The sequence below is a fragment of the Nitratireductor sp. CH_MIT9313-5 genome (genome assembly GCF_037029545.1).
GTDB lineage: Bacteria > Pseudomonadota > Alphaproteobacteria > Rhizobiales > Rhizobiaceae > Chelativorans.
In genome coordinates, this window is the sequence record NZ_JAYMER010000022.1 from 170083 (window position 1) to 255691 (window position 85609).

Consider the following 85609-nt stretch of genomic DNA (forward strand, 5'->3'; position numbering starts at 1 on the left):
TCGAGGCGCGACCGGACGGCTATCCATCATCCCGGTGATCTTCAGGATGAAGGCATAGGCATAGGCAGTGTCGGGCAGCCTTCCATAGCGGCCCGACGCCCCGAAATGACCCGAACCCATGCTGGTGCGCAACAGTGCTGGTGCGCCGGAAGTGGAGACCTCGCGCAGTTTCGCGATCCATTTGGCCGGCTCCCAATAGCCTACGCGAGGATCCGCGATGCCCGTCATGGCAAGCACCGGTGGATAGTCCGCAGGCTTCAGATTGTCATAGGGCGAATAGCTGGCGATATATTTGAACGCCTCCTCATCCTCGACCGGATTGCCCCATTCAAGCCACTCGAAAGGTGTGAGCGGCAGGCTTTCGTCGAGGATCGTGTTGAGCACGTCCACGAAGGCGTATTTTGCCACAACACCGGCAAAGGCATCCGGCGCGAGATTGAGGGAGGCGCCCATGAGAAGGCCGCCCGCAGAAGCACCTTCCGCCACCAGCCGGTCGTGGCGCGTATAGTTCTGCTTCACCAGATGACGGGCTGAGGCGACGAAGTCGGAAAAGCTGTTGCGCTTTTTGAGCATCTTGCCCTGCCGATACCAGTTCTCGCCCTTCTCCTTGCCGCCGCGTACATGGGCAAAGGCGACAACGAAACCGCGGTCGACAAGCGAAAGCCGCGCGCCGGAAAAGCCCATCGGGTAGGTGAGACCGTATGCGCCATAGCCTTCCAGCAGGCAGGGTGCCGAGCCGTCGCGCTTCAGATCTGCGCGATGCACAAGCGAGATCGGCACCAGTGTGCCGTCTTCAGCGCTCGCAAACTCCCGGCGCGCGACATAATGCGCGGGATTGTGACCGGAGGGGATTTTCTGTTCCTTCAGAAGAACGCGTACGCGGCTTCGCAGATTATATTCATACTCGCGCCAGGGCGTTGTTGGTGAGGAATAGTCGAGCAGGATCGTTTCAGCGTCATATTCAAGGCCCGGATGATGGCTGAGCGTGTAGACGTCCTCATCCATGGCGATTACATGCTCTTCGCCGCTTTCTCGGTCGCGCACGACGATGCGCGTGAGGCCGTCCACCATCTCCTCACGGATGAAGAAGTCACGAAGCACGGAGATGCTTTCGATGAGCCGACCCGGTTCGTGCGCAACGACCTCCTGGATGTCTGCCAGTTCCTCACCGGTCCAGATGCCTTGAACGACCTTGTAGTCTTCCGCGCCATCGGCCTGGGTGAGCAGGAAGAAGCGATCTTCGGCCGCCTCGATCTGATAATGCACGCGCTCCTGGCGGGGCAGAATGAGGCGTGGAGGGGAGTGCGGCATGTCGCTTGGCAGGACATGCAGTTCGCTCGAATCGCTATCGGTGACGGAAATAAAGATATGGCGGTATTGCATGTCGCCATAGATGCCGAGATAGAATCGCGGATCATCGAGGTGATAGATCAGCAGGTCTTCCGCCGGATCCGTGCCGATCCGGTGAAACAACACATCCACCGGGCGGAAACTGTCATCGAGCCGTACGTAATAGAAGCCCGTCCCAGAGGCGTTCCAGTAGCCGTAGCCGCTGGTTTTCTCGATCACCTCCGGGAGATCCACCCCGTCCTCGAAACGGCGAATGCGCAGTGTGTAGAACTCCGAGCCCTTGTCGTCATAGCCCCACAGTCCGAGACTGTGATCCGGCGAGGTTACTATGCTCGTGCCGGTGAAGAATTCCGTGCCCTCTGCATGATGGTTCATGTCGATGAGGATTGCCTCGGCGCCGCCATCGCGCGCAACGCGGTAGAAATAGGGGTGGTCGGCACCTTCGCGATAGCCGCTGCCATAGGCAAAGGGCCCGCGCTTGAGTGGTGAGGAGACTGGGGCCTTTTCCATTCGACCTTTCATCTCGGCAATCAGCGTCGTTTGAAGCTCTTCCGTATCGGCCATGAAAGCAGCCTGATAGGCGTTTTCGGCTTCAAGATGCTCGCGGATATCCTCCGGCAGCTTTTCCGGTGCGGCGAGAACCTCTTCCCAGTTCTCAGCACGCAGCCAGGAATAATCGTCGCGGCGGGTGACGCCGAAGCGGGTGTCTTCGACTGGTTTTCTGGCAGCCTGGGGCGGAGCGGAATGGAAAAAGATCTTGTTCATGAAATGCCTTTTGGGCGCTGAAACGCGCATCTTGTAAATTGAAGTTCGCAGGAGCGAACGAGCGGCTTTGCAATGCCGCTGATCCTGCATGAAAAGGTGGAACATTTATGACCTGCGCCCGCCTGCGCGGGCGCACGTCAAGTCAGTCTTCACGCTTCTCGAATTTGAGGGCATGCCCGTTCATGCAGTAGCGCAGACCGGTCGGCTCCGGCCCGTCATTGAACAAATGTCCAAGATGGGCATCGCAATCCGCGCAGCGTATCTCGGTGCGTGTCATGAACCAGGAGCGATCGGAGTGTTCGCTGACCGCCTGGTTGCTGACGGGAGCATAAAAGCTTGGCCAGCCCGTGCCGGAGTCGTATTTGGTTTCAGAGTCGAATAGCGGATTATCACAGCACACGCAGTGATAGACACCATCTTCCTTGCTGTCCCAGTAGGGACCGGTGAATGCGCGTTCGGTTCCGTGCTTGCGGGTGACGCGATATTGTTCCGGCGTCAATTGGCCGCGCCATTCCTCATCGGTTTTGATGATCTTCAACCTTGTGTCGTCCTGCATCTTCATGTTCCCAAATGTCTCTTGTGCATATTTAGGTTCTGCGGATCGAAATGTCAGGCGTTGAAGGTGGAAACCGCCCGAAAACGCTGTTCGGTTTCTGTGAGCATTGCTTGTGCTGCAGCAGCATTGCTTGCCCGCAATAGCTTCAACGGTTATGCACGACACCCAATTGGCACAGCGACCGGACTGAACGATCCGGGCGCGTGCAACAACAAGCAGTGGGGATGTAAATGGCGGCGGACGGTCAGTGGCTGACATTCTTGGCTCTCATCCTGCCCTTTTTGGGCGCGGCTGTGGCTCCTTTGCTGACACGGATGATGGGCGCGAATGCAGCCTGGATCCTGGCTCTTCTTCCGCTCTACCTGTTCATACACTTCCTCGGCTTTCTGGGTGCGGTTGCTGATGGCGGCACGGTTTCGGGCGGTTATGCCTGGATCGAAAGCCTCGACATTTCCTTCTCCTGGTTCATTGACGGCCTGTCGCTGACCTTCGCTCTGCTGATTACCGGCATTGGTACGCTGATCGTGCTCTACGCGGGCGGCTATCTGAAGGGGCACCCGATGCAGGGCCGCTTCTTCTCCTTCATCCTGATGTTCATGGGCGCGATGCAGGGGCTGGTGATCGCCGACAGCTTCTTCGCGCTCTTTGTCTTCTGGGAGTTGACCTCGATCACCTCCTTCCTGCTGATCGGCTTCGACCATGTGCGCGAGGCCTCGCGCCGCGCGGCCCTGCAGGCGCTGGTGGTTACGGGCCTTGGTGGCCTTTCGCTGCTGGCAGGACTTCTGGTGATCTGGGGCGCAACCGGCGAGAATTCGCTCTCGGGCCTTCTGGCGAGCGGCAGCGCGCTGCGCGATGCGCCGCTCTACATGGCTGCTCTCCTCTTGATCCTGGGCGGTGCCTTTACGAAATCTGCGCAGTTTCCGTTCCATTTCTGGCTTCCCAATGCCATGGAAGCACCCACGCCCGTTTCCGCCTATCTGCATTCGGCAACCATGGTGAAGGCTGGCGTCTATCTGCTGATGCGCCTCAATCCCGTGCTGGGTGAGACGCTCGCGTGGGAGACGATCCTGCCCGTTTTCGGCGGCACGACGCTGATCGTCGGCACGCTTCTGGCCGTGCGCCAGACGGATCTCAAGCTGATGCTGGCCTATACGACGGTAGCCTCGCTTGGTCTGCTCGTCATGCTGACGGGTTTCGGCTCGGAAAAGGCCGTGGAAGCCGCGGTGCTCTATCTGATCGCGCATTCCATGTTCAAGGGCGCGCTTTTCATGGTGGCAGGCCTTATCGATCATGAAGCCGGAACGCGTGATGTCACCAAGCTTGGCGGGCTGCGCTCGGCGATGCCGATCACCTTTGCGGCAGCCGTGCTGGCCGCTTTCTCGATGGGTGGCCTGCCGCCCTTCTTCGGCTTTCTTGCCAAGGAAGAGATCTATTACGGCCTTTGGACCGGTGACGGATGGGGGCTTCTGCTGACGCTGGTCGCCCTCGTCGGCAACGGACTGATGTTTGCCATCGGTTTCGCGGTGGCGCTGAAGCCGTTCCTGGGCGAGAAGGTGGAAACGCCCAAACACGCCCATGAAGGACCGGTGCTGCTGTGGCTTGGGCCTCTCGTTCTGGCGAGCCTTGGCCTGCTGACGGCTATCTTCTCCGCAACGAGCCATTTCTTCCTGACGAGCCCCATGGCAAGCGCGGTCGCAGGTGTGCCGGTCGAGGCGACGATTTCCGTGGTGCCGCATATCGGCCTGGCGCTTTTCCTGTCGCTGCTGACGGTGGCCTTCGGCATCGGCGCCTATATGCTGATCGATCGCCTGCGTGGAGGCATGGTATCTCTTCTGAATGCCATTGGCTGGGGACCAGACAAGGGCTTCGACCAGTTTGTTTCCGGCTCGGTGAAGGCTTCAGGCGCGATCACCCGCGTGATCCAGAATGGCCGTCTGGACTATTACACCACTGCCACCTTCATCGCGCTCGCACTGGCGCTGATCGTGCCGATGGTGATGTTCGGTGAACTTCCCGCCATGCCGAAATGGCCAGATCTGCCCTTCTACGAATGGGCCATACTGGCAATCGCATTTATAGGCCTTGGTGCGATCCTTCATGCACGCGACCGGCTGACGGCCATCGTCTCGCTTGGCATCCAGGGCTTTGCCGTCGCCGTGCTCTTCATGCTGCTGGGCGCGCCCGATCTCTCCTTCACGCAGTTCATGGTGGAGACCCTGTCGGTCGTCATACTTGCCCTTGTCATGACGCGGCTGCGGCTTTCGCCCGCCGATCACAGGCCGGGGCGCGAGAAGGCGATAGACATTTCCGTTGCAGCACTGTGCGGCGGCGCGCTTGCACTGCTTCTGCTGAAAATCACCCAGCTGCCTTTCAATCCATATCTGAGCGAGTTCTTCGCCGAGAATGCGCGCGTCATCGCCCATGGCCGCAATATCGTGAATGTCATCATCGTCGACTTCCGCGGTGTGGATACGCTGGGCGAGATCGGCGTGGTGATGGTGGCGGGTCTTGCGATCCTGGCGCTGGTGCGCATCCGCTCGGGCAAACGCATTCCAGCACCTGCACAGGGGGAGAAGTGACATGCGCACACTGATTTTCCGCACCGTTGCACCCTATCTGACAAGCCTGATGGTGCTTTTCTCCATCTTCGTGCTTCTGCGCGGGCACAATGAGCCGGGCGGCGGTTTCATCGGCGGGCTGATCGCGGCCTCAGCCTTTGCGATCTACGGCATCGCCTGCGGTGTCGCACCGGTGCGACGCTCGCTTTATTTCCACCCGATGGCGATCTCGGGGGCGGGGCTGCTGATCTCAGCGCTGTCCGGTCTGTTCTCGATGATGTTCGGCGTACCCTTCCTCACCGGTCTCTGGGCGAAGCTGGAATTTGGCGGGCTCGCGCTCGATCTCTCGACCGTGCTGTTCTTCGATATCGGCGTCTATCTGGTGGTGGTCGGCTCGATCACGTCCATTGCGCTTGCACTCGAAGAAAGGGAGCATGCCTGATGGAAGCCGTTCTTGCGATTACCGTCGGCATCTTCTTTGCCGTGGGCATCTACCTGATCCTGTCCAAGCACATCATCCGCATCCTGCTTGGCGTGACGATTTTCGGCAACGCGGTGAACCTCACCATCTTCACGGCAGGACGGGTGGTGCGCGAAGTGCCGCCGATCATTCCGGTGGAGCTTGACGTGCCAGCCTCCATCACCGCCAATCCGCTGCCGCAGGCGCTTATCCTGACGGCGATCGTGATTTCCTTCTCCTTCTTCGCTTTCCTCCTGGTGCTGGCTTTCCGCGCCTATCAGGAGCTTGGCACGGACGATACCGACGGTATGCGGGTCGCCGAGCCGGAGCGCGAAGAACTTCCGCCGCTGGGGTACTGAACGCGATGGCAGGTGAAACGTCAAAGGTTGTAGATCTTACTGGCAAGATGGTGCTGGACCCTGTGCCGCTGGCCGACTGGCTGGTGGTGGCACCGGTGGCCATTCCCATCGTGGCAGGTGCTGTTTTCCTGATGCTGCGTCACGAGACGAAGCTTCACGGCTGGCTGGCACTGATAGCGCTGACCGCGACGCTTGCCGCCAATATCGGGCTGCTTGCGCGCATATTGGAAAACGGTCCTGTGGTGATGACCATGGGCCGCTGGTTGCCGCCGTTCGGCATTTCCTTCACCGCCGACACGCTTGGCGCTTCCATGTCGCTTGTGGCGACCTTGGTCGCCGCGGCCTGTGGCATCTATTCGATCATCGATATCGGATCCGTTGGCCGGCGCTACGGCTTCTACGCCTTCATGCTCATGATGATGGCGGGCGTGAACGGTGCTTTCCTGACCGGTGACATTTTCAACCTCTATGTCTGGTTCGAGGTCTTCCTGATCTCATCCTTCGGCCTGCTGGTACTGGGTTCCGAACATCGCCAGCTTGATGGCGCGACCAAATATGCGATCCTGAACCTCGTCGGCACCATGCTGTTCCTGACAGCCACCGCCTTCGTCTATGGCATTTTCGGCACGCTCAACATGGCCGATATTGCGCGCAGCGTGGACGGGGCGCGTGATACCGCTCCGCTGATGACGCTGAGCGTGCTTTACCTCCTGGCCTTTGGCATGAAGGCGGCGGCGTTTCCGGTGAACTTCTGGCTGCCAGCCTCCTATCATACGCCGCGTCTCGTCACCGCCGCACTCTTTGGCGGTGTTCTGACCAAGGTCGGCATTTATGCGCTGCTGCGCGTGATGGTGATGCTCTTCCCGCCGGAACTGGAACGGCTTTCGGTGCTGGTTGCCTGGGTGGCCGGTGCAACCATGATCCTGGGTACGATCGGCGCGCTGGCACAGACGGATCTGCGCCGCCTGCTTGGCTTCATCGTGATTTCAGGCGTCGGTGTGATGCTGGCAGGTCTTGCCCTGGGGTCTGCTGAAGGACTTTCCGGCACCATCTTCTATGCCTTCCACTCCATGATCGCCATGACGGCGCTTTATCTGCTGGCGGGCATGATGAAGGGGCTTGGCGGCAGCTATTCGCTGGCGAAGCTGGGTGGGCTTTATGTCGGCTATCCGCTTCTGGCAGCCATGGCTCTGATCCTCATTCTGGCTGCTGCCGGACTGCCGCCCGCATCGGGTCTGTGGCCGAAGGTGATGCTGGTGCGTGCCTCGCTTGATGCGGGAGCGCCGTGGCTGGCATTTGCAATCCTGGCAACGGGTTTCCTGACGACGCTGGCGCTCGGCCGCGTCTTCATCCTGACGATCTGGCGGCCGTCTCCGGCAGGTGACATGCCCGAGGTCGAACCCTATCCGACGGGCAAGGCCTATCTGGCGCTCGGCGTTCTCATCCTGCCGATACTGGTGATGGGCCTTTATCCCGATCCCTTCATCAAGGTGGCGGGTGAGGCAACAGCGGGTATTCTGGATGCCAGCGGCTATATCCAGTCGGTCTTCCCGCAAGGGGGTGGCGAATGACGCTCTATCTGATCAATATCCTTCTGGCGCTGACCTGGGCAGCCGTCTCGGGCTCCTTCACGCTCGGCAATATCATCTTCGGCTTCATCCTTGGTGCCGGTGCACTTTACCTGATCCGCGAACAGGTCGGCTCGCTTGGCTACTTCGCCAGAGCAGGCAAGCTCCTGGCGCTGTTGTGGCTGTTCCTCTACGAACTGGCACTTTCGGCATGGCGTGTGGCGGTGCTGGTGGTCACACCACGCATGGATATCAAGCCGGGGATCTTTGCCTATCCGCTGAAGGCGGACCGGGACTTCGAGATCACGCTTCTGGCCAATCTGATCACGCTGACGCCGGGTACGCTGTCGGTTGACGTGTCGGAGGACCGCAAATTCCTCTATGTCCACGCGCTCGACTGTTCCGATCCCGACGCACTGCGTGCCGATATCGCGCAGGGCTTCGAGCGCCGTATTCTGGAGGCCTTCCGATGAGTGATGGCACGACTTTCCTCGAGATCGCCGAACTCGTATCCATCGCGATCCTGAGCATCTCGTTTCTTCTCACCGTCGTGCGCGTGGTCATCGGGCCAAGCCTGCCCGACCGCGTGCTGGGGCTGGACATGCTGGTGACCATCGGCATTGGCTTCATCGCTGTGATCGGCATTCGCACCGGTTACACACTCTATCTCGACATCGCCATTGCGCTGGGGCTAGTCGGCTTTCTGGCAACTGTCGCATTTGCACGTTTCGTGATGAGCCGCCGCTACGAGGAAGAGTTCGTCCAGGAAGACAACGCGACTTACACCATGGAGCGCTCAGATGACTGATCTGATCATCAATCTGCTCGTTGGAAGCCTGCTCCTGATAGGCTCGGCCTTCGCGCTGGTGGCAGCCATCGGCCTGTTGCGCCTGCCGGACCTCTACACGCGCATGCATGCGGCCTCGAAGGCGGGCACCTTGGGTTCGGGTCTGGTGCTGATCGCGCTTGCGATCTTCGCTGATGACACGGCAATTGCCACGCGTGCCATTGCGGCAATCGTGTTCTTTCTTCTAACCGCACCCCTGTCGGCCCATCTTCTCGCCAAGGCATCCTACGCGGCCGGATACCGGCTCTGGGGCAATTCCGTTCATGACGACATGGCCGGTCAGGAGAAAAGCGACGGCTGATGCTTTAAGTATCAGACGCTGAAAACGTCTCTACCCGCGGTTTTATTTCGCGTTCCCTCGCATGTATTGCAGGCAGCGAGCGGCTGCCTGTGCAAGATATCTTGAGTTGACTTTAGGAGACTTCTTGGGCATTTCCTTTGCGGCTTGCAAAAAGAATCCAAGAACAAGTCATGCCGATTACTGCACTTCGTGCGGTTTCAAGTTTAAATATTTTCAACAAGAGAGGTTGGGGCCAGGCCAATGGACGCAAATGAACAGCAAGCGGGCAAAGACGACGTACTGATCGAGCTTACCGCAGATGTTGTGGCAGCATATGTCAGCAACAATCCGGTGCCGGCATCAGAACTCGGCAATCTTATTGCTGATGTTCATGCAGCTCTTGGTCGTGTCAACCGCGCTGCCGAAGAACCCGCACCAGCCGAAAAGCAGAAGCCTGCTGTAAATCCCAAGCGTTCTGTCCATGATGACTACATCATCTGTCTCGAGGACGGAAAGAAGTTCAAGTCGCTCAAGCGTCACCTGATGACCCACTACAATCTGACGCCGGAAGAATATCGTGAGAAGTGGGGTTTGGATCCCAACTATCCGATGGTCGCTCCCAACTACGCCATCGCACGGTCCGAACTGGCCAAGAAAATGGGCCTGGGCCGCAAGCGCAAGGGCGGCTGAGCTTCTGCGTTAGATCGCATGTTTCTTCCAAAGGGCGGCCGATTGGTCGCCCTTTTGCATTCGTGGCTTCTACAGACGGGTCACGCGGAAGCGGCAGGGGCAGTGGGGAAAGCTTTACGGCGCCTGCGCGCGAGGCGGCAGGGATGCGGGCGCTTGTCATCGCGTGGGACGGAGGCCGCAGGGCGAGTGCCGCCCAGCGCTTCGAAAGCCTGCTTCAGCGCAATGTGCCGATTGAGATCATAACTCCAGTGCCGCCTCGCACCCTTGAGACGCTCACGTTCGATGAGCCGGGCGAGTTTCCGTAAAGCCACCTCTCGCTCCGCACCATCAAGCTTGCGGGTCTTGTCCAGGTCGAAGCCGGCCAGAAGCAGCAATGCGGCGCGCTGCCTTGCCTCGGCGGCCTCTTCACTCTTTCCCTGTACGAAGGCGCGGCTTTCGGTTCGTAAATTGCACATATGTATCTCCCTGACTTTCCTGCAACCATGAGGGGCTGGAGGAGGGTGGGGATAAACAGGGGGTGGAAAAACTTTCTGCGAAACAAAGTCTGCTTGTGAATCAAAGGGATGAGTGATTTCTGCCCAAATTTATGTTCCATATTTGTTCACGCTGGCCTCCCGTCTCGCTATAAGGAATTTATTCCTTTGTCGGGCAGGAGGCCAAGCAGTGTCATCGAACTTGAAAGAGAAGCTGACCCCGCACCCAGGGGAGGAGGAGGCAAGCTCGCCTTTTCCCGCTGAAGCCGGGCGCCGGATGAGCCCGGTCAAGGAAGAACGGGTAAGCGATGTCTGCGACTGCGTTCTCGACATCGTCGCCGCCCTTTTCAATGTCAGCGGCAAGGAATTGCGGGCAGGCGGACGCGCACCGACATCAGTCGTGCGGGTTCGCCAAATCGGGATGTATGTCGCCCATGTCGTGCTGCAGTTGAACATGACCGAGATCGGCCGCGGATTCGGGCGGGACCGCACCACGGTTCAACATGCCTGCCACATGATCGAGGATTTGCGCGACGACGAGGATTTCGACCGCATCGTTGCCATGACCGAGCGCGTCACCGCAGCCGCGTTCCGACAGACGGAGATGGTGCGATGAAACGCGATCAGGCGAGAACTGCGAGAACCAGAACGAAAATGCGCAGGATATTGCGCTTTCTCCAGGCGGGACCCTGCGACTGCCACCGCGCGGCGGATGGGCGTAGCACGCTGCTCGAGGGTGAGGACCGCGGCCCAATAGGCGTTGAGGAAGCTCTGCTTGAGGAGCTGCTTGGCGACGGTCTTGTTGCCCGTGAGCGTGAACAGCTTCACATCACACCGCAGGGGCTGACATTTCTCTCCAGCCTCAAGGCGGATGCGGGTGGTGCGGCGGACCAGCACCGTGTGCTGGACACAATGCGCATCGAGCATGAGGGGGAATGGCGCACGGTCGCGATCAATCTCAAGGAATCGCCGCTGGCAAGCCTTGCGCGCATCCGCGGACGCAACGGGAAGACCTGGCTGGATGAAGCTGAATTTCGCGCCGGTGAAAGATTGCGCAGGGACTTTGAGCGCGGTTCCCTTCAGCCGCGCATGGGGGTGGACCTGTCACGAATTCGCGACGGCGCAAGCCGACGGACGGGTGACAATGCCATCGCCGAATTGTCGGACACCGCGCTGGGGGCGCGCAGGCGCGTGGAGAATGCACTTGCTGCCGTAGGTCCCGAGCTCTCCGGCGTGCTGGTGGATATCTGTTGCTTCCTGAAGGGCCTTGAAGAGGTGGAGCGTGAGCGTGGCTGGCCTGCGCGCTCGGCCAAGCTGATCCTCAAGACCGGGCTTCAGGCGCTGACACGCCACTATGAGCCGGAGCGGCATCGCCGGAAAGGACGTCTGGTGCATTGGGGTGCGGCAGGATACCGCCCGCGCATAGACGTGTGAAAAAGCTCAGGCGCGCTCGAGCGCGCCCTGCGCCTCATCTTTCATGCGCTTGATCATGGCACGCAGGCCGTTGGAGCGCTGAGGGGTGAGGTGCTCGTCCAGCCCGAGCTCGGCCATGGCCGCTTCCGCATCGGTGGAGACAATCTCGCTGGCAGGGCGCCCTGAATAGAGCGCCAGCATGATGGCAACGAGCCCGCGCACGATATGGGCGTCGGAATCGCCCTCGAACCGGATTACGGGATCGGCACCGTTCTCGATGCGGCTGTTGAGCCAGACCTGACTGACGCAGCCCTTGACCTTGTGCTGCTCGTCACGCGCCTCATCGGGATAGGGCGGCAGGTCGTTGCCCAGTTCGATGATGTAGCGGTAGCGCTCCTCCCAGTCTTCCAGGAAGGCGAAATCGTCGCGGATGGTGTCAAAGCTTGCAATCATGGCCCGGATATAGGCAGTGACGGACCATTCGTCACTAAAAAATCTGGGCTCGGCTTCCGGTTCAGCTGGATGGCGCTACCGGCGCATCGGGCACAGGCGGAGTGTAGGGGCGAACTATCGCGCTCTCGCCATCCACCGGCGCGGCAATGCTGCCCGTGACGGTGACTTGCGGGCGCTTGACTTCATCCTTGGCAATGACGGGCGCGGCTTCCTCAGCCTGCTCGTCATCGGTCATCATCTCGGATGCCATGTGGAGACCGGCGCGGGCACGGATGATGACAGTCGAAGCGGCCGCCTTGGCGGTCTCGCAGACATGTGGATTGCGCTCACAGATGCCGGCCATGTCCGCCGCCGCATCACGTGCGGCCAGAAGAGTGTCGAGGGCGCCAACGGTCTGGAATTCGCCCGTCTCGTCCGAGCCGCCGCCAAGCGGCAGAAACAGAAGTACCAGAGAAAGCCAGAAGGCCGAACGAATCAGAAAACCCATAACCGTCACCCCAATTGATCGCAGTTGGTCTCGTTGCGATGTGTGGGCACCATGACATGAAGACGAAAAGACCTCGTTTCCGGATTGAGTAAAATTGTAGGTAAATGGGAAAAAGCCGGATTTTCCGCGCTTTTTCATTCAGTTTGATTGAAATACAGCCAAGATGCTCAGGCTAAACCTTACCATTCAAGTGCGTGTGAGGCGGGGATTTTCCCATATCCGCAACGCGCGATGCCGTAGCGGAAGAGAGTGGTAAACACCCACCCTTTGTTAACCATGCCGGAAGGCAAGTCGCCCCATCGGTTACTTTTCGAGCCTTGCAGGCGCTGCCCGACAGACCTGTTTTCCTTTCCTTAAATGGTGGGTGCGAGGCTCCAGCCAAGAACGGGAATATTCCAGTATCCAGTAGTACAGAGCGTCGAGTTTGAGCATCCTGAGAGCCAAGATCACGAACCTGAAGCAGAGCCTCGCAAAGGCCTGCAGTGGCCTCGTGCACCCCAGTGTGGGTGAAGGTGAGGAGCGCGATCGCCAGATGCGCCTCATGGGTGTGCTGTTTGCGGCGCCCTTCATGCTGGCTGCCGGTTTTGCCCAATATCTGCCAAGCGTCATTGGCCTCGATCTGGCTGTTGCGGGGAGCCTGGGTCTTGGTGCGCTGGCTCTGACAGGTCCGTTCCTTCTGATCGCCACCACGCGCAGAGCCGCTGTTGAGATCATGGCGCTCATCGCTGGCGTGGTGGCGGTAGCCGGTATCATTGCCGTGGCCGGCGGCCCGGCTTCACCCATTGCCGCAATGGCCATCGCCCTGGCTGTCGAAGCCGCCTGGATCAGCCGCACGAAGCGGGGGCGGCTGGTTGGTGCATGCGCCACTGTGGCAGCACTTGCCACTTCGATGATCGCAGCCAGGCTGGCGGGGCTTGATGCCGCCACGAATGCAGCAGGTGCAAGCGCCTGGATACTGCCTTGCATCTACGGCCTGACATGGCTGCCGCGCGTGGGTTTCGCGGGTGACGATGTTGAAGAGCAGAATACGGTGGAGACGGCCGAGATGTTGGCAGGGCGCATCGGCGCAAGCCTGCTTCGTTTCGGCGGTCAGTCGGAGCTGCGCGAACTTGCCGGTGACAGCGCGTCACTGTTCGGACTGGCACCGGAGATGCTGCTGGGGTCAGGCTTCTTCGACCGTCTGCACGTGTCCGACCGCGTTGCTTTCATGACGGCTTTCTCCAATGTGCGTGGAGAAAAGGAGCGCGTTGAACATCTGACCCTGCGCCTGCGGGTGCCGGGCCGCGAGGGTGACGCACAGTATAGCAGTTTCCGCGTGGAGCTCTTCGCAAGCGGTGAAGCAGGCGTGAGCGCGCTGCTCCGTCAGGATGAGCATGTCGAAGCGCTGGAAAACGAACTTTCCGAGGCGCGTCTGGAAGCCGAATCGGCCGCAACGGCAAAGACACGCTTCCTGGCGTCCGTCAGTCACGAATTGCGCACGCCGCTCAACGCCATTGTCGGCTTCTCCGATGTGCTGACCAACGAGATGTTCGGCGCCTTTGCCAATGACAAGCAGCGCGAATATGTGGGCCTGATCCGCGAGGCGGGCGATCATCTGCTTTCGGTCGTGAACACGATTCTCGACGTGTCCAAGGTGCAGGCAGGCAGCTATGTTCTGAAGCCCGAGCCCTTCTCAATTGCCGATGCGGTTCGCCTGAGCGTCTCGCTTGGCGCACAATCGGCTGCGGGCAAGGGGCTTTCCGTGCGCACGGAAATCGCCGAGGACGTGGCGGAAGTAACCTGCGACCGCCGTGCGGTGCAGCAGATCCTGATCAATCTGATCTCAAATGCGGTGAAATTCACGCCCGAGGGTGAGATCCGTGTCATCGCCGAGCGTCAGGACGGCAAGCTTGAGCTTAGCGTGCATGACACCGGCATTGGCATTGGTGCAGACGACCTGGAACGTCTGGGAACACCATTCATGCAGGTGGACAATGCCTATACGCGGCAGTTTGAGGGAACAGGCCTTGGCCTGGCGCTGGTAAAGGGACTGGTCGCGCTGCAAGGTGGTTCCATGCGTATCGAAAGCGCGGAAGGTGAGGGCACAAGCGTCCATGTCAGCCTGCCCGAAAGCGTCGGCGACATGGATAGGGAACGCGCCACGGCGCAGAATGGAGACAAGAACGAGTGGACCTATGAGCCGTTACGCAAGACAGCCTGAACTGACAGATGATGGCGGGCACTGGCTGGCCGACGCGATCTCGGGACTGGGCGCAATGATCGCGCGCAATCCAGGCATAGCGGGCGGGACGACGGCTTTTATCGTCTCTCTCGCATTCGTGTCGGCAAATGCCATCTGGTACCAGCCGCAATCCCATCCTCGTCCGATGATCTCGACGCGCCAGGTACCTGCCGTGCTGCCGCGCCAGGCACCATTGCCGCCGGAACCTGCGCGTCCTGAAGCAAGTACCCCGCAATCCGCACCGCAGCCTGCGTCTGTCGGCATGGGGGATCAGAATGTCTTTGCCGTGCAGAAGGTGCTTGCAGCTCTGGGCGTCTATCAGGGGCCCGTGGATGGCATGAACGGTCCGCAAACGCGTGCGGCCGTGGAGAAATACAAGCGCGTGGTGGGGCTCTCCGCCGACGGCAATATCGATGCGGCACTTCTGCGCCAGCTGGGCATAGCCGAGCAGCCGCGGCAGGTTGCAGCAGCCCCCGTTACTTCTCCAGCCCCGGCGCCCAAGCCGCGCCCCCGCCCGGCCCCGCGCGAAGACGTGCTGGTGGCCAGCGCACAGATTGCAGACAGTGATGACACCGCCCATCTGCACACCGCATCGGTGCCAGCCAATGAAGAGATCATTCGCAAGGTGCAGGCGGGGCTTCGCTCCTTCGGCAATGACGGTATGGAAATCGACGGTGTCATGGGCGAGCGCACTCGCTCCGCCATCCGCGAATTCCAGTCACTCTTCGGCCTGACGGAAACGGGCGAGCCGGATGCCGAATTCATCGCGAAGATGAAAGAGGTCGGGCTGATCAACTGATGAGCCCGCAGACCTGATGCGTGTAACAGCCGATCTCTGGGTTTCCGCCCTCACGCGCCGCATCTTCAATGACGGCGGCTTTGCTGCCGTGCGCCGCCGCGGCGCGCGCGAGGCCGGTGCCATATTCATCCTGAGCCGCAACCGTTTCGGCGAGATCAAGCTCTACCAGCCGGCCGCACAGACAAGCTATGACGAGGCGAAACCGCAGGAGCGACAGTTCTCGTTGATGCTTGAAGGCGATGAAGAAGCGATCGAGAAAAAGCTGGAACGCGAACTGCGCTTCGACCCCGACATCTGGGTGGTCGAAATCGAGCATGGCAGTTCTGATGAGGATTACATAGCCGTTGCAGTGCAAGAGCACTGAACGGAAATCCTTCGCTGACAGCTAGAGCGTATGAGCGATTTCCGGGTGGGGGCTGGTCGAGTGATCGTTGGCTGCGCGTTTAGCTTCTTCTTCCTGCATCAGGCGGCGCAGGCGTTGGCGCATTTCTTCGATCGGGGTCGGACGGGGTGCTGAAGGTGGCGCATTGCGCTTTTCGGTCGCTTCTGCCTTCTCGACAATCTTTCCGACAAGCTGCGCAATGACGGGATTGAGGCCATCCCTGCGGGAAATCGCGCGTGCATGTCCCGCACCGTGGCGACCGATCAGGGCGATCAGGTCTGCGTCGCCCAAAACGGGTGAGCGCAAAAGAAGTGGCGCGGCAATGTCGACGCTTTCATTGCAAAGGCGGTGAATGAGCCCGGAAGGGGCGGGGCTGCATTCGCACAGTGCGCCCGAGGCAAAGCGCAGGCCCGATACCGAGACGGCGTCGTAGAGCCCCAGTGTCAGATCGTCGAGCTGCTGCACTTCCTTGCGGGAAGGACGCGGCAGGCTGCAGAAGGCAGAGATCGCCGCGCGGAAGATCCGCTCGGCATTCTGCCGACCCGAGCCATAGCTGATCTGCCTGAAATCCAAGGAGGACACGCGGTACAACGCCTTTTACAAAATACCTGACTAAGCGAACGGCATCAGCCGTTGATAGGCAAAATTAGACGCAATCCATTAGCGTTCGATTAACTGCGAAATTAAGCATTGCGTTCACCTTTGGCCGGATCGCAGGGCGCGCCGTCCGAAAGCCGCCTCATTCCTTCTTCAGCATCTTCAACCAGCGGGGGCGCTATGGTGAGCGCTCCGCAACCGCTAACGGACTGTTAACCATAGCCTGTGCAGTATTGTGGGTGGAGGCGTTGCGTATCCACTCCGACCCAAGAAGGGACCGCGAGACATGGCAACTGTCCTGAAGCTAGACGAGAAGCGCCGCAAGACGGCGCGTGTGAACGAAATGCCGGATAAGCCGGCATCGATCATCATATTCCCTGGCGTGCGTTATGAGCGCCCGGCAGGCAATGCGACCAGAACCAGTCTGGGCAAGCAGTCCGGCCAACAGGTCTAGAACCTGCTGAAGCCTTGATGCTTTTGCTCACGGGTTTCCTGAGGCAACAGGCATCGCAGAACGCCTATTGCCCGCAGGGATTGGAATGTACTGCCAAGGCTCGGCGTCAGATCGGTTTGCACGAGATGGCGCCAAGGGCGCGACCGACCTGGCGCACATAGCTCTCATCAGGCACCAGAACACGCAGCACGATCATGCCTTGCGTGACATCGGTTTCGACAAAGAGAGATTGGTCGAAGGTTTCCGGCATCTCGGTGCGCAGTTCCGACAGCTGCTTTGAGGTCAGGACAAGAAGGTCGGGCACATTGCCAGGCGCGGCCCGATCGCTGATGCTGAAGACGTTGAGCCCGCTGCGATCATAGAGCGACATGGACCAGAAGGGCACCGCTTCCCTCGCACTCACGCGCAGTGGACCATCCTCCAGATCAAAGCGGCAGGCAACCGCCCGCAGAAACGGATTGCGTTGACTGGCCGGCAGGACAGATGGCTCCACATTTTCCAGCAATACCGGTTGATAGGGCTCCGCAATGGCCGCGATACGTGACCAGGCATCATTGCTGGCATTGGCGGGCAGCAGAAAGATGATGGCAATGTGGACGATGCCCGCGCCGATGATACCCACCAGAAATGCATAAAGCAGCCTAAACATCGCAAGACACCCGCGTGATCGTTGGCAGGCGGATTTCTTCCACCGCAGCACCGGTGGAGATGGGGGTGTCGAGCAGGGTAAGCAGGAGTTGGTAGGGGCCTGGACGCGTTATCGCCAGCCAGTTGCCGGGGTGCGCCTGGCTTGAGGCCGTGATCGTGAAGCTGTTGTCTGCCTCACGTTGAACCTGCATTGCCTGCAGGGCGGCAGGTCGCCCCTCGAATTCGGGCAGAGGCCGGCCTGAATTGTCAACCGCATGGAGCGTCCAGAAGCGCGCGACGGGCATGGGGCCGTCAAGCCGGTAGGTGCAGCCGGAGACGAGGGTTTGCTGGTTGGAATCCGTGCGGGCGGTAAAGACAATACCTTCGGCCTGTCCCATCGGTACACCGCCGCGGCGCACGAAACGGGCACGCGAATAGGGATCGGCATCACGCGTACCGAGCGAGGGATAGGCAATCCACGGACCGATATTGAGACCATCGGCGGCCGGCGCTTCCTCCAGCAGGAACCAGACACTGGCAGCACCACCGCCAATGGCGATGATCAGCGCGAGGAGCGTTGCGAGCACTGTCTTCATGATGCTGACACTCTGCCCGAACTCAAAGCGCCGACAGGGGCTTGGTGTCGGATGCCTCCTGCACCGCTCCCGCCCGGCGGAAGGCGTCGGCCAGGCTGCGCAGCTGCCGCGTCGTCGCCGGAGGCATGGCGCGCTGCGGGCCCAGCGTGTCGAGCAGCGACTGGCCTTCCTCGACAGAGGCGACGGTAAGCTCTTCCGGCTCCACCATCGGGTTCTCGATACCGGGAATGGGTTTCAGCTCGATATTGCGGTGGGCATAGGTCATGAAACGCTGCCAGACCATGGCGGGCAGCGACCCGCCCGTCATGCGGTTGGTGGGACGGTAATCATCGTTGCCGAGCCAGACCGCGCCCACATAATTGCCCGTATAGCCGACATACCAGCCATCGCGGTAGGACTGGGTGGTGCCGGTTTTGCCAGCAGAGCGAATGCCGGGCAGTGCCGCACGCCGTCCCGTGCCCCACTCAGGCACCTGGACGAGAATGGAGTTCATGTCCGAGACTGCCTTGTCGCTGAGCACCTGTTTGGGTTCCGGCGCGTCGCGGCGATGATCGAAGATCACCTCGCCGGAATGGGTGCGCAGGGTCTGGATGCCGTGGCGTGTACCGGCAAGTCCGCCATTGGCAAAGACCGTATAGGCCGTGGCCTGGTCCATGACGGTCATGCCCGATGTGCCGAGCACCATGGTCTTGTGGCCGTTGAGCTCGGATTCCACACCCATGGACTTCACCAGATCCTGGATCGGCTTGATGCCGAGATGATCGCGGGCAAGGCGGACAGGCACCGTGTTGTAGGATTTTGCGAGTGCCGTGGTCAGATCAACCTGACCGGCATAGCTGCGCGTGTAGTTCTGCGGTGTCCAGCCGTTCCAGGTGACGGGGACGTCGGAAATGCGCGAGGTGGGCGAGAAGCCTGCCTCCATTGCCGCGGCATAGACAAATGGCTTGAAGGATGAACCGGTCTGGCGCTGGGCGCGGGTCGCGCGGTTGAACTGGCTTTGACCATAGTCGCGCCCGCCGACAATGGCGCGTACGGCGCCATTGGTTTCCATAACCACGACAGCACCTTCCGTGACATTGTAGTCCTTGCCGTGCTGGCGCAGGTGGAACTCCAGCGACTCCTCGACCGCTTTCTGGATGTCGGGGTCGATCGTGGTGCGCGCGACCAGCGAATGGGTGGCACCGGATGGCACCAGCTCCTTGACCTGCTCGAAAGCCCAGTCAAGGAAGTAGTCCGGACTGTCACGCTGGCCGCGATCGACAGCGCTCGCGGGATTGCGCCGGGCGTGGAGCACCTGGCCTTCGGTGAAGAAGCCTGCCTGCACGAGGTTCGTCAGCACCTCGTTTGCGCGCGAGCGTGCGGCCGGCAGGTTGATATGTGGTGCATAGCGCGCCGGCGCCTTGAAGAGGCCGGAAATCATGGCGCTTTCGGCAAGGGTGAGATCCTTCACCTCCTTGTCGAAATAGAAGTCCGCGGCTGCCGCTATGCCGAAGGTGCCGCCGCCCAGATAGGCGCGATCGAGATAATATTGAAGGATTTCCTTCTTGGTCAGATTGGCTTCGAGCCACAGCGCCAGGAATGCTTCCTTCACCTTGCGGTCAAGTGTGCGCTCATTGGACAGGAACAGGTTCTTGGCCAGCTGTTGGGTGAGGGTGGAACCGCCCTGCACCACGCCATTGGCACGGACATTTTCCGCCATTGCGCGCGCAAGGCCGATGAAATCGAGACCGAAATGCTCGAAGAAGCGTCGATCCTCGGTTGCAAGAACTGATTTGATAAGATGGTCGGGCATCTCGTCGACGGGAACGGAATCCCTCTGGATGATGCCGCGCTGGCCGATCTCCTGGCCGTAGCGGTCGAGGAAGGTTACGGCATAATCATCCTGTGCGCGCCAGTTCGTGGAGGTGGCATAGAAGGCGGGTTGCGCCAGCGCGAGCAGAAGCACGACGCCGGCGGCCAGCATGGTGAAGCCTTCGGAGAAGAGTTCCACCACTGCGCGGCGAAAGCCGTAGACGCGGAAACGGCGGAAGAAAATGGTGATGCTTTCCCAAATTTCCGCTGATTTGAAACCGGCTTCATAGAGGGAGGAATCGATCCACGCATCGAGCTCCAGCAACCGCGTGGCGCGCGGAGCTTTGTTCTTGTTTTCAGGCGCGCGTTTGTGATCCATGGCGGGAGCCGTTCGGCCTTCTTGTCCCAGTGATATGCTGCTTGAAGGGCAAGCCACAAAGGCGCCACAAGTTCCAGCAGTTCCTTATCTATGTTTAACATAAACTTTTCGCAAAAAGGGAGTTTTTCGCGCCATGCGCGTGAATGTTGCGCGGAAGGTAAATGCGCCTAGCGATCCAGTTGGGTTGCAAACCAATCGAAATCATCGGGAAAGGGATCAAGCTGCATGGCAGGAAGTGGTCGCAGTGTGGCTTCGACGAAGTTCATAGTGTCTAGGCCTCGACGAATGCGTTGTTCTCGCCATACGAATAGGTCCGCAGCTTGCAATGGAGGTGTGGCTTTATCATTCGCGAACCGCGGAGGTAAAAGAACTTGCTTTGCCTTGGAATTAGTCGATCGAAGTTTATCCCATAAAGCGATGCATTTCTCGCCCAGCTTACCTTGATCATCGAGTATAAAGCGAACCCTGAGGTTGTACTGGTGAAATTGCAAGGAAAGAACGGTGGCGTATCTATACAAGCTATAGAAATATGGATCAGCCATGAAATCCGGAAGGGACGATCCTATCGTTTTTCGGTGCAACTCTCTCTCGAAATGACAGGTGGCTTTTGCTTTAACGTACTTCCTAATTAATTCTGATAATTCGAGAGTGAGCAGATCGATATGTGCTCGCCGCCACCCATCGAATATCCCACGTGCGTGCTGAGCCTCTACCATATGGAAGTATGGAATCTCGTATCTCAGTAGGAGCTTACGCCATTCTAGACTAAGTCGATTCCAATTCGATGGAGTCGATAACAATCCCCCTAAATGAAAATATTCAGCGTTGTGGTGGCTGCCACTGTCATCAAGATACAGCTCTAGGATGTTATCCTGCATTGTTCCTCGCTGAAGAGTCGGTGCGATCTTCTTATAACTTAACTGCACTAGGAAAAAAGTCCTTGACGGCGTGACGGTGCTTTGGTAGGGTTCTGTCATCGTCCGATAAATGGGTCCGGCGGCGGTGCCGGGGTTGTTTGGACCTGAGGAGTTTGTGAGCGCTGCGGCTTTGCCCGGCGCTTTTTTCGTTTTTGGGTCTTACTCACATTGATGGTGGAGGTCGTGCGATGGCTGTTGGCGAGCGGCGCGCGGTGGCTTTGCGTGCGCTTTTTGAAGGGGCGCCGGTGGAGCTGGAGCTTTTGGCGCTGGCGGCGGGGTTGAGACATTCCACGCTTCAGAAGATGGCGCGGCGCGAAAGCTGGGTTTCGGGTGAAATGGGGGCGAAAGGGGCGGTCACGTTGCAATCGCGCCTGCGGCAGCTTTCGGTCAGCGTTGTCGGGCAGCTGGAGGAGGCGAGCATGGCGAGCCTGACCGACGGGCACTACGACAAGGCGCGGCTTGAGGCACTGGGGCTGATGCTGCGCTCCATCGAGAAACTGGGCGAACTGACGCAGACGCCCGAACATGCCGCTGACGAGCAGATGAAGAGCGATGCAGAAATGGCCGCCGCAATCGGCAAGATCAACCAGCGCATCATCGAACTTGCCCGGGAGCTTGCCGCTGCCGGAGCACTTGTGCCCGGCGCTGACGCCGCGCCAGATCGAGCAGGTCCAGCATAGCTGGCTGATGCATGCGCGACTTGTGCAATATCCGTTTGTCGAGCTTGAGCCGATCTGGCTGGTGATGGGCGGGCGTGGCGCGGGCAAGACGAGGCTTGGGGCGGAATGGGTGAATGCGCTGGTGCGCGGCCTGCCGCCATTCGTGCGCCATCGCTATGGCCGCATCGCGCTGATCGGCGAGACGCTGGGCGATGTGCGCGAGGTGATGGTGGACGGGCCATCGGGCATAATGGCCGTGGGGCATGGGACGCGCCCGCGTTTCGAGCCAAGCCGCAAGCGGGTTGTCTGGGACAATGGCGCGGTGGCGCAGATCTTTTCCTCCGAAGATCCCGACAGTTTGCGCGGGCCGCAATTCGATGCGGCTTGGTGTGACGAGGTGGCGAAATGGAAGCATGCGCAGGAATGCTATGACATGCTGCAATTCGGCCTGCGGCTGGGGGAAAGGCCGCTGCAGCTTCTGACAACGACGCCAAAGCCGGTGCCGCTGATCCGCAGGCTGGTGAAGGCCGATGGCGTGACGCTGACGACCATGCCGACAGCGGACAATGAGAACAATCTTGCCGCGGGCTTCATGACGGCGATCAAGGAGCGTTATGGCGACACGCGGCTGGGGCGGCAGGAGCTTGATGGCGAGTTGATCGAAGACCGGCCGGACGCGCTTTGGAGCCGCGAGCAGCTGGAGGCCGTTTGCGGGCAGCACAGGCCCGGGCAGTTTCGCCGGATCGTGGTGGCGGTGGATCCCCCGGCTTCCAGCGGAAAGAATTCGGATGCCTGCGGACTGGTCGTTGCGGGGCTCGATGAGGCGGGGATCGGCTGGGTGATCGAGGATGCGACCATGCAAGCGGCTCGGCCGGAAGCCTGGGCTGCGCGCGCGGTGGCGCTTTATCACGCCCATGAGGCCGACCAGATCGTGGCCGAGGTGAACCAGGGCGGCGAAATGGTGGCAAGCGTGATCCGCACCGTGGATCGGGGCGTGCCGGTGAAACCGGTGCGCGCCTCACGCGGAAAGTTCACGCGCGCCGAGCCGGTTGCGGCACTCTATGCGCAGGGGCGCGTGAGGCATGCCCGGCGCATGCGCGAGCTGGAAGACGAGATGTGTGATCTCGGTCGTGACGGCCTGTCAGGCGGGCGCTCGCCGGATCGCGTTGACGCGCTGGTTTGGGCGCTGAGCGAGTTGATGCTTGTGGGCGCCGGTCTGCCGCGGGTGCGGGGTGTTTGAGGGGCGTTGGGCGTTTGCCGTCCGCGTCTGTTGAAGGACGAAGGCGGATGAGTTGTTGGGCGTCTGCGCCCTTCGCACCCCCCTCTGTCCTGCCGGACATCTCCCCCTCAAGGGGGAAGATTGGCTGGGGCGGATGTCGAGCCTGGAATTGTTCTGACGACAGCGAGGCACGCCCCCCTCTGCCTTGCCAGGCATCTCCCCCACGAGGGGGGAGATTGGCGGCGGCGGTGACGGCTTCCTAATCGCGTAGGCGGTGCGGCTTTGCAGCTGATCTCCCCCCTTGAGGGGGAGATGTCCGGCAGGACAGAGGGGGGGCGTACCGCGCGCCTGACCTCGAAGAAAAATTCTCCAACAGCAAGGACAGAATGAATGGCTTGGACATGGCCTTTCGGCCTGCGTCGGCAAAAACCGGCAGGGGAGGAGATGCGCGTGGAGCGGAAGGAGGCGGGTGGGGCGTTTGTGGCACTGCACCGGGAGGGAAGCGCACGCTTTACGCGAGGCGACTATGCCTCCCTGGCGCGTGAAGGTTTCATGCGCAATCCGGTCGCCCATCGCGCGACCATGATGATTGCTGAGGCCGCAGCCTCGATCCCCTGGCTGCTTTATGATGCGGCGGGTGAGGTGGAGGAGCATCCGCTTCTGGGGCTCATGAAGCGGCCCAATGCGCGGCAGGCGGGCAACCGCTTCATGGAGGCGCTTTACGGGCATCTCATGCTTTCCGGAAATGCCTATGTGGAACTGGTGGAGACGGAAACGGGAGCGCGGGAACTGCATCTGCTTCGGCCCGATCAGGTGCAGGTACAATGCGACAGTCGCGGCTGGCCGGTGGCGCTGGAGCATCGCACGGGCAAGGTCAGCCGCCGGATTTCGCTGGAACAGGGCGATGCGCTGCATTTGACGCTGTTTCATCCGCTGGATGACGTGATGGGCTTCGCACCGCTGGCGGCAGCAGGTGCGGCACTGGATGTGCACAACACGGCTGCGCGCTGGAACAAGGCACTCCTCGACAATTCCGCACGGCCCTCCGGCGCGCTGGTCTATGCACCCAAGGATGGCGGCAATCTGAACGACGACCAGTTTGATCGCCTGAAGGCGGAACTGGAGCAGGGCTATACGGGCGCAAGCCGGGCCGGGCGACCGCTGCTTCTGGAAGGCGGTTTGGACTGGAAGGCGATGGGCTTGTCGCCGCGCGAGATGGATTTTCTGGAGGCGCGTAATGGGGCGGCACGCGATATCGCGCTGGCGTTGGGCGTGCCGCCGATGCTGTTGGGCATCCCCGGCGACAACACCTATGCGAATTATCAGGAGGCCAACCGGGCCTTCTACCGTCTGACGGTGCTGCCGCTGGTGGCACGGATTGCGCAGGACCTGTCCGCCTTCTTCTCGGCGAGGCTCAATGAGGAACTGCGGCTGTGGTTCGACGCCGACCAGGTGGAGGGGCTGGCAGCCGAGCGCGAGGCGCTGTGGCGGCGGGTCGGAGAGGCCGACTTCCTGAGCGATGACGAGAAGCGCGAAGCCGTCGGCTATGGCGCGCTGACTGCCGGTGCGGGAGAAAATGCATGACCGGATTGAGCGAGGCGGCCTGGCTGTGGGTCGCCAAAATGATCGGCGCCGTTGCCGGTTCGGCGATCTCGCTGGCCTATCTCCTGCCCAATGGGCGGCGGGAGGCGGCAGTGCGCTTTGGCGTGGGTGTGGCCTGTGGCTTCGTGTTCGGTGGAACGGCGGGCATCAAGATCGCCGATGAACTGGGCATCGCCGACGCGCTGGGTGCGGGCGAGATGGTGCTGATGGGCTCGGCGGCGGCAAGCCTGTGCGCCTGGAGCGCCATCGGCTTCCTGATGCGATGGTTTGGCGCGCAGGCGCGGCGCAAGCCCGAGGTGGGCCGATGACAGCGAAGATCGTGAAGGCGAGTGCCGGGGCGGCGGAACGGAAATTCTCCGGGCTGGCGCTCGACAGGCTGGAGGCCGATGGCAGCTTTTGCGGCTATGCGAGCCTTTTCGGCGAGGTCGATCTTGGTCGCGACGTAGTGATGCCCGGTGCGTTCACCCGCTCGCTCAAACGGCGTGGTGCGGGCGGCATTCGCATGCTTTTCCAGCATGATCCGAACCTGCCGATCGGCGCTTGGGAAGAGGTGCGCGAGGATGAGCGCGGGCTTTACGTACGCGGAAAGCTGACGGCGGGTGTCGCCAAGGCAGGCGAAGTGCTGGAGCTGATGCGCGCAGGCGCTGTGGACGGGCTTTCCATCGGCTTTCGCACGGTGAAGGCGCAGCGTGATGCGAACGCGCGGACAAGACGCATCATCGAGGTGGATCTGTGGGAAATATCCGTGGTGACATTTCCCATGCTGCCCTCTGCGCGCGTGAGCGCGGTGAAGGCGGGACGACTGCCGACCACGAGAGAATTCGAGCGATGGCTCACGCGGGATGCGGGGCTGACGCGCGGGGAGGCCCGGGCGGTGATCGCCAAGGGCTTCTCCAGCCTTGCACGCGAGCGGGATGCCGGCAGGGCAACACCTGAAAGCCTGGTGGCAAGAATGCGCCAGGCCACACGACAGATGCTCAAGGATAGCTGAACATGACGATTGAGAACCAGATGCAGGCGCCCGAAACCAAGTCGGGCGACAGCGAGATTGCGGGCGCTTTCGAGGATTTCATGGGCGCCTTCGAGGCTTTCAAGGAAACCAATGACCGGCGGTTGAAGGAGATCGAGAAGCGCTCGGCCGATCCGATTACCGAGGAGAAGGTGGAGCGGATTTCCCGCGCGCTGGACGAACAGAAGAAGGCGCTCGACACGCTGACGCTGAAAAGGGCGCGGCCGACGCTGGCGCGCGATGGAAGCGGAACGGTCCAGTCGCTGGAGCACAAGGCTGCCTTCGAGGCCTATGTGCGCTCGGGCGATGAACGCAGCCTGCGCGAGATGGAAGCCAAGGCCATGTCCTATGCTTCCGCACAGGATGGCGGCTATCTCGTACCCGAAGAGACGGAAGCGGCCATCGGCAAGCGTCTTGCCGCACTTTCGCCGATCCGCTCGATTGCAAGCGTGCGGCAGGTTTCATCCGCGGTGCTGAAAAAGCCCTTTGCGATTACCGGCCCGGCAACCGGCTGGGTGGGCGAGACGGCTGCACGGCCTGAAACTGCGGCAGGCACGCTTGACGAGTTGCAATTTCCAACCGCCGAGCTCTACGCCATGCCGGCCGCGACCGCGGCTCTACTGGAAGACAGCGTTGTCGATCTCGACCAGTGGATTGCCTCCGAGATCGAGACCGCCTTTGCCGAGCAGGAGGGTGCGGCCTTTATCAATGGCGATGGCGTGAACAAGCCGAAGGGCTTCCTGAACTACAGCCAGTTACAGGATGATGGCTGGTTGTGGGGTTCAATCGGCTATCGCGCGACCGGCGTCGATGGTGGTCTTCCGGCGAGCGATCCGTCGGATGCGCTGGTGGATCTCGTCTACTCGCTGAAGTCCGGTTACCGCCAGAGTGCAAACTGGGTGATGAACCGCAAGACGCAGGCCGCACTGCGCAAGATCAAGGACGCGGACGGCAACTATATGTGGCAGCCGCCCGCGACACCCGGCAGCCGTGCCATGCTGATGGGCTTCCCCGTGTTGGAAGCCGAGGACATGCCTGACATTGAAAGCGCTTCAACGCCGATTGCCTTCGGTGATTTCGGCCGCGGCTATCTGGTGGTGGACCGCACCGGCGTGCGTGTGCTGCGAGATCCATATTCCGCCAAGCCCTATGTCCTCTTCTACACGACCAAGCGCGTGGGCGGCGGCGTGCAGGACTTCGAGGCCATCAAGCTGATGAAGTGCTCGGTCAGCTAGGCCAGGAGGGCAACAGAGAAACCCACAAGCGGCTCCGGATTTCGGGGCCGCTTTTCTTTTGGCCACCTGACAGGAAAAGGAGAGCGCATGACGTTGTTCAGGACCGTGGCACCGGCGGTGGAGCCGGTGACGCTGAGCGAGGCGCGGGCGCATATGCGCCTGGACCATGACAGCGAAGGCGAGCTTATCGCCGGTCTCATCCGCGCGGCGCGTGAGGAGGTGGAGCGGTCAACCGGCCTGGCGCTGATCGAGCAGAGCTGGCGTCTGGTGCTCGATGCGTGGCCGCAGGACGAGCCGGTTCTGCTGAAAAAGGGGCCGGTGCGCGCCATCCATGGTGTGACGGTCTATGGCCGGGAAGGCGAGGCGCAGGCGATGGCGGCCGAAAAACTGGTGGCCGACACCAATTCAACGCCTGCGCGGCTTTTCCTGACGAAGCGTCCAAGGCCGGACGTGATGATGAACGGCATCGAGATCGACTTCTCGGCCGGTTTCGGTGAGAGCGGTGCGGATGTGCCGGATCTTCTAAAGCGCGCGATCCTGCTTCTGGTGGCGCATTGGTACGAATTTCGCGGTGCCGTCAGCGCTGACCAGCAGCCGGTATCGCTGCCCGAAAGCTACAGGCAGTTGATCGCCGGCTTTCGCGAGGTGCGGCTATGACGGGACTTACCTTCCTGGACCCCGGCATGTTGCGCCACGAAGTGATGCTGCAAGAGGCGGTGGCTGTTCCCGATGGTGCGGGCGGGCATGACGAGGAATGGCGCGAGGTTGCCACGCTTTTCACCCTGATCGAGCCCGTCAGAAGCAGTTCGTATTTTGCCGCTGGTCAGCGCCATGAGGCGGTGACGCACAAGGTGACGCTGCGCCGTCGCTATGACGTGAAAAGCGGCATGCGCTTTCTGCGGCTGGGTCGTGCCTTGGTGATTTCCAATCTGCATGATCCCGATGAGAGCGGGCGCTATCTCGTGGCCGATGTGCGGGAGGAGGGGCGATGAAACTGGCGGTCAAGCCCGGGGCGGATGCACTTTTACGCGGCCTGCGTCGTCTCCTCCACAGCCTTGCCGAAGAGGTCGAAGCGCACAGAACCGCACCAAATGAGCAGGAGGCGCGTAATGGCAAGCCCGTTGCTTGAGTTGCAAGGTGCGGTCTTCTCAGCGCTTGCGCAGGATGCGCAGCTGACGGGTCTGATCGGGCCGGGAAAGCTGCATGACCTGACGCCCGCAGAACTGGCTTTTCCCTATATCACGTTCGGTCGCGTGACGCGCCATGACTGGAGCACGGCAAGTGAAGAAGGGGCGGAGATATTCTTCAGCCTGCATGTCTGGTCGCGCAAGCGCGGCAAGGCGGAAGCGCTGGAGATCATGGAGCGCGTGACAGCAATTCTCCACCACCGGCCCTTGGCGCTGGCGGAACATCACCTGATCAATCTGCGGGTCGAGCAGGAAACGCTGAGCTTCAATCCCGAACTCGACGCCTTTCACGGCAGCTTGCGCCTGCGCGCCGTGATCGAGGACGCCGCTGGCTGAGCGGCAGAAAATCATTCCATCTAAGGAGAGACCCAATGGTCGCGGTGAAGGGCAAGGACCTGATCCTGAAGCTCGACGAGGACGGGCTTGGCAATTTTACGAGCGTGGCAGGAATGCGCGCGCGCCGCATCGCGTTCAACGCGGAAACGGTGGATGTGACGGATGCGGATTCCGCCGGGCGCTGGCGCGAGCTTCTGGCGGGAAGCGGCGTGCAGCGTGCTTCGATCAACGGATCGGGAATCTTCAAGGATGCCGCTTCTGACGCAGCCGTGCGCGCACGCTTCTTTGCAGGCGAAATCGCGCAATGGCAATTCGGTATTCCCGGCTTTGGCACGGTATCGGGGCCTTTCCAGGTGACTGCGCTGGAATATGCGGGGAACCATGATGGGGAGGTGAGCTTCGAGATGGCGCTGGAATCGGCAGGCGCAATCAGCTTCACGAGCGTCCCATGATGGCCAACAGACAACGCGGCGAGGTGGCCGCAATACTGAATGGCCGCGAGATGCGGCTTTGCCTGACGCTCGGCGCGCTGGCGGAACTGGAAGAGGCGCTTGGCGCGGATGATTTGGGCGAACTCGTCGTCAAATTCTCGGCCGGTCACATGAAGGCGGACGAACTGACCGCCGTCATTGCCGCCGGATTGCGCGGTGCGGGTAATGACGTCTCGTTGGACGAGGTGCGCAAGATGCAATGCGAGGGTGGCGTGGGTGGCATGGTGAAGCTTGCCGCGGACCTGCTCGCCGCCACCTTCGGCAACGAAGCGGATGCTGCTTGATGGAGGAGGGAAAGCGGGAGGAAGGCCTGTTGCCCTGGCGCGCGCTGATGCGTTTCGGGATGGGCGTTTTGCGCCTTCCACCGGATACATTCTGGGCGCTGAGCCTGCCCGAACTGGCGGTGATGCTGGCACCCTTCGCAGGTCCGACCGAGCGGCCGGACCGCGCCAAGCTGCATGAGCTGATGCGGCAGTTTCCCGATCAATTGGACAAGGAGAAGCGCGATGGCTGAAGCCGTAAGGGTGCCCATCATTGCGGAGACGAAGCCTTTCGAGGATGCGCTTGAGAACCTGAAGAACCTTTCGGCGAGTTTTGGGGCAGAACTGACCGGCGCGCTGAAAGGTGCGGCGGTGAGCGGGCGCAGTCTGGATGACGTGTTGCGGCGCGTGGGCATGAACCTTGCCGGGCGTGCACTGAATGCGGGCCTGCAGCCATTGCAGGGGATCGTCTCCGCATTTGTGGGGCAGATGACGGGCGCGTTGGGCAGCATCATCCCTTTTGCGAAAGGCGGGGTGGTGAATGCGCCAACCTTCTTTCCTCATGGCGGGGGCATGGGTGTGATGGGAGAGGCCGGTGCGGAAGCCGTGCTTCCACTGGCGCGTGGGCCGGATGGCCGGTTGGGCGTGGCGCAGGGCGGCGGCGGTGGCGGCATCAACATCACCTTCAATGTCACCACGCCGGATGCGCAATCCTTCGCGAAGTCCGAGGGACAGATTTCGACAATGCTCGCCCGTGCCGTTGCGCGTGGCGCGCGCTTTGGCTGAGGTGGATGATGCAGGCCTTTCACGATGTGAGTTTTCCGCTCTCTATCGCCTTTGGCGCAAGCGGTGGGCCGGAGCGACGCAACGAGATCATCCAGCTGAGTTCCGGTGCTGAGAAACGCAACGCCCGGATGGCACATTCGCGCCGCCGCTATGATGCTGGTGCGGGTATCCGCTCGCTGGATGATCTTTATGAAGTGATGGCGTTTTTCGAAGCCAGACGCGGTTCGCTCCACGCCTTTCGCTTTCGCGATCCCTTCGACATGAAGTCTTGCGCGCACGGAGCAACGCCAACCTCAAGTGATCAGGTGATCGGCACCGGCAATGGCAGCCAGAACCGGTTCGGCCTGACCAAAACCTATGGCGAGGGTGGCGATGCCTACAAGCGCGAGATTACCCGTCCAGTGGCCAGCACCGTGCGGGTGGCGGTAAATGGAAGCGAAGTCCAGCCTTCTGCTGACTTCTCGGTGGATGCAGCAACGGGCGAGGTGGTTTTCGCCAGCAATGCAATTCCTGATAATGGCGCCCTGATCACGGCAGGCTACGTGTTCGACGTACCGGTGCGTTTCGACACCGATCAGTTGAATGCCAGTATCACGAGTTTTCAGGCTGGACAGATCCCATCGATCCCGCTGGTGGAGGTGCGCTCATGAGTGGGTTCGAGGCGCATCTGGCGGCAGATGTGACGACATTGTGCCATTGCTGGAGGGTGACCCTGCGCGACGGAACGGTGATGGGATTCACCGATCATGATCGCAAGCTTGAATTCGCCGGCACGAGCTTTGAACCGGAAAGCGGGCTGACGGCAAGCGAGGCGCGGGCAAGCCTGGGGCTGACAAGCGACGTGGTCGATGTGAGCGGTGCGCTCAGTGCCGCGCAGATCACTGAGGCTGACATTGCCGCTGGCCGCTATGACGGTGCAAGTGTCGAAACCTATCTGGTGAACTGGCAGGCAGTCAGTGAACGTCAGCTCTTGCGCAAAGCCATGATCGGCCGGATCACGCGCAAGGATGGTCAGTTCACGGCAGAGCTGGAAGGGCTTCAGGCAGAGCTGGACCAGACCGCGGGGCGCACCCTGCGTCGCTTGTGTAGTGCGGAATTGGGAGATGCGCGCTGTCGCTTCGTCCTGGGAGCAAGCCACAAGGGTAGTGGTTCGCTGACCCAGATGAAGGGCGACACGGCCATTGTCACAGGCCTTGGCGGCCATGGGGATGGCTGGTTCACGGGAGGGATCTTGACCTGGACAAGTGGTGCAGCAGCCGGGCGATGTGAACGCGTCGAACTGCACCGCAGAAACGGGGATCAGTCCGAGTTGAAACTCTGGCGCGAGACGGCGGCCCCTGTCGCCGCAGGAGCCCGTTTCACGGTGACGGCGGGATGCGACAAGCATTTTTCGACCTGCCGCGACAAATTCTCCAACGCCCGCAATTTTCAGGGTTTCCCACATCTGCCCGGCAATGACGCGGCATATGGCTATGCGACGGAGGCTGAAGAGCACGATGGAAGGCCGTTGGTCTTATGACGGCACTTCGCAGCACCGAGGCGCGCAGGCATGTCTGTCGAGCGGCCATGACATGGCTCGAAACACCCTATCGCCATCAGGCCAGCCGAAAAGGAGTCGGCTGCGACTGCCTCGGGCTGGTGCGCGGTGTGTGGCGCGAGGTGGTGGGCCCGGAGCCGGAAAGTGCAGGTGCCTATGCAATGGATTGGGCAGAAGCCGGCGGAGGCGAAGCGCTGCTTGAGGCCGCGCAACGGCATTTCGTTCCCGCGAGCGGTAAGCCGGAGGCCGGCCAACTCGTCCTGTTTCGCTGGCGCGCGCATCTGCCCGCAAAACATGCCGGGATCATGGTCGGCGAGCGCAATTTCATCCATGCCTATGAGCGCGCCGGTGTCGTGATCTCCAGCCTCGTGCCGCAATGGCGTCGGCGTATAGCCGGTGTTTTCGATTTTCCAACAGGCGGATAGTCAAAATGGCAGTGTTAGTCTTGCAGGCCGCCGGGGCGTTTCTCGGCGGCATTTTCGGTTCTGCCGGTGCCGCGATCGGATCGGCCGCCGGTGCGCTTGCCGGTTATGCCATCGACCGCTCGCTGATCGAGAGCACCAAGCATTATGAAGGTCCGAAGCTGGGCGCAGCGCGGCCCTTCAGTGCCGAAGAAGGAGCACCGCTGCCGCGCATTTATGGCACGGCCAGGATCGGCGGCACCATGATATGGGCCACGCGCTTCGAGGAGACGGCAACCACCACGCGTCAGGGCTCGAAGGGAGGCGGTCCGAAGACGACGACATATTCCTATTTCGCAAATGTTGCCTTTGCTCTTTGCGAAGGAGAGATCGCGGGCGTTCGTCGCATCTGGGCCGATGGTCGCGAACTTGACCGAGACAAGGTGGAGATGCGGGTTTATCGCGGAACTGCCGATCAGCAGCCCGACCCCCTGATCGAGGCAAAGCAGGGCGGGGGTAATGCTCCGGCATATCGCGGCACGGCTTATGTCGTGTTCGAGCGGTTGCCTATCGACGAATATGGCAACCGCATTCCCCAGATGCATTTCGAGGTCATGCGTCCGGCAAGTCCTCTGAACAGCCAGATCAGGTCCGTGGCGCTCATCCCGGGATCGACCGAATACGGACTTTCACCCACGCCGGTCACACGACAGGTTGCGCCCGGCGAGGTGCAAGCCGTGAACAGGCATGTAACGACCGCGCCCAGCGATCTGGAAGCATCGCTGGATGAGTTGCAGGCGCTTTTCCCCAATATCGAGACTGTATCCGTGGTGGTGAGCTGGTTCGGCGACGATCTGCGCGCTGGCTATTGCGCCATCCGCCCCAAGGTTGTTGCTGCCGGCGCCGAGACGCATTCCATGCATTGGCGGGTCTCCAATGTGACGCGGGAACATGCGCAGGCGGTATCCAGGGTGAGCGGCAAGGCGGCCTTTGGCGGAACGCCGACGGACGAAAGCGTGATTGCCGCTATCCGTGCCATCAAGGGGCGAGGCTTGAAGGTAGCGCTTTATCCATTCGTGATGATGGATGTGCCGCCGGGCAATGAATTGCCAGATCCCTATTCAGCCGGTCATCAGCCCTCCTTTCCCTGGCGCGGACGCATCACCTGCCATCCAGCGGCGGGGCAGCCAGGAAGTGTGGACAGATCGGATAATGCCCGCCAGCAGGTATCCGACTTTTGTGGTGGCGCGGGGCGTACGCAATTTACAGCGTCTGGCAACATCGTCGCCTTCAACGGCAGCTCCGATGACTGGGGCTACAGGCGCTTTCTTCTGCATTATGCGCATCTGGCAAAGGCTGCCGGTGGCGTGGATGGCTTCCTGATCGGGTCGGAGCTGCGCGGGCTGACGACGATTCGCGACGCGGCGCGCAACTTTCCCTTCGTCGAACATCTGGAATCACTTGCAGAAGATGTTCGCGCCATTCTCGGCAGCGGGGTCACGCTGACCTATGGCGCCGACTGGAGCGAGTATTTCGGATATCAGCCATCCGATGGCTCCGGTGATCTCTATTTCCACCTGGACCGGCTTTGGGCGCATCCGGCAGTCGATGCCGTAGGGATCGACAATTACATGCCGTTGGCCGACTGGCGCGACACGGATATGGCCGAGGGCAATCCCGACGGTTTCACTCACGCCTATGATGTTGCCGCCATGCAGCGCGCCATCACATCAGGCGAAGGGTTTGACTGGTATTATCAAGGTAAGGCGGAGCGGGAGCGGCGCGAGCGCAGCGCGATCACCGACGGAGCCTACGGCAAGCACTGGGTCTGGCGCTACAAGGATCTGAAAGGCTGGTGGTCGAACCTCCACTACGAGCGCGTGGGCGGCGTGGAAAAGTCGAGCCCCACGCCCTGGGTGCCGCGCTCGAAGCCGATACATTTTACCGAACTTGGCTGTGCGGCGGTGGACAAGGGGCCAAACCAGCCCAACATGTTCCCCGACCCGAAATCCTCCGAAAACGGTCTGCCGCATTTTTCGAATGGCGGACGCAGCGATGCCGCTCAGGCGAGTTTCCTGCAGGCGCATTTCAATCATTGGCTGAAGGGTGGGACGGAAGCCAATCCGATTTCGCCGATCTATGGGCGGGAAATGGTTGATCCCGCATCCATCAGCATCTGGGCATGGGATGCGCGGCCATATCCCGCATTTCCGCTCTACAGGGATGTGTGGGGTGATGGGGATAACTGGGCAACCGGCCACTGGCTGACCGGTCGCCAGGCAGGCTCGACACTGCAGGCGGTTGTGGATGGCATTCTGGCCGATTTCGAAATAACGGCTGCCGACACTGCAGGCCTGAGCGGCCAGGTAAACGGCTATGTCATCGCCAATCCGACCACGGCGCATGAGGCGTTGGAGCCTCTTGTGGCGCTGTTCGGCGTGGACGTGTTCGAGCGCGACGGGCGCCTCGTTTTCGCGCAAAGCTGCCGAAGCGCAAAACCGGCCAAAACCTTGAGCGCGATGGTGCTCGGCGAAGAGGGTGTTGTCGAGCGACGCCGCGAACCCGAACACGCGCTGCCCGAGCGTGCGGAACTGAGCTACCGCGACGCCTTGAACGAGCATCAATCCGCGGCAGCAACTTCTGACCATCTGGGCGTGAACGGCAATGGCACGCGTTATGTGAGTTTTCCCGGCGTTCTCGAAGCAAGCGAAGCAGACGAGCTTGCACGCGACTGGCTCAAACGGGTCTGGAATGGTCGCGAGACGGTGCGTCTTGCCGTGCCTGCCAGTGACCGCAGTTTCGATGTGGGTGACATTGTTCGTTTGGAGGGCAAGAGGCCGGAATATCTCGTCAGTGAAGTCGATGAGGGCCTTGTGCGACAGCTTCAGGCACAGCGCATTGCCCGCCAGGCCATGATCGCACCAGCCGCCCGACTGCCGGACCGCCCGGTGCCCCCCGGGCTCGTTGCCGGTCCACCGCATGCCCTCTTTCTGGATCTGCCGATGCTGGGGCGCGACGTACAGGCGCGTGAGCAGTTTGCGGTTGCGGTGCGTGCACGGCCGTGGCGCAACCAGGTTCTGCTGGCATCGCCGGAAGACAGCGGTTTTGAACTTCGCAGAACCGTGGAAAAGCGCGCAACGATCGGCAATCTGGCGCAGCCTTTGCCCGGCGGGACGATCTCCGGCCGTCTCGATGAGGCAAGTGGCCTCGTGGTGAAACTCATGGATGGGGAACTGGCAAGCGTCTCCCGGGCGCGCCTGTTGAACGGAGCCAATGCCGCAGCCATCCGCGCCTCCAATGGACAGTGGGAAATAATTCAGTTCGCGCAGGCCGATGAGGTGGGCGCTGATGTCTGGACGCTCAGTGGCCTTCTTCGCGGGCAGGCCGGCACGGAAGACGCCATGAATGCCGGTGCCCCGACCGGGGCAGACTTCGTTCTGCTGGACGAGGCGGTGGTGCCCGCCGGACTATCGCAGGAAGAGGTAGGATTGCAGCTCAACTGGAAGGTCGGCCCTGCCGGACATGACCTGTCATCCTCCCACTTTATTACGCGTTCGGTCAGTGGTGGCATGAGGGCGCTGCTGCCGCTGGCGCCGGTGCATCTGCGGGCTCGAGCCGTAGGAGGCGACCTGATCTTGAGCTGGGTGCGACGCGGACGTGTGGAGGCGGATACATGGCTTGGGGAAGACATACCGCTAGGCGAGGCCGAAGAGAACTATCGGCTGGAAATTCTGGCAACCGACGGCAATGTGAGACGCTCGGTGAGCCGAAATCAGGCCGAATATCGCTACACCGCAGCCCAGATCGAAGAAGACTTCCCCAATGGCGAACAGGCTTTTGACCTGCATGTGCGGCAGATTGGGGCGATCGGTCCCGGTCTAGTCGCAACAGCACGCTTTTCCCTCCCGTGATCCAAGAAGGAGACACGCATGACCGAAAAGAAGCCCTGGTATCTCTCGCGCACGATCTGGGCGTCCATCGTGACCATTATCGCCGGAGCCGGGGGCCTCGCAGGGCTGCCCGTGGAGCATGTTGATCGGGTTGCGACGACCGACTATCTGCTGCAGATCGTGACCGCGCTTTCGGGTGTCGCTGCACTCCTTGGGCGCATCAGCGCAACAACCCGGCTGATCTAGAACCTGCCCGCGTCTGCGGGTAAGGATTGACCGGCAGGCGCGGCGTCCGTTCATTCTCCATTCAGCGAATATGGGGTAGAGAAATATTATGAAACGTAACAGCCTCACCATATTCGCCTTCGCGCTGGCAGCCTCACTTTCAGGGGCGGCTATCGTTCCTTCCCATGCTGAGAGCGGGGAGGGCGACACCCCCCTTCTGATTGCGCAGAATGACTGCTATGCCATTGGGCAGAGAATTGCCGGTGAAAATGGCGGCACACTTGCCAAGGCAACCGCGGAAACTGTCGGCGGCCGAACAGTGTGCCGAATCGTGATAGTGGTTCCGGGGCGCGATGGTGGCCGTCCGCGGCGGATGGAGTTCGACGTCAACGCCTGAAGACGCCCAGGTTCCATCGCTGCTTTCAAACCGGCTTTCAGCGAGGCTGTGACTGAATGCGCATTTTGGTGGTTGAAGACGACAAGGACCTGAACCGGCAGCTCTGCGAGGCGCTTTCGGATGCAGGTTACGTGGTGGACACGGCCCATGACGGGGAGGAAGGGCACTTCCTGGGCGACACCGAACCCTATGACGCGGTTGTTCTTGATGTCGGCCTTCCACAGATGGACGGAATATCCATTTTGGAGCGATGGCGGCGTGACGACCGGAAAATGCCGGTATTGATCCTGACGGCACGTGACCGCTGGAGCGACAAGGTTTCAGGCATCGACGCCGGTGCGGATGACTATGTGACCAAGCCGTTTCATATGGAGGAGGTTCTGGCGCGACTGCGGGCCCTGATCCGGCGCGCTGCCGGTCATGCATCCTCCGAACTTTATTGCGGGCCACTGCGTGTGGACACGAAAGCTTCCAAGGCCGATGTGGACGGTGTGCCGCTCAAACTGACCTCTCATGAATACCGGATGCTGGCCTATCTGCTGCATCACAAGGGCTCTGTCGTCTCGAGAACCGAACTGGTCGAGCATCTCTATGATCAGGATTTCGACCGGGACTCCAACACGATCGAGGTGTTTGTCGGGCGTTTGCGCAAGAAGCTGGGCGTGGACCTGATCGAAACGGTGCGCGGAATGGGTTACCGCATGCGCGAACCGGATGCCTGAGACGCGCACGCGCTGGCGCCGTTTCTGCGACTGGTGCGTGAAGGCGCGCCGGTCTCTGTCATTTCGCGTCATCGCGTTTTCTTCCATATGGGCCATAATCGCGCTGGTCGTCATCGCGACTGTCATCTCCACCTTGTTCCGCCAGGTGAGCCAGCGCGGTTTCGATACCGTTCTGTCAGCCCATCTTTTCAATCTCATCGGGTCGGTAAGTGCCTCGGATGAGGGAGTGCTGAGCGGGGTTCCCAATCTGGGTGACCTTCGTTTCTCGCGACCGGATTCAGGCTGGTACTGGTCGGTTGAACCGGTCAACGAAACGCTGTCGCGTCCGCTGCGTTCTGCCTCGCTGACAGGGCCGGTTGCAGTCCCGCCAGCAGATGCGGTGCCTTTCGACGAATCCTATCAGCGAAGCTACATCACCACCGGCCCGGCGGGTCATGAAATCCAGGTTCTTGAAGCCGAGATCGTGTTGGGAGAAGGGGACCGCATCGCCCGGTTTCGCGTGATGGGAAATGTCAGCGAGCTGGAAGCGGAGATCAGCCAGTTTTCCCGCAGGCTCATGAGCTATCTTGGCCTGTTCGGTTTGGGGATGATCGGCATCAATGTGGTGGCCATTCTTCTCGCGCTTGGACCCTTGGGCAATATTCGCGGCGCGCTGGCCAAGATTCGTGAGGGGCAGGCGGAGAAACTGGCGGGGCCATTCCCTGCAGAGATCGAGCCATTGGCGCAGGAGACCAATGCCCTGATCGAAAGCAATCGCAGGATCATCGAACGTTCCCGCACTCAGGTTGGCAATCTCGCCCACTCGCTCAAAACGCCACTTGCCGTCGTTACCAATGAAGCCCGGCAACTTGGTGGAGACCGAGGACGCCTGATCGAAGGGCAGGCGGCTGCGATGCAAAGCCAGATTGATCATTACCTGAAACGTGCCCGCGCTGTCGCCCAGCAGGGGACGCTCGCCCAGCGCACGCAGGTCAACGAGGCACTGATCCGGCTCCTGCGCGCTTTCCGCAAAATCAGCCGTGACACCCGCATAGATGAGCATCTTCCTGATGAGCCAGTGGTGTTTGCAGGGGAGCGCGAGGACTTCGAGGAAATCTGCGGCAATCTCCTGGAAAACGCGGTGAAGTGGGCCGATGGACGGGTGATGGTTCAGGTGGTCCAGCTTGCCGGTGGCGATGATGAGACGCACCAGTTTTCGCTCGTGATCGAGGATGATGGTCCGGGCATCCCTGAAGATCAGGCCCGGCACGCACTGAAACGTGGAAGGCGGCTGGACGAAACCAAACCGGGTACGGGCCTGGGGCTTGCCATCGTTGCCGATCTGGTGGAGGAGTACAAAGGTACAATCGCGTTGAAGCGCTCGGGTCTCGGCGGTCTTCGCGTGGTGGTTACATTGCCTTCTGTTTGATTTTCTTCTGATTGTATTAGACAAATTTCAGCCAAAGATGATTTATAGACGCCCGAGTGGAGTAGGCTGCTTGGGCCGTTGTTGCTTGAAGGACTTATGCGCGTGAAAAGGACTGGGCTTTTCGCCATCTTCGCCATTTTGCCGCTGACAGGCTGTGTCTCTGCCTTGCCCTCCGGCGGGGCCCTATCCTTGGGGCCGACTGCCAGTCAGACACCGGCGAAAGGCATTGTCGGCGGCGCGCTTCTTATCAATTCGCTCGGTGTCGAACTGAGCCGGCGCGAACAGCTCGCCGCGCTTGAAGCCGAATACAAGGCGCTGGAAACGGCGCCTGCGGGCGAACCGGTTCGCTGGAGCGATGCCCGCTCCGGTCGCAGCGGTACGGTGACAGCAGCGCAGCCATATCGCGTGGGCTCGCAGGACTGCCGACCCTATTCACATTTGGTTGAAGAGGGCGGTCGTGCACGCTCGGTTCGGGGAACGGCATGCCGAAACCCCGACGGAAGCTGGACTTTGCTCATCTAGGTCATGACGCGCACATGCGACGGCAGGTCATTCCGACGCAGCCGGATGTGCTGGTAAATGCGCCTGTTTCGCTTTAAGCGAAGGCAATGATGTTCTGGACCATTATCGCGCTTGTAACCTTGGCGGCGGCTTTCGCCGTCATGTGGCCTTTTCTGGCGGCGACCACGACGGTTGCGCGTCGGGACGAACATGCCGTGGAAGTCTATCGCGATCAGCTTGACGAACTTGAGCGCGATGTTGACCGAGGGCTGATCTCCAGGGAAGAAGCCGCCGAAGCACGCGCCGAACTTGGGCGAAGAATTCTTTCTGCCGATACCCAGCCCGAAGAAATGACGGCAAGGCGCAGAAGCCGGGACAGGCTGGCGCGTGTCATTGCCATCGCTGCGGTGCTGTTCGTGCCTGCTGCCAGTTGGGCGGTCTACGGCTATCTTGGGTCGCCTGATATTCCCGCTCAGCCGCTGGCGGCGCGAAAGAGTGCCGATCCCGCCCAGGCCAGCATTCAGGAACTGGTTGCCCGTGCAGAGGCTCAGCTTGCCCTGAAGCCCGACGATGTTCGCGGCTGGAAGGCACTGGCTCCCATCTATGCTCGACTGGGACGTTTCGATGATGCGGAGCGCGCCTATAGGCGCATTCTTGCGCTGGAAGGGGATGACGCCGCCACCTATGCCCTGCTTGGAGAGGCGCTGGTTGGCGCAGCCAAGGGTGTGGTCGAAGCCGAGGCCGAGGAGGCTTTCGAAGTCGCGGTCAATCTGGACCCGAAGAATCCGCGCGCACGCTTCTATCTGGCCTTGGCGCAGGCGCAGGATGGGCGCGAGGACGACGCGAGGGATAGGCTGCAGGCACTCACTGCGGAATTGCCAGAGGACTCGCCATGGAAAGCTGCCGCACGCAGCGCGCTGGCAAGTTTCGAGCCCGCCGAGAATGCAGGTGTCGGCCCGCTTCGCGCCAATGCCGAACAGCAGGCCATGATCGATTCGATGGTGGCGGGGCTTGATCAACGGCTGCGTGAAAACCCGGATGATCCGGAAGGGTGGCGGCGACTTCTGCGCTCGCTGTCGGTTCTTGAACGCAAGGACGATGCGCAAGCTGCGCTTGAGCGCGCCGTGGAAGCATTCGGTGCTGAAAGCGAAGAGGCGGAGATGATCCGCAACTATGCTCGGACATTGCCGGTATTTTCGCAGGACTGAGGCCACAGGCCATGAGAGGAATGAACAGGTGACACGCAAGCAGAAACGTCTGACCGTCATCGGGGCCGGAATGGCATTCATCGCTCTGGCTGCGGCGCTGACCTTCTACGCGCTGGGCCAGCAGACCTCCTATTTCTACATGCCGGCTGATCTTCTCGCGAAACCATTGTCGCAAGACGAGCGCATTCGTCTGGGCGGTCTGGTCCAGGAAGGGTCCGTGGTGCGCAACGAGGGCACCGAGACGCGCTTTGCGGTGAGCGACAGCGAGAATGCGGTGGAGGTCGTATATACCGGCATTCTTCCCGACCTGTTCCGGGAAAACCAGGGAGTGGTGACCGAAGGTCGTTTCCGGGAAGACGGCGTCTTTGTCGCCGACACCGTGCTTGCCAAGCATGATGAAACCTACATGCCGCGCGAGGTTGCCGACCGTCTGAAGGAGCAGGGTGTGTGGCAGGAAGAAGAGGGCAATTGAGGAAATGAGTGTTGAACTCGGACATTTCGCCCTTGTGCTTGCTTTCGCGCTGACGCTCGTGCAGGCGGTCGTGCCTTTCATCGGTGCGAAGCTGAATGATGAAAGGCTGATGGCGGTCGGCGGGCCAGTGTCGCTGACATCCTGCGCGCTGGTGGCGTTGTCGTTTGCGGTGCTCGTGAGCGCCTATGTCCAGTCGGATTTTTCGGTGCTGAATGTGTGGGAGAACTCACATTCGGCCAAGCCGATGCTCTATAAGGTGACAGGGACATGGGGCAATCACGAAGGCTCTATGCTGCTCTGGGTGCTTATCCTTGTCCTGTTCGGCTCGCTCGTTGCGCTTTTCGGACGGAACCTGCCGGCAAGCCTCCGCGCGAATGTGATTTCGGTGCAGGGGCTGATTGCAGCCGCATTTCTGCTCTTCATCCTGGTGACGTCCAACCCCTTCGCGCGTCTCATACCCGCGCCAATCGAAGGGCAGGACCTCAATCCCATCCTTCAGGATATTGGTCTGGCCGTGCATCCGCCGCTGCTTTATCTCGGCTATGTCGGCTTTTCGATTTCGTTCTCCTTCGCCGTGGCGGCTCTGATTGACGGGCGCATTGATGCGGCCTGGGCGCGATGGGTGCGTCCGTGGACGCTGGTTGCCTGGATATTCCTGACAGGCGGTATCGCTATGGGCTCCTACTGGGCCTATTACGAACTAGGCTGGGGCGGCTTCTGGTTCTGGGACCCGGTGGAGAACGCTTCATTCCTGCCATGGTTGTCGGGCACGGCGCTTTTGCATTCGGCGATCGTGATGGAAAAGCGCTCGGCCCTGAAGATCTGGACGGTGCTTCTTTCCATCCTCACCTTTTCGCTCTCGCTTCTCGGCACCTTTCTGGTGCGCTCGGGCGTTTTGACATCCGTGCATGCCTTCGCGACCGATCCAGCGCGCGGTGTGTTCATTCTGATGCTTCTGATCCTTTTCATCGGGGGAGCGCTCACCCTTTTCGCCTTCCGGGCCGGCACCTTGTCTCCCGGCGGGCTTTTCCAGCCGGTCTCGCGCGAGGGCGCGCTGGTTTTGAACAATCTGCTTCTCACCACCGCGGCAGCAACGGTGCTTGTCGGAACGCTTTATCCGCTGGCGCTGGAGGCTGTGACTGGCGAAAAGATTTCCGTCGGTCCGCCTTTCTTCAACCTCACATTCCTGCCCCTGATTGTCCCGCTTCTGATGCTGGTTCCCTTCGGTCCGCTGCTGGCCTGGAAACGCGGAGACATGTGGGCTGCAAGCCAGCGGCTTTTCATCGCTTTCGCGGTTTCACTGGCCGGTGGCGCCCTCGTGCTGCTCTTCATCGACCGGGCAAGCCTGGCAGCAGCGCTGGGAATCGCCCTGGGCGCCTGGCTGATCCTTGGTGCGGTTACCGACCTCGTGTTGAAGGCCGGATATCCCAAGGCGACCTTGGGGAGCGCCGCCATACGTCTGTGGAAGCTGCCGCGTTCGATAAAGGGAACGGCACTTGCACATGCCGGACTTGGGGTGATGACCCTCGGCCTTGTCAGCGTCACCACGCTGGAAGTGGAGCGCATCGTGGTGCTGAAGCCCGGCGAAACTGTCGATGTAGGCGCATACCAGCTGAAGCTTGAGGGCGTGCAGCCCTATACCGGGCCGAACTACACCGAGGATCAGGCGCATTTCCGCCTGTTTGGCAGTGACGGGACCGCCAGCGGCTCGGTGGTGTCATCGAAGCGTTTCTACTCGGTCCGCGGTGTTCCCACCACGGAAGCCGGTATCCGCACACTGGGCTTCAGCCAGCTTTATGTTTCCATCGGTGAGGTGACGGAGGATGGCGGCCTCGTCGTCCGCGCATGGTGGAAGCCTTGGGTCACCCTCATCTGGCTCGGGTCACTGGTCATGATGGCCGGGGGAACACTGTCGCTTCTGGATCGTCGTCTGAGGGTGGGCGCACCGATGCCGCGTCGCAGGGCGCGTCTGGCAGAGGAGAAGGGCGGATGAAAGTGCTCCGGCTTGCCTTCGCGCTGTTCGCCCTCGCGTTTGTGATGTCTTCGGCCATGGCCGTTGAACCGGACGAGGTGCTGGAAGATCCGGTCCTGGAGGAGCGAGCACGCGATCTGTCAGCACAGTTGCGCTGCATGGTTTGCCAGAATCAGTCCATTGACGATTCAAACGCCGAGCTTGCCCGCGACCTTCGCGTTCTGGTGCGCGAACGTCTCGTGGAGGGCGACACTGACAAAGAAGTGATCGATTACGTGGTCGACCGCTACGGCGAATTCGTTCTGCTCAAGCCACGGTTTTCCCTAAACAACGCGCTCTTGTGGAGCGCGCCATTCATCCTGCTGCTCGTCGGACTTTTGCTGGCCTTCACAACGCTGGGCAGCCATCGCAAAAGCAAGGCGGTAGCGTTGAGCAAGGAGGAGGAGGAGCGGCTGGAACGCATCCTTCAGGAGAGGCAGGACAACTGACAGCACCCGGGTACAGGGCAGATACCTCTTGCGATGGTTCTCTTTTGATGCACCCTGCCTGTCTTCGTGCACAAGGGAGACATCATGACCGACAGAACCCAGAAGCTCGAATTTGAGGGGCATTCGGGAGCAACGCTCTCAGCGCGTCTCGATCTGCCCAACGGGCCCGTGCGGGGTTATGCCCTTCTCGCCCATTGCTTCACCTGCTCGAAGGATCTGGTTGGCCTGCGCCGAATTGCGGCGGGGTTGGCACGTGAGGGCATTGCGGTCCTGCGATTTGACTTCACCGGCCTTGGGGCCAGCGACGGCGAATTCGCCTCGACCAACTTCTCCACCAATATTGAGGACCTTCGCGCGGCAGTTGAATTCATGCGCGCCAATTTCCAGGCGCCGCAACTGATGATCGGGCATTCGCTCGGCGGAGCCGCAGTCCTTGCCACCGCCGGGCAGGTGGAAGAGGTTACGGCAGTCGTCACGATCGGCGCTCCCTCTGATGCAGAACATGTGCTTAAAAACTTTCACGCCGATCTTCGAGATATCGAGCAGAGCGGGCGGGCACGTGTGGACCTTCATGGGCGCGAATTCACCATCACCCGACAATTCCTTGATGATGTGCGCGAGCACGAATTGAGCAGTGCCATCAGCAATCTTCGCAAACCGCTTCTGATCATGCATGCACCGGGGGACGAGATCGTTGGTATCGATAGCGCAACAGCGATCTTCATGGCTGCACGCCACCCCAAGAGCTTCGTTTCGCTCGACACGGCAGACCACCTCTTGACCGACGAGGCGGATGCAAGATTTGCGGCCGAGGTGATTGCCGGCTGGGCCTCGCGTTACATTTCGCCCGATCGGTCGCAAGCTGCAGAACCCATCGAGCATGTACGCGTTTCTGAGACTGGCGCTGGGCGTTTCCAGAATGCAGTGCAGGCCGGGCGGCACAGGCTCTTTGCCGATGAGCCGGAAGAACTTGGCGGCGATGACACGGGCCCTAGCCCTTACGATTTCCTCGCTGCCGCACTTGGCACCTGCACGACAATGACATTGCGCATCTATGCAGAACGCAAGAAGATCGACCTTGGCCGTGTGAGCGTGGATGTCTCGCACCAGAAAGTGCACCGGAAGGATAGTGAAGCAGATGCAACAGGCGGGAAGCCGCAGCGCATAGACCAGTTCGAGCGTGTTATCACCGTGGAGGGGAACCTGGACGAGGCGCTGCGCGAGAAGGTGGTTGAAATCGCCAACAAGTGCCCCGTCCACAGGACATTGGAAAACAGTTCCCGTGTCGAAACACGACTTGCAGAGGGTGAGGACTGAGCGCCCGAAGGCGAGAACATTACGAAAGTTTCATCCCTCAGAAATGGCACTGTAAGGTGTCAGCCCCTATCTGTTTCTCCAAGACAGGCGCGCCGGGAGGACATTTCCGGCTGTTGCCTTGGAATATCCTGCGACAGGCAAGAGGAGCCGAACGCGAAATGAACGCATCCAATCCATCAAGAAAATTCCGCACGAAGCTGGCCGCCGCTGCTGCATCCGTGGCAATAGCCGGATCAATCGGCCTTGGCGCCGTGACAAGCGGAACTGTGCCCGTTCTGGCCGACCCGGTGAAGCTTGATCAGCCGATCCAGGCACCAAGCTTCGGCGATGTGGTCGAGGTTGTCTCCCCGGCAGTCGTCTCCGTGCGCGTGAAGGGCGAAGTTCGCGAGACCGCGAGCAATATGGAGCCCTTCGGCATGCCCGGCATGGAGAACCTGCCGGAGAATCATCCATTGCGCCGTTTCTTCGACCGTTTTGGCGAAAGCCCGCGTGAGGAGTTCCGCAATCGCCGTCCACGCAACGAGCGTCGTGCGGAACGCCCGATCTCGCAGGGCTCCGGTTTCTTCATCTCCGAGGATGGCTATCTCGTCACCAACCACCACGTGATCCGTGGCGGCAGTGCCTATACGGTCGTGATGGATGATGGGACCGAGATCGATGCCGAACTGGTCGGCAGCGACGAGCGCACCGATCTTGCGGTGCTGAAGGTAGAGGAAGAGCGCGAATTCACCTATGTCGATTTTGCTGATGACAGCAAGGTGCGTGTGGGCGACTGGGTTGTCGCGGTCGGCAATCCCTTTGGTCTTGGCGGCACGGTGACAGCCGGTATCGTCTCGGCTCGTGGCCGTGAAATCGGCGCAGGCGTCTATGACGACTTCATCCAGATTGATGCTGCGGTCAACAAGGGCAATTCCGGCGGACCGGCCTTCAACCTCTCAGGGGAGGTTGTCGGCGTGAACACCGCGATCTTCTCGCCGTCCGGCGGCAATGTAGGCATTGCGTTCGCAATACCTGCATCGCTGGCGAAAAACGTGGTGGGCCAGCTCATCGAGAATGGCAGCATCCAGCGCGGCTGGCTTGGCGTTCAGATCCAGCCGGTAACGGACGAAATCGCGGAGTCCCTCGGCCTCGAAGAGGCAAAGGGCGCGCTGATCAATGACGCCACTGCCGGTGAACCTGCTGACAAGGCCGGCATCCGGGCTGGTGATGTCGTGATCGCGGTTGAAGGCGAGAGCATCGACAATCCGAAGGATCTAGCCCGCACCATCGGCGACATGAAGCCGAACTCTACCGTTGAAGTCACCTTGTGGCGCGACGGCAAGGCTCAGACCATCGACGTCAAGCTGGGACAGATGACCGAGCAGGAAGAGGTTGCCAGCGCCGAGCCGGAGACCGATCAGCCAGAAGCTGATGCAGCCGAGGCAGGCTTTGGCCTCTACCTCGCCCCTTCTGAGGAGAGCGACGGGCTTGTGGTGACCAATGTGGAGCCGGGCAGCGAAGCCGAGGATAACGGCATACTGCCGGGTGACGTGATCCGCTCCGTGAATTCGAAGGAAGTGGCTTCCGTCAAGGAATTGCGCGACGCTGTCGATGCGGCTTCCAAGGACGGTCGCAGTGCGGTCCTGCTGCAGGTCGTGCGCGAAGGTGCAAACCGGTTCATCGCGCTGCCAATCAGCTAAGATTTGGGCCTTCGAGTCGCGGATAATGATGAAAGGCGCCGTGGCATCCATGCTGCGGCGCCTTTTCACACAGCCATGCATAGGGGCGTGAAGAGGGTACGAGTATGAAGATCCTGCTGATCGAGGATGATCGCGAGGCCGCCGAGTATCTCAAAAAGGCTTTCTTCGAAGCCGGGCATATCGCCGATATCGCCCCTGACGGCGAGACGGGGTTCAATCTCGCGGACAACGGAAGCTACGATGTCTATGTGGTGGATCGGCTTTTGCCGCGTCGCGATGGACTTTCCGTCATCAGCGAGTTGCGGGCAAAGGGTGATACGACGCCGGCGCTGGTCCTGTCTGCTCTTGGCGAGGTGGATGACCGTGTGACAGGTCTGCGCGCTGGCGGTGACGACTATCTCACCAAGCCGTACGCTTTCTCCGAACTTCTGGCCCGTGTCGAGGTTCTTCGCCGCCGTGTTGGCGCGAAGGATGTCGAGACGCGCTATGTCGTGGGGGATCTGGAGCTTGACCGGCTCACGCATCAGGTGCGCCGTGCCGGTCAGGAAATTACGCTCCAGCCGCGCGAATTCCGCCTCCTGGAGTATCTGATGCGCAATGCCGGCAAGGTCGTCACCCGCACCATGCTGCTGGAGCATGTGTGGGACTATCATTTCGACCCGCAGACAAATGTCATTGATGTTCATATCTCGCGCCTGCGTGGAAAGATCGAGAAGGGCTTTGACAGCCCGGTGCTGCACACGGTGCGGGGTGCTGGCTACATGCTGAGGGCGGAATAGGTCATGCGTCTGCCCGCTGTCATGCGCACGACCGCTGCGCGATTGTCCGCACTCTACCTTCTGCTTTTTGCAATCTGCGCCACGGTTCTGGTGGTCTATGTGACCTCGCTTTCCGTGCGCATCCTGACAGTTCAGACGCGCGATGCGATTGTCGAGGAAGTGGCTGATCTGGGGCGTGCCTATCGGCGTGGCGGCTTGGCGACGCTGGTACGAGTTCTGGATATGCGCTCGCGCCAGCCGGGCGCAAATCTCTACCTCCTGGCAGGCCCGACCGGGCAGATCCTCTCGGGCAATGTTGAAGCACTCCAACCGGGCGTGCTGGATCACTCCGGCTGGACCGAGCGGCCATTTACCTATGATCGCTATGGTGACGCTCAGCGCTCCCGCGGAGGAAAGCACACCGCAGTAGCGCAGGTCATCGAGCTGCCCAACGCGATGAAGCTGCTGGTAGGCCGGGACCTTGGCGAACCGGAACGATTCCGCACGGTTGTCCGTCGAGCCCTCATGGCCGCACTTGGCATGATGGGCCTTGGCGCCTTGCTGATCTGGTATTTCGTGGGGCGGCGGGCGCTCAAGCGCATCGACAATGTCTCCGAGGCCAGCCGCCAGATCATGGCTGGTGACCTTAACCAGCGTCTGCCCGTCAGTGGCGCTGGGGACGAGTTCGACCGTCTGTCATCCAACCTCAACCGCATGCTCGACCGCATCAATGCACTTAACGAGGGGTTGAAGCAGGTATCCGACAATATCGCGCATGACCTGAAAACGCCGCTGACGCGCCTTCGCAACCGCGCCGAGGCAGCACTTGCTGACGTTTCGGACGAAGCGGCAAGCCGTGCGGCTCTCGAGCAGACGATCGCCGAATCCGACCAGCTCATCCGCACCTTCAACGCGATACTGATGATCTCGCGGCTTGAAGCGGGCTATTCCGCCGAAAGCCTGGATGAGATAGACCTGTCCGCCATTCTTGCCGATGTGGTGGAACTCTACGAACCGCTGGCCGAGGACTGCGGCGTCGAACTTACCGCCGAGGCTTCCGACGATGTCAGTGTCGTCGGCAATCGCGAACTGGTCGGCCAGGCGCTTTCCAATATCATCGACAATGCCATCAAATACTCCTCCGAGGCAGAAGCTCCAAAGGTGAAGGTGAGCCTGAAGCGCGAGGGCGATGGTGCGCGGATCGTGGTTCAGGATACTGGTCCCGGTATTCCACCCGAAGACCGTGAACGTGCAACCGAGCGATTCGTGCGCCTGGAGCCAAGCCGCAGCCAGCCCGGCTCCGGCCTTGGATTGAGCCTGGCAAAAGCCGTGATGAAGTTTCATGGCGGCAGCCTTGAGCTTGACGGCGCAGGCGAGGGGTTGTCAGTTGCCATGACATTCCCCGCACGCAAGAAGGGCTAGATGGCAGGCAAGGAATTTGAAGGCGAGACAGGCGCGATCTGGTTCGGCAAACCAGCGGCAAAGCTTGTTCCAACCGATGACGATCAGGCTGAGCGCGAACTGCAGTTCCTGTCAGAAGAGGCGGCCGAGGCTGAATGCGCGAAACTGTGCGCCCTTCTTGAAACGCCCTGCGAATTACGGAACTTCCTTGGCGCCGTTCTTGAACTGTCGCCCTATCTCCGTGACTCCGCACGCCGCAGGCCCCAGGCGCTGGAAGCGCTATTCGACGCCTCTATTGACGACCGCCTGAGTGAAATAGCGCAGGCCATGCGTGAAGCCGGCATGGCTGATGATGCCAGCGAAAAAGACGTGATGAAGGCCCTGCGCCAGGCCAAGCGCGAAGCCCATTTCCTCATCGCGCTCGACATGCTCGCCGGTGCAGCAGACACGAAAACGACCGTGGAACGGCTTAGCGATCTGGCCGAAAACGCCATCGGCGCTGCCTGCGCCTATCTCCTGCGTGACGCGCACCGGCAGGAAAAGCTGAAGCTGCCGGACCCCGCCGATCCCGTGAAAGGCTGCGGCTGGATCGTGCTGGCCATGGGCAAGCTCGGTGCCTGCGAGCTCAACTTCTCGTCCGATATCGATCTGATCGTCCTGCTGGACCCGGAAGCTCCGGCTGTTACCGATCCCTATGAGGCAACAGAGCTTTTCGTGCGGCTGACCCGCCGGCTTCTGCGCATCATGCAAGACCGTACAGAAGACGGTTACGTCTTCCGCACCGATCTGAGACTGCGCCCCGATCCCGGCTCCACGCCCCTGGCGATCCCGGTGGAAGCGGCTCTGAACTACTATGAGAGCCGTGGTCAAAACTGGGAACGCGCCGCCATGATCAAGGCGCGGCCCGTTGGCGGTGACCGGGAAGCGGGTGAGGCATTCCTGCGGGAGCTCCAGCCCTATGTCTGGCGCAAATTCCTGGATTATGCCGCCATTGCCGATATCCATTCCATCAAACGCCAGATCCACGCCCACAAGGGCCACGGCGAGGTGACCGTGCGCGGTCACAATGTGAAGCTTGGCCGCGGCGGCATTCGCGAGATCGAGTTCTTCGTCCAGACCCAGCAGCTGATTGCCGGCGGGCGCTTCCCCGAACTGCGGGGCAAGGCAACGACGCAGATGCTTGACCGCCTGGCGGAAAATGGCTGGATTTCCGAGGAAGCGGCCGAAGGGCTGAAGGAGCAATACTGGTTCCTGCGCGATGTGGAACACGCCATTCAGGTGGTGGATGACGAGCAGTCGCACACGCTGCCCGATGACGACGAGGGACTGGCACGCATCGCGGGACTGCTCGGCTTGGAGCCTGATGCTTTTGCCGAAAAATTCCGCTCCACGCTGAAGCTCGTCGAGCAGCATTATGCGGCCCTGTTCGAGACCGCGCCGCAGCTTTCGCGCGGCATTGGCAATCTCGTTTTCACCGGCGATGTCGACGATCCGGGCACTTTGGAGACGCTGAGTGAACTCGGTTTCGAACGCCCAAGCGACATTTGCCGCGTCATTCGCGGCTGGCATTTCGGGCGCTATCGCGCGACACAATCGGCCGAAGCGCGTGAACGCCTCACCGAGATCACTCCGGCACTCCTGGAAGCCTTTGGTGCAACGCGCCGCGCCGACGAAGCCCTGCTTCGTTTCGACGAGTTCCTGTCGGGCCTCCCAGCAGGCATCCAGCTTTTCTCCATCCTGCAGTCCAATCCGCGCCTGTCGCAACTGCTGGCAACCATCATGGGAGCCGCACCGCGCCTGGCATCGATCATCACGCGTCGCCCGCATGTCTTTGATGGGCTGCTGGACCCGCAACTACTCTCCGAGCTTCCCGACCGCGCCTATCTTGAGGAGCGGCTGGAAAGCTTCCTTGCCGGCGCACAGCTTTACGAGGATGTGCTGGACCGCTTGCGCATCTTTGCTGCCGAGCAGAAGTTTCTGATCGGCATAAGGCTGCTGACAGGTGCCATTGATGCCGACAGGGCAGGGCGCGCTTTCTCCGACCTGGCAGACCTGACCATCGCCGCCGCCCTTCAGGCGGTGGAGGAGGAATTCGCGCAGCGCCATGGACGTGTTCCCGGCGGGCGCACGGCAATCCTTGGCATGGGCAAGCTTGGAAGCCGTGAGTTGACCGCCGGATCGGACGTGGATCTCATCCTACTCTATGACCACGACGAGGGCGCAGAAGAGTCCGATGGCGACAAGCCTCTCTCGCCACCCCACTACTATGCCCGCCTGACCCAGCGCCTGATTGCGGCCGTTTCCGCTCCGACCGCGGAAGGCGTGCTTTACGAGCTGGATCTGCGCCTGCGTCCCTCGGGCAACAAGGGCCCGGTCGCCACCCATCTCGATGCCTTCCGCAAATATCAGCGTTCGGACGCCTGGACATGGGAGCATATGGCGCTGACCCGCGCCCGGGCCGTTGCAGGTGACGAAAGCCTGCAAAAGCTGGTGGAGGAAGAGGTTCAGGCCATCCTGGCGCAAAAACGTGATGACGCTGACATACGCCGCGAAGCCGCAAAGATGCGTGCTCTCATCGAGGAGGAAAAGCCTCCTCGCGACGACTGGGATCTGAAGCTGGTGCCAGGCGGCATCATAGATCTCGAATTCATCGCCCAGGTCGCCGTGCTTACGGGCAATGTGGCGGGTGGCCTGCGCAGCACGCGCACCGCCGAGATATTGGAACAGCTGTCACCCGGCTTTGCCGATGGCCAGATATGCGAAACGCTTGCGGGCGCGCACCGGCTCTATTCGACCGTCATGCAGATCGAACGTCTCTGCCTCACTGGTCCGCTGGAGCCTGATGATGTTCCGCCGGGACTGGCCGACATTCTCCTGCGCGCCGTGGACCTTCCCGAACTTTCGGTGCTGGAGGCGCATCTGGTCGAGACCGCATCCAGCGTGCGAGAGCATTTCAGCAGGCTTGTGGGGCCGGTGGAGGGCTAGGCGCTGCCTCAGCCGACCTTGCGCACCGGCTGCGACGGCTTCGGCTGCGCGGGAATGCGAACCGAAACAATGGTGCCCACACCTTCCGTGGAGCGGATTTTCAGCGCGCCACCGTGAAGCTGTGTAAGTGAGCGAGAGATCGCCAGGCCCAGACCGGAACCGGTATGGTTCTTGGAGAACTGGTTTTGAACCTGCTCGAAGGGGCGGCCAAGCTTTTTCAGTGCGTCCTTTGGAATACCGCAGCCGGTATCCTCTATGGATATCATGACCGCACGTGCCACCCGCCTTGCGCGCAATGTCACCTTGCCGCCTTCGCCGGTAAACTTCACCGCATTCGACAGCAGATTGATGACGATCTGCTTGATGGCGCGGCGGTCGGCATAGAGCGAGATGGAATCGGCGACCTCCGTCTCCACCTCGATATTCTTCTTCTCCGCCTGCAGCGCGATGACGCGCACCGTCTCGTGGATCAGCGGGCATAGATCGATGATTTCGCGGTCCACCGAGAACTGACCGGCCTCGATCTTGGACATGTCGAGAATGTCATTGATAACGCCCAAGAGATAGGTGCCGCTGGAATAGATGTCGCCGACATATTCCTCGTAGCGTTCTGACCCGAGAGGCCCGAACAGCCCCTGCTTCATCAGTTCAGAGAAGCCGATGATCGCATTGAGCGGCGTGCGCAGCTCGTGGGACATATTGGCCAGGAATTCCGACTTTGCCCGGTTGGCAGCCTCGGCACGCTCGGTCTCGCGCATATATTTGCGATTGAGATCGACCAGTTCGCGTGCGCGATCCTGCTCGGCGCGGCGGGCTTCGGAAAGATCGTGAATGGTTGCCATCAGGCGGCGCTCGCTGTCCACCAGCTTGCCCTGATGCTGCTTGAGCTGGGTGATGTCGGTACCTACCGACACCGTGCCGCCGTCCCGGGTCTTAAGCTCCGTCACCTGCAGCCAGCGCCCGTCGGCAAGCTGTCGCTCATAGGTGGCACCGGCACGCGGATCACCTGTTCCAACCAGGCGACGCTCCGAGCGGATGGACGTCATCTGCTCTTCGATCTCCGAGCGCTTCACGCCGGGAACGATGATCGCGGGATCAAGACCGGTATATTGCTGGTATTTCGTGTTGCACATCACCAGCCGCTCGCGCGCATCCCACAGAACAAAGCTTTCGGTGATGTTCTCGATCGCCGTGCGCAGGCGCTGGTCTGCGGCCTCAGATTGCTGAACAAGCGTGCGCTGCTCGGTCACGTCGACGGCGATACCGATGAGGTGAATTTCCGGTGCCTTGGGATCGACCACCTGTGCGCGCGCCCGCATCCAGACCCAGCTTCCATCGGCATGGCGCATGCGGAACATCTGGTCGATATGGTCGATCTCGCGGGCGACGATGCGATTGGCAAGCTCGAACAGATCGCCGTCATCCTCGTGGATGATGCTCGCCACATCGCCGAAGGACAGCATCACGTCGGCGGCTTCATAGCCGAGCATCTCGTACATGGAGCGCGACCAATACATCTTGCCGCGCGCCATATCCCAGTCCCACAATCCGCACTTGCCACGCACAAGCGCCAGATCGATGCGCTGATGGGCTTCCAGATAGATGCGGTCGGCAGCCTGGGCCCGTGCGGCCTGGCTGAAATAGGCATAGAGGATCGCCATGAGCACGCTCGCCGTCAGCGCAAAGAGCGTGACGTTGAGCGAGGCGGTGCGGCGCCAGTCGGCAAAGATGCCGTCATAGGAGGCAAGTGCGACAGCCGCACCCTTGTCCCTGACAAGGTTCACTGCTGCCAGCCAATCCTTGGAGCCGATCCGCACCTTCAGCACACCTGCACGTTCTCCGAACATGAAGAGCGGTTGCCCGCCGGTGACGAGACCCTCAAGAGTTCGGTCCTGCAGCGAACGGCCGGAAGGCGAGGTCGCGATGACGCGGAAATTACTGTCGGTGAATGCCAGAACCCATTCTGCCGGATCGGCCAGGTGGCGCAGGCCGGCGGTGATCTTTTCGCCTGCCGCCATTTGAGTAATCTCACTCTCATCCGCAATCGACAGGCTTGCCGACTGGGCGAGATTTTCAGCGGTCAGCGCAACGAGCAGCTTTGCTTCCTGCTCGATGTCGTCACGCTGGGCCATCAGGGCCAGAAGCCGCGCCGCCGCGATGAAAACAAGGAAGATGACGATGAGGATCGGAATGGCACGCTTCAGATAGGGCTCGATTGCCAGAAGCCGCTCATAGGCAGGTGCTGCAATGATCTTGGCGTTCCCCGCCACGCCCATCCCATGCCCCCCGCCAAGGCGCAATTTGGAAAAGATTCCTCCCGCAGGCACATGGCCCGCGTCCGCCTTCGCCATCCGAAGGACTCCCTCGCTGGATAAAAAATCGCCGCTCTAGTGATTCGTCTCACCCCGGTGACGAATCATCCATAAGGAATCAGAGGTGATTCGCCGTGTCCAGAGGCGCGGTAAGATTTTGTTAACCATAATTTCGCGGATGCCTCACCGGCACCCGCTATTGCGAGGCGGACATGCTCCGACCGGCCTGACTTGAAGCTTCAGGCAAGAGTCCGGTCGATGATGTCGCGAAGGTCGCGCGAAAGGTTTTCCGCCTTGGCGATCATGGCCAGCGCCTCGCGCGCCTTTTCCTGCCGTTGCGGCTCCAGCGATCGCCATGAGCGGAAGACCACTGCCAGACGCGCGGCGACCTGCGGGTTGAGCTTCTCGACTGCCAGCACCGTTTCGGCCAGAAGCTGGTAGCCCGATCCGTCTGCTGCGTGGAAACCGGTCTGGTTTCCCGACGCGAAACTGCCGACAAGCGCGCGCACCCGGTTGGGATTGGAAAGCGAAAAGGAGGGGTGCTTCATCAGCTCGCGCACCCGCTCTGCCGCGCCATCGCCGGGGATGGTCGCCTGCGCAGTCATCCACTTGTCCATCACCAGTGGATTATCGTTGTAGCGCTTCTCGAAATCAGCAAGCAGATCAGCAGCTTGCCGTGAGTTTGCGAATCTGTGCGTGACCTCCATGAGTGCGGCCAGGCGCTCTGTCATGTTGGTGGCAGAGCGATACTGTTCGACACCACGTTCCGGCGAGGCTTCGGCGCGGATCAGAAGGCCCAGAAGCACATTGCGCAATGCGCGTCGCCCGGCGCTTTCTGCATCCGGCGAGAAGCTGCCGTCATCGGCCAGCGTTTCATAGACCTTTGCCATTTGCGAGGCACCGCTTCTGGCGACCGCATCCAGATAGGCCTGTCGCGCCTGATGAATTGCATCCGGATCGACATTGCTGCCGATCTCGCGGGCAATATCGGCTTCCGCGGGCGGCGTTATTGCCAGCGCGCGATAGGCTTCTTCAAGCGTTTCGTCGCCCGCGATCTCGCCCGGAACGGCAACCAGTGCCTCGTCGAAGACGGGCGCGCTGCCATTGCGCACCTGATTGGCCGCTTCGATCAACGCGTCATTGGCGAGGCTGTTGAGCGCTTGCCACCGGTTGAACTCATCGCTGTCATGGCGGGCGAGAAAATGGCGGTCAGCGCTCGTCACCTGCTCGGAGAGGACAACGGGGGCGGAGAAGCCACGATTGAGCGAGAGCACAGGCCGCTGGCCGATGCCCTTGAAGCTGATCGTGTGTCGACGCTCACGCAGATGGATGACATCGCCCGAAATTTCTGCGCCATCGGCTGAAGCCCATTCCATATCCTCGCCATTCGGGCCCACGAGGCCGAATTTCAGGGGAATATGCATCGCCTTCTTGCGTGCTTCCGACGGTGTCGGCGGCACGGACTGCTCAAGCTCCAGCGTGAAGATCTTCGCCTGCTCGTCATAGCTCGTGCTGGCGATGACATTGGGCGTTCCTGCCTGATGGTACCAAAGCGCAAATTGCGTCAGATCGATGCCGCCAGCTTCCTCGAAACAGGCGATGAAATCCTCGATGGTGACGGCCTGGCCGTCGTGACGGTCGAAATAGAGATCCATGCCCTTGCGGAAGGTATCTTCCCCTAGGATCGTGTGGATCATGCGGACGACTTCCGAGCCCTTCTCATAGACGGTTGCCGTGTAGAAATTGTTGATCTCGCGGTAGCGGCGCGGGCGCACCGGATGCGCAAGCGGCCCCTGATCCTCGGGGAACTGGTGCGCGCGCAGGGTGCGCACTTCCGAGATGCGTCGCACGGGGCGCGAGCGCATGTCGGCGGAGAATTCGTGATCGCGATAAACCGTCAAGCCTTCCTTGAGACAGAGCTGGAACCAATCGCGGCAAGTGATTCTGTTGCCAGTCCAATTGTGGAAATACTCATGCGCGATGATCGCCTCGATATTGGCGAAGTCCATGTCCGTCGCGGTCTCGGGATCGGCCAGGACATATTTGTCGTTGAAGATGTTGAGACCCTTGTTCTCCATCGCGCCCATGTTGAAATCGGACACGGCAACGATGTTGAACACGTCGAGGTCATATTCACGACCGAAGCGCTCCTCGTCCCAGCGCATGGAACGCTTGAGCGCATCCATCGCATAGGTCGCCCGCGCTTCCTTGCCGTGCTCGACATAGACGCCAAGAGCCACCTTCCGGCCTGACGCGGTGGTGAAATGGTCGCTCACCACGCCCAGATCACCCGCTACCAGCGCGAAGAGATAAGACGGTTTTGGATGCGGGTCGTCCCAGATCGCATAGTGGCGCCCGCCATCCAGATCGCCATTCTCCACGGGATTGCCGTTGGACAGAAGCAGCGGCGCGGTCGCGCGGTCAGCTTCAATACGCACGCGGTAGGTGCTCAAGACGTCCGGTCGATCAAGGAAATAGGTGATGCGACGGAAGCCTTCCGCCTCGCACTGGGTGCAGAACACGCCATTGGAGACATAAAGGCCCATCAGCGCCTTGTTTGCGGAGGGATTGATGCGCGTGACGATTTCGAGTTCGAAATGATCGCCAGCCGGCACCTGGCGCAGCGTGAGTTGGTCGGGCAGGGCCTCGAACATGGTCTCGTCGGCAGGCTCGCCGTTGATCGCGAGGCTGACAAGCGAGAGACCGTCGCCGTCGAGCACGAGCGGCGTGCCGACATCCGTACCTTCCGCCCGCTCGATCTGCATGCGCGCGGTGACCAGCGTCTCCAGTGCGTCGAGGCGGAAATCCAGCTCGATCTTCGGGATGCGATAGGCGCTGGGCTTGTATTCCTCGAGCCGGAAAACCTGGCCGGTATCGGTACGCATCAACTGTTCTCCTGATCTGGAACGGGAGCAGGCCGCTGGCCCAATGAAATCGTCCGTGGCTCTTTACACGATGCGGCCACTCGACAAAACTGCCATGCATTGCGTCACCCCCAACCGCTCCACAATCAACTTGCTGAGAGGCTTGCCATGACGGTCGCAACACCGAAATTCGGCATGGGCGCATCCGTGCTGCGCAAGGAAGACAAGAGCTTCATCACCGGACAGGGACGCTACACGGATGACATCGTGGCGGCGGGACAATTGCGCGGATATGTCCTGCGCTCGCCGATTGCCAATGCCCGCTTCACTATCGGTTCGCTGGACGAGGCCCGTGCGGCACCCGGCGTTCATCTGGTGCTGACGGCCAAGGATATTGAGCATCTCGGCGACCTGAAATCCGGTGCCATGCAGAAGCAGCCCGATGGCAGCCGCGCACCCACCAAGGACATTCCGATCCTGTGCCGCGATCATGTGCGCTATGTGGGTGACGCCGTCGCCTTCATCGTGGCCGAGACACGCGCGCAGGCGCAGGACGCAGCGGAACTGATCGAAGTCGACTACGAGGACGAGGAGCCGGTGGTGGACACCGCCACCGCCCTTGATGAAGATGCGCCGCTTGTCTGGCCGGATCTCGGTTCCAACCGCGCGCTTCTCTATCATGTTGGCGACGAGGATAAGGCAGCGCAGGCTTTCGAAAAGGCAGCGCATGAGGTTTCGATCAGCTTCCGAAACAATCGCCTCGTTTCCAACTATTTGGAAACCCGCGCTGCGATCGCCGAGTACAATCCCGAAAACGAGCACCTCACCCTGACCGCCGGTTCGCAGGGTGTGCATTCCATGCAGAACATCCTGGCCAGCCAGGTCTTCAATATCGGCAAGGACAAGCTGCGCGTCATCACGCCGGATGTCGGCGGCGGTTTCGGGCCGAAAACCTTTGTCTACCGCGAATATGCGCTGGTGATGGAGGCCGCCCGCCGTCTTTCTCGCCCGGTGAAATGGACCGGCGACCGCACCGAGCATTTTCTCACCGACGCACAGGGCCGCGACAATGTCGTCAATGCCACCATGGCGCTGGACGAGAATGGCCGCTTCCTCGCGCTGAAGGTGGATCTGACCGCCAATCTGGGCGCCTACATCTCGCAATATGGCCCCTTCATTCCCTTTGTCGGGGTGTCCATGTCGACGGGCGTCTATGATATCCCCGCCCTCGATGTGAAGATCAACGGCGTCTACACCAACACATGTCCCGTCGATGCCTATCGTGGGGCAGGGCGTCCCGAGGCCGCCTTCCTGCTGGAAAAGCTGGTTGATGAATGCGTGCGCAAACTCGGCCTTGGCCGTGACGAGATCCGCCGGCGCAATTTCATCCGCCCCGAGCAGTTCCCTTACACAACGCCCACCGGCCGCACCTATGATGTGGGTGAGTTCGAAGGCCACATGAACCAGTGCATGGAACGCGCCGACTGGGCCGGTTTCGACAAGCGTGCGGAAGAGGCGAAGGCACGCGGGCGCATTCGCGGCATCGGCATGGCGACCTATATCGAGGCCTGCGCCTTTGCCGGTTCCGAGCCTGCCCATGTCACGCTTAATGGCGACGGGTCGGTGACGCTTGCCATCGGCACCCAGTCGAACGGCCAGGGCCACGCCACGGCCTACGCGCAGTTCGTTGCAGAAAAGCTCAACCTGCCCATTGAGCGGATCCATGTGCATCAGGGCGACACGGACCGGCTCGACAAGGGCGGCGGCACAGGCGGCTCCCGCTCCATTCCCCTTGGCGGTGTGTCCGCATCGCGCGCAGGCGAAGACCTGGCCGAAAAAATCCGCAAGATCGCAGCCGATGAATTGGAGGCCGCCGCCGCCGATATCGAGCTCGAGGACGGAAAGGCGCGCATTGTCGGCACCGACCGGGAGCTCGATTTCGCAAGCATTGCCAAGGCCGCAAAGGCGCCTGACGACCTGCAGGGCTTCGGCGAATTCGTGCAGGATGAGGCGACCTATCCGAACGGCACCCATATCTGCGAGGTCGAGATCGACCCGGCAACCGGCGAGACGCTGCTTGTCGGCTACTGGATCGTGGATGATTTCGGCGCGACGGTGAACCCGGTTCTGCTTGCAGGTCAGGTTCATGGCGGCGTCGCGCAAGGTGCAGGCCAGGCGCTGACCGAAGACACCGTCTATTCCGAAGACGGTCAGCTTATCACCGCGACCTTCATGGATTACGGCATGCCACGCGCGGACCTTCTGCCGGATATTCATTTCGAGACACGCAACGTGCCATCCAAAACCAACGCCATGGGCATCAAGGGCGCAGGCGAGGCCGGCACCATCGGCGCAACACCTGCCGTGTTGAACGCCGTGGTCGATGCGCTCTGGCGCGAATATGGCATCAGCCACGTGGAAATGCCCGCCACGCCTTCGCGCATATGGCAGGCCATTCAGGAGGCTGGGGCTTGAGCGGTGAGTAACTGCTGCAAAAGCACACATGCGCTACAGCCTCCATTATTTCCGGGGCGGGATGTCACGCATCCTGCCTCTTCATTTTGAGACAGTGATTTGAGAGACGAAAAATGCCGGCCGTGAAGGATGTGGGACAGGAACCGAGACCGCTCGTGGGTATAGCGCTGAAGGTGATCTCGGTCGCGATATTCGTGGCGATGTCATCGCTCATCAAGTATTCGGGCGACGTGCCGCCGGGCCAGATCGTCTTCTTCCGCTCCTTCTTTGCCATGTTCCCGATCCTCGCCATGCTGGCATGGCGCAAGGAACTGGCAACGGCATTCAAGACCGACAAGCCCATGGGCCATGTCGCGCGCGGCCTGGTTGGCGTCTTCTCCATGGCTTGCGGCTTTTACGGCCTCACCAAGCTTCCATTGCCCGACGCGATCACCCTCAATTACGCGCAGCCGCTTCTGGTGGTGGTGTTCTCCGCGATTTTCATGGGGGAGGTCGTGCGCATCTATCGCTGGAGCGCCGTCATGGTCGGCTTCATCGGCGTCGTCATCATCGCATGGCCGAAGCTGACATTGCTGACCGGCGAGACGGGATTGGAAGCCGGACAGGGCTTCGGCGTCATAGCCATTCTGGTCGGCGCCTGCGGCTCGGCCATCGCGATGCTCCTCGTGCGGCGTCTGGTGCAGACGGAAAAGACGGCGACTATCGTCCTGTGGTTTTCGGCAACCGCAACCATCATTTCCCTGTTCACATTGCCCTTCGGCTGGATCGCGCTGACCATGCCGCAAACGCTGGCGCTTGTCGGCGCAGGCATTTGCGGTGGCGTGGCCCAGATCCTGATGACCCAGTGCTATCGTCACGCCGAACTCTCAACCATCGCGCCCTTCGAATATACTTCGATGATCCTTGCGATCGTGGTGGGCTATTTCGTCTTTCAGGATGTGCCGACGCTCTACACGCTGGTGGGGGGGCTGATCGTTGTCGGTGCGGGCTTGTTCATCATCTGGCGCGAGCGCCGGCTCGGCCTCAAGCGCCCCGCTGCCCGCCGCTTCGTGCCGCCAAGCCCCTAGCTGGCGCGCGTGGTCTTGCGGCTTTGCCGGTTGTGCTGTTCCCTGCGCGTGGCAAGGCGCAGCAGGCGCCGGAATTTCGGGCACTGAAGCTGGTTTTCCGCCTGACATTCGGCGGCATGACGCACGGTCCTCGCCAGCGCGGATAGCCTGCGTATCTGCGCCTCCAGTTCCTCTGCCTTGTTGTGCATCGCCTCGCGTGAAAGCTGCGGCTCGCCTTGCGGGCCAAACATCGCGCCGATTTCCTCCAGCGAGAAGCCCGCCGCCTTGCCCGCCGAAATCAGTGAAAGCTGTGTGAGCACCTGTGGCTCATACTGCCGCCTCAAGCCATGTCGGGCGACGGAGCGGATGACACCGATTTCCTCATAATAACGCAGCGTCGAGGCGGAGAGACCAAACTGCGCTACCACCTCGCCAATATCGAGAAACTTCATGCTTGACCTCAAGTTAACTTGAAGTGGCAGCCTGCATTTCCAATCCGAGTTGAGCAAGAGGAAATTGAGGATGAGCACTGGCGAAGCCGCCGACAGCGGCAGTTTGTGGCGCGAGCCGCGGGTCCTGGCCTTGCTTTTGGCAGCAAGCCTTACAGTCATGGCCAACGCAACCATTTCCCCCGCATTGCCGGGGCTTCAGCGCATGTTTGGAGATAATTCCAATGCAGCGCTTCTGACCCGGCTCCTGGTACCGGCACCTTCCATCGTAGTGATCTTCGCGGCACCCTTGGCTGGCCTGTGGGCGGACCGTTACGGCAAGCGCCCGCTGCTTCTGGCAGGCATTGTCATCTTCATCCTGACCGGCTCGGCCGGCCTGTATCTGCCGAGCCTTGAAGCCGTCTTCGCAAGCAGGCTGGCCCTTGGTATCGGCGTTGCCTTTATCATGTCCGCGCAGATCGCGCTCGTTGGAGACTACTTCAAGGGTGCGCGGCGCTCCGCCATGGTGGGCATGGAGATTTCCGCACGCAATGTCGGCGCTTTCCTCTTTATCGTCACGGCCGGGCTGATTGCCGACTTCAATGCCCGGCTGCCATTTGCCATCTACCTGCTTCCGATCCTCTTCCTTCCGGTGGTGGCGAAAGCGATCGTGGAGCCTACGCGCGAGAGCCTCGCAGATGTCACACCGGGTCTCGCGCCCGAAAAGGGACATCCCGCCTGGCCGCTGCTCTTCGCCCTGCTGTTCCTGGCACAGATGATGGTGAACATGACCTTCTTCATCATGCCGACCCAACTCCCGTTCTATCTGGACCATATCGGATATGACGCGGCGCGCATGACAGGCCTTGGCCTCGGCGTCATGTCGCTCGCGGGTGCTGCCTCCGCGCTTCAGTTTCGCAGGCTTCACCCGTCGCTGGGCTTCTTCGGTGTCTGCGTGGTGAGCTTCGGCATGTTTGCTGCAGGCTTTGCCCTGCTGCCACGGGCGCAAAGCATCGTGATGCTTCCGATCGCCGCCATTCTCATAGGTGCAGGCTATGCGCTCACAATGCCGAATTTCGTCAGCATGGCGCTTGGCCTTGTGCCCGCGGCCCGTCGTGGTTTTGCAGGCGGTGCGCTGGCTGCGGCAATCTTTCTTGGCCAGTTCATCTCCCCATTCGCCTCGCAAGCCATGATCGAGGCCTGCGGCTTCGGCTGGACCTACACACTGATCGCCGCGATTATCGCGGTCTGCACCGGGCTGATGCTGCTTGTCGCAATTGCCGAGCGGGTGATGAAATCGCGCCGCAGGCTGGCTCAGCCCTGACCTTCAAGCCGCGCCCTGATCGCCTGCAAGTCTTTCCAGGCAAGCTTCTTGTGCGCGGGATTGCGCAACAGATAGGCCGGATGCAGCGAAGGCATGGTGGCGATTTCCTTGCCGCCGGGTGTGTGATGCTGAGCCCATTTGCCACGCAACCGCGTGATGGTGGAACTGGTACGCAGCAGAAGCTTGGTGGAAGGATTGCCTAGCGTCACCAGAACCTTCGGCGAAACGAGCTCGATATGCCGCTCGATGAAGGGGCGGCATATTTCCGTTTCAAGCGGCGAGGGGTCGCGATTGCCCGGCGGGCGCCAAGGAATGACATTGGAGATATAGGCGCTTGTCCGGTCACGGCCGATGGCGGCCAGCATCCGATCAAGCAACTTTCCCGAGCGTCCGACAAAGGGCAGTCCCTGCAGATCCTCGTCGCGGCCCGGTGCTTCCCCCACGAGCATGAGGTCGGCTTCCGGATTGCCGTCGGCAAAGACCATGCTCTTGGCTGTCAGGCGCAGATTGCAGCCGTCAAAGCCTTCCATGATTTCGCGCAGTTCCTGCAAGGTGGTGGCCTTCGCCGCCAGTTCGCGCGCACGCGCTGCCTGCCCTTCGTCTGGAATGGCGGCTCTTGCCGTGGCGCGCGCTGCCATTGGCGAAGGGGCGGGCGGAGCAGGCCTTGGCGCAGAACCACCACTTGCCGCCGGAGCACTCCCGGAAGTCGGCTGAGACGCACGTCGCGCTTCCGCCGCCGCCTTCGCGGCCTGTGCTTCCGCAAACCTGTCCGGCGCCTCCTCCACAAGCGCATCATCCACGCCGGCATCGGCATAGAAGGCAAGCAGCTCGTGCAGGCCGAAGCTTTCTGGAGAGGGTGCGGAATTCATGATGCCAATGTCGGATTTGTACGGCTCAAAAGCAAGGGAATATGAAGATCCAGCCCAAGCTGCGCACAGGAGCGAGACCCAAGGCCGGAACCGCATTGGCGCCAGCAGCCGACCAGCCGCCTGCTAGAAACGGTCACTGAAATGAGGGAAGGCGTTCAAGGCGAGGCTGGCTGCTTGCGCCGCATCGGGTTCCTCGCGCGGCGATGCCGCCGCACTTTTTCATTCAGGCACAACGCCGTGCCGACCGAGTGAACGCCGCACCAGATTCGATCACGGACCGGCGGTACGAAAGCATCCTCTTGCCTTACCTTTACGTAAAAGTATAAATTCTGTTGGAGCAAATCGGCAAAACTGTTCTGCATATGCGCTTCATGCTTTAAGGGCAGAAGCGTGAGTGTTACAGCCAAGCCAAACGGGACGACAACCGGGAGCGAGCCAGATGAGTGAAGTCGAACGCGAGAGCATGGAATTTGACGTGGTCATTGTCGGTGCAGGACCGGCAGGGCTTGCCGCTTCCATCAGGCTCAAGCAGCTCAATCCCGATCTTTCCGTCGTCGTCCTGGAAAAGGGCGGGGAAGTTGGCGCGCATATCCTTTCCGGTGCTGTTGTCGATCCGGTCGGCATCGACCGCCTTCTGCCCGACTGGCGCGAGGATGAAGGCCATCCCTTCAAGACGCCGGTGACGGACGACCAGTTCCTCCTGCTTGGACCTGCAGGCAAGCTGCGTCTTCCAAATTTCATGATGCCGCCCTTGATGAACAATCACGGTAACTACATCGTCTCGCTTGGCAATGTGTGCCGCTGGCTGGCCGAAAAGGCCGAGGCGCTGGGTGTGGAGATCTATCCCGGCTTCGCTGCCGCCGACGTGCTCTACAATGAAGAGGGTGCAGTCATCGGCGTCGTCACCGGTGATATGGGCGTGGAGCGCGATGGCAGCCACGGTCCGGCCTATGCGCCGGGCATGGCGCTCATGGGCAAATATGTGCTGATCGGCGAGGGCGCGCGCGGCTCGCTCGCCAAGCAGCTCATCGCAAAATTCGGTCTGGACGAGGGGCGCGAGCCTCCGAAATTCGGCATCGGGCTGAAAGAACTCTGGGAAGTGAAGCCGGAGAACCACAAGCCGGGCCTTGTCCAGCACTCCTTCGGCTGGCCGCTTGACATGAATACCGGCGGTGGCTCCTTCCTCTATCATCTGGAAGACAACAAGGTTGCGGTCGGTTTCGTCCTGCACCTCAACTACAAGAACCCCTATCTCTCGCCCTTCGAGGAGTTCCAGCGCTTCAAGACGCATCCGGCGATCCGCGAGACCTTCGAGGGCGGCAAGCGCATTTCCTATGGCGCGCGCGCAATCACCGAGGGCGGCTTCCAGTCGGTGCCGAAAATGTCTTTCCCCGGTGGCATTCTGATGGGTTGTTCCGCAGGGCTCGTGAATGTTCCGCGCATCAAGGGTTCGCACAATGCGGTCCTGTCGGGAATGCTGGCAGCCGAGCATGTGGCGCAAGCCATTGCCGAAGGTCGCGTCAACGCCGACCTCACCGCATTCGAGGATGCTTGGCGTGCCTCGGACATCGGCAAGGATCTGAAGCGCGTGCGCAACGTCAAGCCGCTCTGGTCGCGCTTCGGCACAATGCTTGGCATCGGCCTTGGCGGTCTGGACATGTGGACCAACCAGCTTTTCGGCTTCTCCTTCTTCGGCACGATGAAGCATGGCAAGAGCGATGCGCAGTCGCTTGAACCTGCCGCCAAGCATAAGCCGATCGACTACCCCAAGCCCGATGGCGTTCTCACCTTCGACCGCCTGTCCTCGGTGTTCCTGTCCAACACCAATCACGAGGAAGAGCAGCCCGTGCATCTTCAAGTGAAGGACATGGACCTGCAGAAGCGCTCCGAATTCATGGAGTTCGCCGGACCTTCGACGCGCTACTGCCCGGCCGGTGTCTATGAATGGGTGGATGCCGACGGCAATTCGCTGGCCGGCGGACCGGGTGCGGCTGAAAAGGGCGGTGAAGCCGACCGCCAGGCGGACGCGCGCTTTGTCATCAACGCGCAGAACTGCGTCCACTGCAAGACCTGCGACATTAAGGATCCGAACGGCAACATCAACTGGGTACCGCCGCAGGGCGGCGAAGGCCCGGTCTATTCGGACATGTGATCAGCGTGAGCGAAGACGACATACAGGACTTCGATCAGGACGCGCTGGAAGAAGCCTATAACCGCGCGCTCGCCCTGGAAAAGGCGGGCGACTTCGACGCGGCTGCAGAGGCGTATCGGCAATGCCTTGAGATCGACCCCGCCGATCATGGCGGGGCGGCGGTGCGGCTTGCCAGCATGGGCAGAGGAGAAACCCCGCCCAAGGCGCCCGATGCCTATGTGGCAACGCTCTTCGATCAGCATGCGGAAGCCTTCGAGGCGATCCTTGTCGGCCAGCTTGGCTATAACGTGCCAAATCTGGTGCGTGCGGCCCTGGAAGAGCAGGGACTTGGGCCTTTCGAACGCATGTTGGATCTCGGCTGCGGCACGGGCCTGTCCGGCGAGGTGCTGCGCGACAGGGTCGAGCACATTACCGGCATGGACCTGTCCGAACGCATGGTCGAGATCACCCATGAAAAGGGCTTCTATGATGCGCTTTATGTGGGGGAGGCGGTCGACTTCGTGCAGCATGCCGATGTCGAACCCTTCGATCTCGTGACCGCCACCGATGTGCTGCCCTATATGGGCCATTTGGAAGACTTCTTCGAAGGCTTGAGCGAGCTTTCCAATCCGGGAGCGATTCTCGCCTTTTCAAGCGAAACGCTCCCCGAAGGCGAATTCGCCGGCAAGGATTTCCGTGTCGGCGCGCATCAACGCTTCGCACATGCGGATCGCTACGTGAAGCGCCTGCTTGAAGCGAATGGTTTCGACCTGATCGACCTGCAACCGATCACGGTGCGCATGGAACAGGGCAGGCCCGTCCCGGGACATCTGGTCATTGCGCGTAAGATTTCGGATCAGACCTGATCCGCGGCTTCAGTTCCCACCTGCCTGGGCCAGCACCGCTTCACCGGACTTTTGCTGGGGTGTCAGCGAAAACTCCACCAGAACCGGCAAGTGGTCGGACCCCGCATCGCCGAGACGCGTGATCTCGTGAATCTCCACATTGCCCTTCGCCAGCACATGGTCGATGGGGAGGCCGGCAATGCGCCGCAGCGTGTCGGGAAGGGGGCGTGCGAGCCAGGTAGGTCCCACCATCTCCGTCAGCGAAAGATCTCCCGCGTTGCTCACCCTTCGCACCGTCTCGCTCCAGGGTGCGGCGTTGAAGTCGCCGGAAAGAATGGCGGTTTTGCCGAGATTTTCGAGCGTCGGCCGCGCACGTTCCACCTGTTCGTGCTGGCCGAACGGCCAGGGCCAGCCCAGATGAAGGGCAGCAACCGTCACCGTTCGATCGCCAAGCATCACGCTGGCGGTCGCGAGCGAACCTCTCTCATGACATTGCGCAGTGGCTGGATGCATGAATGGTCGGCGCGAAAGGATCGCCACACCGCCCACCCGTGCACGAGCCTGGCAGATGACCTGATGGGGATAGGCTCCCTTGATGAAGCCAAGCTCCTCCTGCCATTCGCTCGATACCTCGTTCAGCGTGACCACATCCGCATTGGAGCGCCCGATCAGCGAGAGAACGGCCTTCGGCGTCTTGTTGTCGAAGCGCAAATTCATTTGCAGCAAGCGATAACGCGCGCCAATTCCCTCGCTCTCCGCCGCTGTTGCTTCACTGGCGGGCGAGAGCGTACTCAAGGTTGCGGTCACCGAAGCAACAGCGAGCGCCATCGCCATCAATCCGATCATCCGCCAACCTCGCAGGAAAACCACCGGCAGCGCCAGTACCGCAATCAGCACGGCCAGATGAATGCGGAAATGGGACAGAGCGTCAAATGCGGGATGAAGCGCGCCCCAGAACCCCATGACCAGCGGCACGGTGGCAAGCACCGCTGCCAAGCCACTGGTAATGCAAAATCCGCGCAGATGCTTCGCCCGAAGCGCTCCGATTGCCATCACTCAACCCTCTGCAAACCCAGTGCTGCCGCCCTACTGGAAAGCCGTTTCCGAGAAGCTGCGAAGCTTGCGCGAATGCAGCCGTTCCGGCGGCATTTCCGCCAGTTTCTCGACTGCGCGAATACCGATCTTCAGATGCTGGGAAACCTGGCGCTTGTAGAAATCGGTCGCCATGCCCGGCAGCTTCAGCTCGCCGTGCAGCGGCTTGTCCGAGACGCAAAGCAGCGTGCCATAGGGCACGCGGAATCGAAAACCGTTGGCCGCGATGGTCGCAGATTCCATGTCGAGTGCGATTGCGCGCGACTGCGATAGCCGTTGCACCGGTCCGCGCTGTTCGCGCAGTTCCCAGTTTCGGTTGTCGATCGTCGCCACCGTGCCGGTACGCATGATGCGTTTTAATTCATAGCCAGACAGACCGGTAATCTCGGCGACCGCTTCCTGAAGCGCGACCTGCACCTCGGCAAGTGCCGGAAGCGGCACCCAGACGGGCAGATCGTCATCAAGCACATGGTCCTCGCGCACATAGGCATGGGCCAGTACATAGTCACCCAGCGCCTGCGTGTGGCGCAGGCCCGCGCAGTGGCCAAGCATCAGCCACGCATGTGGGCGCAGTACCGCGATGTGATCGGTAATCGTCTTGGCGTTGGACGGGCCGACGCCGATATTCACCATGGTGATCCCGCAATGATCCTTGCGGGTCAGGTGATAGGCCGGCATCTGCGGAAGACGGGCGGGGCCCGACGCATGCGGGGTCTTGTCTCCGGCAAGCGTGACCACATTTCCCGGCTCGACGAAGCTGTCATAGCCCTCGCCACCCTTCTCCATCATCTCGCGCGCATAGGCACAGAATTCGTCGATATAGAACTGGTAGTTCGTAAACAGGACGAAATTCTGGAAATGCTCCGGCGAGGTCGCCGTGTAGTGCGCCAGCCGGTGCAGCGAATAGTCGATGCGCTGGGCGGTAAAGGGCGCCAGCGGCAGCGGCTCGCCCGGACCCGGCTCATAGGTGCCGTTGACGATGTGGTCGTCCGTCGCGTTCAGATCCGGAACATCGAAATGATCGCGCAAGGGCCGCTTCAGCCGGTCGGCAATGGCCGCCTCGACATAGGTATCCTTCAGAAACGCGAAATGCAGCGGTATGGGCGTGTCGGATTCGCCCACGACGATGGGCACGCCATGATTGCGGATGACCAGATTGAGTTGGTCCACCAGATAGGTGTCGAACAGTTCGGGCTGCGTGATCGTGGTGGTGTAGGTGCCGGGAGAGGGCACATGGCCGTAGGCCAGTCGCGTGTCGATCTGCGCGAAGGAGGAAGTCGAGATGCTGATCTCGGGATAATAGGCCCGATATCGGCTGTCGCTCTCGCCGGTCTCGCCCAATGCCGCAAAAGCATCGCGCAAAAAGCCGGTATTGCGCGAATAGATCGCCTTCAGCGCATCCACGGCCTCACGGGCATCGTTGAAACTCTGCCGCGCCACTGCAGGCGGGCTCGAAACCTTGTCAATCGCTTGGTGATAGATTCGCTTGTCCATGGCCCATTATAGGCACAGCGCGTGACGGTTTCGAGGCGTGGTGGTGGAAGAAGAAGCGGCGGCGAACATGTTGTCCACCGCCAGATCGCTCACTCAGCCGCGCTGCAGGCTGACCAGAAGCACGAAGCCGATGCCGCCGCCCTTTTCCTCGATGCTTTCGAGAATGGAGCCATTGTCGGCGCGCACCTGGTTTACGGCAATGAGCGGAAGCGCCAGGAGCATCCCCAGCACGAGAACGCGGGGCAGGTAGCTCAGAGACGTCTTGATGTTGCTATACAGATTGCTCATTTACCCTAAACCCTGCGTCTGGCTGCAGTCCTTAGCGGATGCAGCTCGTCCTCTCTATGCAGGAAACATCGGATGCAACGTCTGTTCCTCGGGTCCGGGTCAGGTCCGCAACGGCAACCGCCCCGAACATTCCCAGGATCGAAACGATGAGACATATCATCGTGAAACCACGCGTCAGCATGTGTGTTTCCCTCGTCTTGGCCCTTAAAATAGTGTGGCCTGACTGAACGGATGCTGAGGTGCCCGTTCATCTGTCGTTCAAAAAGGTTGATACGCAAAGGTTTAATGTAAACAGGGTGTATATATCGCAGGCACGCAATTGTGTCGAGATCGGGGTTGGCGTGTAACGGCTGCAGCACCTATATGTCGCACCCAACCAGGAGAAACTCATGACAAGTCAATCCAAACCGATCGAACTCTATTACTGGCCCACGCCCAATGGCTGGAAGATTTCCATCATGCTGGAAGAGCTCGGCGTTCCCTACGAGATCCGCTATGTGAATATCGGCGCAGGCGAGCAGTTCGAGCCTGACTTTCTGAAGATTTCTCCCAACAATCGCATGCCCGCCATCATTGACCCGGAAGGTCCTGATGGTGAACCAATCTCCGTGTTTGAATCAGGCGCGATCCTGCAATATCTCGGCCGCAAATTCGGCAAGCTCTATCCAAGCGACGAGCGCGCCCGCGTCGAGGTTGACCAGTGGTTGTTCTGGCAGATGGGAGGTCTTGGTCCGATGGCCGGCCAAGCCCATCACTTCCGCCAATATGCGCCGGAGAAGATTGAGTACGGCATCAATCGCTATACGAACGAAGTCAACCGGCTCTACGGCGTGATGAACAAGCGCCTCGCCGACCGCGACTTCCTCGCGGGTGAATACTCAATCGCCGACATCGCGTGCATAGGCTGGGTAAAGCCGTACAAGAACCAGGGGCAGGACCTTGAAGACTTCCCCAATCTCAAGCGCTGGTTCGAGACCATGATGGCACGACCCGCAGTCGCCAAGGGTATCGAGATTGGCCAGGAGCATCGCAAGAACATTGCCGATGACAAGGAAGCGCAGAAGGTCCTGTTCAACCAACGCGCAAGCTAGAGATTATTCAGATAAACAACAATAAAGGGCAGGGGCCACGTGGCACCTGCCCTTGTCTGTTTCCAAGCCTTTAAGCCTACATGCGCTTCCAGGTCTGGTTGCGGCAGATGATGCCGCCGAGCACGCAGCCGCCGAGTTTCAGCGAGCTGCCGGTCAGCGTGGCTTTGCCCTTGTAGGTCTTGTCGCTGTCGGGATCAGTGATCTGCCCGGCATATTTGCCGCCGCCGCTGGCGCTCATCTTGCCGATCTGCTTGCCGGAATGCTTGCCGCTTTTCAGCGTGATGCAATAGGAACCGCCGCAGGAAGCAATCTGTGCGGTGCTGCCGGACTGCGTACGCCAGTTGCCCTCGATCGGGTCTGCCATCGCACTGCCTGCAGCCATGGCAACCAGAGCCGTGGCGATCATGAATTTGCGGATCATTCTTGTCCTCCCTGATCCAAACGATTACGCGCACGTAAGCGTAATGCAATTTCCGCGGCAGCGAAAGCCGTCTTGTGAGGCCTTGGAAAGCGCCATCCAAAACGGCAATTCTCAACATCGTCCGGGAAGCGACACTGAATGGTGGTTAGCGAAATCTTGAAATCGCCAAGGTCAATTTTAGCTGAATTTTCGTCGAATGCCGCAGAACTCCGTCACTTTGATGTTTAACGGAATCTGACCTTTAACTGGCTGTTTGGACTTTGTTTTCCGCCGGTTAAGCAAGCCATTTAACGCGCATTTCAGCGCTCTCTGGCATTCTCAAAACCATCGCGACACCGTTCATCGGGACAAAAAGAACGGGCCGCTCTCAGGGGTTTTGAAAGAGGATCAGACAGATGGCACGCTTTCACATGCATGAACCGGATACGGGCTCGATCGGCGCAGGCGCACAGGTGGATGTGCTGCTTCAGCTCGGCCTGATGTATGCCACCGGCCGCGACTGCGAGGTTGATCTCGTTGCCGCACACAAATGGTTCAACATCGCGGCCATCAAGGGCTCCGAACGTGCGGCAGAGATGCGGGCGGAGATGGCTTTGGCCATGTCCAAGGCGGAACTCGCCCGTGCGCTTCGCGAAGCCCGCGAATGGATGACGATGCACTGATTGGCAAAGGTCGGATGAGCCGACCGGCTTCCGCGGACCATGCGCGGAAGCGAACATAAAGAATTCACCAGTAGCGCTGGGGGCGCCGGCCGGAACTGTCCGTCACGTGGGGGCGGCAACGGAACAGTTTTGGCTGAAGAACGCCGCAGATCCCGTTATTGAAGGGGTATCTGCGGCGTTTTCCTATTCCTCGTGGAAGCGCACAAGCAGGGTGCCGTCGCTGACCTGCGCGCCTTCGTCAACGATTTCCGCAATCTCGCCGTCACGCGGTGCGTTCATCGTGTGCTCCATCTTCATGGCTTCGAGTATGAGGATGGGCTGTCCGGCAGACACCTTGTCGCCGGCCTTCGCCTTGACCATCTTGACGAGGCCGGGCATCGGCGCACGCAGAACATCTGCACCGGCAGCCGCATCGGCAGCAGCCTCAAGTGGATCGATAGCCTGGAAGGTGAAACTCTCCGCACCGGCAAACAACGTGATATGCCCCGGCCAGCGAGCGGCCCTGACGGGCTCGTCCGTGCGCAAGGTCGCGATATCGTCACCGCCATCGCCGGATACGGCGATCGAATATCGACCGTTGCCCTGTGCCTGCAGGCGGTAGTTCAGCACCTCGTCGCCCAGTGCCAGCTTTCCGCGGCGGCTGACAGGCTGGAAATGCGCATAGCCGGCAAGCGCATCGAAAGGATCATCCGTCTGCTGCGCCTGCCCGGCACCGGATGCCAGAAGGGCAGCACGCGCAACCAGACGCGCGTCGGGGCGGTGATGGCGGGTGAGAGCTTCCGCATCGCGCGCAATAAGGCCCGTATCCACGTCACCGGCCTTGAAGGCTTCATTGTCCGCCAGGCGCCAGAGGAAGGACGTGTTGACGATGGAGCCTGCGATTTCGGTCTTGCCGAGCGCATCCCTTAACGCCTTCAGCGCATGAGCACGATCCTCACCCCAGGTGACGAGCTTGGCGATCATCGGATCGTAATAGGGGGAGATCGTGTCTCCCTCACGCACACCGGTCTCCACTCGTCCCTCGGCATCACCGAATTCCTGCGGAAAGCGCAGATGGTGCAGCGTACCGATGGCCGGCAGGAAGTCACGCGAGGGATCCTCGGCATAAATGCGTGCCTCGAAACTGTGGCCGCGTAGATGGATCTCTTCCTGTGTCAGCGGCAGGGCTTCACCCGCCGCCACACGCAATTGCCATTCCACCAGATCAATACCCGTGACCATCTCGGTAACCGGGTGTTCAACCTGCAGACGCGTGTTCATTTCCATGAACCAGAAACGGTCGGGGCGCAGCCCTTCCGATGCGTCGACGATGAACTCGATCGTGCCCGCGCCGCGATAGTGGATGGCCTTGGCAGCCTTGACCGCAGCCTCCGTCATGGCCGCGCGCATGGCGTCGCTCATGCCGGGAGCGGGCGCTTCCTCGATCACCTTCTGGTGGCGCCGCTGGGCTGAACAGTCACGCTCGAACAGATGCACCACATTGCCGTGGGAATCGCCAAAGACCTGTACCTCGATATGGCGCGGCTTCTCGATCAGCTTTTCCACGAGAACGGCCTCGTCACCGAAAGCCGCCTTCGCCTCGCGCTTGGCAGCGGCCAGCGCTTCGGCAAACTGGTCGGGATCGTCCACCCGGCGCATGCCCTTTCCGCCACCACCGGCACGCGCCTTGATGAGTACGGGGTAGCCGATCTCGTTGGCCTTGGTTGCCAATGCCACCAGCGCCTGCGTGTCGCCGTGATAGCCCGGCACGACCGGCACGCCGGCCTTTTCCATCAGGCGCTTGGCAGCATCCTTGAGCCCCATGGCGCGGATGGATTTCGCCGACGGGCCAATGAAAATCAGCCCCGCGGCCTCCACCGCCTCCACGAATTCGGGGTTTTCGGAGAGGAAGCCGTAGCCCGGATGGATGGCCTCCGCTCCCGTTTTCCTTGCCGCCTCGATGATGCGGTCAACGCGCAAATAGCTGTCGCCCACCGGCGCCTCGCCAATGCGCACGGCTTCATCGGCCATGGCGACATGAAGTGCATTGCGGTCCGCATCCGAATAGACGGCAACACAGGCAATGCCCATCTTCTGTGCCGTGCGCATGACGCGGCAGGCAATTTCACCGCGATTAGCAATCAATATCTTCTTGAACATCTTCCCTCCCATGCGCGTCTCTTGCGCAAGGTTGAACTACATGCGGAACACGCCGAACTTGGTGTCCTCGATCGGGGCGTTGAGCGAAGCCGAAAGCGAAAGCGCCAGCACCTCGCGCGTCTTTGCCGGGTCGATGATCCCGTCATCCCACAGCCTTGCGGAAGAGTAGAGAGGGTGACCCTCGCGCTCATACTTTTCAAGAATCGGCTTCTTGAATTCGGCCTCTTCCTCCGCCGACCATGTGCCGCCCCTGCGCTCGATGCCCTCACGCTTGACGATGGAAAGAACGGTCGCCGCCTGTTCGCCGCCCATGACAGAGATGCGTGCATTCGGCCACATCCACAGGAAGCGTGGCGAATAGGCGCGCCCGCACATGCCGTAATTGCCGGCGCCAAACGAGCCGCCGATGATCACCGTGAATTTCGGCACGCTGGCCGTGGCGACAGCCGTCACCAGTTTCGCGCCGTCACGTGCAATGCCGCCCGCCTCATATTTGCGGCCCACCATGAAGCCGGTGATGTTCTGCAGGAAGACAAGCGGGATCTTGCGCTGGCAGCAAAGCTCGATGAAATGCGCGCCTTTCAGCGCGCTTTCTGAGAACAACACGCCATTATTGGCAATGATGCCCACTGGCATTCCGTGGATATGCGCAAAGCCCGTGACCAACGTCGTGCCATAATTGGCCTTGAACTCGTCCAGCTCCGAGCCGTCGACAATGCGGGCAATCACCTCACGCACATCATAAGGCTGGCGCGTGTCGGTAGGGATGATGCCGTAAAGCTCATGCGGATCATATGCCGGCAGAATCGGTTTGCGAAGGTTCAGTTGCAAAACCTTCTTCCGATTCAGGTTTTTGACGATGCGCCGGACGATTGCGAGCGCATGCTCGTCATCAAGCGCATAGTGGTCGGCGACGCCCGATTCACGCGTATGCACCTCCGCGCCGCCCAGCTCTTCTGCTGTCACCACCTCGCCGGTGGCTGCCTTCACGAGGGGAGGGCCGCCCAGAAAGATGGTGGCATTGCCCTTCACCATCACCGTCTCGTCGCTCATGGCCGGCACATAGGCACCACCTGCGGTACACGAGCCCATCACACAGGCGATCTGCGGGATGCCCTTCGCCGACATGTTCGCCTGGTTGAAGAAGATGCGGCCGAAATGGTCGCGATCGGGGAAGACCTCGTCCTGATTTGGAAGGTTGGCTCCGCCCGAATCCACCAGATAAATGCAGGGCAGATTGTTCTCGAGCGCGATCTCCTGAGCCCTCAGATGCTTCTTCACCGTAAGCGGATAATAGGTGCCGCCCTTCACGGTCGCATCATTGACGACGACCATCACTTCCGTGCCTTCGACACGGCCCACACCGGCAATGAGCCCGGCAGAGGCGATGTCGCCGCCATACATGTCGAAGGCCGCAAACTGGCCTATTTCGAGGAAGGGGGAACCCGGATCGAGAAGCTGCGCCAGCCTCTCGCGCGGCAGAAGCTTGCCGCGCTTTTCGTGTCGTGCGCGGGCTTCTTCCGAGCCACCGAGCGCAATTCGCTCGGCTTTTTCCTTCATGTCGCGCACCAGCGCTTGCATGGCGGCGGCATTGTCGTGCCATTTCTGATCGCCGGTGGAGATCGAGCTTTGCAGTCGTGCCATTGTCACCCCGTCAGTTTGCGCATCAGCCATTCCGCAGGCCCGCGGCGTGAGATGCGGGACCATGCCTTGGCATAGAAGATGGCCGATATTGCGAAGAGGAGGGCGGCGGCCACAGCCGTTTCACCCTCCTGTCCTCCCAGAAGGCCCATAGCTTCGATGATCGTCAGGCCGATGAAGATATGGGCAATGTAAAGCGTCAGCGTCTGGCGTCCGGGCCGCGCAAATATTTCCAGAGCGCCAAGCCGCTGTAGATATGGGGCGACGAGCAGCGCAGCACCGATGACCATGCAAGCAGCGCCAAGACCGGCCAGCATGTAGAGCGGCAGTGGCGGCACCGGAGTGGTATCAAAAAGTATTGAGACGCCCTCTGCCATCTGGTCACCCCAGTTGGAGAGATAGACCGATAGGCTCTCCGCGGCGACAAGAGCGCCGGTGCCTGCGAGAAACAGGCGAAGCTGGAAAGCCGGCTCGGAAAGTGGCCTGCGCGCCAGAAGCATGCCGAAGAGGAAAAAGCCCGCCCAGGGAATAACAGGATGCCATCCGTTGAAGAGCAGGTTTCGCACGAAACCCGCGGGTTCCCAGAAATCGAGATAGAGGAAGTTCTCCCAGTCCCAGCCCTGATCAAAGTCGAGGGTGAGGGCAAGCGCCAGGAAGCCCGCGACAAGTGCGCCTATGGCAAGCTTCAGCCAGATATCGGACAGTCCCACAAAGGCAAGACCCACAAGGAAGTAGAACGCGTAAAAGTGCAGGATGTCAGCGTCGAAGATCAGCGAGTTCGCCAGCCCGACGACAAGCAGGAACAGAGCGCGCTTCGTCGTGAGGGCAGTGAGGTTTTTGCCGGGCGTCACATGCGAAAGCAGACCATAGCCAATACCGGCCAGCACCACGAAGCTTGCCGCTGCGCGGCCGGAAATGGAACCGATGATCCATGCGGCCCAGCTGTCGGCCATTTCCTCGTCGCTCATGACCATGAAGAAGTTCACGAGCACCATGCCCGTAAAGGCGACAAAGCGGGCAAGATCCAGCCCCTCCAGCCGCGGTGAAGTCGTGTTGGGGGTAGGGGTAGCAACGCCCATTTGAAGTCCAGCCAAAATGGCCTCGGCGGATGCCGAAGCACGGTGATGCGGCGCAGTGTTCATGCGCCGCCCCATCCGTCAATCGCCATTTTGTGGAGGCTGCAAAACTTCAATCAGCTCTCCCATTCGTGTCCGGAATTGCCGTAGACGGGAACGCCGCCTGCATCCTTCAACATCTTCGCCGTGTGCATCAGGTTGAAGGTCATGAAGGTGAGGTTCTTCGCGGTGAAGGTGGAATCGTAGCCGGCATGTTTGCCGTCCTCGCCCTTGTCACCATAGGAAGGGCCGGGGCCTGCCTCGCCAATCCAGCCGCAATCGGCCTGGGGCGGGATCATGAAACCGATATGCTGAAGCGCGTAGGTGACGGTCATGCCGATATGCTTGATGCCGTCCTCATTGCCGGTGACGATCGCGCCGCCGGTCTTGCCATAATAGATATACTGACCGGCCTCATTGGTTTGGCCGGATTGCGAATAGAGCCGCTCAATGATGAGGCGGCAGATCGAGCTTTCCTCACCAAGCCAGATCGGCGTGCCAAGAACAAGAATGTCTGCGTCCCGGATCTTCGGCCAGAATATCTCCGGCCAATCATCGCGCTCCGCACCTTTCGCGCGCATGTCCGGTGACATGCCAAAGGCGATGTTGAAATCGGCTGCACGCAGATATTCGACCTCCACGCCACAGCCTTCCATGATCGCGATGGAATCCTTCATCAGGTCTTCCGTATGCGACTTTGCGTGACTGGTCGGCTTCAGCGTCGTGTTGATGAACACCGCCTTCAGCCCCGAAAAATCGGGACTGTTCGCAATCAGCTTCTCCTGCACGGCGTTGAGTGGCATGGGTCGTCTCCTGTTGATGCGTTGCAGCGCCAACGCATCACCTGGGCTATCGTTCGCTTACGCCCCGCCCACGATCTCGCGACCGATCAGCCAACGACGAATTTCGCTCGTGCCCGCGCCGATCTCGTATAGCTTGGTGTCGCGCAGCAGGCGGCCGGTCGGATATTCGTTCACATAGCCATTGCCGCCGAGCAACTGGATGGCATCCAGCGCCGTCTGGGTGGCCTTTTCCGCGGCATAGAGAATGCAGCCCGCCGCGTCCTTGCGGGTGGTCTCGCCGCGGTCGCAGGCGGAAGCCACGGCATAGACATAGGCCCGGCAGGCATTGAGGCGGGTATACATGTCCGCAAGCTTGCCCTGCACAAGCTGGAAGGCCCCGATCGGCTCGCCGAACTGCTTTCGCTCGCTGACATAGGGTACGGCTACATCCATGGCTGCCGCCATTATGCCCAACGGTGCGCCCGCCAGAACAACGCGCTCATAATCCAGTCCGGACATGAGCACCTTCACGCCGTGACCTTCCTCGCCAAGCACGTTTTCGAATGGAACTTCCACATCCTCGAAGACCAGTTCGCCCGTATTGGAGCCGCGCATGCCAAGCTTGTCGAGTTTCTGGGCAACCGAGAAACCCTTCATTTCACGTTCGATGATGAAGGCTGTGATGCCGCGCGGGCCTGCTTCCGGATCGGTCTTGGCATAGACAACAAGCGTGTTGGCGTCCGGCCCGTTGGTGATCCACATCTTCGAGCCGTTGAGAACATAGCGGTCATTGCGCTTTTCCGCCTTCAGCTTCATCGACACGACGTCGGAGCCTGCGCCCGTTTCCGACATTGCAAGTGCGCCGACATGCTCGCCCGAGCAGAGCTTCGGCAGATACTTCTGCTTTTGCTCTTCGCTGCCCCAACGGCGGATCTGATTGACGCAGAGATTGGAATGCGCGCCATAGGAAAGGCCAACGGAAGCGGATGCGCGGGATATCTCCTCCATCGCCACCGCATGGGCCACGTAACCCATTGCCGAGCCGCCATATTCCTCTTCGACGGTCACGCCCAGAAGCCCCAGCGCCCCCATCTCCTGCCAGAGATGCTCGGGAAACTCGTTGCTCTCATCGATTTCCGCTGCCAGCGGCGCGATCTTCTCCTGTGCAAAGCGGCGCGCCATCTCGCGCAGCGCTTCAACTTCCTCGCTGAGCCCGAAACGCATGGTCTGGTCAAACATGACTGTCCTCCGCATGTGCTGCGCCAACGAGGCGCAGGGTCATTCTGTGGTAATTCTGTGCAACTTCATCGACGGAAAAGCGCTCGCCTGGCCGGAACCAGACGATCACGCCGGTGATCATCTGGATGATGGCCATGCCGGTCAGCGTCACATCATCAATGCGAAAGAGGCCCTGTTGCGCACCATCCCTGAGGATCTGACGCAGTTCCTTTTCGTAATTCGTGCGCATGCGCATGATCTCGGTCAGACGCTCCGGCGAAAGGCTGCGCAGCTCCATATTGCTGACATGGGTGGCGTGCCGCCGCTCGATATGAAAGCGGATATGGTTGTCCACGAAGGCGCTGAGACGTGCAGACACGTCGCTTTCAGGCCGTGCAGCTTCCCATGAAGCCTGCAATGCCTCCATGTGGTCCTTCATCAATGTGAAGAGCAGCGTTTCCTTCGTGGGGAAGTAGCGGTAAAGCGCTGCCGCTTGCACACCTACCTTTGCCGAAAGCTGGCGCATGGACATGGCGTCGAATCCGTGGCGCGCGATCAGTTCCAGCGCCGCAGAGCGAAGCAGCGCCTCTGTCTTTTCGCCATCCGAACCTGCCGTGCGCGCCATATTTCCTCCCTCTCTCGAGAATTAATAGAACGTACGTTTAATTAATGCAAGATTTGCTGTTCCACCCATCCACATCATGGTCGAGATCCACTGAAACATCTTGGCCGATGCTGCGTTGAGGAGTTGGGGCGCCAAGCCTCAGCCACTTCCGAGATCGATGGAGGTTCAGGTCATGGCAGGATTGACGCGAGAAGGTATCGAGCGCGTTCTGGGGCCCGTGGACAATCTGTTTGCGGCAGAAATCGCTTCTACCGGCGCTGACGAGAACGAGTTGCGCGAGGCTCAAGCTTGGGTGCTGAGCGACGATGCCATGGTGAACGACTTCCGCCCCATGCCGAAGGGCCGCGTGGCGGAGCTGGTGGAAATCCTGCACAGCCAATCAGGCCCGGCCACCGACGATGACGTGATGTGATCGTCGGGGCGGTGGTTGTTGCCTAGCGTGCGCGTGCGGCAGCGCTCAGCGCGTCGCCCAGAGCGTCGGCGAAGATATCTAGCTCCTGCGCCTTGCCCACGCTGACGCGAATGCAGCGGTCGAGCCCGGGTGCCATGGGCTTGCGCACGAAAACGTCCCGCTCGCCCAGTTCTTTCAGCACATTCATGGCGAAGGTGCCGTCGCGGCCGCAGTCGACGGTGACGAAATTCGTGGCGGATCGTATGGCGGAAAGGTCGTGGTCTTCGGCAATGCGGTAAAGCTGCTGCCGACCGATCTCCACCTGCGCCTGCACCCAGGTCAGGTGATCCTCATCATCAATCGCCGCTTCGGCGGCAGCCTGCGCCATGCGGGTCATGCCGAAATGGTTTCGCACCTTTTCGAAATTAGCGATTGTCTGTGCCTCGCCGATGGCATAGCCGCAGCGCAGCCCCGCCAGACCGTAAACCTTTGAGAAGGTGCGCATGCGCAGGACATTGGGCCGGCTCACATCGACCTCGGGGAGGGTGCCTTCCGGTGCAGTCTCGCCATAGGCTTCATCGAGAATGAGCAGGGTTTCTGGCGGCAGCGCCTCGATGAACCGTGTAATCTCATCGGCGTCCCACCAGGTGCCCATCGGATTGTCCGGATTGGCCAGATAGACCAGCGGCGCCTTTTCGCGCCTTACCGCATCAAGTAGCCCGTCCAGGCTCTCCCTGTCCTTTTCATAGGGTACCGTGACAAGCCGCCCACCAAAGCCAGAGACATGATAGTTGAAGGTCGGATATGCCCCGAGCGAGGTGACCACTGGCGCGTCCTTCCCGACATATTGGCGCACCACCAGCCCCAGGAGCCCGTCGATCCCTTCGCCGATCACGATATTCTCGATGCCGATCCCAAGCTTTTCGGCAAGCTTGGTACGCAGCACGAAATTCTGGGCGTCACCATATTTCCACATGTCGCCAGCCGCCCGCGTCATGGCGGCTATCGTTCTGGGCGAGGGGCCAAAGCTGCTTTCATTTGCGCCCAGCCGTGCCTTGAATGGCCGACCGCGCTCGCGCTCCTGTGTTTCCGGACCGACAAAAGGCACGGTGGCAGGCAGGGAGCGCACCAGGGCGGTGGGCAGCGGGCGAGTTGTCATGGATCGTCCTGTGGGCTTGTGATCGGAGCTTCGATGTCACTTCTAGACGCTGCGCGCGATCTGTCCAAGCACCGACAGATCATCGGCGATCACTGCATCATCATTGGGCTCGGGATGGGATGACGTACGGGCAATAACTGTACGCGTTTGCGGATCACACCACAGATACTGACCGTGAATGCCCACGCAGCAGAAGCAGTCATTCTCGTCACGCACATTGTACCAGCAGGAGCGGTAGTCGCCGTCTGGCAGCATCTCGACGAAATTGCCTTCAAGCCAGGCCTGCCGGTCGCCCTTCTCACGCATGTCGCTGATCCAGTCGGATGGCAGCACCTGATGGCCGTTCGGCGCCTTGCCCCCATCCATCACGGTCTGCCCCAGAAGCGCCAGATCCCGCGCCGTCACGCACATGCCGCCCGCTGTTCGCGCGGTACCAGCCCGATCGACCGTCACGAATGACGCGTCGCGCGCGCCCATTGGCAGCCAAAGCCGCTCGCGCATGAAATGATGCAGGCGCTGGCCAACGGCGCGCTCTATGACCAGACCCAGCATGTCCGTATTGGGTGAAGCATAGAAAAAGCGCATGCCATGCTCGTCGCCATCACGTTCCAGACAGCCGAGCAGTTCCTCCATGGTTTCCGGCACGGTGTCCTCGCGTTCCGGATTCCACAGCATCGCGCGCCGGTAGCGGTCGAACACGCCTCCGAGATCGAGATAATCCTCCTCGAATTTCAGATCGACCGTCATGTCGAGCAGGTCGCGCACGCGTGCCTCTTCATAGGCGCTGCCGGGTTTGACCGGCACATAAGTGCTGGCAAGCGCTTCCGGGTCCAGAAGGCCATCCGCAACGGCAATGCCCGCCAGCATGCCGGTCACCGATTTGGACACCGAGAAAATGAGATGCGGATTGCGCGGATCGACATGATCGGCATGCCACTCATGAATGACATTGCCCTCCCGCATGATGACAAGGCTGTCCGCATGTGCCTTGGCGAGAAAGTCGGTGAGCGGAAAAGTGCTGCCATCTGCCAGCTTCACATCCAGCGGGGGAAGGGCAGGGGCATATTCATAGTCGCGCTGCAAGGCAGAGGTGATGCGCGCGGAAGGCACCATTTCATCGGTGTGCTGGAAGCTCCAGCGGGAAAAAGGAGCCATCCGCCAATTGCCAAGCGTGGTGGCCTTGCGTGCCTGCCAATCAGATTCCGGGTTGCCCGTCGCGTCGCGCATCATGTTCTCCTCGTGGGTAGGACATGGATAGCGGGAAGACGCGGCGCTGCCAAAATGCAATCGCCAGGCGCATGATGGTCCAGCCGGGGCAGGCGCCGAACTCAGCGCCCGCCGAATTTCAGTTCCAGAACGTCAACGCAAGGGTCAAGATCGCTGGTCGCCAGATGCGCATAGCGCATGGTCATCTGCAGCGTCTGGTGGCCGAGCCACATCTGCACGCGCCGCATGTCGATGCCTCCCTGGACGAGGCGCGAAGCGCAGGTATGGCGCAGAACATGCGGCACAACCTGCGTGTCGTCCCCAAGCCCCACCTCGGCCTTGGCCTCGTTCCACATGGCGCGAAATTGTGCGGCGCGGATCATGGCGAAGGGACCGGAATGACCATTGCGCTCGATCTTCACCACATCCTGCGCGCGTTGGGTCAGCGGCACCGTGCGGCTGCGCGCCGATTTGGTGATCCAGAAACTCGCGCGCCCGCCCAGTACATCGTTCCAGGTAAGACCCAGCGCTTCGCCGAGGCGGCAACCCGTGTCGACAAGGAAAACGGAAAGACGCCAGGCGTCCTCGCTTTTCGCGCGAACGGCCTCGAACAGGCGCTTTTCTTCCTCTATTTCCAGAAACCGGATGCGTCCGGCCCGTTCCTTCTGGCGCCGGAATTCCGGCAGGCTGTGAATATCGCCCATCTTGTAGGCCTTCCGCAGGAGCTTGCTCAGCGCCGCCATCTTTCGATTGATGGTGGCATTGGAGTTTCCGCGGGCACGCAGCTTGCCGACAAGATCGTCGAGAACATCCTGGTCGAAGGTCGAAAAACGTCGACCCAGCAGGAGTTCGTCCAACTCGCCGATGAAGAAGGTCACATTATATTTGTGACGACCTTCTTCCCAGAGCGTGTCGCCATAGCGGGCAAACAGCTCCTTGAGAGAATATTCGTCGACCAGCCGCAAATTGGAATTGCTGAAGGTCACCGAATAGGGCGCGACATTCTCGGCCCAGTCTCCCCCGGCCTCTATCGCATGGGTGTCCAAAGACATGGGTGTCTGCTCCGTTCAACTGAAGTGAGATGCGCGTTCAAGCCCAGCTTCACAGTTGTCGATAATGAGCAGCCTTCAGAGGCATAGCCGATCGCTGATGATCCGCAGCCTCTCTCACCATGCACGTCGCCCCGGTTCGCGTCTGATGATAGTTCATTGGTAATAGCCCCTCCACAGCGGCTTCCCCCTGTTGAACCTTGCGGGCGAAGCCGGATGTTCCCTTTAGAAAACACCCTGTCGTTTTCCACCACGAGCCACGCACGCAAGAGCTATGCCCCTGCGATACCGCGTATCAGAGGTTGAAAATTGATGCAATGCCCGGTTGCATTGCGCTCCGGGCATTGCTGTTGATAAGCGCGACTTAGAAGTTGCGCTGGAAGCGGACGAAGCCCTTCAGATAGCCTTCATCAACACTGTCGCCGTCGAAGTAGTTGACGGCAATCTTGGTGTTGAAGTCCTTCACGATGGCATAGTCGAGAACCGCACCAACGGCATAGTCGTCGGCACCGGTCAGGTGGTTGCTCATGAAGTACTGGCCACCAAGTCCGAAGGATGCGCGCTGCGAGAAGTCATACTTCGCATATGCGCCCGCGGAGTACTCATAGCCGCCGCTGCTGCCGTCGTGGCTGACGGAGTAGAAGTTGTCGCCGGACTCATAGGTACCCATGAGTTCGAGGGAAATCGCATCCATGGCGCGCATGGTGGCGATTGCCTTGACACCAAACTCCTCTGCAGTGGCGTCATATGCGCCCCACAGATTCAGCGTTCCCCATCCCTGGGCAAGTCCGACATTGGCAACGACATTCGGCGTGTAGTCGTAGTCATAGTCGTTCTCTTCAAGCGCAAGCGATGCATACATGCCATTGGCCGCATCATAGGTGTAGCGCATGAAGTGAACGAGATCGCCACCACCGGAATCGAACTCACCGGAGAGGCCTGCATCATAAAGCGTGTCGGACAGACCCATGGAAAGGCCGCCAAGCGAGATGATTGCCTGCTGGAGATAGACGCCGCGGAATACCGATGCGACGGCGCTGTCGATCGGGTCGTAAGCCGGATCGTCCAGATTGATGCCCTGATAACCGGAATAGGCATCACCACGAACCTCGATGAAGCCGCCGAGCGTGCCATATTCCGTCTCGGTGCGTGCATCCAGCGTGATGGAGCCGCGTGCCAGCTTCTTCCAGCCGTCATCATTGTCGGCCCAGTCGATTTGGTAACGGACATAGCCGCCGATCTTCAGGCAGGTCTCGGTGCCGGGGATATAGAAGAAGCCCGCGCCATAGACGTCGCAAACGCGAACATATTCCATGGGTTCAGCAACAGGCTCTGGATAAATCACCACCGGCGCATCGGCAGCCTGAGCGCCGGACACGGCGACAACTGCAACAGCGGAGCCGAGGAGAAGGCTCTTAAACTTCATTTTCTGACCTCCAGTCTGAATTATTCGCCTTAGGACCATTCAAGACCGGATTGTTCAGAGAAAATGCAGTAGGAACAGATGGTTATCCGATATGAATATCCAGCGCACTCGTCGCGTCGTACAAGGCCGCGCAGCAATCGAGTGTGAAAAAGGAGGATCAGGTGCCTGGAAGCAGCGTGGCGGAGAGGAAGGGATTCCCATATCTGCGCCCAAAGAGCCTAAAAAACAAGGACTTAGCAACCATTAAAACTCGTCTTGTGTACCACCCTTGTGACCCGGAAACAACGGCAAAATAATATGGTCGGTTGCGAAAAACGGTTTCGCTCATTCAGGAGCAGGCTGCGACTACACTTTGCCTTCTTCGAACGCTCGGTGATGTAAAGCTCTTAGCTGTATGCATCACCTGATCGCCGACGGCGAATTTCTGCACGCTCCAACATGTAGCGTTCAGCGGCTTCCGTGTGTTCACGCATGATGGTCGCGGCACGTTCGCCATCTCCCGCCTTGATCGCTCTCAGCAGGGCAATCTGATAGTGCAGTCCGGCTTCCCTCAGTGCAGGGTTGGGCTCCTTGTAGATGGCCCGGCAGGCGGTCATGTCTCGGAGGAGGCTGACCAGGAATATGCATGTGAAACCGAGCAGCGTATTCTCCGCATTGCGTGCCAACGCGATATGGAAATCCAGTTCCGCGAGGCGCTGTCCGTATTCGGCCTCTGCGGTCTTTGGCTCCTCCTCATAGAGCCTGATCTTGTCCTGCAAGGTCGCAAAGGCTTCTGGCGACAACCTTCCCGCAACGTTGGCTGCCAGTTGAGGCTCAAGGACCTTGCGCATCGCGTAGATGTCAGGGATCGATGGCGGGTGGAACAGGAACAGATTGTCGACCATCTTGATCGCCTGCTCGGTGTCGACGCCGGCAACGAACACGCCTCCGCCCGGTCCCGTCTTGCTGGTGGTCAGGCCCTGAAATTCAAGGATCTTCAGCGCCTCCCGCAATGTCCCGCGCGAGGCATTGTGGGTTTCCGGCAACAGCCAAGCCTGTGGGATGCGGTCGCCAGGCACAAGACTGTTATCGATGATCTGCTCCCGAATCCGATCAGCGATGATGTCTGGCCTCTTGCGCCTTTTCGGTTCCATAGAAAGCTGGGAGACACCGGATGCGGGTGATGGTCTCGCTGTTTCAGGCATCCTTGTCTTCTTCCACGGGGTGGTAGCAGGCTGCCTGATGCTCAGGGTGGCCTGCCGCCGCACTGAGCGGCGGTTGTATATTCGTGCAGATATCGGTTCCGCGAGGGCAACGCGCGAAAAACGCGCAACCCGGTGGAGGGTCATATGGATCCGGTAGTTCTGTATTTGCATCCTCGGGAACGAGCGAGCGCTTTCCGGGGACCAGAGCAGATTTCAACAGAAGATGCGTATATGGATGGCGTGGTGCGGCGAAGATGCGCTGCGCGGTGCCCAGTTCGGCCAGACGACCGAAATACAACACAGCCACCCGGTCACTAACACTTTCGATTACCGAAAGGTCGTGGCTGATAAACACATAGGTAAGACCGTATCTCTGCTTCAGATCATCAAGAATGTTGAGCACTTGCGCCTGCACGGATACATCGAGTGCGGATACCGGCTCATCGAGCACAATCACTTCCGGATCGGCGGCAAGCGCACGAGCAATGCCGATACGCTGTGCCTGACCGCCAGAAAACTCATGCGGAAAGCGGTCGAGAAATTCGGGTGCGAGATTAACGGCGTTCATCAATTCCTTCAGGCGCTCTTCCCGGGGCTCTCTTTCGAGACCGAGAAGATGCCGCAATGGCGTCTCAAGAATGGTACGGACGGTCTTACGTGGATTGAGTGAAGCCACCGGATCCTGGAAGACATATTGCACCCGTCGAGCGAGCTTCCGCGGATCGCGCTTCGCCTCGGCGATTAGGTCGATGCCGTCAAAGGTGATCGATCCGCCAGTTGGCATGTCGAGGCCGACGATCAGCCGCGCCAGTGTCGATTTCCCGCAGCCGGACTCCCCTACAATGCCTAGCGTCTCACCTTTGCGTACATTGAGCGAGATGCCCTGTACCGCATGAACAGCCGGCAGTTGTCTGCCGAACAGCGTATGCCCGCCGCCAAACACCCGCTCCGCATTATCGATTTCCAGTAGTGCCGGTTCGGTCATGATCTTGTATCCGGGTTCAAGGGATAAAGGCACCGCACGCCGTGCCCGCCGCCGAGCGGAGAGAGCGGGATCGTTCCAGTGCGGCAATCGGATCTCACGCGGGGGCAACGTGCGGCGAAGGCGCAGCCGTCGGGCAAATTGTTGACCACCGGCGGGCGCCCTTCGATGGCGTCGAGGCGC

At 60.6% G+C, this 85609-nt stretch carries 85 protein-coding genes and 1 pseudogene (2 of these 86 running past the window's edge); 55 read left to right on the top strand and 31 right to left on the bottom strand.

What is annotated here, in order from left to right; translation table 11 throughout:
- A protein-coding gene (locus WA367_RS16205; RefSeq protein ID WP_336057810.1) for a cytochrome c crosses the window boundary here: on the top strand, positions 1-38 show its end. 892 nt of this gene lie to the left of the window's left edge; the window shows 38 of its 930 coding nt (coding positions 893-930); the start codon falls outside the window, past its left edge; it ends in the stop codon at positions 36-38.
- Here the strand turns inward: WA367_RS16205 and WA367_RS16210 are convergent.
- Both WA367_RS16210 and msrB read right to left on the bottom strand, forming a co-directional pair.
- On the bottom strand, positions 1-2115 hold the 5' portion of the coding sequence (locus WA367_RS16210) for a S9 family peptidase (protein ID WP_336057811.1). 9 nt of this gene lie to the left of the window's left edge; only the first 2115 of its 2124 coding nucleotides appear in the window; it begins with the start codon at positions 2113-2115; its stop codon lies beyond the left edge, outside the window. The genes WA367_RS16205 and WA367_RS16210 overlap by 47 nt on opposite strands.
- A 142-nt stretch (positions 2116-2257) precedes the next feature.
- Positions 2258-2671 carry a peptide-methionine (R)-S-oxide reductase MsrB gene (gene msrB, locus WA367_RS16215; RefSeq protein WP_336057901.1) on the bottom strand — a complete coding sequence of 138 codons (414 nt, stop codon included), beginning with the start codon at positions 2669-2671 and terminating at the stop codon, positions 2258-2260.
- 230 nt (positions 2672-2901) lie between these two features.
- Between msrB and WA367_RS16220 the strand changes: the two genes are divergently transcribed.
- From WA367_RS16220 to WA367_RS16255, 8 genes are all read left to right on the top strand, one after another.
- Entirely contained in the window at positions 2902-5250 is a 2349-nt protein-coding gene (locus tag WA367_RS16220) for a putative monovalent cation/H+ antiporter subunit A (RefSeq protein ID WP_336057812.1), read from the top strand.
- A 1-nt stretch (position 5251) separates the two neighbouring features.
- Positions 5252-5671, top strand: a complete 420-nt coding sequence (locus WA367_RS16225) for a Na+/H+ antiporter subunit B (protein ID WP_336057813.1) — start codon at positions 5252-5254, stop codon at positions 5669-5671.
- The gene (locus WA367_RS16230) at positions 5671-6048 is read left to right on the top strand and encodes a Na+/H+ antiporter subunit C (RefSeq protein ID WP_336057814.1); all 378 of its coding nucleotides are present in this window, start codon (positions 5671-5673) and stop codon (positions 6046-6048) included. The genes WA367_RS16225 and WA367_RS16230 overlap by 1 nt, the downstream gene beginning before the upstream one ends.
- A 5-nt stretch (positions 6049-6053) precedes the next feature.
- Positions 6054-7619 carry a Na+/H+ antiporter subunit D gene (locus WA367_RS16235; protein WP_336057815.1) on the top strand — a complete coding sequence of 522 codons (1566 nt, stop codon included), beginning with the start codon at positions 6054-6056 and terminating at the stop codon, positions 7617-7619.
- The gene (locus WA367_RS16240; RefSeq protein WP_336057816.1) at positions 7616-8089 is read left to right on the top strand and encodes a Na+/H+ antiporter subunit E; all 474 of its coding nucleotides are present in this window, start codon (positions 7616-7618) and stop codon (positions 8087-8089) included. Before WA367_RS16235 ends, WA367_RS16240 begins: the two co-directional genes overlap by 4 nt.
- Complete coding sequence (locus tag WA367_RS16245; protein WP_336057817.1) at positions 8086-8424, top strand: cation:proton antiporter; 339 nt, start codon at positions 8086-8088, stop codon at positions 8422-8424. Before WA367_RS16240 ends, WA367_RS16245 begins: the two co-directional genes overlap by 4 nt.
- Positions 8417-8764, top strand: coding sequence for a monovalent cation/H(+) antiporter subunit G (mnhG, locus tag WA367_RS16250; protein WP_336057818.1), 348 nt, complete (start codon positions 8417-8419; stop codon positions 8762-8764). Before WA367_RS16245 ends, mnhG begins: the two co-directional genes overlap by 8 nt.
- A gap of 240 nt (positions 8765-9004) precedes the next feature.
- A complete protein-coding gene (locus tag WA367_RS16255; RefSeq protein ID WP_336057819.1) occupies positions 9005-9433 on the top strand; it encodes a MucR family transcriptional regulator in 429 nt (142 codons plus the stop codon).
- A gap of 188 nt (positions 9434-9621) precedes the next feature.
- On the opposite strand, the pseudogene WA367_RS16260 reads toward WA367_RS16255, so the two are convergent.
- A pseudogene (locus tag WA367_RS16260) lies at positions 9622-9894 on the bottom strand (cytoplasmic protein); the annotation flags it as partial.
- A 202-nt stretch (positions 9895-10096) separates the two neighbouring features.
- On the opposite strand from WA367_RS16260, the gene WA367_RS16265 reads away from it, so the two are divergent.
- On the top strand, positions 10097-10522 hold the full coding sequence (locus WA367_RS16265; protein ID WP_336057820.1) for a helix-turn-helix domain-containing protein: 426 nt from the start codon (positions 10097-10099) through the stop codon (positions 10520-10522).
- Entirely contained in the window at positions 10519-11340 is an 822-nt protein-coding gene (locus WA367_RS16270) for a DUF6456 domain-containing protein (RefSeq protein ID WP_336057821.1), read from the top strand. Before WA367_RS16265 ends, WA367_RS16270 begins: the two co-directional genes overlap by 4 nt.
- A gap of 6 nt (positions 11341-11346) precedes the next feature.
- Here WA367_RS16270 and WA367_RS16275 read toward each other — a convergent pair whose 3' ends face one another.
- Both WA367_RS16275 and WA367_RS16280 read right to left on the bottom strand, forming a co-directional pair.
- A complete protein-coding gene (locus tag WA367_RS16275; RefSeq protein WP_336057822.1) occupies positions 11347-11772 on the bottom strand; it encodes a SufE family protein in 426 nt (141 codons plus the stop codon).
- A 61-nt stretch (positions 11773-11833) separates the two neighbouring features.
- The gene (locus WA367_RS16280) at positions 11834-12259 is read right to left on the bottom strand and encodes a DUF5330 domain-containing protein (protein ID WP_336057823.1); all 426 of its coding nucleotides are present in this window, start codon (positions 12257-12259) and stop codon (positions 11834-11836) included.
- A 424-nt stretch (positions 12260-12683) separates the two neighbouring features.
- Between WA367_RS16280 and WA367_RS16285 the strand changes: the two genes are divergently transcribed.
- The 3 genes from WA367_RS16285 to WA367_RS16295 are packed head-to-tail and all read left to right on the top strand — an operon-like array spanning position 12684 to position 15643.
- Positions 12684-14459 (top strand): sensor histidine kinase, encoded by a 1776-nt coding sequence (locus WA367_RS16285; RefSeq protein ID WP_336057824.1) that lies wholly within the window; start codon positions 12684-12686, stop codon positions 14457-14459.
- Positions 14434-15279 (top strand): peptidoglycan-binding domain-containing protein, encoded by an 846-nt coding sequence (locus tag WA367_RS16290; RefSeq protein ID WP_336057825.1) that lies wholly within the window; start codon positions 14434-14436, stop codon positions 15277-15279. Before WA367_RS16285 ends, WA367_RS16290 begins: the two co-directional genes overlap by 26 nt.
- Before the next feature lie 16 nt (positions 15280-15295).
- Positions 15296-15643: a DUF1491 family protein gene (locus WA367_RS16295; protein WP_336057826.1), complete on the top strand. Its 348-nt coding sequence runs from the start codon at positions 15296-15298 to the stop codon at positions 15641-15643.
- A gap of 21 nt (positions 15644-15664) precedes the next feature.
- On the opposite strand, the gene WA367_RS16300 is transcribed toward WA367_RS16295, so the two are convergent.
- Positions 15665-16243 carry a DUF2336 domain-containing protein gene (locus WA367_RS16300; RefSeq protein WP_336057827.1) on the bottom strand — a complete coding sequence of 193 codons (579 nt, stop codon included), beginning with the start codon at positions 16241-16243 and terminating at the stop codon, positions 15665-15667.
- 301 nt (positions 16244-16544) lie between these two features.
- Between WA367_RS16300 and WA367_RS16305 the strand changes: the two genes are divergently transcribed.
- The gene (locus tag WA367_RS16305) at positions 16545-16712 is read left to right on the top strand and encodes a hypothetical protein (protein WP_336057828.1); all 168 of its coding nucleotides are present in this window, start codon (positions 16545-16547) and stop codon (positions 16710-16712) included.
- A gap of 106 nt (positions 16713-16818) precedes the next feature.
- On the opposite strand, the gene WA367_RS16310 is transcribed toward WA367_RS16305, so the two are convergent.
- The 4 genes from WA367_RS16310 to WA367_RS16325 form a co-directional block, all read right to left on the bottom strand.
- On the bottom strand, positions 16819-17361 hold the full coding sequence (locus WA367_RS16310; RefSeq protein ID WP_336057829.1) for a DUF1254 domain-containing protein: 543 nt from the start codon (positions 17359-17361) through the stop codon (positions 16819-16821).
- Positions 17354-17935 (bottom strand): DUF1214 domain-containing protein, encoded by a 582-nt coding sequence (locus WA367_RS16315; RefSeq protein WP_336057830.1) that lies wholly within the window; start codon positions 17933-17935, stop codon positions 17354-17356. The genes WA367_RS16310 and WA367_RS16315 overlap by 8 nt, the downstream gene beginning before the upstream one ends.
- A 22-nt stretch (positions 17936-17957) precedes the next feature.
- Positions 17958-20105: a transglycosylase domain-containing protein gene (locus WA367_RS16320; RefSeq protein WP_336057831.1), complete on the bottom strand. Its 2148-nt coding sequence runs from the start codon at positions 20103-20105 to the stop codon at positions 17958-17960.
- Between the two features lie 167 nt (positions 20106-20272).
- Positions 20273-20983 (bottom strand): DUF3800 domain-containing protein, encoded by a 711-nt coding sequence (locus WA367_RS16325; RefSeq protein ID WP_336057832.1) that lies wholly within the window; start codon positions 20981-20983, stop codon positions 20273-20275.
- Between the two features lie 227 nt (positions 20984-21210).
- Between WA367_RS16325 and WA367_RS16330 the strand changes: the two genes are divergently transcribed.
- The 32 genes from WA367_RS16330 (at position 21211) to WA367_RS16485 (ending at position 51167) form a co-directional block, all read left to right on the top strand.
- Complete coding sequence (locus tag WA367_RS16330) at positions 21211-21702, top strand: hypothetical protein (RefSeq protein ID WP_336057833.1); 492 nt, start codon at positions 21211-21213, stop codon at positions 21700-21702.
- A 7-nt stretch (positions 21703-21709) separates the two neighbouring features.
- A complete protein-coding gene (locus WA367_RS16335) occupies positions 21710-22921 on the top strand; it encodes a DNA-packaging protein (protein ID WP_336057834.1) in 1212 nt (403 codons plus the stop codon).
- A 369-nt stretch (positions 22922-23290) separates the two neighbouring features.
- Entirely contained in the window at positions 23291-24484 is a 1194-nt protein-coding gene (locus WA367_RS16340) for a phage portal protein (RefSeq protein ID WP_442935599.1), read from the top strand.
- Positions 24481-24810 (top strand): DUF6107 family protein, encoded by a 330-nt coding sequence (locus WA367_RS16345; protein ID WP_336057835.1) that lies wholly within the window; start codon positions 24481-24483, stop codon positions 24808-24810. The genes WA367_RS16340 and WA367_RS16345 overlap by 4 nt, the downstream gene beginning before the upstream one ends.
- On the top strand, positions 24807-25493 hold the full coding sequence (locus WA367_RS16350) for an HK97 family phage prohead protease (protein WP_336057836.1): 687 nt from the start codon (positions 24807-24809) through the stop codon (positions 25491-25493). Before WA367_RS16345 ends, WA367_RS16350 begins: the two co-directional genes overlap by 4 nt.
- Before the next feature lie 2 nt (positions 25494-25495).
- Positions 25496-26746: a phage major capsid protein gene (locus WA367_RS16355; RefSeq protein ID WP_336057837.1), complete on the top strand. Its 1251-nt coding sequence runs from the start codon at positions 25496-25498 to the stop codon at positions 26744-26746.
- A gap of 87 nt (positions 26747-26833) precedes the next feature.
- On the top strand, positions 26834-27403 hold the full coding sequence (locus tag WA367_RS16360) for a head-tail connector protein (protein ID WP_336057838.1): 570 nt from the start codon (positions 26834-26836) through the stop codon (positions 27401-27403).
- The gene (locus WA367_RS16365; RefSeq protein ID WP_336057839.1) at positions 27400-27738 is read left to right on the top strand and encodes a phage head closure protein; all 339 of its coding nucleotides are present in this window, start codon (positions 27400-27402) and stop codon (positions 27736-27738) included. Before WA367_RS16360 ends, WA367_RS16365 begins: the two co-directional genes overlap by 4 nt.
- Entirely contained in the window at positions 27735-27875 is a 141-nt protein-coding gene (locus tag WA367_RS16370; protein ID WP_336057840.1) for a hypothetical protein, read from the top strand. The genes WA367_RS16365 and WA367_RS16370 overlap by 4 nt, the downstream gene beginning before the upstream one ends.
- Positions 27856-28269, top strand: a complete 414-nt coding sequence (locus WA367_RS16375) for a DUF3168 domain-containing protein (RefSeq protein WP_336057841.1) — start codon at positions 27856-27858, stop codon at positions 28267-28269. Before WA367_RS16370 ends, WA367_RS16375 begins: the two co-directional genes overlap by 20 nt.
- Positions 28270-28304: 35 nt before the next feature.
- On the top strand, positions 28305-28721 hold the full coding sequence (locus WA367_RS16380; protein ID WP_336057842.1) for a phage major tail protein, TP901-1 family: 417 nt from the start codon (positions 28305-28307) through the stop codon (positions 28719-28721).
- Positions 28718-29044, top strand: a complete 327-nt coding sequence (locus tag WA367_RS16385; RefSeq protein WP_336057843.1) for a gene transfer agent family protein — start codon at positions 28718-28720, stop codon at positions 29042-29044. The genes WA367_RS16380 and WA367_RS16385 overlap by 4 nt, the downstream gene beginning before the upstream one ends.
- Entirely contained in the window at positions 29044-29274 is a 231-nt protein-coding gene (locus WA367_RS16390; protein WP_336057844.1) for a rcc01693 family protein, read from the top strand. Before WA367_RS16385 ends, WA367_RS16390 begins: the two co-directional genes overlap by 1 nt.
- A complete protein-coding gene (locus WA367_RS16395) occupies positions 29267-29806 on the top strand; it encodes a phage tail tape measure protein (RefSeq protein ID WP_336057845.1) in 540 nt (179 codons plus the stop codon). The genes WA367_RS16390 and WA367_RS16395 overlap by 8 nt, the downstream gene beginning before the upstream one ends.
- Positions 29807-29811: 5 nt before the next feature.
- Positions 29812-30456, top strand: a complete 645-nt coding sequence (locus tag WA367_RS16400) for a DUF2460 domain-containing protein (protein ID WP_336057846.1) — start codon at positions 29812-29814, stop codon at positions 30454-30456.
- A complete protein-coding gene (locus WA367_RS16405) occupies positions 30453-31325 on the top strand; it encodes a DUF2163 domain-containing protein (protein WP_336057847.1) in 873 nt (290 codons plus the stop codon). The genes WA367_RS16400 and WA367_RS16405 overlap by 4 nt, the downstream gene beginning before the upstream one ends.
- Positions 31322-31768 carry an NlpC/P60 family protein gene (locus WA367_RS16410; RefSeq protein ID WP_336057848.1) on the top strand — a complete coding sequence of 149 codons (447 nt, stop codon included), beginning with the start codon at positions 31322-31324 and terminating at the stop codon, positions 31766-31768. The genes WA367_RS16405 and WA367_RS16410 overlap by 4 nt, the downstream gene beginning before the upstream one ends.
- Positions 31769-31773: 5 nt before the next feature.
- Positions 31774-35655: a baseplate multidomain protein megatron gene (locus WA367_RS16415; RefSeq protein WP_336057849.1), complete on the top strand. Its 3882-nt coding sequence runs from the start codon at positions 31774-31776 to the stop codon at positions 35653-35655.
- A gap of 18 nt (positions 35656-35673) precedes the next feature.
- Complete coding sequence (locus tag WA367_RS16420) at positions 35674-35880, top strand: hypothetical protein (RefSeq protein ID WP_336057850.1); 207 nt, start codon at positions 35674-35676, stop codon at positions 35878-35880.
- 88 nt (positions 35881-35968) lie between these two features.
- Positions 35969-36256: a hypothetical protein gene (locus WA367_RS16425; RefSeq protein ID WP_336057851.1), complete on the top strand. Its 288-nt coding sequence runs from the start codon at positions 35969-35971 to the stop codon at positions 36254-36256.
- A gap of 56 nt (positions 36257-36312) precedes the next feature.
- A complete protein-coding gene (locus WA367_RS16430) occupies positions 36313-36978 on the top strand; it encodes a response regulator transcription factor (protein WP_336057852.1) in 666 nt (221 codons plus the stop codon).
- Positions 36971-38386 carry an ATP-binding protein gene (locus WA367_RS16435; protein ID WP_336057853.1) on the top strand — a complete coding sequence of 472 codons (1416 nt, stop codon included), beginning with the start codon at positions 36971-36973 and terminating at the stop codon, positions 38384-38386. The genes WA367_RS16430 and WA367_RS16435 overlap by 8 nt, the downstream gene beginning before the upstream one ends.
- A gap of 189 nt (positions 38387-38575) precedes the next feature.
- The gene (locus tag WA367_RS16440) at positions 38576-38908 is read left to right on the top strand and encodes an RT0821/Lpp0805 family surface protein (RefSeq protein ID WP_336057854.1); all 333 of its coding nucleotides are present in this window, start codon (positions 38576-38578) and stop codon (positions 38906-38908) included.
- Positions 38909-38994: 86 nt separating this feature from the next.
- On the top strand, positions 38995-40095 hold the full coding sequence (gene ccmI, locus WA367_RS16445; protein ID WP_336057855.1) for a c-type cytochrome biogenesis protein CcmI: 1101 nt from the start codon (positions 38995-38997) through the stop codon (positions 40093-40095).
- A 28-nt stretch (positions 40096-40123) separates the two neighbouring features.
- Positions 40124-40567 carry a cytochrome c maturation protein CcmE gene (gene ccmE, locus WA367_RS16450; protein ID WP_336057856.1) on the top strand — a complete coding sequence of 148 codons (444 nt, stop codon included), beginning with the start codon at positions 40124-40126 and terminating at the stop codon, positions 40565-40567.
- A 4-nt stretch (positions 40568-40571) separates the two neighbouring features.
- Positions 40572-42560 (top strand): heme lyase CcmF/NrfE family subunit, encoded by a 1989-nt coding sequence (locus WA367_RS16455; RefSeq protein WP_336057857.1) that lies wholly within the window; start codon positions 40572-40574, stop codon positions 42558-42560.
- Positions 42557-43027 (top strand): cytochrome c-type biogenesis protein, encoded by a 471-nt coding sequence (locus WA367_RS16460; RefSeq protein WP_336057858.1) that lies wholly within the window; start codon positions 42557-42559, stop codon positions 43025-43027. Before WA367_RS16455 ends, WA367_RS16460 begins: the two co-directional genes overlap by 4 nt.
- An 84-nt stretch (positions 43028-43111) precedes the next feature.
- A complete protein-coding gene (locus tag WA367_RS16465) occupies positions 43112-44344 on the top strand; it encodes a bifunctional alpha/beta hydrolase/OsmC family protein (protein WP_336057859.1) in 1233 nt (410 codons plus the stop codon).
- Positions 44345-44502: 158 nt separating this feature from the next.
- On the top strand, positions 44503-46023 hold the full coding sequence (locus tag WA367_RS16470; protein ID WP_336057860.1) for a Do family serine endopeptidase: 1521 nt from the start codon (positions 44503-44505) through the stop codon (positions 46021-46023).
- Positions 46024-46127: 104 nt separating this feature from the next.
- Positions 46128-46802: a response regulator transcription factor gene (locus WA367_RS16475; protein ID WP_336057861.1), complete on the top strand. Its 675-nt coding sequence runs from the start codon at positions 46128-46130 to the stop codon at positions 46800-46802.
- A gap of 3 nt (positions 46803-46805) precedes the next feature.
- On the top strand, positions 46806-48203 hold the full coding sequence (locus WA367_RS16480) for a sensor histidine kinase (RefSeq protein WP_336057862.1): 1398 nt from the start codon (positions 46806-46808) through the stop codon (positions 48201-48203).
- Positions 48204-51167 (top strand): bifunctional [glutamine synthetase] adenylyltransferase/[glutamine synthetase]-adenylyl-L-tyrosine phosphorylase, encoded by a 2964-nt coding sequence (locus WA367_RS16485; protein ID WP_336057863.1) that lies wholly within the window; start codon positions 48204-48206, stop codon positions 51165-51167.
- Positions 51168-51175: 8 nt separating this feature from the next.
- Here the strand turns inward: WA367_RS16485 and WA367_RS16490 are convergent, their stop codons facing one another.
- Both WA367_RS16490 and pepN read right to left on the bottom strand, forming a co-directional pair.
- On the bottom strand, positions 51176-53518 hold the full coding sequence (locus tag WA367_RS16490) for a PAS domain-containing sensor histidine kinase (RefSeq protein ID WP_336057864.1): 2343 nt from the start codon (positions 53516-53518) through the stop codon (positions 51176-51178).
- A gap of 200 nt (positions 53519-53718) precedes the next feature.
- Complete coding sequence (gene pepN, locus WA367_RS16495; RefSeq protein WP_336057865.1) at positions 53719-56364, bottom strand: aminopeptidase N; 2646 nt, start codon at positions 56362-56364, stop codon at positions 53719-53721.
- Between the two features lie 147 nt (positions 56365-56511).
- Between pepN and WA367_RS16500 the strand changes: the two genes are divergently transcribed.
- Together WA367_RS16500 and WA367_RS16505 are read left to right on the top strand one after the other, a co-directional pair.
- A complete protein-coding gene (locus WA367_RS16500) occupies positions 56512-58818 on the top strand; it encodes a xanthine dehydrogenase family protein molybdopterin-binding subunit (protein ID WP_336057866.1) in 2307 nt (768 codons plus the stop codon).
- A 113-nt stretch (positions 58819-58931) separates the two neighbouring features.
- Positions 58932-59885: a DMT family transporter gene (locus tag WA367_RS16505; protein ID WP_336057867.1), complete on the top strand. Its 954-nt coding sequence runs from the start codon at positions 58932-58934 to the stop codon at positions 59883-59885.
- On the opposite strand, the gene WA367_RS16510 is transcribed toward WA367_RS16505, so the two are convergent.
- The gene (locus WA367_RS16510) at positions 59882-60316 is read right to left on the bottom strand and encodes a helix-turn-helix domain-containing protein (protein ID WP_336057868.1); all 435 of its coding nucleotides are present in this window, start codon (positions 60314-60316) and stop codon (positions 59882-59884) included. The two genes, WA367_RS16505 and WA367_RS16510, sit on opposite strands and share 4 nt — an antisense overlap.
- A 70-nt stretch (positions 60317-60386) precedes the next feature.
- On the opposite strand from WA367_RS16510, the gene WA367_RS16515 reads away from it, so the two are divergent.
- Positions 60387-61616 (top strand): MFS transporter, encoded by a 1230-nt coding sequence (locus WA367_RS16515; protein WP_336057869.1) that lies wholly within the window; start codon positions 60387-60389, stop codon positions 61614-61616.
- On the opposite strand, the gene WA367_RS16520 is transcribed toward WA367_RS16515, so the two are convergent.
- On the bottom strand, positions 61607-62485 hold the full coding sequence (locus WA367_RS16520) for a uracil-DNA glycosylase (RefSeq protein WP_336057870.1): 879 nt from the start codon (positions 62483-62485) through the stop codon (positions 61607-61609). The genes WA367_RS16515 and WA367_RS16520 overlap by 10 nt on opposite strands.
- Positions 62486-62924: 439 nt before the next feature.
- On the opposite strand from WA367_RS16520, the gene WA367_RS16525 reads away from it, so the two are divergent.
- Together WA367_RS16525 and WA367_RS16530 are read left to right on the top strand one after the other, a co-directional pair.
- Complete coding sequence (locus WA367_RS16525) at positions 62925-64637, top strand: electron transfer flavoprotein-ubiquinone oxidoreductase (RefSeq protein WP_336057871.1); 1713 nt, start codon at positions 62925-62927, stop codon at positions 64635-64637.
- Positions 64638-64642: 5 nt separating this feature from the next.
- On the top strand, positions 64643-65482 hold the full coding sequence (locus tag WA367_RS16530) for a methyltransferase domain-containing protein (RefSeq protein WP_336057872.1): 840 nt from the start codon (positions 64643-64645) through the stop codon (positions 65480-65482).
- A gap of 9 nt (positions 65483-65491) precedes the next feature.
- Here the strand turns inward: WA367_RS16530 and WA367_RS16535 are convergent, their stop codons facing one another.
- The 3 genes from WA367_RS16535 to WA367_RS16545 form a co-directional block, all read right to left on the bottom strand.
- Positions 65492-66514 carry an endonuclease/exonuclease/phosphatase family protein gene (locus WA367_RS16535; protein ID WP_336057903.1) on the bottom strand — a complete coding sequence of 341 codons (1023 nt, stop codon included), beginning with the start codon at positions 66512-66514 and terminating at the stop codon, positions 65492-65494.
- 33 nt (positions 66515-66547) lie between these two features.
- The gene (locus tag WA367_RS16540) at positions 66548-68047 is read right to left on the bottom strand and encodes an AMP nucleosidase (protein WP_336057873.1); all 1500 of its coding nucleotides are present in this window, start codon (positions 68045-68047) and stop codon (positions 66548-66550) included.
- Positions 68048-68140: 93 nt separating this feature from the next.
- Positions 68141-68335, bottom strand: a complete 195-nt coding sequence (locus WA367_RS16545) for a hypothetical protein (RefSeq protein ID WP_336057874.1) — start codon at positions 68333-68335, stop codon at positions 68141-68143.
- A gap of 389 nt (positions 68336-68724) precedes the next feature.
- Between WA367_RS16545 and WA367_RS16550 the strand changes: the two genes are divergently transcribed.
- On the top strand, positions 68725-69426 hold the full coding sequence (locus WA367_RS16550) for a glutathione S-transferase family protein (protein ID WP_336057875.1): 702 nt from the start codon (positions 68725-68727) through the stop codon (positions 69424-69426).
- A 76-nt stretch (positions 69427-69502) separates the two neighbouring features.
- Here the strand turns inward: WA367_RS16550 and WA367_RS16555 are convergent, their stop codons facing one another.
- Positions 69503-69847 (bottom strand): DUF2147 domain-containing protein, encoded by a 345-nt coding sequence (locus tag WA367_RS16555; protein ID WP_336057876.1) that lies wholly within the window; start codon positions 69845-69847, stop codon positions 69503-69505.
- A 395-nt stretch (positions 69848-70242) separates the two neighbouring features.
- On the opposite strand from WA367_RS16555, the gene WA367_RS16560 reads away from it, so the two are divergent.
- Positions 70243-70509, top strand: coding sequence for a sel1 repeat family protein (locus WA367_RS16560; RefSeq protein ID WP_336057877.1), 267 nt, complete (start codon positions 70243-70245; stop codon positions 70507-70509).
- Between the two features lie 183 nt (positions 70510-70692).
- Here WA367_RS16560 and WA367_RS16565 read toward each other — a convergent pair whose 3' ends face one another.
- The 6 genes from WA367_RS16565 to WA367_RS16590 are packed head-to-tail and all read right to left on the bottom strand — an operon-like array spanning position 70693 to position 78029.
- Positions 70693-72648 (bottom strand): acetyl/propionyl/methylcrotonyl-CoA carboxylase subunit alpha, encoded by a 1956-nt coding sequence (locus tag WA367_RS16565; RefSeq protein ID WP_336057878.1) that lies wholly within the window; start codon positions 72646-72648, stop codon positions 70693-70695.
- A 36-nt stretch (positions 72649-72684) separates the two neighbouring features.
- Entirely contained in the window at positions 72685-74292 is a 1608-nt protein-coding gene (locus tag WA367_RS16570; RefSeq protein WP_336057879.1) for a carboxyl transferase domain-containing protein, read from the bottom strand.
- A gap of 2 nt (positions 74293-74294) precedes the next feature.
- Positions 74295-75431: a DUF418 domain-containing protein gene (locus WA367_RS16575; protein WP_336057880.1), complete on the bottom strand. Its 1137-nt coding sequence runs from the start codon at positions 75429-75431 to the stop codon at positions 74295-74297.
- Positions 75432-75481: 50 nt separating this feature from the next.
- Positions 75482-76207, bottom strand: coding sequence for a flavodoxin family protein (locus WA367_RS16580; RefSeq protein ID WP_336057881.1), 726 nt, complete (start codon positions 76205-76207; stop codon positions 75482-75484).
- 57 nt (positions 76208-76264) lie between these two features.
- The gene (locus WA367_RS16585; RefSeq protein WP_336057882.1) at positions 76265-77425 is read right to left on the bottom strand and encodes an isovaleryl-CoA dehydrogenase; all 1161 of its coding nucleotides are present in this window, start codon (positions 77423-77425) and stop codon (positions 76265-76267) included.
- On the bottom strand, positions 77418-78029 hold the full coding sequence (locus tag WA367_RS16590; RefSeq protein ID WP_036481621.1) for a TetR/AcrR family transcriptional regulator: 612 nt from the start codon (positions 78027-78029) through the stop codon (positions 77418-77420). The genes WA367_RS16585 and WA367_RS16590 overlap by 8 nt, the downstream gene beginning before the upstream one ends.
- Before the next feature lie 172 nt (positions 78030-78201).
- On the opposite strand from WA367_RS16590, the gene WA367_RS16595 reads away from it, so the two are divergent.
- Positions 78202-78441, top strand: coding sequence for a hypothetical protein (locus WA367_RS16595; protein ID WP_336057883.1), 240 nt, complete (start codon positions 78202-78204; stop codon positions 78439-78441).
- 22 nt (positions 78442-78463) lie between these two features.
- Here the strand turns inward: WA367_RS16595 and WA367_RS16600 are convergent, their stop codons facing one another.
- The 7 genes from WA367_RS16600 to WA367_RS16630 form a co-directional block, all read right to left on the bottom strand.
- Positions 78464-79579 (bottom strand): pyridoxal phosphate-dependent aminotransferase, encoded by a 1116-nt coding sequence (locus tag WA367_RS16600; protein WP_336057884.1) that lies wholly within the window; start codon positions 79577-79579, stop codon positions 78464-78466.
- A 42-nt stretch (positions 79580-79621) separates the two neighbouring features.
- Entirely contained in the window at positions 79622-80806 is a 1185-nt protein-coding gene (locus tag WA367_RS16605; protein WP_336057885.1) for a serine hydrolase domain-containing protein, read from the bottom strand.
- Between the two features lie 101 nt (positions 80807-80907).
- Positions 80908-81837, bottom strand: a complete 930-nt coding sequence (locus WA367_RS16610) for a tyrosine-type recombinase/integrase (RefSeq protein WP_336057886.1) — start codon at positions 81835-81837, stop codon at positions 80908-80910.
- Between the two features lie 361 nt (positions 81838-82198).
- Positions 82199-83260: a porin gene (locus WA367_RS16615; RefSeq protein WP_336057887.1), complete on the bottom strand. Its 1062-nt coding sequence runs from the start codon at positions 83258-83260 to the stop codon at positions 82199-82201.
- A gap of 386 nt (positions 83261-83646) precedes the next feature.
- Positions 83647-84444, bottom strand: a complete 798-nt coding sequence (locus WA367_RS16620; RefSeq protein WP_336057888.1) for a FadR/GntR family transcriptional regulator — start codon at positions 84442-84444, stop codon at positions 83647-83649.
- Positions 84437-85429 carry an ABC transporter ATP-binding protein gene (locus WA367_RS16625; RefSeq protein WP_336057889.1) on the bottom strand — a complete coding sequence of 331 codons (993 nt, stop codon included), beginning with the start codon at positions 85427-85429 and terminating at the stop codon, positions 84437-84439. The genes WA367_RS16620 and WA367_RS16625 overlap by 8 nt, the downstream gene beginning before the upstream one ends.
- Positions 85426-85609: oligopeptide/dipeptide ABC transporter ATP-binding protein (locus WA367_RS16630; protein WP_336057890.1), on the bottom strand; the 184-nt coding region annotated here is incomplete at its 5' end. The genes WA367_RS16630 and WA367_RS16625, both read right to left, overlap by 4 nt.

What these genes read in the sequence shown, in the direction of transcription:
- msrB (WP_336057901.1), bottom strand. Translation starts at nt 2,671, where the DNA reads ATGCAGGACGACACAAGGTTGAAGATCATCAAAACCGATGAGGAATGG.
- WA367_RS16220 (WP_336057812.1), top strand. Translation starts at nt 2,902, where the DNA reads ATGGCGGCGGACGGTCAGTGGCTGACATTCTTGGCTCTCATCCTGCCC.
- WA367_RS16225 (WP_336057813.1), top strand. Translation starts at nt 5,252, where the DNA reads ATGCGCACACTGATTTTCCGCACCGTTGCACCCTATCTGACAAGCCTG.
- WA367_RS16230 (WP_336057814.1), top strand. Translation starts at nt 5,671, where the DNA reads ATGGAAGCCGTTCTTGCGATTACCGTCGGCATCTTCTTTGCCGTGGGC.
- WA367_RS16235 (WP_336057815.1), top strand. Translation starts at nt 6,054, where the DNA reads ATGGCAGGTGAAACGTCAAAGGTTGTAGATCTTACTGGCAAGATGGTG.
- WA367_RS16240 (WP_336057816.1), top strand. Translation starts at nt 7,616, where the DNA reads ATGACGCTCTATCTGATCAATATCCTTCTGGCGCTGACCTGGGCAGCC.
- WA367_RS16245 (WP_336057817.1), top strand. Translation starts at nt 8,086, where the DNA reads ATGAGTGATGGCACGACTTTCCTCGAGATCGCCGAACTCGTATCCATC.
- mnhG (WP_336057818.1), top strand. Translation starts at nt 8,417, where the DNA reads ATGACTGATCTGATCATCAATCTGCTCGTTGGAAGCCTGCTCCTGATA.
- WA367_RS16255 (WP_336057819.1), top strand. Translation starts at nt 9,005, where the DNA reads ATGGACGCAAATGAACAGCAAGCGGGCAAAGACGACGTACTGATCGAG.
- WA367_RS16270 (WP_336057821.1), top strand. Translation starts at nt 10,519, where the DNA reads ATGAAACGCGATCAGGCGAGAACTGCGAGAACCAGAACGAAAATGCGC.
- WA367_RS16275 (WP_336057822.1), bottom strand. Translation starts at nt 11,772, where the DNA reads ATGATTGCAAGCTTTGACACCATCCGCGACGATTTCGCCTTCCTGGAA.
- WA367_RS16280 (WP_336057823.1), bottom strand. Translation starts at nt 12,259, where the DNA reads ATGGGTTTTCTGATTCGTTCGGCCTTCTGGCTTTCTCTGGTACTTCTG.
- WA367_RS16290 (WP_336057825.1), top strand. Translation starts at nt 14,434, where the DNA reads ATGAGCCGTTACGCAAGACAGCCTGAACTGACAGATGATGGCGGGCAC.
- WA367_RS16295 (WP_336057826.1), top strand. Translation starts at nt 15,296, where the DNA reads ATGCGTGTAACAGCCGATCTCTGGGTTTCCGCCCTCACGCGCCGCATC.
- WA367_RS16305 (WP_336057828.1), top strand. Translation starts at nt 16,545, where the DNA reads ATGGCAACTGTCCTGAAGCTAGACGAGAAGCGCCGCAAGACGGCGCGT.
- WA367_RS16310 (WP_336057829.1), bottom strand. Translation starts at nt 17,361, where the DNA reads ATGTTTAGGCTGCTTTATGCATTTCTGGTGGGTATCATCGGCGCGGGC.
- WA367_RS16315 (WP_336057830.1), bottom strand. Translation starts at nt 17,935, where the DNA reads ATGAAGACAGTGCTCGCAACGCTCCTCGCGCTGATCATCGCCATTGGC.
- WA367_RS16320 (WP_336057831.1), bottom strand. Translation starts at nt 20,105, where the DNA reads ATGGATCACAAACGCGCGCCTGAAAACAAGAACAAAGCTCCGCGCGCC.
- WA367_RS16325 (WP_336057832.1), bottom strand. Translation starts at nt 20,983, where the DNA reads ATGCAGGATAACATCCTAGAGCTGTATCTTGATGACAGTGGCAGCCAC.
- WA367_RS16330 (WP_336057833.1), top strand. Translation starts at nt 21,211, where the DNA reads ATGGCTGTTGGCGAGCGGCGCGCGGTGGCTTTGCGTGCGCTTTTTGAA.
- WA367_RS16335 (WP_336057834.1), top strand. Translation starts at nt 21,710, where the DNA reads ATGCATGCGCGACTTGTGCAATATCCGTTTGTCGAGCTTGAGCCGATC.
- WA367_RS16340 (WP_442935599.1), top strand. Translation starts at nt 23,291, where the DNA reads ATGGCTTGGACATGGCCTTTCGGCCTGCGTCGGCAAAAACCGGCAGGG.
- WA367_RS16345 (WP_336057835.1), top strand. Translation starts at nt 24,481, where the DNA reads ATGACCGGATTGAGCGAGGCGGCCTGGCTGTGGGTCGCCAAAATGATC.
- WA367_RS16350 (WP_336057836.1), top strand. Translation starts at nt 24,807, where the DNA reads ATGACAGCGAAGATCGTGAAGGCGAGTGCCGGGGCGGCGGAACGGAAA.
- WA367_RS16355 (WP_336057837.1), top strand. Translation starts at nt 25,496, where the DNA reads ATGACGATTGAGAACCAGATGCAGGCGCCCGAAACCAAGTCGGGCGAC.
- WA367_RS16360 (WP_336057838.1), top strand. Translation starts at nt 26,834, where the DNA reads ATGACGTTGTTCAGGACCGTGGCACCGGCGGTGGAGCCGGTGACGCTG.
- WA367_RS16365 (WP_336057839.1), top strand. Translation starts at nt 27,400, where the DNA reads ATGACGGGACTTACCTTCCTGGACCCCGGCATGTTGCGCCACGAAGTG.
- WA367_RS16370 (WP_336057840.1), top strand. Translation starts at nt 27,735, where the DNA reads ATGAAACTGGCGGTCAAGCCCGGGGCGGATGCACTTTTACGCGGCCTG.
- WA367_RS16375 (WP_336057841.1), top strand. Translation starts at nt 27,856, where the DNA reads ATGGCAAGCCCGTTGCTTGAGTTGCAAGGTGCGGTCTTCTCAGCGCTT.
- WA367_RS16380 (WP_336057842.1), top strand. Translation starts at nt 28,305, where the DNA reads ATGGTCGCGGTGAAGGGCAAGGACCTGATCCTGAAGCTCGACGAGGAC.
- WA367_RS16385 (WP_336057843.1), top strand. Translation starts at nt 28,718, where the DNA reads ATGATGGCCAACAGACAACGCGGCGAGGTGGCCGCAATACTGAATGGC.
- WA367_RS16390 (WP_336057844.1), top strand. Translation starts at nt 29,044, where the DNA reads ATGGAGGAGGGAAAGCGGGAGGAAGGCCTGTTGCCCTGGCGCGCGCTG.
- WA367_RS16395 (WP_336057845.1), top strand. Translation starts at nt 29,267, where the DNA reads ATGGCTGAAGCCGTAAGGGTGCCCATCATTGCGGAGACGAAGCCTTTC.
- WA367_RS16400 (WP_336057846.1), top strand. Translation starts at nt 29,812, where the DNA reads ATGATGCAGGCCTTTCACGATGTGAGTTTTCCGCTCTCTATCGCCTTT.
- WA367_RS16405 (WP_336057847.1), top strand. Translation starts at nt 30,453, where the DNA reads ATGAGTGGGTTCGAGGCGCATCTGGCGGCAGATGTGACGACATTGTGC.
- WA367_RS16410 (WP_336057848.1), top strand. Translation starts at nt 31,322, where the DNA reads ATGACGGCACTTCGCAGCACCGAGGCGCGCAGGCATGTCTGTCGAGCG.
- WA367_RS16415 (WP_336057849.1), top strand. Translation starts at nt 31,774, where the DNA reads ATGGCAGTGTTAGTCTTGCAGGCCGCCGGGGCGTTTCTCGGCGGCATT.
- WA367_RS16420 (WP_336057850.1), top strand. Translation starts at nt 35,674, where the DNA reads ATGACCGAAAAGAAGCCCTGGTATCTCTCGCGCACGATCTGGGCGTCC.
- WA367_RS16425 (WP_336057851.1), top strand. Translation starts at nt 35,969, where the DNA reads ATGAAACGTAACAGCCTCACCATATTCGCCTTCGCGCTGGCAGCCTCA.
- WA367_RS16430 (WP_336057852.1), top strand. Translation starts at nt 36,313, where the DNA reads ATGCGCATTTTGGTGGTTGAAGACGACAAGGACCTGAACCGGCAGCTC.
- WA367_RS16435 (WP_336057853.1), top strand. Translation starts at nt 36,971, where the DNA reads ATGCCTGAGACGCGCACGCGCTGGCGCCGTTTCTGCGACTGGTGCGTG.
- ccmI (WP_336057855.1), top strand. Translation starts at nt 38,995, where the DNA reads ATGATGTTCTGGACCATTATCGCGCTTGTAACCTTGGCGGCGGCTTTC.
- WA367_RS16455 (WP_336057857.1), top strand. Translation starts at nt 40,572, where the DNA reads ATGAGTGTTGAACTCGGACATTTCGCCCTTGTGCTTGCTTTCGCGCTG.
- WA367_RS16460 (WP_336057858.1), top strand. Translation starts at nt 42,557, where the DNA reads ATGAAAGTGCTCCGGCTTGCCTTCGCGCTGTTCGCCCTCGCGTTTGTG.
- WA367_RS16465 (WP_336057859.1), top strand. Translation starts at nt 43,112, where the DNA reads ATGACCGACAGAACCCAGAAGCTCGAATTTGAGGGGCATTCGGGAGCA.
- WA367_RS16470 (WP_336057860.1), top strand. Translation starts at nt 44,503, where the DNA reads ATGAACGCATCCAATCCATCAAGAAAATTCCGCACGAAGCTGGCCGCC.
- WA367_RS16475 (WP_336057861.1), top strand. Translation starts at nt 46,128, where the DNA reads ATGAAGATCCTGCTGATCGAGGATGATCGCGAGGCCGCCGAGTATCTC.
- WA367_RS16480 (WP_336057862.1), top strand. Translation starts at nt 46,806, where the DNA reads ATGCGTCTGCCCGCTGTCATGCGCACGACCGCTGCGCGATTGTCCGCA.
- WA367_RS16485 (WP_336057863.1), top strand. Translation starts at nt 48,204, where the DNA reads ATGGCAGGCAAGGAATTTGAAGGCGAGACAGGCGCGATCTGGTTCGGC.
- WA367_RS16490 (WP_336057864.1), bottom strand. Translation starts at nt 53,518, where the DNA reads ATGGCGAAGGCGGACGCGGGCCATGTGCCTGCGGGAGGAATCTTTTCC.
- pepN (WP_336057865.1), bottom strand. Translation starts at nt 56,364, where the DNA reads ATGCGTACCGATACCGGCCAGGTTTTCCGGCTCGAGGAATACAAGCCC.
- WA367_RS16500 (WP_336057866.1), top strand. Translation starts at nt 56,512, where the DNA reads ATGACGGTCGCAACACCGAAATTCGGCATGGGCGCATCCGTGCTGCGC.
- WA367_RS16505 (WP_336057867.1), top strand. Translation starts at nt 58,932, where the DNA reads ATGCCGGCCGTGAAGGATGTGGGACAGGAACCGAGACCGCTCGTGGGT.
- WA367_RS16510 (WP_336057868.1), bottom strand. Translation starts at nt 60,316, where the DNA reads ATGAAGTTTCTCGATATTGGCGAGGTGGTAGCGCAGTTTGGTCTCTCC.
- WA367_RS16515 (WP_336057869.1), top strand. Translation starts at nt 60,387, where the DNA reads ATGAGCACTGGCGAAGCCGCCGACAGCGGCAGTTTGTGGCGCGAGCCG.
- WA367_RS16520 (WP_336057870.1), bottom strand. Translation starts at nt 62,485, where the DNA reads ATGAATTCCGCACCCTCTCCAGAAAGCTTCGGCCTGCACGAGCTGCTT.
- WA367_RS16525 (WP_336057871.1), top strand. Translation starts at nt 62,925, where the DNA reads ATGAGTGAAGTCGAACGCGAGAGCATGGAATTTGACGTGGTCATTGTC.
- WA367_RS16535 (WP_336057903.1), bottom strand. Translation starts at nt 66,514, where the DNA reads ATGGCAATCGGAGCGCTTCGGGCGAAGCATCTGCGCGGATTTTGCATT.
- WA367_RS16540 (WP_336057873.1), bottom strand. Translation starts at nt 68,047, where the DNA reads ATGGACAAGCGAATCTATCACCAAGCGATTGACAAGGTTTCGAGCCCG.
- WA367_RS16545 (WP_336057874.1), bottom strand. Translation starts at nt 68,335, where the DNA reads ATGAGCAATCTGTATAGCAACATCAAGACGTCTCTGAGCTACCTGCCC.
- WA367_RS16550 (WP_336057875.1), top strand. Translation starts at nt 68,725, where the DNA reads ATGACAAGTCAATCCAAACCGATCGAACTCTATTACTGGCCCACGCCC.
- WA367_RS16555 (WP_336057876.1), bottom strand. Translation starts at nt 69,847, where the DNA reads ATGATCCGCAAATTCATGATCGCCACGGCTCTGGTTGCCATGGCTGCA.
- WA367_RS16560 (WP_336057877.1), top strand. Translation starts at nt 70,243, where the DNA reads ATGGCACGCTTTCACATGCATGAACCGGATACGGGCTCGATCGGCGCA.
- WA367_RS16565 (WP_336057878.1), bottom strand. Translation starts at nt 72,648, where the DNA reads ATGTTCAAGAAGATATTGATTGCTAATCGCGGTGAAATTGCCTGCCGC.
- WA367_RS16570 (WP_336057879.1), bottom strand. Translation starts at nt 74,292, where the DNA reads ATGGCACGACTGCAAAGCTCGATCTCCACCGGCGATCAGAAATGGCAC.
- WA367_RS16575 (WP_336057880.1), bottom strand. Translation starts at nt 75,431, where the DNA reads ATGAACACTGCGCCGCATCACCGTGCTTCGGCATCCGCCGAGGCCATT.
- WA367_RS16580 (WP_336057881.1), bottom strand. Translation starts at nt 76,207, where the DNA reads ATGCCACTCAACGCCGTGCAGGAGAAGCTGATTGCGAACAGTCCCGAT.
- WA367_RS16585 (WP_336057882.1), bottom strand. Translation starts at nt 77,425, where the DNA reads ATGTTTGACCAGACCATGCGTTTCGGGCTCAGCGAGGAAGTTGAAGCG.
- WA367_RS16590 (WP_036481621.1), bottom strand. Translation starts at nt 78,029, where the DNA reads ATGGCGCGCACGGCAGGTTCGGATGGCGAAAAGACAGAGGCGCTGCTT.
- WA367_RS16595 (WP_336057883.1), top strand. Translation starts at nt 78,202, where the DNA reads ATGGCAGGATTGACGCGAGAAGGTATCGAGCGCGTTCTGGGGCCCGTG.
- WA367_RS16600 (WP_336057884.1), bottom strand. Translation starts at nt 79,579, where the DNA reads ATGACAACTCGCCCGCTGCCCACCGCCCTGGTGCGCTCCCTGCCTGCC.
- WA367_RS16605 (WP_336057885.1), bottom strand. Translation starts at nt 80,806, where the DNA reads ATGCGCGACGCGACGGGCAACCCGGAATCTGATTGGCAGGCACGCAAG.
- WA367_RS16610 (WP_336057886.1), bottom strand. Translation starts at nt 81,837, where the DNA reads ATGTCTTTGGACACCCATGCGATAGAGGCCGGGGGAGACTGGGCCGAG.
- WA367_RS16615 (WP_336057887.1), bottom strand. Translation starts at nt 83,260, where the DNA reads ATGAAGTTTAAGAGCCTTCTCCTCGGCTCCGCTGTTGCAGTTGTCGCC.
- WA367_RS16620 (WP_336057888.1), bottom strand. Translation starts at nt 84,444, where the DNA reads ATGCCTGAAACAGCGAGACCATCACCCGCATCCGGTGTCTCCCAGCTT.
- WA367_RS16625 (WP_336057889.1), bottom strand. Translation starts at nt 85,429, where the DNA reads ATGACCGAACCGGCACTACTGGAAATCGATAATGCGGAGCGGGTGTTT.